Below are 108,629 nucleotides of genomic sequence, written 5' to 3'. Positions count from 1 at the left end.
TTTGCATTCTACTGTCACCACCAACGGAGCCACGACATGCACCTGCCGCGCCGCGCGCTTCTTCTTTCCGCAGCTCTTTCGCTTCTGCCCATGACCGCCCTCGCTGAGGACCGGCTCAAGGTCGTCACCACCTTCACCGTCATCGCCGACATGGCCCGCAACGTGGCTGGCGAGGGGGTCGAAGTCGTCTCGGTGACGAAGCCCGGGGCCGAGATCCACGGTTACGAACCCACGCCCCAGGACATCGTTGCCGCATCGGACGCCGATCTCATCCTCTGGAACGGGATGAACTTGGAACTGTGGTTCGAACAGTTCCTCGCGAACCTCGGCGACGTGCCCTCGGCCACGCTGTCTGAAGGGGTGGAACCGATCGCGATCTCCTCGGGCAGCTATGAGGGCAAGCCCAACCCGCATGCCTGGATGGGCCTCGGCCCGGCGCTGATCTATGTCGACAACATCGCCAAGGCGTTGTCTTCGGTTGACCCCGACAATGCCGCCACCTATGCCGCGAATGCCGAGGCCTACAAGGCCCGCCTCTCCGCCGCCGTCGGCCCCCTGAAGGACCAGATCGCCGCCCTGCCGGAAGAGCGCCGCTGGCTGGTCAGCTGCGAAGGCGCCTTCAGCTATCTCGCCCGTGACCTTGGCCTGCAGGAGCTTTACCTCTGGCCGATCAACGCCGACAGCCAAGGCACGCCGCGCCAGGTGCAGGCGGTGATCGACGGCGTTCGCGCGAACAACATCCCGGCCGTCTTCTGTGAAAGCACCGTCTCCTCCGATCCGGCCGAACAGGTTTCCCGCGAAACCGGCGCCGCCTTCGGGGGCGTCCTCTACGTCGACAGCCTTTCCGAGGCTGACGGCCCGGTCCCGACCTATCTTGACCTTCTCCGGGTCACCACCGAAACCATTGCCAAGGGGCTTGCCCCGGCAAGTTGAGGGCATCATGCGCGACAGCACCGGCGAAGTCGGAACCGGCGGCGAGGGGATCCTCGCCGAAGGGGTGACCGTCACCTACCGCAACGGGCTGACCGCGCTGACCGACGCGAGCTTTGCGATCCCTAGGGGCACGATCACGGCCCTTGTGGGCGTGAACGGGGCGGGGAAGTCCACGCTGTTCAAGGCGATCATGGGCTTCCTGCCGCTTGCCCGCGGCAGGATCCGCCTGATGGGCCTGCCGGTGCGCGATGCGCTCCGGCAGAACCTTGTCGCTTACGTCCCTCAGGCCGAGGAGGTGGACTGGTCCTTTCCTGTCCTTGTCGAGGACGTGGTGATGATGGGCCGCTACGGCCATATGGGAATCCTCCGGCGGCCGTCGGCCACAGACCGGACGAAGGTCGATCAGGCGCTGGCACGGGTCGGCCTCTCGGACCTCCGCCTCCGCCAAATCGGCGAGCTTTCCGGTGGCCAGAAGAAGCGCGTCTTCCTCGCCCGGGCGCTGGCGCAGGAAAGCCGGGTGATCCTTCTGGACGAACCCTTCACCGGCGTCGACGTCACGACCGAGGAACAGATCATCGCCCTGCTCCGCGCGCTGCGCGACGAAGGGCATGTGATGCTGGTCTCGACCCACAACCTCGGCTCGGTCCCCGACTTCTGCGATAGGACGATCCTTGTGAAGGGCACGGTCCTCGCGCACGGGCCGACCGAGACGATCTTCACCCGCGACAACCTGGAACGCGCCTTTGGCGGCGTCCTGCGCCACTACACGCTGGGCGGCACCGACCTGCATGATGACGACGATGCCCGCGAGGTGTCGATCCTGACCGACGACGAACGTCCCTTCGTCCAGTACGGACGGAAGGGCGACAAGTGATGGCCCTCCTGAAGCCAACCCCGGCGCCGGCCCGGAAATCTTGGCCGGAAACTCCTGGGCTCCTCTCTGGGTGCAGGGCCAACCCAAGGGCAAAGCATGCTTGAACCTTTCGCCTATGCCTACATGACGAACGCGATCTGGGTCGCCGCGCTTGTCGGCGGGGTCTGCGGGTTCCTGTCGGCCTACCTGATGCTGAAGGGCTGGTCCCTGATCGGCGACGCGCTCTCGCATTCGGTCGTGCCGGGCGTGGCCGGGGCCTACATCCTTGGCCTTCCCTTCGCGCTGGGGGCTTTCCTTTCAGGCGGGCTGGCCGCGGCGGCGATGCTGTTCCTGACCAACCGCACGGGGCTGAAGACCGACACAGTGATCGGGCTGATCTTCACCTCCTTCTTCGGCCTTGGCCTTTTCCTGATCTCGATCTACCCGACCAGCGTCTCGATCCAGACCATCACGATGGGCAACATCCTGGCGATCTCGCCGGGGGACACGCTCCAGCTTCTTCTGATGGGAGGCATATCGGCGGTTGTCCTTCTCGTCCTCTGGAAGGACCTGATGGTCACCTTCTTTGACGAGGCGCATGCCCGCACCATCGGTCTCAGGCCGGACCTACTGAAGGCCGTGTTCTTCACCCTCCTTTCTGCCTCGACGGTGGCCGCGATGCAGACCGTGGGAGCGTTCCTGGTGGTCGCAATGGTGGTGACGCCGGGGGCCACGGCCTATCTTCTGACCGACCGTTTCCCGCGCCTTCTGTCCCTTTCTGCGGGGATCGGTGCGGTGACGGGCGGGTTAGGTGCCTACCTGTCCTACTTCCTTGACGGGGCCACGGGCGGCGTCATCGTCCTTCTGCAGGCGGCCCTCTTCGCGCTGGCCTTCATTTTCGCGCCGAAGCACGGGCTGCTCGCGGCCCGCGCCCGGGCAAGCGATGGGGGGCGGCCGGCATGATCGAGACGCTTCTCCAGCCGTTCCAATTCCCGTTCATGCAGAACGCCTTCCTGATTGCGCTGATCGTGGCGCCGCCTTGCGCGCTGCTGTCGTGCTTTCTGGTCCTGAAGGGCTGGGCGCTGATGGGCGATGCGGTCAGTCATGCGGTGCTTCCGGGCATCGTTCTGGCCTATATGGCGGGCCTGCCCCTTCTGCTCGGGGCCTTTGTCGCAGGCCTTGCTACCTCGCTTCTGACGGGCTGGATCGCCGACAACAGCCGCGTCAAGCGGGACACGGTCATGGGGGTGGTCTTTTCGGCGATGTTTGCCCTTGGAATCGTGCTGATTACGGCCTTCCCGACCGACCTGCACCTTGACCACATCCTCTTCGGCAACATGCTGGGCGTCGGGACGGCCGACCTTCTGACCGCCTTCGCCATCGCCGCACCGGTTACCCTCTTTCTCGTGCTCAAGTGGCGTGACCTCATGCTCCATGCCTTCGACCCGGCGCAGGCGCAGGTTTCGGGGCTGCGGACCGGGTTCCTGCACTACGGGCTTCTGGCGATCCTCTCCCTGACCATCGTCGCCACCCTTTCCTCGGTCGGGCTGATCCTGGCAATTGGCCTTCTGATCGCGCCGGGGGCCATTGCCTTTCTGGTCGCCCGCAGCTTCGGGGCGATGCTGGTCACCGCAACGCTGGTCTGCCTTGTCGCGATGGTCGGGGGCATCTGGGCGAGCTTCCACCTCGACAGCGCACCGGCACCGACGATCATCCTGATCCTGACCGCGATGTTCCTCCTGGCCTTCCTGCGCCGGAGCCTTGCCAGCCGGGCCAGTTGATCCCGGCTTTACGGACGCCGTCCAAGCCCTTACGCAAGGTGGACGCGTCCCGAACAGACCCCGGCCCCATGACCCAGACCGCACAGCCGACCGCCCGCCCGAATGCCGCGATCTGGTACGGGGCCGACGGCTATGACCCGCAGGGCAGGGGCATCAATGGCCGGCGCGTGGCAGGGGAAAGCTTCCTGCGCGGCTTCTTTCGCCACAGCGGTGTCAGTGAGTTCGTCAGCCTTGCCCACAGCAGCGCAGATCACGCCGACTTCGCCGCCCGCGCTGCCGCTGAAGGGGTGACCGCGCCCCTTCGTCCGGTCCCTCTGCACCAGCCGCAGCTGATCGCGCCGGTCGAGGTTCTCTACTATCCCGCGCCACTCAACCCTGCCGAATGCTGGCGCCGCGCCCCGCATGGGCCAGCGGCCTGGGCGCTCTGCGGGATCACCCATACAACCGCCACGCAACCGGTGATGAGCGCACTCTACGACCTGCGGTCCGCGCCGCAGATGCCCTGGGACGCCGTCATCTGCACGTCCGAAGCGGTGCAGGCCTCGCTCCGCCGGCTGATGGAACTGGCCGAGGCGCACCTAGCCGACCGCTTTCCCGGCGCGGTCCTGCCCGCCCGCCCGCTTCTGCCCGTCATCCCCCTCGGCATCCACACCGCCGATTTCCTGCCCGATCCTTCGGCGAGCAAGCCGCTCCGCGACCGGCTGGGCATCGCCCCCGGCGATATCCTCTCTGCCACCATCGCCCGGCTTGATCCGGACGAAAAGTTCGATCCCTTACCCCTCTTCCTCGCGATGGAGGCCGCAGCGCCCGACATTGCAGCAAGGGGCGGGCGCCAGCACCTCATCCTCTGCGGCCAGTTCCGCGCGCCGAGATGGGAAGCCACCTTCGCCGAGGCGGCAGCCCGCCTCATGCCCTCGGTCGGCTACCACCACCTGGACGGCGGCGACCCCGCACTCCGCAAGGCCACGCTCTCGGCCGCTGACATCTTCGTCTTTCCCATCGACAACGTGCAGGAAACCTTCGGCCTCGCCCCGGTCGAGGCGATGGCCGCAGGCTTACCCGTCATTGCTTCGGACTGGGACGGGCTGAAGGAAACCGTCTCGCCCGATGTCGGCATCCGCGTGCCGACCGAGATGCCGGGCAACGGGATCGCGACCTATCTTGCGCAGCGCTATCTCGGCGGCACCGACAGCTACCGGCAATATGTCGGCCAACTCGCCGCCATGACCCGGATCGACATTCCCGCCCTGACCCGCGCGCTGGTGACCCTTGGCACCGACCCCGACCTCCGCCGCCGAATGGGCAAGGCTGCGCAGGCCCGCGCCCGCACCCTCTACGACTGGGCCGCCGTCATCCCCCGGATGCAGGCACTCTGGGCCGAACAGGCCGCGATGCTCGCCCATGCCCGCAAGACGGGTGGCCGCGCGGTCCAGACGCGGAACCCGGCCCTCCTGCCGGTCGGTCCGGCCCCGGACCAGATGTTCCGCGCCTATCCCACCGCGCCCGCGCCCGACGTCCTTGCCCGCCGCCTTGCCGCCAAGGACACCGGCCCCCGGCCCGGCATTGCCGAGACCTTCGCGCTCCGCCGCTACGCCGACTCGCGCCGCCTCGTCGACGCGCCCGCGCAACTGGAACGGCTTCTCTCCGCCTATGCCGCTGCCGGACGCGCCGGCCAGACGATCCGCGAGGCGGCGGCAGCTTCGGGCCTTTCCCCTGACGCCACCGCCCGGGCCAGTCTCTGGCTGCTCAAATACGATTTCCTGCAGGAGGTGCCGCCATGACCCGTTCCGTCCTTGTCACCGGCGCCGGGGCCGGGATCGGCCGCGCCACCGCCCGCGCTTTCCTTGCCGACGGGTGGGAGGTCACGCTTCTTGGCCGCCGCGCCGGGCCCCTGGAGGAAACCGCCGCCGGCCACGCCGCCCGCATCCTCGTCTGCGATGTCGGCGATCCGGCCGGGGTCGAGGCCGCCTTCGCCACCCTGCCGCGCCTCGACGTCCTCTTCAACAACGCCGGCATCTCCGCCCCCGCGGCACCGATCGACGAAATCCCGGTCGACACCTGGCTTGACGTCAGCCGCACCAACATCACCGGCATGTTCCTCTGCGCCCGCGCCGCCTTCGGCCTGATGCGCCGCCAGTCACCAAAGGGCGGGCGCATCATCAACAACGGCTCGATCTCGGCCCATGCGCCACGGCCCGGCTCGACCCCCTATACCATGTCGAAACATGCCGTGACCGGGCTCACCCGCACGCTCGCCCTCGACGGGCGCGCCTTCGACATCGCCTGCGCGCAGATCGATATCGGCAACGCGTTGACCGACATGGCCGCCCGCTTCACCAAGGGCGTACCACAGGCCGACGGCAGCATCCGCGCCGAGCCGGTGATGGATGTCGACCACGTCGCGCGCTTGGTCCTGCACATGGCCAGCCTGCCACTGGAGGTGAATACCCCCTTCGTCACAATCATGGCCCGCGACATGCCCTTCCTCGGGCGCGGCTGACACTGCGGGTCGGGCTCAGCCCGTACTTGCCATGCCGAATATCTCCAGCATCAGTGCGATCTGGCGAAAGACCCTTGGATCGCTGATCGCATAGAAGATCGTCCTGCCTTCACGCCGGGTCGAGACAAGCCCCTCAAGCCGCAGCCGTGCCAGTTGCTGGCTGACAGCAGCCTGCCGCGCGCCAAGCAGATCTTCCAGTTCCGTGACCGAGCGTTCGCTGGTCGCAAGGTAGCAAAGGATCTTCAGCCGCCCCTCATGGCTCAGCACTTTCAGGAAATCCGAAGCCTCGACCGCGCGGGCCGCAAGAGGCTCGACATTCCCGGATTCCGGCATCCCGTTGGGCAGAGAGATCCCCGGCCCGGAGGTTAAAGGGGACATACTGGTACCTCACACCGAACTGCAGGTCAGTTCGTTAACACCTGATCAGTAGCGCGGCGAGGTAGCCCTTGTCGAGTCTGGCGTGGAAAGGCAGAGTCCCGCCGACTCCCGGGCCGCGCCAGGCATCCTTCGGCCCGGGGGCCCTTGTTTCGCTGGAAAGGACCAGACATGACGCGGCTGCCTGCCTTCACCGCCCCCGGACGATTCTGGCGCGGGAACCTGCACACACATTCCACCCGGTCGGACGGTGTGCTGTCCCCCGAAGAGGTCTGCCGCCGCTATCGGGCCGAAGGCTACGATTTCCTTGCCCTGACCGACCATTTCATCGGCAGCTACGGCTATCCGATCGTCGATACCGTGCCCTTCCGCACCAACAGTTTCACCACCATCCTCGGGGCCGAACTTCACTCCGGCGCGATGGCAAATGGTGAGCTCTGGCATATCCTCGCCGTGGGCCTTCCGCCTGATTTCGCACCGTCGGACAGCCCGGACTTTCATCCCAAGCCTGGGCAGGAAACGGCCGCCGAGATCGCAGCCCGCGCGGTTGCCGCCGGGGCCTTCGTCGCCATCGCTCATCCGCAGTGGTCGGGCCTGACCCTGGCCGATGCCCGGGGGATCACCGCCGCTCATGCGGTCGAGATCTACAATCACGGCTGCGCCACCGGCTGCGACCGCCCGGACGGCTTTGCCATCGCCGACCTCTTGCTGACCGAAGGCCGCAACCTGTCGCTCATCGCCACCGATGACGCACATTTCTACGAGCCCGACCATTTCGGCGGCTGGGTCATGGTAAAGGCCGAAGCGAACACGCCCGAGGCGCTGCTTGCGGCGCTGAAGGCCGGGGCCTTCTATTCCAGCCAGGGCCCTGAACTGCGCGATATCTATCTTGATGGGGACCACGTGGTGGTCGAAAGCTCTGCCGTCGTCTCCGCCGTGGCGATCGGCAAGGGCACCGGGGCCAAGGCCGTGCATGGCCACAGCATGACCCGCACGGAAGTTCCGCTCCAGCGCCTGAACGACAGCCCTTGGGTCCGCGTGGCCGTGATCGACGCCGCGGGCAAGCGGGCCTGGTCGAATCCGATCTGGCGCTAGGGCCGGGCGGAACCCATCGGGCGTTGGGGCATTTCATCGACCGCAACCGACGCCGGGTCAGCCACGCGAAAGGAGCCACGATTGTCCGAGCGCGCCATGATCACCGAGGTCGAGGACTACTTCACGCTCGGCTGCGGTCGCTGCGACCGTTTTGCGACCGCCGACTGCTCGAGCCGGCTCTGGCTTCCCGGCCTCCTGACCCTGCGCCGCATCCTTCTCGGCACCGGGCTGACCGAGACCGCCAAATGGGGACACCCGACCTACATCCATGCCGCCCGGAACATCGCCATCATCGGCGCCTTTCGCGGCGATTTCCGGCTGACTTTCTTCAACGCCAGACTGTTGAAAGATCCCGAAGGCGTGCTGGAAAAGCAGGGCCCGAACACCCGGTATCCCGATTGCCTCCGCTTCACCGACACTGCCGCCCCCGCGGCGCGTGAAAGCCTGATCCGGTCCTACCTGGCCGAAGCGATGGGCTACGCTCAGGCCGGAATCCTCCCGCCGAAAGAGGTCACCGAGCTTGACCTGCCCACCGAACTGGTCGAGGCGCTTGATGCCGACCCCGACCTTGCCGAGGCTTTCCACGCCCTAACCCCGGGCCGCCGGAAAAGCTGGGTGCTGCACCTGAACGACGCCAAGGGACAGTCAACAAGGCTCACCCGGATCGAGAGATCGCGCCCCCGGATCCTTGCAGGAAAGGGCGCAACCGAACGCTGACGTGTAGGTCGGGGTTCACCCCGACTCCTTTCTATCGCAGGTTAAGAAATCCCTAATGTCCACGCGCAAGTAACTGGTTTCATTATATAAAACGATTTTGACCACTGTGGTCACGCCGTGGTCAGACGGGGCGCGACAGGGGGGGAGGGGCGCGGACCCCCTCCGTCCGTCAGTTCCCGAGGATTCCCGGCAGCCGCAGCCCGTGCTCTTTCGCGCAGGCGATGGCCGTCTCATACCCCGCATCCGCGTGTCGCCAGACGCCCGAGGCCGGGTCGTTCCAGAGAACCCGCTCCAGCCGCTTCGCCGCCTCCGGCGTCCCGTCCGCAAGGATCACGACGCCGGCATGCTGGCTGAACCCCATCCCGACCCCGCCGCCGTGGTGGAGGCTCACCCAGGTCGCCCCCGAGGCGGTGTTGACAAGGGCGTTCAGCAACGGCCAGTCGCTGACCGCGTCCGACCCGTCCTTCATCGCCTCCGTCTCCCGGTTCGGGCTCGCCACCGACCCCGAATCCAGGTGATCCCGCCCGATCACGATCGGGGCCTTCAACTCGCCCGAAGCGACCATCTCGTTGAACATCAGCCCCGCCCGGTGCCGGTCTCCCAGCCCGATCCAGCAGATCCGCGCCGGCAGGCCCTGGAAAGCGATCCTTTCGCCCGCCATGTCGAGCCAGCGGTGAAGGTGGGCATTCTCCGGGAAGAGCTTCTTCATCGCAGCATCGGTCTTCCGGATATCCTCCGGGTCCCCCGAAAGGGCGCACCAGCGGAACGGACCGATCCCCTTGCAGAAGAGGGGGCGGATGTAGGCCGGCACGAAGCCCGGGAAGGCGAAGGCGTTCTCGAACCCCTCCTCCTTCGCCACCTGCCGGATGTTGTTGCCATAGTCGAGCGTCGGGACGCCCGCATTCCAGAACCCCACCATCGCCTCGACATGGGCGCGCATCGAATGTCGGGCGGCCGTCTCGACGCCCTTCGGGTCGCTCTCCTGCTTCGCCCGCCATTCTGCCACCGACCAGCCCGCCGGGCAGTAGCCGTGCAGGGGGTCATGGGCGCTGGTCTGGTCGGTCACGATGTCCGGGCGCACCCCGCCCGCTTTCATGCGGGCGAGAAGCTCGGGGAAGACCTCGGCGGCGTTGCCCAGAAGCCCGACCGACTTCGCCTCACCCTTCGCGGTCCAGTCGGCGATCAGCGCCAGAGCCTCGTCCAGGGTCTTCGCCTTCGCGTCGAGGTAGCGGGTGCGGATGCGGAAATCGATCCGGGTCTCGTCAACCTCGACCGCCAGACAGCATGCCCCGGCCATAACCGCGGCAAGGGGCTGCGCCCCGCCCATGCCGCCCAGACCCCCAGTCAGGATCCAGCGGCCCTTGAGGTTGCCGCCGTAATGCTGCCGCCCGGCCTCCGCGAAGGTCTCGTAGGTGCCTTGCACGATCCCTTGCGTGCCGATGTAGATCCAGGACCCCGCGGTCATCTGGCCGTACATCATCAGGCCCTTCTTATCGAGCTCATTGAAATGCGCCCAGGTCGCCCAGTGGGGGACAAGGTTGGAGTTGGCGATCAGCACCCTGGGCGCATCGGCATGGGTGCGGACGATGGCGACGGGCTTGCCCGACTGGACGACCAGCGTCTCGTCGGCCTCGAGGTCCTTGAGGGCGGCCACGATCCGGTCGAAGTCATCCCAGGTCCGCGCCGCCCGGCCGATGCCGCCGTAGACGACGAGCTCGTGCGGGTTCTCGGCCACGTCGGGGTGGAGGTTGTTCATCAGCATCCGCATCGCGGCCTCGCCGGCCCAGGTCTTGGCGGTCTTTTCCGGCCCGGTCGGCGGGTAGACGTCGCGGAGGTTGTGGCGGGGGTTCGTCATGGTCGGGCTCCGGTGCTGGTGGAGACCCCGGGGGCGCTTCGCCCCCCGGACCCCCAGAGGATGTTTTCAGACGAAGAATGAGGTGAGGTCGGGAGGGGGCACGCCGGTCGCTTTGGAAAGCGCGCCGTCAGCCACAAGGGCAGCGGCCTTTGCCAGATCGGGGGCGAGATAGCGGTCGTCTGCGAGGGCCGGAACTTCGGCCCGGAAGGCGGCGAGGGCGGCCTGCAGGGGGCCAGAGGTCCGAAGCGGCGCGCGGAATTCCACCCCCTGGGCGGCGCACATCGCCTCGACCCCGAGGATCACGTTCAGGTTCCTGACCATCCGCCCCAGCCGGCGCGCGCCGTGCGCGGCCATGCTGACATGGTCCTCCTGGTTGGCGCTCGTGGGGGTCGAGTCGATCACCGTCGGATGAGCCAGGTGCTTGTTCTCGCTCATCAGCGCGGCGGTCGTCACCTCGGCGATCATCAGGCCGGAGTTCAGCCCCGGCTTCGGGGTCAGGAAGGCAGGAAGATCGGAGGAAAGCGTGGGGTCGACCATCAGCGCGACCCGGCGCTGCGCGATGGCGCCGATCTCGGCCAGGGCCATCGCGATCATGTCGGCGGCAAAACCAACGGGTTCGGCGTGGAAGTTGCCGCCGCTGACGATCTGGCCGTCCGAAAGCACGAGCGGGTTGTCGGTGGCGGCATTCGCCTCGATCTCCAGCGTCCGGGCGGCCATGCGGAGGATGTCCATCGCCGCCCCCGTGACCTGCGGCTGGCAGCGGATGCAGTAGGGGTCCTGCACGCGGGTGTCGCCCTCGCGGTGGCTTTCGCGGATCTCCGAACCTGCAAGAAGGGCCCGCATCGTGGCCGCTGCGTCGATCTGGCCGGGTTGGCCGCGGAGCGCGTGGATTTCCGGCTCCAGGGGCGCGGTCGAGCCCATGATGGCATCGGTCGAGAGGGCCGAGATCACCAGCGCCTCCCCGGCCGCGCGCCAGCCGTGAAAGAGGCCGGCTAGGGCATAGGCGGTCGAGAACTGGGTGCCGTTGATCAGGGCAAGGCCTTCCTTGGCGCCGAGAGAGATCGGGGAAAGCCCTTTCCGAGCAAGGGCTTCGGCCCCCGGCTTCACCTGACCGTCCACCATCGCCTCGCCATGCCCGATCATCACGGCGGTCATGTGGGCAAGGGGGGCGAGGTCTCCGCTGGCGCCGACCGAGCCTTGATCCGGGATTACCGGGGTCACATCGGCGGCGAGCATCCCCTCGATCAGCGCGACAACCTCGGGCCGGACACCCGAGGCGCCACGGCCGAGCGAGAGCAGCTTCAGCACCATCATCAGCCTTGCGACATCGCGGGGCATCGGGTCACCGACCCCGCATGAATGGCTGAGGATCAGGTTTTCCTGAAGCTTTGCAGTGTCCTGCGGGGCGATCTTCACGCTGGCGAGCTTGCCGAAGCCGGTGTTCACCCCATAGACCGCAGTGGTTCCGCCGGTAGCCGTGGCGATGTGGCCGGCGGCGGCGGCGATGCCGGCCCGGGCGCTGTCGTCAAGGCGCGCCGCAAGGCCAAGGCGGAAGATACGCTCCAGCTGGGCCAGGGTGACCTGCCCGGGGATCAGGATTTCAGTCGTCAAGCCGGCCTCCGAATATGCGGGCGTGAAGAGGGGTGGCCCCGATCCGGTAGCCAAGTTCCGCCGGATGGTCGGCGTTCCAGATGGCGAGATCGGCGCGAAGGCCGGGAGCGATACGGCCCCGGTCGGCAAGGCCAAGGGCCCGCGCGGCATGGGCCGTGGTGCCAAGAAGCGCCTCTTCGGGGGTCATCCGGAAAAGCGTGCAGGCCATGTTCATGGCGAGTGTCAGCGAGGCGAGCGGCGAGGAGCCGGGGTTGAGGTCGGTCGCGACGGCCATCGGCACGCGCGCATCCCTAAGGGCGGCGATCGGTGGGGCCTGCGTTTCGCGCAAGGTGTAGAAGGCCCCCGGCAGGATCACGGCGACCGTACCGGCAGCGGCCAGTGCCGCGATGCCCTCGGGCGAGAGATATTCGAGGTGGTCCACCGAAAGCGCCCCGTGCCGTGCGGCCATGATTGCGCCCTTCTGATCGCTAAGCTGTTCGGCATGGAGCTTTACCTGCAGGCCAAGCGCCTTCGCCTCGGCGAAGAGGGGGGCCAGATCGTCGGTCGAAAAGGCGATGGTCTCGCAGAAGGCATCGACCGCATCGACCAGCCCTACGGCATGCGCAGCACGGAGCGATGGGAGCGCGACTTCGGCGATGTAGCCCTTTGGATTGCCCTTGAATTCCGGCGGAATGGCATGGGCGGCAAGATGGGTGGTCCGGACCCCGACCTTGCGGTGCCGGGCGATGGCGCGCGCGACGCGGAGCATCTTCAGCTCGTCATCGATGGTCAGGCCATAGCCGGACTTGACCTCGATGGTCGTGGCACCCGAGGCGATCAGCTGATCCGCCCGGGGCAGGGCCGTAGCCAAGAGCTGTTCCTCGGTCGCCGCGCGGGTGGCGCTGACGGTCGACAGGATCCCGCCGCCGGCACGGGCGATTTCTTCGTAGCTTGCGCCCTTCAGCCGCAGTTCGAACTCGACCGCGCGGTGGCCGCCGTGGATTGTGTGGGTGTGGCAGTCGATGAGGCCGGGGGTGACAAGCCGCCCCTCGACGCTGTGACGGGGACGCGCGCGGTGTTCCTCCGGGATGTCGGCCATCGGTCCGGCCCAGGCAATCCGGTCCCCGGCAATCGCGACCGCCCCGTCAGGGATCAGGCCGTAACCGCCGGTCATGGTTGCAAGGGTGGCGTGGGTCAGGAGCATGCGCTTGCCTTATGCTTTGGCTTTTGGCTAATATGTCTAGACATAATTCAAGTCAAGTGAGTCGACATGATCCTGCACGCTGAAACCGCGCTTTTGCCCGAAGGCTGGGCGACCGATGTCAGTATCAGGATCGCCGAGGGGCGGATCGTCGAGGTCACCGCCAATGCGCCGCGGGAAGGGTTGGTGCTGGCCTGCCTGCTGCCTGCGCCGGTCAACCTCCATTCCCATACCTTCCAGCGCGCGATGGCCGGGATGACCGAGGGGCGGACCGCCGGGCAGGACAGTTTCTGGACCTGGCGCGCGCTGATGTACCGGTTCCTCGAGGCGCTTTCGCCCGAAGACGTCGGGGCGATCGCGGCGCAGGCGATGGTGGAGATGGCCGAGGCGGGGTTCGCGGCAGTGGCCGAGTTCCACTATCTGCACCATCCGGCGGGCGGGGGAACCTATGGCGACCCTGCCGAGATGTCGGCGCGCATCGTCGCGGCGGCGGAAGAGACGGGCCTTGGCCTGACGCATCTGCCGGTGATCTATGAACAGGGCGGGGTGGATGGCCGGGCGCTGGCCGGGGGGCAGTTGCGCTTTGGCTCGACGCCGGAGGTTTACCGGGCAGTGCTGGACGGGGCAGGGCGGTCGGTGGCGACGCTGCCGGATGGCATCCTGGGGGTGGCACCGCATTCGCTGCGGGCGGTCAGCCGGGCGACGCTGTCAGAGGTCGCGGAGATGCGGCCGGGTGCGCCGGTGCATATCCATATCGCCGAGCAGGTGGCCGAGGTGACCGAGGTTCTGGCCGCCTGGGGTGCCCGCCCGGTGGAATGGGCGGTGGCGAACCTGCCTCTCGACCCGCGCTGGTGCATGATCCACGCGACCCAGATGACCCCGGCGGAAACGCAGGCGCTGGCCCGGACCGGGGCGGTGGCCGGTCTTTGCCCGGTGACCGAGGCGAACCTTGGCGACGGGATCTTCGATGCCCCGGGCTGGCTGGGGGCGGGTGGCGCCTTCGGGGTGGGGACAGACAGCAACGTGCGGATTTCTCTGGCAGAAGAGCTGCGGCTTCTGGAGTATTCCCAGCGCCTTCACCTCAAGGCCCGGGCGGTGATGGCGACGGCCGACTGCTCCACTGGGCGGTGGCTCTGGGAGGGTGCCGCGCGGGGCGGGGCGCAGGCGGCGGGGCGCGCGTCAGGCGCGATCGCGGTGGGGAACTGGGCCGACCTTGTGGCCCCGGCCATGACGGATCTGCGGCTGGAGGGTCTCGTAGCGGACCAGATCCTCGATGCCTTTGTCTTCGCTGGGCGCGATGGTCTTGTGAGCGACCTCTGGTCCGCCGGGCGCCACATCGTGCGGGAGGGCCGCCACGTCGCGCATGACCGGATCGCAGCCCGCTTCAAGGCCACGCTCGCCAGCCTGCGGGGCACGCTGTGAGTGCGGGGTGGGAGACGATCCGCGCCGAGGTCCTGCGCCGGATCCGCGCCCGCGACTGGCCGCCCGGCGCGCTGATCCCGGGTGAGGAGGCGCTGGCGAGCGAGTTCCAGGTGGCCCGAGCCACCGTCAACCGGGCCCTGCGCGACCTGGCCGATGCTGGGGTGCTGGAGCGGAAGAAGCGCGCCGGAACGCGGGTTGCAGAGCTTCCGGTGCGGCGGGCGCGGCTGGAGGTGCCGGTGATCCGACTGGATGTGCTGGGGCGGGGCCTTGTCTACGACTTCAAGCTGCTGGCGGACCGGCTGGCCCCGGCCCCGGTGCCGGTGACCGCCCGGCTTGGTCTGCCGGAGGGGCAGGAGATGCGGTTCCTGGAGACGCTCCACCGTGCCGGGGGGCGGCCTTACGTCCACGAGACGCGCTGGCTGAACCCCGAGGTCTTGCCTGCGTCACCGCCGGACTTCGCCCTCGTCAGCGCGAACGAATGGCTGGTGACCCATGTGAGCCTCGTCTCCGGCGACATCGCCTTTACCGCTGAGCCGGCAGGCCAGCGCGAGGCCGAAGTCCTGGGGGTGCCCGCCGGCACGGCGCTGCTGGTCGCCGAGCGCACGACGCATGGCACGCGGGGGCCGGTCACGCTGGTCCGGCTTGCCCACGCACCGGGGCACCGGGTGACGATGACCTTCTAGGTCAGCCCCGCCGCCGCCGCCGCCCGCCGTCGCCGCCCGAGCCTTGGGTGTTGAAGCTGACATCCGGCAGGGTGACGATGCCGTTCAGGTTCGGGAACGGATCGACCGCATGCGGGATCGCGTTGGCGTTGACGAAATGCTCCTGGAACCGGGGTTCGATCGCGGTCTCGACCTTGTGGATCTGGTGCACCGTCGCCTCGATCTGGTCGCGCGCGGCCACGTTGCAAAGGGCGATCCGTGCGCCCGTCCCGGCGGCGTTCCCGGCGCTGACGACCTTGTCCAGCGGCACATCGGGGATCATGCCCAGCACCATCGCATGCTTGGGGCTGATATGGGCGCCGAAGGCCCCGGCAAGGGTCACCTTATCAACGGTGTCGACGCCCATCTCGTCCATCAGAAGCCGCGCACCGGCGTACAGCGCCGATTTCGCGAGCTGGATCGCCCGGATGTCGCCCTGCGTGACGCTGATCCGCGGCCCGCCCTCGGCGCTGCCGTCATGGACAAGGTAGGCGAAGGTCCGGCCCGTCGCCTCGCAGCGCGCGGTGCCGGTCTGCTCCGGCCCGCCGATCAGGCCGCCTGCGTCCAGAAGCCCCGCGAGGCGCATCTCGGCCACCGCCTCGATGATGCCCGATCCGCAGATGCCGGTTACCCCGGTCGCCGCCGTCGCTGCCGCAAACCCCGGATCGTCCGACCAGAGGTCAGACCCGATCACGCGGAAGCGCGGCTCCTTCGTCACGGGGTCGATCTCGATCCGCTCGATCGCCCCCGGCGCCGCGCGCTGACCGCTGGAAATCTGTGCGCCTTCGAAGGCCGGGCCGGTCGGGCTGGAACAGGCGAGCACGCGGGACTGGTTGCCCAGAAGGATCTCGGCATTGGTCCCGACGTCAACAATCAGCACCATTTCCTTGGATTTGTTCGGTTCTTCGGACAATGCCACGGCGGCCGCATCCGCCCCCACATGGCCCGCGATACAGGGCAGGACATAGACCCGGGCGCTGGCATTCAGCGCCGCAAGCTCCACCTCGCGCGCGTCGATCGACAGGCTGTTCGAGGTCGCGAGCGCAAAGGGGGCCTGGCCCAGTTCCACCGGGTCGATGCCAAGGAACAGGTGGTGCATGACCGGGTTGCAGACGATCACCATCTCATAGATCGACGATGGCTCCACCCCCGCCTCGCCTGCGATGGAAGTGGCAAGCGAATTGATCGCCTCGCGCACCGCGCGGGTCATCTCGACATCGCCGCCGGGGTTCATCATTGCGTAGGAGACGCGGCTCATCAGGTCTTCGCCGAAGCGGATCTGCGGGTTCATCAGGCCCGAGGACGCCAGCACCCGCCCGTCCGAAAGGTCGCAGAGATGCGCCGCGATTGTCGTAGACCCAAGGTCGACCGCCAGCCCGTAAAGCGGTCCTTCATGGAAGCCGGGGAAGATGTCCAGGACGCGGGTCACCGTATCATGGTTTCCCTTGTGAAGGACGACCGTCGCCTTCCAATCGCCCTTGCGCAGGACCGGCTGCAACCGGCGCAGGACGCCAAGGTCCGCCGTGATCGCCTCGACCTGCCATTGCGCGAAAAGGGCGCGGGCCAGACGCTCGAGGTCGCCCGTGGGTTCGTGCATGTCGGGCTCTTCGACCTCGACATAGACAGCGCGGGTCGCGGGGTCCATCTGCATGACCCGCTCGGTCGCGGACTTGCGGATGACCTGCTTGTGCACCTGGCTTTCGGGCGGCACGTCGATGACAACGTCGCCCATCACCTTCGCCTGACAGCCCAGGCGCCGCCCGTCGATCAGGCCCCGGATGCGCCTGTAGCGGTCCTCGACCGCGTTCCATTCGCTCAGCGCATCCTCGGCGACGGTGACACCGTGCTTCGGAAACTCGCCATAGCCGGGCGTGATCTGGCACTTGGAACAGATGCCCCGCCCGCCGCAGACGGAATCGAGGTCCACCCCCAGTTGCCGCGCGGCGGTCAGGACCGGCGTTCCCAAGGCAAAGCGCCCCCGCTTGCCCGAGGGGGTGAAGATCACGAGAGCGTCGTCGGTCATGGGAATTCCGGTCGGTCTGGGTCACGTCCCGCGGTTGTAAACCGCGCCAGACCAAGGGCAATGCCGGATTGCGGCAGGTGCCGCGCCTATTCCGGCATGCGCCGCTTGCGCGCCGGTGCGGGCTGGTCGATCAGTGTGATCTTCTGCCAGATCTTCCGCGACAGGGACGAGCCGAGCACCTCGATGTCATTGACCGCGCTTGCCACGCCTTCGTCGGGCACCGCCTGCGCGTAAAGGGCCGCCAGCTTGCCGGTGATCGCCAGCAGCTCGGAGCAGTAGTCGAGGTAGCGCGACATTTCGACTGCCGTCATGGTCCGCGCGGGCGAAGCTTCGGTCGGCTGGAAATCGGGCGACAAGGTCACCGGGTCCTTGGTCAGCTGGTGCATGTCGATGACATGGATGACCGACCGCAGCGCGTGGAGGCCTTTCGCAACCCGCTGACGCTTGACCCGCGCCTCCAGCCGTACCAGCGCGATCAGCCCGAGTACCGCCAGAAGCGCCGTATTGATGGCGGCCTCGACCCCCTCGACCGAGTCGAACGTTTCCCGCCCGACCTGATTGAGCGGGATGATCGAGCCGATCCACAGGAACACCGCCGCCCCCGCCAGCACCACCGCGCCGACCAGTAGCCGCAGGCCCCAGATCGGCGGTTCAAGGGTGGCGACCTCGCGGTCGACGGTGCGGGCCAGCGCCGTCACTTCCCGGGCGACTTCGGCAAGGCCGCGGTCGGGAAAGCGTTCCACGATCCGGCGTTCCAGCCGTTCGGTGGTGGTAAGGATCTTCTGCGGATCAAGGCTGCGAAACGGCATAGCCCTTGTCTATCAGCCGCGCTCCAGCCAGCCAAGGATCGCCTGCCGGTCGCCGTCCAGCGCCGGGGCAGGGGGGCGGCCTGCCATTTCCGGCAGAGTGGAGAGCTTGATCGGGTTCCCGGGCGCGAAGAAACCGGGCCCGCCGTTCCGCGGAGCCACCGGCTGCACCATGCCCCGCGCCAGAAGCTGGGGGTCGCGCAGAACCTCGGCCATGTCCTGCACCCGCCCGGTGGGCAGGCCCGCAGCCTCCAGCGCCGCGACCCAGTGATCCACCGTTTCGCCCAGCGTCACCGCCTCGATCAGCCGCTTCAGAAGCGCGTGGTTGTCGCAACGCGCCGCGTTCGTGGCAAAGCGCGGGTCATCCGCCACCGCCAGCCCCAGCACCGCACAAAGCCGCGCGAAAAGCGCATCGTTCCCCGCCGCGATGACCACGAACCCGTCCGCCGCCCGGAAAGTGGCAAAGGGCGTTATCGTCGGATGGCGCGCCCCGGTCCGGCCCGGCGGCACGCCGGTGGCGGTGGTGATCGCGATCGCATGTTCCATGATCGCCAGCTGCGAATCCAGCATCGCCACATCGATTAGCGCGCCCCTGCCAGTCCGCTCCCGCTCATAAAGTGCCGCCAAAATCCCTTGTGTCAGGAACATCCCCGCCACGATGTCGCCGATCGACGCCCCCACCCTGACCGGCGGCCCGCCAGCCTCACCGGTGATTGACATCACGCCACCGCGCGCCTGCACCACCATGTCATAGGCGGGCTTTCCGGCGTCCGGCCCGGTCTGGCCAAAGCCCGAGACGGCCGCATAGATCAGCCGCGGAAAGCGCTTTGACAGCGCCTCCCAACCATAGCCGAGGCGCTCCATCGCCCCGGGACGGTAATTCTCGACCAGCACATCCGCCCGCGCCAGAAGCCGCTCAAGGATCGCCCGGTCGTCCGGGGACTTCAGGTCCAGCGCGATCGACTGCTTGCCCGCATTCAGTGTCGCGAAATAGGCGCTTTCGCCGTCCACGAAGGGCGGGAAGGACCGCGTGTCATCGCCCGTCCCCGGACGCTCCACCTTGATCACCCGCGCGCCAAGATCGCCCAGCGTATGCGTGGCGAAGGGCCCGGCCAGAACATGCGTGAGGTCGAGGATCGTTATGCCGTCCAGAGGTGCCATCTTGAACTCCCGCGCCCGTTCCTTCAGAAACCCATGTCAGACCACGGAACGCCGGGCGTTGACGCGGATCAAGCCGCCCGCTACCTCGCGCGGCATGGCACGCGCACCGCTTCTGCAACTCAATGACGTCTCGCTGACCTTCGGCGGCAATCCTGTCCTTGACGGGGTCTCGATGACCGTCCAGCCGGGCGACCGCATCGCGCTCGTAGGCCGGAACGGGTCGGGCAAATCCACGCTGATGAAGCTGATGGCGGGCCTCCACGATCCCGACTCCGGCAGCCGCACCATCCCGCCGGGGGTGACGGTCGGCTACATGGAGCAGGATCCGGACCTCAGCCGCTTCGCCACCCTGGGCGATTTCGCCGCCTCCAGCCTGCCCGAAGGCCAGGACTACCGCCTTGCCGTGGTGGCCGAGGGCCTGAAGTTCGACCCCACGGTGCCGGTGGCAACTGCCAGCGGGGGTGAACGCCGCCGCGCCGCGCTGGCGAAACTTCTGGCCGAAGCGCCGGAACTGATGCTTCTGGACGAACCCACCAACCACCTCGACATCCAGGCCATCGAATGGCTCGAGGCCGAGCTTTCCGCTACCCGCGCGGCCTTTGTCCTCATTTCGCACGACCGCGCCTTCCTGCGCGCGCTGACGAAGGCCACCCTCTGGCTTGACCGTGGGGTGCTCCGCCGCCGCGAGAACGGGTTCGAAAGCTTCGAGGAATGGCGCGAGACCGTCTGGGCCGAGGAAGACGAGGCCCGCCACAAGCTTGACCGCAAGATCAAGGCCGAGGCGCGATGGGCCGTCGAAGGCATTTCGGCACGGCGCAAGCGCAACATGGGACGGGTCCGCGCGCTCCAGCAGCTTCGCGCCGACCGCGCTGCGCAGATCCGGCGGCAGGGCACTGCGGCGCTGGCGTTGGAGTCCGGCCCCACCTCCGGCAAGAAAGTCATCGAGGCCGAGAAGATCTCCAAGACCTATGGCGGAAAGACGATCATCAAGGACTTCTCCCTGCGTGTCCTGCGCGGCGACCGGGTGGCCTTCGTTGGTCCGAACGGAGTTGGAAAGACAACGCTTCTCAAGCTCTTGACCGGTGAAGTTCAACCGGACAGCGGCCGTGTCAGCCTTGGCACGAACCTCGAGATCGCGGTTTTCGACCAGACCCGCGCCCGGCTCGATCCCGAGGCAAGCCTTTGGGACAACCTGACCGGCGATCCGCTGATGCGCGTCTCGGGCTCGGCCGACCAGGTCATGGTGCGGGGCGCACCCCGGCACGTCGTGGGGTATCTCAAGGACTTCCTCTTCGACGACATCCAGGCTCGCGCTCCGGTCCGCAGCCTGTCGGGCGGCGAAAAGGCGCGGCTTCTTCTGGCCAAGCTGATGGCCCAGCCCTCGAACCTGCTGATCCTCGACGAACCGACGAACGACCTTGATGTCGAGACGCTGGACCTCCTGCAGGACATCCTCGGCGACTATGACGGCACCGTGCTTCTCGTCAGCCACGACCGCGATTTCATCGACCGCGTGGCCACCGCCACCGTCGCACTGGAAGGGCAGGGCAAGGCCACCGTCTATCCCGGCGGCTGGTCCGACTATGCCGCCCAGCGCCCCGCACCGGATGTGGCCGCCGCCGTAAAGGCCACCGGCAAGCCGGCGGCTGCGAAGGCGGAACCCCCGCGTCCGTCCGGCCTCAGTTTCACCGAGAAGAAGCGGCTTGACGACCTGCCTGCCCAGATCGCCCGGCTTGAGGCCGAGATTGCCAAGCTTGGCACCCTCCTCGCCGATCCCGATCTTTTCACCCGCGAGCCTGTGAAATTTCGCAAGGCGACCGAGGCACTGGCCGAACGGCAAGCCGCCCTTGATGCCGCTGAATCCGAGTGGCTGGAGCTTGCCGATCGCGCCTGACGCGTCTTCTTGCGCGGAAAGAGGCCCAAACTGCCATCGGCGGTGGGCGCGCCTCCGCCGACCATCCTCGATGGCTTTCAAGCTGCCGTGAACCACCCTTGTCCCGTCCGGGTTGTATCCCCAGCCTTGAGCGCGTGTCGCCCGTGGCACCTCTGCGGGCAGCCGGAACAAGGAGAACAACATGAAGTCTATCGCAGCACTTTTCGCAGCCGCCCTGGTGGCCAGTCCAGCCCTGGCGGGCGGCCCAACCGTCGTCACGACGGAACCGGTCGTCGAACCCGTGGCTCCGGTCGTTGTGTCCACACCTGACTGGTCGGGCTTCTATGCCGGTGGCCAGCTCGGCTACGGCGACATCGATTCCAACGGCGCCGGTCTTGACGGCAACGGCTGGCTTGGCGGTATCCACGGCGGCTACCGCTGGGATTTCGGCCAGTTCGTCTTCGGTACCGAACTTGATTACGACACCATCGACATCGACCTTGGCGGCACGACCGGCACCCTGGATGACGTCACCCGGGTGAAGCTGGTCGGCGGTGCCGATCTTGGCAGCAGCCTACTATATGCGACCACCGGTTACGCCTATGCCACCGCCAGTGTCGGCCCGGACTCGCTGTCGGATGACGGCTGGTTCTATGGTGCCGGCTTGACCTATGCGATCGGCGACCAATGGACCCTGGGCGGCGAGCTTCTACAGCACGACTTCGGCAACTTCGATGGCTCGGGCGTCGACTTCGATGCACTGACCGCGACCGCCCGCGTCAGCTTCCGGTTCTGACGCGCAGTCCGGCCGGGCCGGGCTGTCCTGGCCCGGCCCCAAGCCTACTTGATCCGCCGCTTGCGGTATCCGCTGCCGATACCGGACCGCAGCATGTAGACTTCCCGATCCATGAAGCCGCAGGACTTGCACAGCTGATGCTCAATCCCTGACCCCGGCGACGACCGGGACGGCTGCTCGATCACCTCGAACGTCCGGTTTAGCGTAAGTTCCCCGCACCGCGGACAGGTCTTCCGCGCGCGCGCACGGCGCTGGAACAGATAGGCGACCGAGCCAAGAAGAAGAACCGCAGCAAGGAGATAGGGAAGGCTCGCGGGAAGTCGCTGTTCTGCGGAGGGAAACCCTTCGGTTGCGGTGACCGGCGCACCAGCAAGGAACGGCACGATCACCTGGTCGCGCGCCATCACGACACCGGCCTCTATCCCGTCGGCTATGCGGCCCTCCCGGAAAGCCGGCAGCACGGAAATGCCAAGCACGCGGGCGGCGCGGGCGCCGTAGACGGGCGGGTAGTCGGTGCCAAGCGCAAGCCTTGCATCGGCCGGTTCGGTCGAGACGACAAGAAGAAGCCCATCGTCAGCTGCATCGGTTTCGCCGTTCCAGGCCTCGAACAGCTGGCCGGCATAGGCCTCTAGGTCCCGGTTTGCGACACCCTGCGCGGCGCCATCGGCAAGCGTCACGACATCCATTTCGACGCCCGTCGCCTCGCGAGTTTCGGCCAGCACACGCTCGATCCGCGCCTCGGTGGTCGCGTCAAGGACGCCAGCCAGATCAAGGACATGGCCTTCAGGGGCGGAGGGCAGTTCCTGGGCCGCTACTGCGACAGGCAATAGGGCAAGATAAAGGCCGAGAACGACCGGTACAGGCAGGCGCAGGGTCATCGTGCAAGCAGTTCTTTCACCGTTGGTGCGATCAGCATGACATCTTCATGACGGCAGTCAAATGTTCCGACGGTCACCCGGATCGCCATCCGTCCATCGACCCGCGTTTGGGTCAGATAGATGCGCCCATCCTCATTTATCCGCGACAAAAGCGCCTCGGTGGCCGCATCGTCGCCCAATGCGAAACTGAACAGCGACAGCCGGGGCTCGGTCACGATCTCGACCCCGGGAAGTGCGGCCAGCTGATCCCGCGCTTGCCGTGCCCAGGCCACATGGTTGCGAATCCGTTCGCGCAGTCCTTCCAGCCCGTAAGCGCGAAGGACGAACCACAGCTTCAGCGCCCGGAACCGGCGGCCTAGGGGCACGGTCCATTCGTTGTAGTTGATGATCTCCTCGCGCCCCGCCGTCTCCAGATACGTCGGCCTTAGGCCCAGCGTCCGCACCTGCGCGCCCGGGTCGCGCATGAACTGGAGTGAGCAGTCGAACTGCGCCCCAAGCCACTTGTGCGGGTTCAGCACGATGGAATCCGCCCCCTCGATGCCCTCCCAGAGGGTGCGGAACTCCGGGCAGATCATCGCGGACCCGGCCCAGGCTGCATCGACATGCACCGGCACCCCCGCAGCCTGGGCCGCAGCGATGCACTCCCCGATCCGGTCGAAGGCGCCCACGCTCGTGCCCCCCGCGCACAGGATCACCCCCGCCGGCAGCATCCCCGCCGCCCGGTCCGCCGCGATCGCCGCCGCCAGCGCCGCGCCCGTCATCGCGCGGCTGTCGTCCACCGGCACCTTGACGAGGTTCCGCTGCCCGATCCCCGCCACCCGGATCGCCTTGTCGACCGAACTGTGCGTCTCGGCACTCGCGTAGAATCGCAGGACGGGTCCGCCCGCCAGCCCCTCCTCCAGCCCCCGGAACCCCAGCGCCCGCTCGCGCATCGTCAGGACCGCCGACAGCGTCGCGGTCGTCGCCGTGTCATGGATCGTGCCGGTGAAACCCTCGGGCAGACCCACGGCCTGGCGCATCCAGTCTACCATCACCGTCTCGATCTCGGTCGCAGCGGGCGAGGTCTGCCAGATCAGCGCATTGCACCCCATAGCGTTGACGAGCTGCTCGGCCAGCATGCTCGCCGGGGCGGCATTGGCCGGGAAATAGGCGAAGAACCGGGGATGCTGCCAGTGGGTCATGCCGCCGGGCACGATCCGCTCGAAATCGTCCCAGATCGCCTCCATCGCCTCGGCCCTTTCCGGCGCCGCGCCGGGAAGTTGCCGGGCGATCGCCCCCGGAACCAGCGGCGCGCGCACCGGCCGGTCGCGCAAGGACGCATGGTAGTCGGCCCCCCAATCCGCCGCCCGCTTCGCCCAGAGCCGCAAGTCCTCGTGGTCCATTCCCGCCTCCCGCACTGCGGGCAAAAAGGCACGGCCGTAAGGAAACGGCAAGGCTTTACCGGGATTCTGCCACGACTGGTCCTTTTTCCGAACGCAGAGACAGGTTAGCGTCCTTGCGTCAATTGCTTTGTCTGCAAGAGGAACCGCCCATGTCGCTTTCCCGTCGTGCTGCCCTTCTGGGCGTCACCGCCCTGCTTCTTTCCGCCTGCGTCGGCGGCGGCACGTTCGAAACCGCCTATGATCCGCTGCCCGCCGACGTCAGCCGGACGTGGCGGCTCGCTGATGTCCGCGTCGACGTGCCCCGCAGCCTGACCGTTTCGGAAGAAAAGTCGCTGCTGCCCAGGGCCGACATCGTCTGGCGCGAGGATCCTCTGGGCGACCGCTATGCCCAGGTCGCCAGCATCATGGGCGAGGCGGTGACGCGCGGTGCCTCGGGCCTGCGCGGATCGCGCCCGGTGGCAATCGACATCACCGTCGCCCGCTTCCACGCCCTGACCTTCGAAGCCGAACAGCGCGGCCCGAACTGGGGCGTCCACAACATCCAGTTCACCGCCCAGGTCTCGGATGCGCGCACCGGCGAGGTGCTGGTGCCTGCCACCATGATCCGCGCCGAGCTTCCGGCCCTCTCGGGCGAGCAGATGCGCGAGGCGCGGCAGCGCGGCGTCACGCAGAAATCCATGATCACCAACCATGTCGCCAAGACCATCGCCGGCTGGCTGGGCACCGGCCCCGACAACCGCGGCACCTTCACCCGCCAGGGCAACTGAGCGTTCTTGCCGTCCCGCTGAAGTATAAGGGCACCGAAGGCTTTCCCTCCGGTGCCCGTGATCTTCGCATCAAGCCTGGCTCAGACGGCGTCTTCCGCAGCCGGCGCGCTGTCGGTACGGCCAGCGCCTGCGGGGCCGCGGCCATTGGCCAGCGGGTCTTCCTGGCGCTGGACCGAGCCTTCGAAATGCGCCCCGCTCTCGATCGCGATGGTCTTGTGGATGATATCGCCCTCGACACGCGCGGTCGAGGTCAGGCGCACCTTCAGCCCGCGCACCCGGCCGACCACCCGGCCATTCACCACGATGTCGTCAGCCACGATCTCGCCCCGGATCGTGGCGCTTTCGCCCACCGTCAGAAGATGCGCCCGGATGTCACCCTCAACGGTGCCTTCCACTTGGATGTCGCCCGTGGTGCGCAGGTTGCCCACGACGGTCAGATCCGAGGACAGCACCGACACCGCCGCCTTGCCTTTCGGCGCCGAGGGGGTGAAGTCCATGCTGGGTTTCGTCATCGGGGCCTCCGGGGCTTTGGGCTTTTCGGCGTCAGCCTTGGGGCCGGGTTCATTGATGCGGCTCTTAGAAAACATTGTTCGCTGCCTTTATGAAGGTCATCGGGTTCACCGGCGTGCCATTCAGGTGAACCTCGTAGTGAAGGTGCGTGCCGGTGGACCGGCCTGAGTTGCCCATATCACCGATCTGTTCTCCGCGCGAGACCCTTTGGCCCACCGAGACGTCGATGTCAGAGAGATGTCCGTAAAGCGTCGACACACCGAAGTCGTGCCGGATTGTTACCTGTCGCCCATAGCCCGAATCCCATCCTGCATGGGTCACAACACCGTCGGCGGTCGCATAGATGGGCGTTCCATAGGCACCTGCCATGTCGGTTCCCGCATGAAACCTGGTGCCAGCGCCCTTGGGATCGCGCCGGTAACCGAAGCCGCTGGTCCAGCGGAACCGGTCCTTGACCGGCATCGCGAAGGGAAGCTTGAATGCCGCGATCCGGTACATGTTCATCCGGTCAAGGCCGCCGAGGATCGCGTTGGCGCGCAGTTCCTCGGCCGTCGGAACCGAACCCGAGGTCGAGAACGAGATCGGCGACAATGGGCCACCCTGGCCGGAATAGCCTTCGCGCACGGCGTCCAGAAGGTCTTCGGGCGACATGCCGGCATCGCGGAACATGTTGTCCAGGGGCTCCATCGAGATCGTGACCGCCTCTTCAAGCTTCGAGAAGATCAGGTCGTTCCGCTGTTCCATCGCCACTTTCGCATCGGCGATGAGCGCGGCCTCCTCCTGCGCGGCCTTGGCTTCGGCCAGCATCTCGTCCCGCTCTTCTGCGGTCAGACCCAGGGCGTTGACCAGGATTTCCAGCGTGGCCATCGCATCCTGGGCGCGGCCAACTTCGGTGGCGCCGCCGGACTGCTGGTTCAGGGCCAGCCTGGCCTGCTCGGCTTCGGCCCGCGCCAGGTCACGTTCCTTGATCGTGCGGCGAAGCGTTTCCTGAATCGCTTCGACTCCGGTCTCAAGCTCGCGCCGCCGATCTTCAGAGGCGAGCAGGCGCTCCTGCATCTCTGAAACCTGCTCCAGCGCCATATTGAAGCGTTCATGGGCGCGGGCGGTTTCCTCGGTGCGCATGTCGCGGTCAGCCGAAAGAGCGTTAAGCCGCTCTTCGTACATCGCCTGCTGCCGGGCGGATTGCTCGCGCGCCGAACCTGCCCCGATCGAATCCATCATGATCAGCGCGGTCGCGACGATCGTCCAGGCAAGGCCAAGCGTGCCCCCGACCAGCGCCAGGACCTGCGTTCCCGACCGCAGCCGGATAAAGCGTGTCTCGGTGTCGGATTTCAGGAACAGACGCTGTTCCGGAAAGTAATGCTCCAGCGTCTGATGGAACCGATAGGTCAGACGGTTCAGCACGTTCTGTTCATCCGGCAGTTTCCCCAATCGACAATGCCACAACCATGCGGCGCAGCATGTACCGCCCCCCAGCGGGTGCTGACTGATTAGCCAAGGGTTTCCGACCCCGCAAGAAATTTGACCAATATCAGCTTTTTCCTGCGTTTTGGCGCCGGTCTTTCGGCAAGAAACCGCCGATCAGTCCGCCGCTTCGGCAAGCGGCCAGTAGAAATCCGGGGGCAGGCCGGCGTCGGCCCGTTTCGCCTCGTTGAAGGGCGGCTTCAGGCTGCCGTGGAAATAGCGGCGGACAAGGGCATGAAATACCTCTTTCGGGTCGCTGCCCTCGCGCCCACACAGCCAGTTGAACCATTTCGAGCCGTAGGCGACATGCGCGACCTCTTCGGCATAGATCACTTCCAGCGCCGCGCGGGCCCGGGTCTCGCCAGCCTTTGCAAAAATCTCGATCATGCCCGGCGTGACATCAAGGCCCCGCGCTTCCAGCACCATGGGCACGACGGCAAGGCGGCCAAGGAGGTCATCTGCGGTGTCTTCGGCTGCGCGCCACATGCCGGCATGGGCGGGAAGGGCGCCGTAATGGCTGCCCATCGCCTCAAGACAATCGCAGATCAGGTTGAAATGCTTGGCTTCCTCGTCGGCGGCCTTCACCCAGTCGTCGTAGAAGCCAAGGGGCATCGGCTGGTCGGTAAAGCGGGCAATGATGTCCCAGTGGAGGTCCACGGCATTCAGCTCGATATGCGCAACCGCGTGCAGCAGGGCAATGCGTCCGGCCGGGGTGCCCGGACGGCGGCGGGGGACATCCTTCGGTGCAAGAAGTTCGGGCCGTTCCGGCCGTGAAGGGCGAAGCGGTGGGACGGCATGACCGATCTGCAAGGGCGAGCCTGCTTCGCGGGCCGCAAACCAGGCCGCCGCATGGCGCAGACCGAGCGCGGTCTTCGCGCGCCCGTCGCCCGTCGTCAGCACCTCGACCGCCATTTCCGCAAGGGTTACCAAGCTGACCCACCTCAGGGATCGTCCGCAAGGACACAGAAACTGCCCGTGCACGTGGTCGTCAAGAGGTAAAGAAATCCCTAACTTCCACGTTCAAGATATTGAGCTAGCTTAATTATCCTATTTTGACCACTGTGGTCACCCCAGCGCCTTGGTCGCTGCCAGCACCTCGTCGGCATGCCCCTTGACGCTGACCTTCGGCCAGACCTGCGCCACCTTGCCCGTCCCGTCGATCAGGACAGTGGTCCGCTCGATCCCCATGTAGGTCTTGCCGTACATGCTTTTCTCGACCCAGACGCCGTAATCCTCGCAAGTCTGCCCGCCCTCGTCCGAGGCAAGGATGATCGAAAGCCCGTGCTTCTTGCAGAACTTGTCGTGGCTCTTCACGCTGTCCTTCGAGACCCCGATAACCGTGGTCCCCGCGGCGGTGAAGTCGGCAAGGCGGGCGTTGAAGTCCTGGGCTTCCAGCGTGCAGCCGGGGGTGTCGTCCTTGGGGTAGAAGTAAAGCACGACCTTGCCCGGACGCAGCGCCGACAGCGTGACGGTCGCGCCGCCGTCGCGGGGCAGGGTGAAGTCGGGGGCGGTCTGACCTGCGGAAATCATGGGCGGCTCCTTGCCTTGTCAGGGATTGTGATTTCCGTTCTAGTTGTCTTGCGGCAAAGATAAAGGCAGCAAGTGCCGAACCTTCTGTCGGACCGTCTTCGGATCGGGCGGGGCTTGCAGACAAGGGCAGTAGGACACACGGGCAGCAATGGCGGAGGAAGAGCCGGGCCAGACAGGCAGGGCCGAGGCGGATGCGCCCGCCGCGCCACCGCCGGTCCGTGCGCGCGACCGCCGGGCGAGGCCCGTCCGGTTCAGCCTGACGGTCGTCCTGACCCTGCTGGTCCTGGGGCTGGGACTTTTCTACCTCACCCTGGCACATACTGGGACAAGCCTGAAACTGCCCACGCCGATGGTGGCCGAGATCGAGGACCGCCTGAACCAGGGAAGCCTCGCCGCCCGGCTGCCGCCGGGGACCGCCGTTTCTCTTGGAACTGTCGAACTTGCCGTCGACCATGACTTCGTGCCTCGCTTCCGGCTTGGCGATATCCGGTTGATGGACGCCGGGGGACGCTCGCTTCTTTCCCTGCCCGAAGCCTATGTTTCCTTCGACCCGCAAGCAGCCTTCACCGGCCGGCTGCGGCCTGCATCGGTGCGGCTCGTCGGCGCCCGGATTTCTGTTCGGCGCAGCATCGACGGACGGTTCGACCTTCAGTTCGCCGGAACAGGCGGTGCCGGGCCCCAAACGGTGGAGGAGGTTCTCGATACTGTCGGACGGGTCTTTTCCGCGCCTGGCCTCAGCACCCTGCGGACCATCGAGGCCGAAGGACTGATGCTCACGGTGATCGATGATCGCGCGGCCAGGTCCTGGACCCTGGGCGACGGGAGGCTGATGATCGAGAACCGCCCTGGCGAGATTGCTTCGGAACTTGGGCTGACGCTGATCGGTTCCGAAGTGCCGGCACAGGCGACACTGCGGCTGACTGCAGACAAGCTGAACGGGGCCGCGCGGCTGGAGGCGCGGCTTGCAAACATGGCCTCGGCGGACCTTGCCGCCGTGTCACCGCCTCTAGCCTGGCTTCGGTCAGTATCCGCCCCGATCTCGGGATCGCTTGCGGCAAGGATCTCGGACAGCGGAACCCTGGCCGACATGCGGGCGGAACTGGCGCTGGCGAAGGGCAGCATCCAGCCCGGGACGGGCGCGGCCGACATCGCCTTTGATCGGGCCAGCCTGTCACTGAGCTACGACCAGGCGACGGCGCGGCTGCGCCTGACTGACCTTGACGTGCAAAGCAAGTCGCTGCGCCTTCGTGCGGCGGGCCATGGCGACCTGATGGAGGCCTCGGGCAGTCCTCTGTCCCCGGGCAAGATGCCCGATCACCTTCTGGCGCAGATCGCGTTTTCCGAGGTGATCGTCGACCCGGACGGCCTGTTTCAGGAACCTGTCCGCTTTCCCAAGGGCGCACTTGATGTCCGGCTGCGGCTTGATCCTTTCCGGCTGGACATCGGACAGTTGTCGCTCGTCGATGACTCGGACAACCGGTTGACGCTGAACGGCGGGCTCGAAGCCAAGCCTGACGGCTGGGCCGCGGCACTGGACGTCAGTCTGGACCGGACCGATGCCAAGCGACTGCTCAAGTTGTGGCCGGTCTCGGCCGTGCCGAAGACACGAAACTGGTTCGCGGAGAATGTGGGGCAGGCCAACCTGACGGATGTGCAGGCTGCCCTGCGGCTGACGCCTGGAGCGGCACCCCGACTGACCCTTGCCTACGAATTCGCTGAGGCTGAAGTGCGGGTGGTCCGCACGCTTCCCGAGGTTGTCGGAGCGCGGGGGCATGCCACGCTGGAAGACAAGGTCTATACCGTCCAACTGGAACGCGGCTACATCGTCCCGCCGGAAGGCGGGCGCATTACGGCTGATGGGTCGGTCTTCCAGGTCCTGGACGTGACCGAGCGCCCGGCGACGGCGAAGATCACCCTGCATACCTCGTCCAGCCTGACCGCGGCTCTGTCCCTTCTGGATCAGCCGCCCTTCAGTTTCTTTTCCAAGGCCGGGCAGCCGGTGAACCTGGGTGATGGGCGGGCGGAACTGACGGCAACACTCTTCATGCCATTGAAACCAAAGGTACAATTGCCAGAGGTGACCTATGTTGTATCCGGGCGGATCGTCGACCTGACCTCACCCGCACTGGTGCCTGGGCGTATCCTGCGGGCACCGGAGGTCTCGGTCGCGGTCGACACCAAGGGGCTGACACTGTCCGGCAAGGGGACGCTGGACATCCTGCCGATCGACCTGACCTACCGGCGCGGCTTTGGCCCCGACCAGAAGGGCAAGGCGCGGGTCAACGGCACGGTGCTGCTGTCGGACAAGGCGCTGCGTGCCTTCGGGATCGAGCTGCCGGAGGGTGCGGTCAGCGGTGAAGGTCCGGCGGCGATTGATATCGCGCTGGAGAACGAACGTCCGCCAGTGCTGACGCTGACCTCGAACCTTGCCGGACTGGGCCTGAACCTTGAGGCCCTGGGCTGGTCGAAGCCCGCGCGGACGAAGGGCAGCCTTGATATCGAGGCCCGGCTGACACGGACCCCGGTGGTCGAGCGGCTGGCTCTGTCCGGCCCCGGGCTTGAGGTGGAAGGCGAGATTGCCACCCGTCAGGGCGGCGGGTTGGATGAGGCGCGGTTCACGCGGGTCAGGGCCGGCGACTGGCTGGACGGGTCGGTCACCCTGGTCGGCACCGGCCCGGGTGGCGCGCCCGAGGTTGCGGTGACGGGGGGCAGGATCGACCTGCGCGCCATGCCCGAGAGCGGCGGCAAGGGCGGGCCGGTCAGCCTGGCCCTGGACCGTCTGACGATTTCGGCCGGGATCACCATGACCGACTTTCGCGGGGAGTTCGATACGCGCGGCGGTCTGGATGGCCGCTTTGCCGCCCGGATAAACGGGGGCGGCGCGATCGAGGGGAGCATCACCCCGTCGGACCGGGGCGACGTGATCCGCATCACCTCACGGGATGCCGGCGCGGTGATGGCCTCGGCCGGGATTTTCGACAAGGGGCGGGGTGGCAGCCTTGACCTGACGTTGGTCCCGCGGGGGCCGAAGGGACACTTCGACGGCAGGGCCAGCTTTTCCACCATGCGGGTACAGGACGCCCCGGCGCTGGCCGAGCTTCTCTCGGCGGTCTCGGTCGTGGGGCTGCTGGAGCAGTTGAACGGCGAGGGGCTCGCGTTCAACAACGGCGAGGTCACCTTTATCCTGACGCCCGAGGCGGTGGAGATCACGCAAGGCTCAGCCGTCGGGGCCTCGCTTGGCATTTCCTTTGCGGGGCTTTACGACAGCCGTGGCGGGCGGCTGAACCTGCAGGGCGTGATTTCGCCGATCTATCTGGTGAACGGGTTGGGACAGATCTTTTCGCGCCGGGGTGAGGGGTTCTTCGGCTTCAATTATGCGCTGACCGGATCGGCCTCTGCGCCGGTGGTGTCGGTCAATCCCCTGTCGGTGCTGACTCCCGGGATGTTCCGCGAGATCTTCCGGACCGCGCCGCCGAACCTGAACGACCTGCGCGGGGATGCCGGTTGATGAAGCTTTCCGATTTCGACTTCGACCTGCCGGAGGGGTTGATCGCCACCCGGCCCGCCCGTCCACGAACCTCGGCCCGGCTGCTTCTGGCCGAGGGCGACCGGATCAGCGACCGGCATGTGTTCGACCTGATCGACATCTTCAAGCCCGGCGACCGGCTGGTCCTGAACAACACCAAGGTTCTGCCCGCGCGGCTCTTCGGCACGCGCCAACGGGGCGAGGCGGTGGCGAAGGTCGAGATCACGCTGCTGGAGCCGCGCCCCGAGGGCTGGCGCGCGCTGGCAAAGCCGCTGCGCAAGGTGAATGAGGGAGAGGTGATCCGTTTCTCGGACCGGCTGTCGGCCAGTGTGGCAGCGAAGTCCGAGACCGACCTGACGCTGGCCTTCGATCTTCAGGGCGATGATTTCGACGCGGCCCTGGCCGAGGCCGGGGTGATGCCCCTGCCGCCCTATATCGCGGCCAAGCGCGCGGCGGATGACCAGGACCGCACGGATTACCAGACCGTCTTTGCCCGTCATGCCGGGGCGGTCGCCGCGCCGACGGCCTCGCTCCACTTCGACGAGCCGCTCTTGAAGGCGCTGGCGGACAAGGGTGTCGATTTCACCGAAGTGACGCTGCATGTCGGCGCGGGCACCTTCCTGCCGGTGAAGGTCGAGGATGTGACGACCCACCGGATGCATGCGGAATGGGGCCGGGTGACAGCGGCCGCGGCGGATGAGATCAACGCGACGAAGCGGGCAGGGGGGCGGGTGATCCCGGTCGGCACCACGGCGCTGCGGCTGATCGAAAGTGCGGCGGATGCGAAGGGCACCCTGCATCCCTTCGAGGCCGAGACCGATATCTTCATCTATCCCGGTTACCGCTTCCGGGTGACCGACGCGCTGATGACGAATTTCCACCTGCCGAAATCGACGCTGATGATGCTTGTCTCGGCGCTTATGGGCGAGACGCGGATCAGGGCCATCTACCAGCATGCCATCGCACAGGGCTATCGCTTCTTTTCCTACGGCGACAGTTCGCTTCTGATCCCGGACCCCGACTGATGCTGAAAGTCCTTGCCCATTCCTGGCCGCTTCTCATGGGCGTCATGCTGCTGATGGTCGGGAACGGCGTGCAGGGCACGCTTCTGGGCATCCGCGGGAATGTCGAGGGCTTCACGACCTACCAGCTGTCCTACGTGATGGCGGCCTATTTCGTGGGCTTCCTTTTCGGCTCGTGGGCCGCCCCCCGGATGATCCGCAGGGTGGGGCATGTGCGGGTCTTTGCAGCACTTGGGTCGTTCATCTCGGCGATCCTGGTGCTTTACCCGGTCATGCCCGACTGGGTTGCCTGGTCGGTCCTGCGGGTCCTCGCGGGGTTCTGCTTTTCCGGCATCTACATCACGGCGGAAAGCTGGATCAACAACACTGCCACCAACGAGACTCGGGGGCAGGCGCTGTCGGCCTACATGATCGTGCAGATGCTGGGGATCATCGCGAGCCAGGTCTTGCTGAACATTCCCGATCCGACCGGCTTTGCGCTGTTCATCATCCCGTCGGTCCTGGTCTCGCTGGCCTTCATGCCGATCCTGCTGGCACCCACGCCAGCCCCCGCGTTTGACAGCACCAGGCGATTGGGGTTCGGCGAGCTCTTCCGCATCTCGCCGCTTGGTTGCGTCGGCATGCTCCTGACCGGCGGCGTATTCTCGGCCATGTTCGGCATGGCTTCGGTCTGGGGGGCGCAGGAGGGGTTGAGCGTCTACCAGATCTCGGTCTTCGTCGGCAGCCTGTATGTCGGGGGCCTGATCCTGCAATATCCGATCGGCTGGGCCTCGGACCGGGTGGACCGGCGGATGCTGATCATGGCGCTTTCCGCGCTTGCCGCCGTGGTGATGCTGGTCGCGACCTTCCTCTCGCTGCCCTTCGTCGCCCTGATCGTGGTGGCGGTGCTTCTGGGCGGGATCACGAACCCGGTCTATGCGCTGCTGATCGCCTATACGAACGACTTCCTCACGCGGGAGCAGATGCCTGCCGCCAGCGCCGGGCTGATCTTCCTGAACGGATTCGGCGCGATCTTCGGCCCGGTGATCACCGGCTGGATGATGGAGACGGTCGGCCCTCGTGGCTTCTTCCTCTTCATCGGCATCCTCTACATCCTTCTGGCCGCCTATGCGGTCTACCGCATGTCGCGCCGGGCCGCGCCCAGCGTCAGCGGTGCCTTCCGGGGGGTCACGCAAGGCGCCTCGCCGCTGGCCGTCGGCGCGGTTCTGGACGAGGCAGCGAAGCCCTGAGATCAGCGGTTGCGGCGAGGGCGTTTCCCTGCAAGGCTTCTTGCCAAGAAGGAGGTGCCGATGTCCGATCCCGTCGAGGTGCTTGAGTTCTGGCTGCACGAGGTCGGCCCGGACGCCTGGTATGCGGGGGGCGACGAAATCGACGGCCTTTGTCGCGAACGTTTCGCCGATCTCTGGCAGGCGGCGCACGACGGGGGGCTGGAGCACTGGGTCGACGGTACGGTCGGCACGCTGGCCTATCTGATCGTGACCGACCAGTTTCCGCGCAACATCCACCGGGGAACGGCGCTGGCCTTTGCGACTGACGCAAAGGCACTGGCGGCGGCGCGGAAGTCTGTCGCCGAAGGCTGGGACATGAATGCTCCGGAACCTGAACGGCAGTTCTTCTACATGCCCTTCGAGCATTCCGAAGACCCCGCCGATCAGGCGTTGGCCGTCCAGTACCTGACGGAACGGCTGTCCTCCGACCCTGAGATGGCGCTGCACGCGCGGGCGCATCAGGAAGTGATCCGGCGCTACGGCCGCTTTCCGACGCGCAACGAGCAACTCGGGCGGGTCAGCACGCCCGAGGAGCAGGCCTATCTGGATGCTGGTGGCTACATGGCGCTGGTCAAGGCGATGAGTGGGTCGGGGCAAAGCCATGCACCCGATGCATGAGGCCACGGCAAGGCCTTTGTTGCTTGGCCTTAGAGAATAGTTTAAGGGCAAACTACTTTTCCTGGGAGGGGACAGATGGCCAGCCAAAGCTTCGACGTGATCGTGATCGGCGCAGGACCGGGGGGCTATGTCGCCGCCATCCGCGCCAGCCAGCTTGGCCTGAAAGTCGCCATTGTCGAACGTGAGCACCTGGGCGGTATCTGCCTGAATTGGGGCTGCATCCCGACGAAGGCCATGCTCCGCAGCGCCGAGGTCTTCCACCTCATGCACCGCGCCAAGGAATTCGGGCTGAAGGCCGACGGCATCGGCTACGACCTGCCCGCCGTCGTCGCGCGCAGCCGTGCCGTGGCCAAGCAGCTTTCGGGCGGCATCGGCCATCTGATGAAGAAGAACAAGGTCACCGTCTTCATGGGGGCCGCGACCCTGCCGAAGAAGGGCACCGTTTCGGTCAAGACCGACAAGGGGACCGAGGAGTTGACCGCCAAGTCGATCATCCTTGCCACCGGCGCCCGTGCGCGCGAGTTGCCGGGGCTGGAGGCGGACGGCGATCTCGTCTGGTCCTACAAGCATGCGCTTGTGGCGTCCCGGATGCCGAAGAAGCTGCTGGTCATCGGTTCGGGCGCGATCGGCATCGAATTCGCCAGCTTTTTCAACACGCTGGGCTCGGACACCACCGTCGTCGAGGTGATGGACCGTATCCTGCCGGTGGAAGACGCCGAGATCAGCGCCTTTGCCAAGAAGCAGTTCGTGAAGCAGGGGATGAAGATCCTGGAGAAGGCCGCGGTCAAGAAGCTGGACCGCAAGCCGGGCGTCGGCGTCACCGCGCATATCGAGCAGGACGGAAAGGTCACCACGCAGGACTTCGACACCGTCATCTCGGCTGTCGGTATCGTGGGCAACGTGGAGAACCTGGGGCTCGAGGCCCTGGGCGTGAAGATCGACCGCACCCATGTCGTCACCGACGAGTACTGCCGCACCTGGGTCGAGGGGCTTTATGCCATTGGCGACATCGCAGGCGCGCCCTGGCTGGCGCACAAGGCGAGCCATGAGGGCGTCATGGTTGCCGAGCTCATCGCCGGCAAGCATCCGCATGCGATCAAGCCGAACTCGATTGCGGGGTGCACCTATTGCCATCCGCAAGTGGCCAGCGTCGGCCTGACGGAAGAAAAGGCGAAGGCAGCGGGTTACCAGATCAAGGTCGGCCGCTTCCCCTTCATCGGCAACGGCAAAGCCATCGCGCTTGGGGAACAGGAGGGTCTGGTCAAGACCATCTTCGATGCCAAGACCGGCGAGCTTTTGGGCGCGCATATGGTCGGCGCCGAAGTGACCGAGCTGATCCAGGGTTACGTTGTCGGCCGATCCTTGGAGACCACCGAGGAAGACCTGATGAACACGGTCTTCCCGCACCCGACCCTTTCCGAGATGATGCACGAGGCAGTGCTCGACGCCTACGGCCGCGCACTGCACATCTAGGGGCGGTCGGGGTAGAGGTCGTAAAGCACCCCGTCGATCAGCACCCGTTCGGCCTTGACCACAAGCTCGGCAGGGTCGGCGGAGCGTTTGCCGCGCACCGTGATCTCGACCCCCGGGGCCAGCATCGCATCCATCAGCCCGGCGCGTTCATTTCGCCACGGCTGGCCGACCTCGACAATCCAGGCTTCACCATTGGCGGTCACGGTCAGGAGGCCATGGGGGTTGCCAAGCTCGGCCTTTTCGATGACCCTGGTCAGCTCGAAGGTTCCGTCGGCAGTCCAGCGCCAGCCGTGATGGGCAAGAGCGGGCAGGGCGGGCAGGGTGGCGACAAAGGCAAGAAAGGCGCGTCGGGTGGGCATGACGATACTCCTTTTGCCTTAGAGCTAGGCGGTAGGGCGCAGCCGGCCATTCACAATCCGGTATAGGCGATCCAGCGCCCGGCCAGGATCGCCCCGGACCATAGGGCAAGGGATAACGCGGCCATCAGCCGCTGGGGTGCGTGGTGCCAGAGGTGGAAGGCGGCGGCGTTCGCGCAGGCCGTGCCGATCAGGATCAGCTTCAGTTGAAAGGCCGGGTTCGCGGCGTAGAATCCCGCGCGGGGCAGGAACAGGAACACCCCGCTCGTCACCGCGACGACCAGACCCCAGCGGATCACCGGAAGTGCAAGGGTCAGCGCCTGCCCGCGCCAGAGGGCGAGGTGATGGACGATCAGCGCGCCGAAAACTGTGCCGAGCCCCGCCACATGCAGGGCCGAGATCGCCGGGTAGAGCCGGATCGAGCTGCGCACCGCTCGAGAAACCGGCCAGCCTTCAAGCATCGTCCAAAACTCGTTCACGCGTCCGGGCCTTTTCCAACGGGGTCCTGCCGGGGCAGATGGGGCCGGGGTGCGGATGCGGCAAGGGCGGATGACGGCTGGCCTTGCCGGGGCGGGCAGGCTACCACAGCGCCATGCGACCGCTTCCCCCGATGATCCTTGTCCTCCTCCTCTGGTGCGCCGGCCTTGGCGCTGCGGCACAGTTCGGGAAAATCTCGATCCATTTCGAAACCTTGCGCAGCACTTATGGCGATCATGGCGAGGTCGCGCTTGGGCTGGTCGTTTCCATCGTGGGCATGGTCGGGCTGATCTTCGGCACGACGGCGGGGCTTCTGGTGGCGCGGATCGGCCCCCGACGGGCCATCGTGGCGGCGCTGGTTGCCGGGGCGGCCATGTCGGCCGTGCAGTCACTGATGCCCGCCTATCCCCTGATGCTTGCGTCCCGCGTGGTCGAGGGCGTGTCGCATCTTGCCATCGTGGTCGTCGGGCCGACGATGATCGCCGCCCTTGCGCCCGAGGCGCGGCGTCCGCTGGCGATGACGCTCTGGTCCAGCTTTTTCGGCGTCACCTATGCGGTTCTGGCGGTGATCGGCCCGGTGACCTCGCCTTCTGGCCTTTTCCTCGGCCATGCTGCCTATCTTGCTGCTCTGGCCGCGATCCTTGCCTTGGCGCTTCCGCCCGACCCGCGCGGTGAAGTGCCGGCAATGGACAACATCCTGCACCAGCACGCGCGGATCTACGCCTCGCCCCGGCTTGCCGCCCCGGCGATGGGCTTCTGCTGCTATACCTTCCTTTACGTCGCTGTCCTGACGCTTCTGCCGCCCGAGACGCCGGAGAGCCACCGCGCGCTGATCGCGACGGGGATGCCGCTGGTTTCCATCGCCGTGTCCCTGACGCTGGGGGTGCGCCTCCTGAGCCGGATGTCGGCGGTGCGGCTGGTGCAATTGGGCTATGCCGCGGCAATCCCGGGCTTCCTGATCCTCTGGGCCTTCTGGGGGCAGGGGGCAGGGATGGTGGCGGGAGGGTTCATCCTGTCCGCAGCGCTCGGGATCGTGCAGGGGGCAAGCTTTGCCTCGATCCCCGAGCTGAACGCCACGGCGGATGACCGCGCCCGTGCCTCCGGTGCCGTGGCGCAGCTGGGCAACCTGGGCACGACGACCGGCACCCCAGTCCTGGCGGCGCTGCTGGCAGCTGCGGGGCCGCCAGCATGGGCGCTTGCTGCCGTCGGGCTATGCGCCGCCGGTATAGGCGTGCACGCTTGGCAAGCGGGCCGGCGCGCACGTTTGGGCTAAGGTAGGATCAGAACGGAACGACCTTGCCGCCGCCCGATTTCCAATCCCCAAGCCCGCCAAGGTTGCTGACCGGCCCGTAGCCAAGGTCAGACAAGAGCTGCGCCGCCCGCGCCGAACGCGCGCCCGACGCACAGTAGACGACGATCGGCACGCCCTTCCGGATCGCCACGTCGGGCTGACGGGGATCGGCCTTCAGGGGCAGGACCGACAGGGGCAGTACAAGGGCACCAGCCGCCTTGCCGGAGGCCTGGACCTCGGCGATTTCGCGGACGTCGATCAGCAGCATCTTCTCGTCGGCGACCTGGGCTGCAACCTCGGCAACTGAAGGCGTGGCGGCAGGGGCAGGCGAGCGGAACATGGAAAACATGAGGACTCCTTTCTAGAACGACACAGATATACGGATTGAAAGGTGACAATACAATGTGGCCGGGTCACCATTTCTAGTTCACTTTTCGTTCACAAATTCCGATTGGAGACTCACCGGAAACGCCCTATGTCTTGCCCCTGCACCTGAGGGGTCGGTCATGGCGGAACAGAAGTTCATCGAGGTGCGGGGCGCCCGCGAGCATAACCTGAAGTCGGTTGACGTCTCGATACCGCGCGATCAGCTGGTGGTGATCACCGGGCTTTCAGGGTCAGGGAAGTCCAGCCTTGCCTTCGACACGATCTATGCCGAGGGCCAGCGGCGCTATGTGGAATCGCTGTCGGCCTATGCACGGCAGTTCCTCGACATGATGGGCAAACCCGATGTCGATCACATTTCCGGCCTGTCGCCCGCGATTTCCATCGAGCAGAAGACCACCTCGAAGAACCCCCGGTCGACCGTCGGCACGGTGACCGAGATCTACGATTACCTGCGCCTGCTCTTCGCCCGCGTCGGCACGCCCTACAGCCCCGCCACCGGTCTGCCGATCACCGCGATGCAGGTGCAGGATATGGTGGACGCCGTGATGGCGATGCCGGAAGGCACCCGCGCCTACCTGATGGCTCCAATCATCCGGGACCGGAAGGGCGAGTACAAGAAAGAGTTCCTTGATCTCAGGAAGCAGGGCTTCCAGCGCGTGAAGGTGAACGGCACTTTCCATGAGCTGGAGGAGCCGCCGACGCTGGACAAGAAGTTCCGCCACAACATCGACGTGGTGGTCGACCGGATCGTGGTGCGCGAGGGGATCGAGACCCGCCTTGCAGACAGCTTCCGCACCGCGCTGAACCTTGCCGACGGGATTGCCGTGGTCGAACTGGCAGACTCGAAGGAAGGCGAAGACCCGCAGCGCATCACCTATTCCGAGAAGTTTGCCTGCCCGGTTTCCGGCTTTACCATCGCCGAGATCGAACCGCGCCTGTTCAGCTTCAACGCCCCCTTCGGCGCCTGCCCGGTCTGCGACGGGCTGGGGATGGAGCTCTTCTTCGACGAACGGCTCGTTGTCCCCGACCAGAACCTGACCCTTCTGCAAGGCGCCATCGCGCCCTGGTCCAAGTCGAAGTCGCCATACCTGACCCAGACGATGGAGGCCCTGTCCCAGCACTATGGCTTCAACCTCAAGACGAAGTGGAAGGACCTGCCCGACACCGTGAAGGACCTCTTCCTGCGCGGGTCGAAGGGCGAGGAGATCCAGTTCCGCTATGACGAAGGCGGCCGCGTCTACCAGGTCAAGCGGGTCTACGAGGGGATCATCCCCAACATGGAACGCCGCTACCGCGAGACCGACTCGGCGTGGAGCCGCGAGGAAATGGAGCGCTACCAATCCAACCGCGCCTGCGGCGCCTGCGGCGGCTACCGCCTGAAGCCCGAGGCGCTGGCGGTGAAGATCGCGGGGCTGCATATCGGGCAGGTGGTCCAGATGTCGATCACCGAGGCCTTCTCCTGGGTCGAGGGCGTCGCCGATACGCTGACGAAACAGCAGAACGAGATCGCCCGGGCGATCCTGAAGGAAATCCGCGAACGGCTTGGATTCCTTGTGAATGTCGGCCTGAACTACCTGACGATGAGCCGCGCCGCGGGCACCCTTTCAGGCGGCGAATCGCAGCGTATCCGGCTGGCGTCACAGATCGGAAGCGGCCTGACTGGCGTGCTCTACGTCCTCGACGAACCCTCGATTGGACTCCACCAGCGCGACAATGACCGGCTTCTGACCACGCTGAAGAACCTGCGCGATGCGGGGAACACCGTGCTGGTCGTCGAGCATGACGAAGAGGCGATCCGCGAGGCCGATTATGTCTTCGACATGGGGCCGGGTGCCGGGGTCCACGGCGGGCGCGTGGTCAGCCACGGAACCCCGGCCGAGGTGGCCGCGGACCCCGCCAGCATGACCGGGCAGTATCTTTCCGGGGCGCGCGAGATCGCCGTGCCCAAGGCGCGCAGGAAGGGCAACGGCAAGACGCTGACCGTCGTGGGCGCAACAGGGAACAACCTGAAGAACGTGACGGCCGAGTTCCCCCTGGGCAAGTTCGTCTGCGTGACCGGCGTGTCGGGGGGCGGAAAGTCCTCGCTGACCATCGAGACGCTCTTCAAGACCGCCGCCATGCGCCTGAACGGCGCGCATGAGACGCCCGCGCCCTGCGAGACGATCAAGGGGTTCGAGCATCTCGACAAGGTGATCGACATCGACCAGCGCCCCATCGGGCGCACGCCGCGGTCCAACCCTGCGACCTATACCGGGGCCTTCACGCCGATCCGTGACTGGTTCGCCGGCCTGCCGGAATCCAAGGCCCGCGGTTATGAACCGGGTCGCTTCAGCTTCAACGTCAAGGGCGGGCGCTGCGAGGCCTGTCAAGGCGATGGGGTCCTCAAGATCGAGATGAACTTTCTGCCCGACGTCTATGTCACCTGCGAGACCTGCAAGGGACAGCGCTACAACCGAGAAACCCTGGAAGTGAAGTTCAAGAACAAGAGCATAGCCGACGTTCTTGACATGACCTGTGAGGATGCGCGCGACTTCTTCCTGGCGGTCCCGGCGATCCGGGAAAAGATGGACGCGCTCTGCGAGGTGGGGCTTGGCTATATCAAGGTCGGCCAGCAGGCGACTACGCTTTCAGGGGGGGAGGCGCAGCGGGTGAAGCTGTCGAAAGAGCTGAGCCGCCGGGCCACGGGCCGCACGCTCTACATCCTCGACGAGCCCACTACCGGCCTGCATTTCGAAGACGTGAGGAAACTGCTGGAAGTGCTTCATTCCCTTGTGGAACAGGGGAATACCGTCGTGGTGATCGAGCACAACCTCGACGTGGTCAAGACCGCCGACTGGGTGATCGACATCGGTCCCGAAGGTGGCGATGGCGGCGGGCGGATCGTGGCAACCGGGACGCCTGAGGACGTGGTCAGGGTCGAGGCAAGCCATACGGGGCGTTATCTTAAGCCCATGCTGAAGCCGCGCCGGATGGCGGCCGAGTGACGCCGTGAAGGTCCTCAAGGCGCTCCTCATGCTCGTCGGGGTTCTCGCGGCTCTGCTGGCGCTGGCCTTCATCTGGCTTGCGATCGGCGTCCATGTTTCCGGCCCTTGGCAGGTTCTGGCGAAAGGGGCGGTGGTCCTTTCGCTCTTCTGGGTGCTTTGGGGCGTCTGGCAGTGGCGGCCATCCATCCCCTTCGGCGTCGCTGCGGGCATCGCATTGATCATGACCGTCTGGTGGTCGTTCGTGCCGGCCCTGAACGACCGTGACTGGGCGCCCGAGTACGCCCGGACACTGACCGCCACGATCGACGGCGATCGTGTCACGCTGGAGAATGTCCGCAATTTCCGCTGGCAAACCATTGATAAAGCCGAAGAATCCTGGGAGACGCGGGTGTTCGATGCCTCGGCCATCACCTCGGTCGATGTCTTCACCTCGGTCTGGGGGAACCCGAACATCGCGCATGTCATGGTCAGCTTCGGCTTCGCCGATGGCCAGCACATCGCCTTTTCCGCCGAGACGCGGCGGCGTGTGGGGCAGGTCTATTCGACCTTCGGCGGCTTTGTCCGCGAGTTCGAACTGACGCTTCTTGCGGCGGATGAGCGTGACCTGATCTGGCTGCGTACCGACCTGCGCAAAGAACGGGTGTCGATCTTCCCGCTGACCCTGACGCCGGACATGCGGCGAGAGCTCTTCCTCGCCTTCGCGGCTTTCGCGGATGACCTCGAACGGCAGCCGCAGTGGTACAACACGGTTCTGGACAACTGCACGACCGTGCCCCTGCGTATTGTCCGAACCCTCAGCGACAGGGTTCCGCTTGACTGGCGCATCCTCGCTTCGGGTCGTCTGCCGGCCTACCTCTTCGACCTGGGCGTGCTCCGCCCCGACCTCGGTCTGGCCGAGGTCGAGGCGAAGGCTGTGCTGCCCGTCTTTGGCCCATGGCCCGAGGATGGCCTGGCTTATTCCCGGGCGATCCGCGCGGGCTGGGGGCCTTAGGCTTTTTTCATCGGGCAGGTGGACAGGCCCAGAACGGAATAGGCCGGGCAGGTGGCGAAAAGTCCGGTCAGGATCGGCACGATCCCGATCAGCTTGGCATAGTGCCAGAAGCCGCTGCCCTGATCCACGAAGAACCACAGGAGAAGGGCAGCGCCCACCACCACGCGGAGAACCCGGTCGATGGTTCCGACATTCGTCTTGAACATGATCTGTCCTTTCAGGTCTGGATGTTCTGTGACCCCTTTTGCCCTGACGGACCCGAGTCGGTCTGTGACGTGGTCACACAGCCTGTTCGGCCAGCCGGCGCAGCTCCTCCGGTTCACGGAGCCGGACATGACCACGCTCTACCGAGACCCAGCCCAGGCGCTCGAAGGCCTCAAGCCGGCGCGAGACGACCTCGCGGGCGCTGCCGATCCGGGCGGCAAGCTCGGCCTGCGTCGCCTCGACAAGGTCATTCGCGGCAAGGTCGATCAGGGCGCCCGCCAGCCGCACCTCCACCCGGCCAAAGGCGACCTGTTCCAGAAGGTGGGTCAGCTCCGCCATGCGCTGTCCGAACGCAGACAGGATGAAGCGGCGGAAACCTTCGTCGGTATCAAGCAGGCGCTGGAAGAGAGGCCGCGGGATCAGCGCCACCTGCGCGTCCGTCGCGGCCATCGCCTCGCCCGAATAGGGCTCACCTCCCATCAGGCCCAGCGTCGTCTGAACGCAGCTTTCACCGGGTTCGACGGCGTAAAGCAGGATCTCGCGCCCCGAAGCCGAGGTCAGCCGCACCTCGATCCGGCCGGAAAGCACAATGACGAAGCCCTGCGCCATGTCGCCCGGACGAAACAGAACCGCCCCCCGCGGAACGTCGCGCGCGGGCAGGGCGGCAAGGGCAGTGCGGCTTTCGGCTGAGATCGGCAGGCTGTCGGTCCACATGGGACCGACAGTGCTTGGCTTTGACGGCTCAGTCCAGCGCCTTGAAGTTCAGGCTGGCACCTTCCTTGATACCGCTGAACCAACGGGCCGTGACCGTCTTCGTCTTGGTGTAGAACCGGAAGGCATCCGGACCATACTGGTTGAGGTCGCCGAAGGCCGACCGCTTCCAGCCGCCGAAGCTGAAGTATGACAGCGGCACCGGGATCGGGAAGTTGATCCCCACCATGCCCACGTTCACGCGGGACGCAAAGTCGCGCGCCGTGTCGCCATCGGCAGTGAAGATCGCGGTGCCGTTGCCGTATTCGTTGTCCATCACCAGCTTCAGCGCCTGGTCGTAGGACTTGGCGCGCACGGTCGACAGGACCGGCCCGAAGATCTCCTGCTTGTAGATCTCCATCTCGGGCGTCACGTGGTCGAACAGCGACGGGCCGACGAAGAAGCCCTTCTCGTAGCCCTGCATCTTGAAGCCGCGGCCATCGACCACCAGCTTCGCGCCCTGTTCGACACCCGAATCGACGAGGGAAAGAATGCGATCCTTCGCCGCCTGGGTGATGACGGGGCCGAAATCCACATCATTTCCAGCGGTATAGGGGCCGACCTTCAACTTCTCGATCCGCGGCACCAGCCGTTCGATCAGCGCGTCCGCCGTCTTGTCACCCACCGGCACCGCGACCGAGATCGCCATGCAGCGCTCGCCCGCCGCCCCGTAGCCCGCACCGACCAGCGCATCCGCCGCCTTGTCGAGGTCGGCATCCGGCATGATGATCATGTGGTTCTTTGCCCCGCCAAAGCACTGCGCGCGCTTGCCGTTCGTCGCGGCACGGCCATAGATATACTGCGCGATCGGGGTCGAACCGACAAAGCCGATGCCCTGGATGGTCGGGTGGTCCAGAATACCGTCAACCGTTTCCTTGTCGCCATTGATCACCTGCAGCACGCCATCCGGCAGCCCCGCCTCCTGCAGAAGCTGCGCAAGGTAAAGCGAGGTCGACGGCACGCGCTCGCTCGGCTTCAGGATCATCGCGTTGCCGCAGGAAAGGGCCGGAGCCATCTTCCAAAGCGGGATCATCGCAGGAAAGTTGAAGGGCGTGATGCCCGCCACCACGCCTAGGGGCTGGCGCATCGCGTAAAGGTCGATGCCGGGGCCGGCCGAATCCATCATCTCGCCCTTCAGCATCGCCGGGGCGCCCATGCAGACCTCGACGACTTCAAGGCCACGCTGCACGTCGCCCTTGGCGTCCGGGATGGTCTTGCCGTGTTCGCGCGCGACCAGTTCGGCCAGCTTGTCCATGTCGCGGTTGATCAGCGCGCCGAAGGCCATCATCACCCTTGCGCGGCGCTGCGGGTTCGTCGCGGCCCAGCCGATTTGGGCCTTCGCGGCTTCCTCGATAGCGTGGTTCAGTTCTGCCGCCGTCGCCAGGGCCACTCGCGCCTGCTGTTCACCCGTGGCCGGGTTGAAGACTTGGGCATAGCGGCCCGACGTGCCTGCGACGAGCTTGCCGTTGATCCAGTGACCGATGTCCTGCATGGAATCCTCCCAAATGTGCTGCCCGGCTTTTACTCTTGCACAAACGCCAGACAAAGCGGCAAATCCTCAAAAGTGTTTTGCAGGAATGCAGCGAGCGACGAAAAGCGAAGCGCATGAGGAGCTTTCATGGATTGGGATGACCTGCGCGTGTTCCTTGCCGTGGCCCGCACGGAAAGCCTGTCGGCGGCAGGTCGACGCCTGAAGATCGACCCCGCCACCGTCGGCCGCCGCATCGCCCGGCTGGAGGAGGTGACGGGCGCGCGGCTTTTCAGCAAGTCACCCCAGGGCTATGCCCTGACCGAGGCGGGCGCGCGCCTGCTTCCGCATGCCGAAATGGCCGAACGCGCGGCCCTCGCCGCCGGCGAAAGCCTCTCTGGCCCAAGTGGCCTGACCGGCCTCGTCCGGCTTGGCGCGCCCGACGGATGCGCGAACTATCTTCTGCCGCAGGTCCTCGCCCGGATCTGTGACGCGAACCCCGGCCTCGAAGTCCAGATCGTGGCACTGCCCCGCGTCTTCAACCTGTCGAAGCGCGAGGCTGACCTTGCCATCGGCGTAAGCCGTCCCGAGGCAGGCCGCCTGACCGTGCAGAAGCTGACCGACTACCGCCTGCACCTGGCCGCCAGCCGCGATTACCTTGACCGCCACCCGCTGACTGACCCGGCCGACCTGCGCCAGCACCGCTTTGTCGGCTATATCCCCGACATGATTTTCGACAAGGAACTCGACTACCTGGCCGAGATCGGTGCCGGACCGGCAGCCCTGACCTCGAACTCGGTCTCGGTCCAGCTGAACTGGCTGCGCCATGGGGCAGGGGTGGGCATCGTGCATGACTTCGCCTTGCCCGCAGCGCCCGAACTGGTGCGTGTCCTGCCGGACAAGATCAGCCTGACCCGCGCCTTTTGGCTGATCCGGCACCAGGACGATGCACGGCTTGAGCGCCTGAACCGGTTTTCGGACCAGCTTCTGCGCGAGGTCCGGGCCGAGATCCAGCGGCTCGAGACCTGGGATTGGTCGGAAGAACCGACTTCATGACAGTCTCTTGACAGACTCAGGCCCCGGTCCGACCCTGACCCTCCGCTCTGGAGGAGGGCCAAGATGACAGTTCAGCAGATCCTTAAGGTCAAGGGCGATGCGCCCGTGGTGACGGTGCCGTCGACGGCCTCGCTGTCCGAGGTTGCACAAGTCCTGTCTGCGCGGCGTATCGGTGCCGTGGTCGTATCGGATGACGGCGTCCATCCGCTGGGGATTCTTTCGGAACGGGATATCGTGCGCGAACTCGGGCGGCGGGGTGTCACCTGCATGTCCGACCAGGTGACCGGGGTGATGACATCGAAACTCGTGACCTGCACCCGCGGCGATCGCTTGACCGATGTCATGCAGAAGATGACCGACGGCCGCTTCCGGCACCTCCCGGTGATGGAGGGCGAAAAGATGGTCGGCGTCATCTCGATCGGGGACGTGGTCAAGATCCGTCTGGATGAACTCGCCATGGAAAAGGAAGCCCTCGAAGGCATGATCAAGGGGTTCTGATCGCCAGGCAACGGCACCGCTTCCCCCTTGCGCGGGGCAGGGCGATGCTGTTGCTTGCGCCATAGGGCGGGGCTACCGGAGGATATTCATGCGCATCGGGCTTTATCCGGGCACCTTTGATCCGATCACGCTTGGCCATGTCGACATCATTCAGCGGGCGATGGCACTGGTCGACCGGCTGGTGATCGGGGTGGCAATCAACCGCGACAAGGGCCCGCTCTTTTCGCTGGAAGAACGCGTTGCAATGGTCGAGGCTGAAATCCGCGCAATCACCCCGCGGACTGGGGGGGAAATCGTCGTCCACCCGTTCGAGAACCTGCTGATCGACTGCGCCCGCGATGTAGGGGCCAGCATCATTATCCGCGGCCTGCGGGCAGTGGCGGACTTCGAATACGAATTCCAGATGGTCGGCATGAACCGGGCGCTCGATTCCAGCATCGAGACGGTGTTCATGATGGCCGATGCGCGGCGGCAGGCCATCGCCTCGAAACTGGTGAAGGAAATCGCCCGCCTCGGCGGCGATGTGTCAAAGTTCGTGACGCCCCCGGTGGTCGAGGCGCTGGCCCGCAAGTTCGCGTAGGGTGCGCCACAGCGCACCGCGATCCTGAAACGCAAAAGGGGCCCGAAGGCCCCCGCGTCGTCGGTCGCTTTGGTCTACCCTCAGGCAGCCTTGCCGTAGACAGCCTCACGCGCGATCTTCTCGGCGTCGCCGGGGTAGATGCCGATATCCAGCGCCACATCCGTGGGCAGGTTGGCAATCTCGTCACGCGTCGCGCGATAGCGGGCATAGTTGCCGGCGGCGGTCTTCAGCATGTCGAACACGGTAATCATCACTTTCTTCCTTTCAGTCCGGGGTCTCTTTGTCCTCTCCGGATGATGTGAAGATAAGGGTTGCGTTAGCGCAAACAACGACCACGGCCGTGATGCGGCCATGCGCCGGCTGCATGGCTTCTCCAAACGAAATGGGCGCCCGAAGGCGCCCGATCCCATGTATTTCAAGCCGTTCAGATCAGCTTGCCCATCGCAACCGCCGTGTCAGCCATGCGGTTCGAGAAGCCCCATTCGTTGTCATACCAGCTCAGGATCGACACGAAGGTCCCGTCCATCACTTTGGTCTGGTCCATGTGGAAGACCGACGAATGCGGGTCATGGTTGAAGTCCGACGACACCAGCTTTTCGTTGGTATAGCCAAGGATGCCCTTCAGCGGACCATCCGCTGCGGCCTTGATCGCAGCGTTGATCTCGTCGACCGTGGTCGCGCGCTTGGCGATGAACTTCAGGTCCACCACGCTGACGTTCGGCGTCGGCACGCGCATCGCAAAGCCGTCAAGCTTGCCCTTCAGCTCGGGCAGCACCAGGCCCACCGCCTTCGCCGCCCCGGTCGAGGTCGGGATCATGCTCAGCGCCGCCGCGCGGGCGCGGTACAGGTCCTTGTGCATGGTGTCGAGCGTTGGCTGGTCGCCGGTGTAGCTGTGGATGGTGGTCATCATCCCTTTCTCGATCCCGATCGCGTTGTGCAGCACATGCGCAACCGGGGCGAGGCAGTTCGTCGTGCACGAGGCGTTCGACACCACGATGTCGTTCTTCGTCAGCGTGCCATGGTTCACGCCGTAGACGATGGTCTTGTCCGCACCATCGCCGGGGGCCGAGATCAGCACCCGCTTCGAGCCGTTCTCGAGGTGCGGCTGCACCTTTTCCTTCGAGGTGAAGATGCCGGTGCATTCCAGGACGACATCGACGTCCGACCACGGCAGCTCCGCCGGGTTCTTGATCGCCGTCACCCGCATCGGCCCACGGCCCACGTCGATCGTGTCCGCGCCCGTGGTGACCGTCGCCGGAAACTTCCCGTGCACCGAATCGTAGCGAAGAAGATGCGCGTTGGTTTCCACCGGCCCAAGGTCATTGATAGCGACGACCTGAATGTCGGTCCGCCCCGATTCCACGATGGCCCGCAGGATGTTGCGGCCGATGCGACCGAACCCGTTGATGGCGACTTTGACCGTCATGATCTTTCCTCCGTAGGATGCGACTCAGGTCGCTCTGTTAGCGGTAACATCCACCGATGCCCGCCGATTGCAACCACAGTTTGACGCGCTTAGCGCCAGAAGGCCATATACTCGATCAGGGCAACAAGCTTTTGCATCAAGAAGACCAGCGCCGACGCCTCGTTCAGAACGATGTCCAGACCCACTGCGGTAAGGATCACCAGCCCAAGATACAGAGCGACGGTATTGGACATGGCACCCTTTCCCGACCGGCCCAGTCGCCCATCTATACGCCAAATCCGAAGATCGGGTGAAGGGCTTGCCGTGACGCGTGATGGCCAGCAAAGTGCCAGCGTCGGCCGCTGCCCGGGAGCAATCGCATGAGCGGACTACTCGCCCTTCTCGACGACGTGGCCGCCATCGCCAAGGTGGCGGCAGCTTCGGTTGACGACATCGCCGCCGCAGCAACGAAAGCGGGCGCAAAGGCCGCCGGGGTGGTCATCGACGACGCTGCGGTGACCCCGAAATACGTCCACGGCTTCTCCGCCGACCGTGAGCTGCCGATCATCTGGCGGATCGCCCGCGGCTCGCTTTTCAACAAGCTCATCATTCTTCTGCCCGCGCTCCTCGCGCTGGATCATTTCCTGCCGCAAGCGATCACGCCGCTTCTGATGCTGGGCGGTGCCTATCTCTGCTTCGAAGGGGCCGAGAAGGTCGTCCATGCCTTCGCCCCCCATGCCGACCACGCGGTCGAGGCCGACTTCGACACACAGGACCCGACCCATCTGGAAGAGGCCAAGGTCAGGGGCGCGATCAAGACCGATTTCATCCTCTCGGCCGAGATCATGACCATTGCGCTGGCCACGATCGAAAGCCCCAGTTTCTGGCTGCAGGCCGCGACGCTGGCCGTGGTCGGGGCGGCCATCACCTTCGCCGTCTACGGCGCGGTGGCGCTGATCGTGAAGATGGACGACGTGGGTCTGCATCTTGCCGCCACAGGCCGGACGGGCTGGGGCAGGGCGTTCGGGCGCGGGCTCGTCAAGGGAATGCCGAAGCTCATGGCCTTCCTCTCAACCGTGGGCACGGCCGCCATGCTTTGGGTCGGCGGCAACATCGTGATCCACGGTCTGGAAGTCACGCATCTATGGGCCTGGCCCTATGAGACGATCCACCACTTCGCCGAAACCGTGGCCCATGCCGTCCCGGCGGCGCAGGGCTTCGTCTCCTGGGTGGTCACCGCCACGCTGGACGGCATCTTCGGCCTGATCCTCGGCCTCGCCCTGATCCCGCTTGCCACCAGGATCATCGGTCCCCTCGTCAGCCGGTTAGGCGGCAAGGCCTCGGGCGCGCATTAGATCGGCAGGCCCCGCAGCGGCAGCCCGCCCCCTGGCCGCTCAGACCAGCCCCAGCACTGCGTCGCTGGCTGATTCTCCATACTTCTCGGCAGGGGGCCAGGGCCGTTGCCGCCAGTCCGGCTCGAAGGCAAAGCTTGACCGGGTCCGGCCGGGCAACAGGGCTCCGTTTCCGGCGCCAAGCGCGTAGTCATAATAGCACTTGATGATTTCCTCCCGGCTGACCTGCCGGGCAGCCGGATGGTCGAGGCAGGCATCCCGCCAGCGCCGAACCCGGTCGAACCGGCCGTCTGGCGGCAGATCGAAGCCCTCGTAATAGTCAAGGAACCAGAAGCGCATGAACACCGGGGTATAGACCGCCTCGGCCAGGCCGAAACAGTCGAACAGGAACGTCCCCTGCGGGTTGTGCAGCATGAGGAACCGGTCGATCTCGGCGTAAAGGTCCAGAAGCTTCTGCCTCAGGCCCTCGGCCTTGTCGCGGTCCTGGTTCATCACGAAGATGTAGCCCGCCGCGATGAAGGGCCCCTCGCGCGAGATCAGCAGCTGCTCCACCGCATGCTCATAGGGGTCCGGGCGGCGCAGGGCCCCGCCCGGCACGGTTTCATCAAGGTAGTTCAGGATCACCAGGCTTTCCTTCAGGATGCGCCCATCCGGCAGCTCAAGCACCGGCAGCGCGGTCGTGCCTTGCGTCTTGCGCAAGAGTTCGGGATCGCGCGGCCTGGTGATGTCCACCACGCGGAACTCTACCGCGTCCGGCTGGCCCTTGAGCGCAAGCAGGATCTCCAGCCGCTGGGAAAAGGGGCAGACGGGAATGTGGTGGACGATGGGCTTTTCGGACATCTCTGGTGCCTTTCCTTGATTGCCTGCAGTCCTTACTCCGCGCCGAGCGGCGGGCCGGTGAATTTCAGGTGATGCGCCCGGGCCGAGGCCTCGATCTCTGCCATGTCCTCGGGGATGCTGTACTGTCCGCGCGCCATGTCGGCGAAGAAGCCTTCGAATCCTCCGGGCGTCAGGATCACCAGATGGCGGCTCGGCTGGTCGCCGATGACGCGAAAGGTATGCTCCTTTCCGCGCGGCACGAACGCCGTCTCGCCCGGCCCCTTCACAAAGTGCGCACCCTCCAGCCAGAATTCGCACTGACCGGTCAGCAAGATGAAGACCTCGTCCTCGCGCTCATGGACATGGCGTGGCGGACCGCTGCCCGCGGGCGCCGTGGTATCGACGATCGACATGGTGCCACCTGTCGCCTCGGTCGTCAGGATCGTCTGGTAGGTGACGCCAAGCCACTCCAACACGTCTCCGGTCCGGATGGTATCCTTCATGGGTTTCCTCCCCCTTGAGAATGGGATCAACCGCCTGATCCCTGCTGACAGGACTACGTGACCGCGATACATATGATAAATCGATTGTTCCTATATCAGGTATCCATCCGATGAATTTGCGCAGCTTCGATCTGAACCTGCTTCTGGTGCTCGATGCGCTCTTGCGCGAAGGCTCCACCATCAAGGCGGGCGAGCGGGTAGGCCTGTCGCAGCCGGCGGTGTCTGCGGCGCTGGCACGGCTTCGGCATGCCCTGGATGATCCCCTGTTCATCCGCCACGGGCAGGGGATGGTTCCGACCGATTTTGCCCGGGCGCTCGCCATGCCCCTCAGGGCCGAACTGGATCGGCTGGAGGCGCTTCTGGCCCCGCCACCGACCTTTGACCCGTCGCAGGCGATGATGACCTTCCGCCTTGCCGGCAGCGACTTCTTCGGCGAACTCCTGATGCCCGCCCTCGCGCCGCAGCTGACCACAACCGCACCCGGCGTGGGTGTACAACTGGTCGATCTGGTGCCTGACAAGTATGTCGACTCGCTGGAACGCTATGAGGCCGACATCGCGCTGATCCCCGACGAAGACCTGCCGGACTGGCTGGAAAAGCGGCCGCTCTTCCGGTCGCCGTTCACCGTGATTTCGCGAAAGGACCACCCCGCGCTGACCCGGGCCGCACTTGGCCCGGGCGATGCCATGCCGCTCGACCTCTTCTGCGACCTGTCGCATGTTCTGTTCTCACCGCAGGGCAACATGAAGGCCATGACCGACACCGCCCTGGCCCGCATCGGTCGAAGCCGCCGGGTGGTCATGTCTCTGCCGACATTTGCCGGTGTCTGCCGGACCGTCAGCCGCAGCGACTGCGTCTCCATGGTGCCGCTGCAGTTCGCGCAGGCGGTGGCGGGCTATCTTGGCCTCGACCTCCATGCGCCGCCCATGCCGATGCCCAATCCCCTGATTGTCGCTGCGTGGCACCGGCGCGCCTCGGCCAATCCCGCGCATCGCTGGATGCGCGGCCTGATCGCCGGTATTCTCGAGCCGCTGGACGTGCCGGAACCGGACTGAAGGGCAGGGGATCTAGCCCAGAAGGGCCCTGACCTTTGCCACGGTGGCTTCGGCGGTAATGCCGAATTCCTGGTACAGCCGCTCCATTGGGGCCGAGGCGCCGAAAGAGGACATGCCGACGAAACCGGCCTTCGCCTCACGCCCCCGCTCGCCCAGAAGCCAGCGGTCCCAGCCTTGCCGGACACCGGCCTCGATCGCCACGCGCACCGGCCCGGCAGGCAGCACGCGCTTGCGCCAGGCTTCGTCCTGCGCCGCGAAAAGCTCCATCGATGGCATGGACACCACGCGGGTGCCGATCCCCTCGGCCTCCAGCGCAGCGCGCGCCTTCAGCGCGATCTCGACCTCGGACCCCGTCGCGATGAGGATCACCTGCCGCTTGCCCGTCGCCTCGGCCAGCACATAGGCCCCCTTGGCAACCATGTTCTGCGCGGTATGGGCCTTGCGGACCGCCGGCAGGTTCTGCCGCGACAGCGCCAGCACGGTCGGCCGGGTCTTTTCGGTCAGCGCAATCTCCCAGGCCTCGGCCACCTCGACAAGGTCCGCCGGACGGATCACCAGCGTGTTCGGCGTCGCGCGGCTGATCGCCAGATGCTCGACCGGCTGGTGGGTCGGGCCATCTTCGCCCAGACCGATCGAGTCATGCGTCATCACGTAAACGACCGGCACACCCATCAGCGCCGAAAGCCGCATCGAGGGACGGGCATAGTCGGTGAAACACATGAAGGTCCCGCCGTAAGGCCTTACACCGCCATGCAGAACCATCCCGTTCATCGCCGCTGCCATGCCATGCTCGCGGATGCCGAAATAGATGTAGCGGCCCTTGCGGTCCTCGGGCGTGAAGACGCCAAGATCTGCCGTCTTGGTGTTGTTCGAGCCGGTCAGGTCGGCCGACCCGCCGATGGTTTCCGGCAAGACCGGGTTCACAGCCGCCAACACCTTTTCGCTGGCCGCACGGGTCGCGATCTTCGGCGCATCGGCCACGGCCTGCTTCTTCACCGCGCGGATGGTCGAGGACAGCTTGGCCGGCGCCTCGCGGGAAAAGATGCGGGCGAATTCCGCCTGCTTGGCCGGGGAGAGGGCGGCCAGACGCGCGTCCCACTCGGCTCGGGCCTTGGCGCCCCGCGCGCCCAGCGACTCCCACCAGCGCTTCACGTCGCCGGGCACCTCGAACGGGCCGCCCGGCCAGCCATAGCCGTCCTTCGCCGCCTGCAGCTGCGCCTTGTCGGTCAGGGCGCCATGGCCTTTCGAGGTGTCCTGGGCCGCATGTCCCAGCGCGATATGCGTGGTGCAGGCCACAAGGGCAGGGCGGTGGCTGGCCTTGGCCGCCGTCAGCGCCCGGTCGATGTCCACCGGGTCATGCCCGTCACATTCGAAAACATCCCAGCCCGATGCCGCAAAGCGCGCCTTCTGGTCGGTCACGTCGGCAATCGAAACCTTCCCGTCGATGGTGATCCCGTTGTTGTCCCAAAGGACGATCAACCGCGAAAGCTGCTGTTTGCCCGCCAGACCGATCGCTTCCTGGCTGACGCCCTCCATCAGGCAGCCGTCGCCCGCGATGACCCAGGTGTAGTGGTCCTGCACCTTCGCCCCCCAGCGGGCGCGCAGGTTTTCCTCGGCAATCGCAAAGCCGACCGCGTTGGCAATCCCTTGGCCCAGGGGGCCGGTCGTTGTCTCGACGCCTGCCACGTGTCCGTATTCGGGATGCCCCGCCGTGATCGCGCCCCACTGCCGGAAGGCCTTGATCTGGTCCAGCGTCATGTCCTCGTACCCGGTCAGGTAGAGAAGGCTGTAGATCAGCATCGACCCGTGGCCGGCCGACAGGATGAACCGGTCGCGGTCCGGCCAGCGCGGGGCCTTGGGGTCGAACTTCAGGTGCTTCTCGAACAGGACCGTCGCCACGTCCGCCATGCCCATCGGCATGCCGGAATGCCCGGAATTCGCTGCAGCCACGGCATCCAGCGCCAGCGCGCGGATCGCGGTCGCGCGCATCCAGTGGTCGGGGTGGCGGGTGCGAAGGGTCTGGATGTCCACGGGCGGGATTCCTTTGGTCTTTGGGCGGCGTCACACGCGTCTAACCAGCGCCACAGGCAAGATCAAGCTTGCACCCCAAGGTATTGGCCGGAAAGGCCGGTCGCCTTTCCCTCGTTTCACGTTAAGATCGTTCGCGGGGACTGCGTCGGACGATTCGCAGCCACGTTCGGGATTGGTCGGTGCGGTCGGGGACGACGCGGGGAGAGTGGGTGGATGCAGGAGATTACCGAACTTGAAAAGCGGATCACGGCGGCGCTGGAGCGGATCGGCAAGGGTGTCGACCGGCTGGCGCAGCCCACGCGATCCGCATCTCAGGCCAGCGGGGCAGGCGAGGCCGCGCTGAAGGCCCGGCTCGAGGAAGAAAAGGCGCTGAATGCCCAGCTGCAGGAAAAGCTCCGCGCCGCTAAGGAGCGTGAACCGAAGGGCGATCTCCAGGACAAGATCGACCGCCTGACCCAGCAGCTTGATGTCCAGGGATTGGAGCTTCAGCGCATGCGCCGCACGGCCGCGGCGCTCCGTGACCAGCTTTCTGCCCTGCGCGCCGCCGAGGCCGCCAAGGTCGCCGACCCCAGCCTGATCAACAAGGCCATGGCGGTCGAGCTTGACGCCCTGCGCGCGCAGCGCCTGACCGAGGTGGCCGAGATCGACGAGATCCTAGCCGCCCTTGATCCCCATATCGCGGAGGCCGCACATGCCGGAGCTTGAGGTTCAGATCGGTGGACGCGGGTTCAAGGTCACCTGCCAGGACGGGCAGGAACACTTCCTGCGCTCCGCCGCCGCCATGCTCGATGCCGAGGTGGCGCCGCTTATCGGCCAGACCGCCGCGCGCCCGACCGACGTCAAGATGCTGCTGACCGCCGGCCTCATGCTGGCCGACAAGACCGCCGCTGTCGAGGACGAGCTGCGCGGCCTCCGCGCCCGGATCGCCGAGCTTGAGGCGCGGCCGACCGCCACCCGCGACGTGGCCGTCATCCCGCCCCAGGTGATCGAAACCCTCGCCGAGATCGCCGCCCGGGCCGAGGCTGTCGCCGCCCGGATGGACGAACAACGGTGATCCACCTCCGGCTGACCGGTGGTCTCTTGTTGCTCGTGGGCCTTTGCGCTTGTGTCTCCATGGAGACTGAACCGTCGGCGCGGGCCACGCCTCCCGCTTCGGGAACCGTCACCTATACCTGCGACGGCGGGCGCACCCTGGCCGTGACCTACGGGCGCGAGGGTGACGACGACATCATCACAATCAACCCGACGGGAGAAGGGAACGAGACCCTCATCTCCTTCCCCGTTGCCGAAGGCCTGGAATACTCCTGGCCCTCGGACGGCTCATATCACATCTGGGCGCTGAAAAACGGGACCGGCACGCTCAGCTACCGCGACGGCGAGCGCGGCACGACCACGCCCGTCCTGACCAACTGCCGCACCTGACCCGTCAGGCGTTCGCTTCGCGGATCTTGTCGGCAGCGGCCTTGTCGAAGGCTACGCCCTTCGCCTCGAAAAGCTGGTCCAGCTCCCCCGACAGCGTCATCTCGGTCACGATATCGCAGCCGCCGATGAACTCACCTTTCACGTAAAGCTGTGGGATCGTCGGCCAGTCGGAAAAGTCCTTGATGCCCTGCCGCACCTCGGGGTCGGCCAGCACGTTCACATCCTGGAACTCCACGCCCATATAGTTCAGCACCCCCGCCACACGGGACGAGAACCCGCATTGCGGCATCATCTTCGTGCCCTTCATGAAAAGGACGACATCGTTCGTCTCGATCGTGGTCTTGATCATGTCATGGGCGCTCATCGCCGGATCTCCTGTTCGCTATCGTCATCTGCGGCGTAATGGCCCGCCGACCCGCGGGTGGCAAGATACGAGGCCATGCGCCGCTCCATCTCGGCCCGTTCGGCCTGCCGGCGCTCGAACTCCGCGTCGACCGGCGTCTCGATGCCCTTCCTGCGCTTGCGCCGGGCCGAAAGCACCGTCACCAGCCCAATCAGCGGCAGAAGTGCCGTCACGATCCCGTTCAGTCCCGCGCCCGTCGCCATCTCAGTCCGGAGCCTTCGTCGTCAGCGCCAAGGCATGGAGCGCCCCGTTCGGACCGTCCATCCGGCCTTTCAGCGCTGCATAGACCGCGCGCTGCTGCTGGACCCGGTTCATCCCGCGAAAGCTTTCGTCGATCACTTCGGCGGCGAAATGCTGGCCATCGTCGCCTTGCACGTTGATCCGGGCCTTCGGAAAGGCCTCGCGGATCAGGGCTTCGATGTCGCGGGCTTCGATGGGCATGGGCACTCTCCTTGCACGCTGAACCTAAGCCCGAGCCCGGGCCGGTTCAAGGCCTTCCCATTCCGCCCGCAGCATCCCCATCAGCACCAGGTCCACCGGTCGGTCCAATGCGGGGCGGAACCAATGCTGGCGAAGCCGCCCTTCCTCGCGAAAGCCCGCCGCGGTGTAAAGCCGGATCGCACGCGGGTTCTCGGCGCTCGCATCGAGCCAGACCCGCGCCGCACAAAGCTTCTGGAAGGCATGGTCCACCAGCGCGCGAAAGAAGACTGCGCCGTTGCCACCTCCCGCCCGGTCCAGCGCGATGCGGAACAGCTCGACGACGCCACCCGGCTTGCCGATCTGGCGAAAGACCGCAAAGCCCCGGGCCGAGCCGCCCTCCCAGATCAGCACCTCGGCATCCGCCGCGTCGATCCAGTGCATCAGTTCCGCCTCGTCACTGTCGCCGATGAAGGGCGCATAGTCCGACCGCGTGGTCAGGCTGCGGATGAACGCGATGTCCCCTCCCGTCGCCTGCCGCAGCATCAGACGCCAAGCGCCTTGGCAAAGGCGGTGCGATAGCGCTGCGAAAGCTCGGCCATCGGTGCCGTCTCATGGCCAAGGCCCAGGGTCGCGCCACCGAATCGGCCCGCTACTGTCACCGGAACCCCGGCTGTACTGGCTGCCGCCTGCAGCGCCGCAAGGTCCGCGGGGTGCAGGGCCAAAAGGTAACGCGCCTGATCCTCACCGAAGAGGGTCGGCAGATCGCCCGCCTCCAGCGTCACGCCAAGACCGGCACCTTCCGCCATCTCGAAGGCCGCAAGCGCAAGGCCCCCGTCGCTCAGGTCGGTGCAGGCGCGGATCAGCGCGCGGTTCGCCCGCACGAATTCGCCATGGGCAAGCTCGGCTTGCAGGCTGACGGGCGGGGCGTCGCCCGCCTCGATCCCGAAGGCCTCGGCCAGCAGCGCCGACTGGCCCAGATGGCCCTTCGTCGCGCCGATCACAACGGCAAGGTCGCCCTCCGCGGGCCGCCCGGCGATCAACTCGTCCAGGCTGGTCAGAATCCCCACCGCCCCGATGGTCGGGGTCGGCAGGATGCCCTTGCCGTCCGTCTCGTTGTAAAGGCTCACGTTCCCCGACACGATCGGCATGTCCAGGGCGGCACAGGCCGCCCCGATGCCTTTGATCGCGCCGACGAACTGGCCCATGATCTCGGGCTTTTCCGGGTTGCCGAAATTGAGGTTGTCGGTCGTGGCCAAGGGGCGCGCGCCGACGGCGCAGAGGTTCCGGTAGGCCTCGGCCACCGCCTGTTTGCCGCCCTCGAAGGGGTTCGCCTTCACATAGCGGGGGGTCACGTCGCTGGTGAAGGCCAGCGCCTTACCGGTGCCATGCACGCGCACCACGCCAGCACCCGCGCCCGGTGCCACCACCGTATCGGCCCCCACCTGACTGTCATACTGCTCCCAGACCCAGGACTTGTGGGCGTAAGAGGGGCTGCCGATCAGCGCCAGCAGCCCCGCCAGCGCCGAAAGCTCCGGCACCTCGCCCAGGGGCGCCGGGGCAGGGGTCTCGATCCACGGGCGGTCATACTCCGGCGCGGACGAGGCGAGCTTCGACAGCGGCAGGTCCGCCTTCACCTCGTTGCCGTGCAGGATCAGGAAGCGGTCCTCGGGGATCGTCTCGCCGACGATGGCAAAGTCGAGGTCCCATTTACGGAAGATCGCCCGCGCGGTTTCCTCAAGCTCCGGCTTCAGCACCATGAGCATCCGCTCCTGGCTTTCCGACAGCATCATCTCGTAAGCGGTCATGTTGGTTTCGCGCTGGGGCACGTCGTCAAGCTGCAACTTGATGCCAAGGCCGCCTTTGTCGCCCATTTCGACCGCCGAACAGGTCAGACCAGCCGCTCCCATGTCCTGAATGGAAATGACCGCGCCACTGGCCATCAGCTCCAGACACGCCTCCAGAAGCCGCTTTTCAGTGAAGGGGTCACCGACCTGCACCGTGGGGCGCTTTTCCTCGATCGTGTCGTCGAACTCGGCGGACGCCATTGTTGCCCCGCCCACACCGTCACGGCCCGTCTTGGCGCCAAGGTAGACCACCGGCATGCCCACGCCCGACGCCACCGAATAGAAGATCTTGTCCGCATCGGCGAGGCCTGCGGCAAAGGCATTGACCAAACAGTTGCCGTTGTAGCTGGCGTGGAACCGCACCTCACCGCCAACCGTCGGCACGCCGAAAGCATTGCCATAGCCGCCGACACCCTCGACCACGCCCTGCACCAGACGCCGGGTCTTGGGGTGATCCGGCAGACCAAAGCTCAGCGCGTTCATTGCCGCGATCGGCCGCGCGCCCATGGTGAATACGTCACGCAGGATGCCGCCCACGCCCGTCGCAGCGCCCTGATAAGGCTCGATATAGGACGGGTGGTTGTGGCTCTCCATCTTGAAGATGACCGCCTGCCCATCGCCGATATCAACGACCCCGGCATTCTCGCCCGGCCCGCAGATCACCTGCGGCCCGGTCGTCGGCAGGGTGCGAAGCCACTTCTTGGAGGATTTGTAGGAACAATGCTCGTTCCACATCGCCGAGAAGATGCCAAGTTCGGTGAACGAAGGCTCCCGCCCGATAATCCCCAGAAGCCGCTCGTATTCGTCCGGCTTCAGCCCATGGGCGGCAACCAACTCGGGCGTGATCGCGGGTTCGGACATGGGGCAGGCCTCCGTCAGGTTTGGCCAGCCTCATAGGCGATGCGGGCGGGCAGGGGAAGCACCTGCAACCGGGCCAAAAACTTTTCGATAAAAATTTTGAGGCGTCTGTCGAAAACGGCAAAGTGCCGACGTCCTTTGTGTATCGATGTGGTCATGACTGCCCTCAGGTCTGCAAACGCCAGGCACCAGCAGCCTTGAACGCATCGCCAGCGGCCTCTGCCGCGCCCACGCAACCAAGGAACGAACCGATGAAATACATGATCCTGATCTACGCCGATCCCGCGAACGAACCCGCCTGGGGCACCCCGGCCTTCGACGCCTGGGTTGCAGGCTATGGCAGCCTGAATGCCAAGCTCGCTGCAGACGGCATCCCGGCCTCCGGTTCTGGCCTGCAAGGGGTGGCCACGGCCACCTCGGTGCGTGTGCGGGGCGGCAAGGTGGAGACGATGGACGGCCCCTTCGCTGAAACCAAGGAGCATCTTGGCGGCTACTATGTGATCGACGTGCCCGACCTCGACGCCGCCCTGCGCTACGCGGCACTCGTGCCCTCGGCCCCTTTCGGCACGGTCGAGGTGCGCCCGGTCGTGGAAACCACGGTCATGGAAAACAGGGTCGCCTGACATGCCCGGTGCCGCCGGGGTCGACCCCGTCATCCAGGAAACCCTCGACCTGGTCATGCGCCAGGACCGGGGCCGGCTTCTGGCGGCACTGATCGCCCGTCTGCGCGACTTCCAGCTCGCCGAGGATGCGCTGCACGAGGCGCTGGAATCCGCGCTGGTTCACTGGGACCGGTCGGGGATTCCCGCCTCGCCGCAGGGCTGGCTCCTCAAGGTCGCGCTGCGCAAGGCCATCGACCGGATCCGCAGCACCGCGCGCGCCGCCCGCAAGACGGCCGATCTCGCCCTTCTTGCCAGGGACGAAGCCGATGACACTGAGCCCGAGATGATCCCCGACGACCGCCTCCGGCTGATCTTCACCTGCTGCCACCCGGCGCTTGACCCGAAGTCGCGCGTCGCCCTCACGCTCCGCACCCTCGGCGGCCTCACCACCGCCGAGATCGCCCGGGCCTTCCTCGATGCCGAGCCAACGATGGGCCAGCGCCTCTCCCGTGCCAAGGCCAAGATCGCCGCCGCCGGCATTCCCTTCCGCGTGCCCGGCCCCGAGGATTGGCCCGACCGGCTCAACTCCGTCCTGACCGTGATCTACCTGATCTTCAACGCCGGCTACACCGTCGGCCCCGGCGCCGGGCGTGATCTCTGCGACGAGGCGATCTTTCTTGCCCGCATGCTCAACGATCTTCGCCCCGCCGAACCCGAGGTCGAGGGCGCCCTTGCCCTCCTTCTCCTCACCCACGCCCGCCGCGCCGCGCGCATCGGTGCGGATGGCGAGACCATCGCCCTGACCGGCCAGAACCCAAGGCTCTGGGATCACGCCATGCAGGACGAAGGCCGCGCAATGCTTGATCTCGCCCTGACCCGCGCCGCACCCGGCCCCTTCCAGATCAAGGCCGCCATCGCCGCCTGCCAGTCGCAGGTCCCGCCCGACTGGCCGCAGATCGCCGCCCTATACGCAGCACTCCATCGCCACGAGCCGACGCCGGTGGTCCGGCTGAACCATGCCGTCGCCCTCGCGGAATCAGGCGATCCTGCTGCCGCCCTGCCGATATTGACCGCGCTTGCCCCCGACCTTGCCGACTACCAGCCCTACCACGCCGCCAGTGCCGATCTCCTCGCGCGCACCGGTCAGACCGCCGCCGCCCTCGAAGCCTATGCCCGCGCCATCGACCTCGCCGCCTCACGCGCCGACGCGGCCTTCCTGACCCGCCGACGCGACCGGCTGCTATCGTAAAAAAAAGGCCGAGCTTTCGCTCGGCCAAGTCCAACAGGGAGGTACGAAGAAACGAGAGCAGGCTCATCGTCGCTTCGAGCGCTCAGATAGTGCTCTGTGTTTACGCAAACAAGTATTGGCCGCCCGCAAATTCGGCAATCCTGATATGCAAATGCTGCATGGCAGCAATCCACAGCCGTCAGGCCGCCTCTTCCTGCTGCCGCCGGCGGTAGGTCATGATCTCGTCGGTCACGAAATCCCGGAAGGCCGCCACGCGCTTGGAATGCCGCAGTTCCTCAGGGTATGCCAGGAATACCGGCACTTCCGCGCTTTGCACATCCTCCAGCACCCGCACCAGGTTCGGGAAATCCTCGGTGATGTAGTCGGGCAGGACCCCGATGCCGAGGTGGTTCAGCACCGCCTGCAGCACCCCGAAATAGTTGTTCACCGTCAGGGTGGACGGGATGTCATGGCTCATCAGCTCCTGCACCAGAAGCGCGCCGGCCGCCACCTGCGGCGTGCCTGCATGCTGGCTGATCAGCCGGTGCTGGGAAAAATCATCCATGGTCAGGGGCGTGCCATTCGCCGCCAGATACTCCGGTGTCGCGTAAAGCCGCATCTTGATGTTCATCAGGCGCTTCCGGATCAGGTCGGCCTGGCTGGGCTCCTTCATCCGGATCGCCACATCCGCCTCGCGCATCGGCAGGTCAAGGACGCGCTCTTCCAGCATCAGGTCGATTTTCAGCGCGGGGTACTTCTCGTAAAGCCGGGCCAGCCGCGGGGCCAGCCACAGCGTGCCGAACCCCGTGGTCGTCGTCACCCGCAACTCGCCGAAAACCTCGTCCTCGCTGTCACGGATCCGCGCCGCCGTGGCATCCAGCCGTTTCACCATGGCTTGCGTCGCGTCGAACAGAAGCTCGCCCTGCTCGGTCAGGATCAGCCCCCGCGCATGGCGGTGGAACAGCGTGACCGACAGGCTTTCCTCCAGCGCCCGGATCTGCCGGCTGACGGCCGACTGGCTCAGGTGCAGGACATCCCCGGCATGGGTCAGACTGCCTTTCTCCGCCACTGCGTGAAAGATCCTCAGCTTGTCCCAATCCATGACCGTCCCCTCGAAATGCGCCGCCACACTAGCATGCCCTCGCGCAGATAAGGAAATCCGAACGCATTTAAAGACACGCCTCCGTCATTCCTTGGCCGCCATGGGCCTTTCGCGGCTCTCGCCTCCGTCCTATGATCCCGGTGATGCCTCATGCACGGGCATGGGCGCGGGGTCGGGGCACAAGGGGCAGGCATGGCGGTTGGCATCTTCGATTCGGGGCTCGGCGGCCTGACTGTTCTTGATGCGGTGACAAAGCGGCTTCCTGACGTGCCCTTTGTCTATTTCGGCGACAATGCCCATGCGCCCTACGGCGTCCGCACCGCCGACGACATCTTCAACCTCACCTGCGCCGCCACCGAACGCCTCTGGGCCGAAGGTTGCGACCTCGTGATCCTCGCCTGCAACACCGCCTCCGCCGCCGCGCTGAAGCGGATGCAGGAAACCTGGGTTCCGGCCGACAAGCGCGTCCTCGGCGTCTTCGTGCCCCTGATCGAGGCGCTGACCGAACGCCAGTGGGGCGACAACTCCCCCCCGCGCGAGGTCGCCGTGAAACACGTGGCCCTCTTCGCCACGCCCGCCACCGTCGCCTCCCGAGCCTTCCAGCGCGAGTTGGCCTTCCGCGCGATCGGCGTCGATGTCGAGGCGCAGCCATGCGGCGGTGTCGTCGATGCGATCGAGCAGGGCGACGAAATCCTTGCCGAAGCCCTCGTCCGCAGCCATGTCGAGGCGCTGAAGCGCCGGATGCCGATGCCCGAGGCGGCAATCCTCGGCTGCACGCATTATCCCTTGATGGAAAAGGTCTTCCAGGATGCGCTGGGGCAGGGAGTCAGGGTCTATTCCCAGGCCAACCTCGTGGCTGAATCGCTTGCCGACTACCTCGTCCGCCGGCCCCAGTTCGCCGGTACCGGGACGGAGTCGAAGTTCCTGACCACGGGCGATCCCGCCTCTGTCTCGAACAAGGCCACGCAGTTCCTTCGCCGCAGGATTACCTTCGAGGCCGCCTGATGCTCTCTCTCGCCGCCTGGCGTGCCGAGCGTATTGCCGATCTGACCGGCCCGGATGGCTGGCTGAACCTCGTCGCCCGGATCGACCTTGCCCCCGGCCGGTTTCAGGTTGGCAAGGGCCAAGAGGTGCAACTGCCCTCCGGCCCCGACCTTCTCGGGACGCTGGAGATAACCGCGACCGGCGCAACCTTCGCCCGCCCGGGTAAGGACGCGCAGCCCTTCCAACCCGTCCCCGATGCTTTCCCTCAGCTGCGCGTCGATCCGTTCATCCTGGAACTGCACACCGTAGATGGCATCCCGGCGTTGCGGGTCCGCGATCTGACCCTTGAACCGCAGGTCCAGCTTCGCACCTTTCCGGACAACCCGGACTGGATCATCCGCGCCAAGTGGGAAAGCTTTGCCCCGCAAACGACTGAAATCGCGATGAAAGGCGGCACGGTCGCCTCCGTCACCATCACCCACCGGGCCAGTTTCCAGCATCAGGGCGCATCCGTCCATCTGACGCCGACGCATGTGAAATCCGGAAAGCCGATGTTCGTCTTCCGCGACGCTACGGCTGGTGAGACCTACCCAGCCTGCCGCTTCCTTTATGGTGAGGATCCGTCGGAAACCGAGATCACGCTCGACTTCAACCGCGCCATCTCGCCCCCTTGCGCCTTCACCGATTTCGCCGTCTGCCCCCTGCCGCCGCCCGGCAACATCCTGCCGTTCCGCATCGAAGCTGGCGAGTTGGCCCCGTAGGTCGGGCTTCAGATCGACTCGCTTCTCCACCGGGACGCGGCGCGAGCGACCCAAGACCGGGTGCGCTACAGCGCACCACCCTCACCCCCGCATCGCCCCATACGCAAAGCGATAGGCCAGCGCCACGCCGCCCGCACCGCCGACGATGTTGCCCAGTGTCACCCAAAAGAGGTTCCCGACAACCCCGGCCATCGTTGCCTCCGACCCGGCCCAAAGCCCCGCCGGAAACAGGAACATGTTCGCCACCGAATGCTCCAGTCCCAGGGCGACAAAGGCCGTCACCGGCCAGAGGACCCCAAGGATCTTGTCCGTTGCCGTCCGCGCCGCAAAGCTCAGCCAGACCGCAAGACAGACGAGCGCATTGCACAAGGCCCCGCGCACAAATGCCTCCAGCGGCGTCAGCCCCGCCTTGGCGGTCGCGGCCCGGGCCGCGCTTTCGCCCATCGGACCATCCAAGAGGCCCGAGAGGCCGAAGGCCAACGCGAGTCCCACCGCCCCGGCAAGGTTGCCAAGGTAGACCACCGCCCAGTTGTGGATCAGGGCACCTGGCGTGATCCGCCGGTCCACCGCCGCCATCACCATCAGCGCATTCCCGGTGAAAAGCTCGGCACCGCCCACGACGACAAGGATCAGCCCCAGCGAAAAGACTACGCCTCCCAACACCCGTTGCGGGCCGAAGGCGGGGTCGGCGCCCGCCATCGCGACGCACCAGAATGCCGACCCGAACCCGATGAAGGCCCCCGCCAGCATCGCCAGCGTCGCCATCCGGTGCAGGGGCAGGGCGGCCTTGGCAACCCCCGCCGTCTCGATCAGCGCGGCTATCTCGGCGGGTTTGTAGGCGTCATTGCTCTCTGTTGGCATCACGGATCCCCCCGGGGCCAGCATAGGCCTTTGCTCCCGCCAACAAAGCGAAAAGGCACGCCCTGCGGCGTGCCTTTCCAAACCTTTCCAAGTCCTAAATGTCCACGCTCAAGTTTCTGTAATCATTCGACTTTCAGAAACTGACCACTGTGGTCACCTCAGTCCTTGGCGCGTTCAACGTAAGAGTCGTCGTCCGTGTTGATGACGATCCGCGTGCCCGGCCCGATATGGGGCGGCACCATGACCCGCAGGCCGTTGTCGGTGATCGCCGGCTTGTAGGAGGACGATGCCGTCTGCCCCTTGGTGACCGGCTCGGTCTCGACGATCTCGACGGTGATCTTCTGCGGGACTTCCAGCGCGATCGGCACCCCCTCGAAGGTCTTCACGTAGCAGCGCATCCCTTCCTGAAGGTAGGGCTTGTTCGCCCCCATCACGTCCTCGGTGACGACGACCTGCTCGTAGGTGGTTGGTTCCATGAAGTGGAACCCCTCGCCGTCCTCGTAAAGGTAGTCATATTCCCGCTCGTCCACGGTGGCCTTCTCGACCATCTCGGTCGTCCGCCAGCGTTCCGAGACCTTCACCCCGTCCGAAATCCGGCGCATGTCGACCGAGGTGGTCGGGGTGCCCTTTCCGGGGTGGAAGTTCGAGGCGGTCAGCACGACGTAGAGCTTGCCGTCCATCTCGACGACGTTGCCCTTGCGGAGCGAGGAGGCGATGACTTTCAAAGGTCGGGTCCTTGTTATATCGGGGACCGGTCCCGGGGACCGGCATCTGCCCGCGCCCGTAACCCATCCCGACCGGAATTTCCAGATGAATCCCTCTTCTTCCTGGTGGAACCCCTCCCGCCACGCCGACCGCCGCCCAGTCCTGATGGCCCGCAACCGCATCCAGGCGGCGATCCGGGGGTGGCTGGCAGGGGAGGGGTTCACCGAAGTCGACCCCGCCGCCCTTGCGATCAGCCCGGGGAACGAGGCCCACCTGCACGGCTTCCGGACCGAGGCGATCGGGAACGACGGGCTGCCCCGGACCCTTTACCTCCATACCTCGCCCGAGTTTGCGATGAAGAAGCTGCTCACTGCGGGGGAGACCCGGATCCATGCCTTCTCCCACGTCTGGCGGAACCGGGAGCGGGGGGCGCTGCATTCCCCCGAGTTCACGATGCTTGAGTGGTACCGGGCGGGCGAGGGGTATGAGACCCTGATGGCCGACACGATGACCTTCCTTCGCCTGGCGGCGCGGGAGGCTGGGGCGGAGGTCCTGCGGTTCCGCGACCGGACCTGCGACCCCTTTCAGGAGCCCGAACGGCTGTCGGTGGCCGAGGCTTTCGCGAGGCATGCGGGGGTGAACCTTCTGGCCTCAATCCGGGGGGATGGGTCGACGGATGCGGGCATCCTCGGGGCCGCGCTGGACCGGGCGGGCGTCCGGCGGGCCGAGGATGACACCTGGTCGGACATGCTGAGCCGGGTCTTGTCGGAGAAGGTGGAGCCGCACCTTGGGCAGGGCAAAGTGACGATCCTGGATCACTACCCCGCCGCCGAGGCGGCGCTGGCCCGGAAGGTGCCGGGGGACGCCCGGGTGGCGGAGCGGTTCGAGGTCTATGCCTGCGGGGTGGAGCTTGCGAACGGGTTCGGGGAGCTGACCGACCCGAGGGAGCAGCGGCGGCGGTTCGAGGCGGAGATGGCCGAAAAGGCGCGGGTCTATGGGGAGACCTATCCTCTGGACGAGGATTTCCTGGCGGCGCTGGAAGGAATGCCCCCGGCCTCGGGGATCGCGCTCGGGTTCGACCGGCTGGTGATGCTCGCTACGGGGGCGCCGCGGATCGACGACGTGATGTGGACCCCGGTGCCGTGAGCTGACCACAGTGGTCATTTTCGGATAACTGTGCAATATCAGATATTTGTAGGTTTCCTTTAGGGTTTCCTTAACGTTTGACCGCGTGATCCGGAAGCAGGATGAGCGCTGACGCGCGAGCCTTTTGTCTCGTCGTCGGCCTTCGCCTCCTCCTCGGCAGTTGGGGGCGCTTCGCCCCCCCATGCCATTGGTTTCTCGAACCAGTGGCGAACCCAATGGCATACCCCGAGGATACTTGTACAGAAAGGAAGGACGGGCCGGTCCGGTCTTGCACTTGGTCCGGCATGGGCGCAAAGAGGGCGCGTTTCTTTCTGGGGAGCTTTCGCCATGACCCACCGTATCGCAATCCTTGGGGCCTCGGGCTATACGGGCGCGGAACTGGTGCGCCTGATCGCCACCCATCCCGACATGCGCATCGTGGCCCTGTCAGCGGACCGGAAGGCGGGCATGGCGATGGCGGAGGTCTTTCCGTTCCTGCGGCACCTCGATTTGCCGAGGCTCGTGAAGATCGACGAGATCGACTTTTCGGGCGTCGACCTCTGCTTCTGCGCCCTGCCGCATGCGACGACGCAGGAAGTCGTCGCGAAACTGCCGCGCGACCTGAGAATCGTCGACCTTTCCGCCGATTTCCGGCTGCGCGACCCGGCGGAATACGCGAAATGGTACGGCCAGCCCCATGCGGCGGTCGATCTGCAGAAAGAGGCGGTCTACGGGCTGACTGAGTTCTACCGCGACGAGATCAGGAGCGCGCGGCTGGTGGCCGGCACCGGCTGCAATGCGGCCACCGGGCAGTTTGCCCTGCGGCCCTTGATCGCAGCGGGCGTCATCGACCTTGATGACATCCTGATCGACCTGAAGGCGGGCGTCTCTGGCGCGGGGCGGAGCCTGAAAGAGAACCTGCTGCACGCGGAACTCTCCGGCGGCACGCATGCCTATTCGGCGGGTGGCAAGCATCGGCATCTGGGCGAGTTCGACCAGGAATTCTCGAAGGTCGCGGGGCGGCCGGTGCAGGTGCAGTTTACGCCGCATCTTCTGCCGATGAACCGGGGGATCCTTGCCACGGTCTATGTCAAGGGTGATGCGAAGATCGTCCATCAGACGCTTGAAAAGGCTTATGAAAACGAGCCGTTCCTTGAGGTGTTGCCGTTCGGCGCGTTGCCGTCGACCCGCGACATCGCCGGATCGAACTTCTGCCATCTGGGCGTGATCGGGGACCGGCTTCCGGGGCGCGCCGTGGTGGTGGCGGTGCTGGACAACCTGACCAAGGGAAGCTCGGGGCAGGCGATCCAGAACGCGAACCTGATGCTGGGACTGCCGGAGACCGCCGGACTGATGCTGGCGCCGGTCTTTCCGTGAGAGATGGGGAGCCGGGCTAAAGCCCGGCCTACGGGTCGCGCGGGGCTTGACCGGGATCAAGGCATGCCCACTTAAGGGGCGAGATAGAGAGGCCCGGACGCAGAGGGACGACAGACATGGCAGGCAAGCAGGAATTCCGGGGGATGAAGGGGCTGAAGAAACAGCGCCGCATCCAGATCATCGCGCTTGCGACCGTGGCGCTGCTGTCCGCCTTTACGGTGATCTGGCTTTTCGTGCCGGCGTCGGCGATCAACTTCTTCCGCAGTCCGACCGAAGTGGTGACCGCGCCGCCGCCCCCTGAAGAGGTCTTCCGCATCGGTGGGCTGGTTCTTGAAGGGTCGATCGTGCGGGGCGAAGGTGCCACCGTGCGGTTCGAGGTGACCGACCGCAACGAAAGCGTGCCGGTGACCTATACGGGCGTGCTGCCTGACCTTTTCAACGAAGGCGAGGGAATGGTGGCGCTTGGCCGCATGGAAGGCGACACCTTCGTTGCCTCCGAGGTCCTGGCACGGCATGACGAGACCTACATGCCGAAGGAGGTTGTTGACGCGCTGAAGGAACAGGGCGTCTACAAGGACCCGAACGCCCAGCCGGAAAGCTGATCGCGCTAGGGCACGATTTTTCTCCGAAAAATCGGGGTCTTGCCCGGCGCGCGCCCGGGCAGGGTAGCGTTAATCGCGTTCCGGCAGGCTTTTCCCGCCAGAGGGGAGAGGCCGCATGCCGGACGTTCGTCAGATTGCCGAAGAGATCGTCGCCCGCGAGGGCGGTTTCGTGAACGACCCCGACGATCCCGGCGGGGCCACCAACCACGGGGTCACGATCCACACGCTGCGACGTCTTGGGATCGACGTGAACCGCGATACGCGGATCGACGTGGCCGATGTGCGGGCGCTCAGCCGGACGCAGGCGGTGGAAATCTACCTCGAGCATTACTTCAGGCGCCCTGGGATCGCGGCCCTGCCCGAGGTGCTGCAGGCATCGGTCTTCGACATGCATGTCAACGCGGGCGCCAATGCGGTGAAGATCCTGCAGCGGCTTCTGACCGACATGGGCTTTCCTTGCGACCCGGACGGCCAGATCGGGCCGCAGACGATCCGCGCCGCGGCACTGGCCTTCGACGCAGCGCCGTCGCATCTTGCCGATGCCTACGGGATCGCGCGACGGAATTACTACTACGCGCTTGGCGACCAGCGTCCGGCCAGCCGGAAGTTCGCCCGGCGCAGGGATGGCGGCAAGGGCGGCTGGATCACGCGGGCGGAAGAGTTCATCTCGCCCCGCTATCACCTGACCGAGGCCCAGCATCGCGCGCGGGTGGCCGCATGGGCGTGATCGGCAAGTTGGTGGGCGCACCCGGGGCGGTGACGGCCCTTGGCGAGGCGGCGGAAGGGCTGGCCGAGGTCTTCGTGCCCTCGGCCACCCGGCGGATGGAGCTGTCGGCCGAGGCGCAGATGGCGGCCTTGCGCCAGCTGGGTGAGGAGTACCAGCACCCGGCACTCAGCTGGTTCGACCGGATGGTGAACGGCCTCAACCGGTTGCCGCGGCCCTTGCTGGCCTTCGGGACGCTGGGGCTTTTCGTCTATGCGATGGTCGACCCGCGGGCCTTTGCGGAGCGGATGGTGGGCCTGAATGCGGTGCCTGAGCCGCTCTGGTGGCTTCTGGGCGCGATCGTCGCCTTCTACTTCGGCGCGCGCGAGACGCATTACTTCCGCAGCCGGGCGGTCGTGTCGCCCTTTGCCGGGGCGGCGGGGCCGCCGGAAGGCAATGCGGCGTTGGAGGATTGGCGGCGCGCGTGACGCATCCTTGACCGGGACCAAGGGCTCTGGCATGGCCTTCCGGGTGAAAGGATGTGATCAAATGAACCTCTTCGCCGATATCCGTGAGCTTGTGGTGGCCGAAGTCGAGGCGCTGATGGCCGATGGCGTGCTGCCTGCGGGGCTGGACCTTGCGCAGGTGGCGGTCGAGCCGCCGCGCGATGCGGGCCATGGCGAGATGGCGACGAATGCCGCGATGGTGCTGGCGAAGCCGGCGGGCATGGCCCCCCGAGCGATCGCCGATGCACTGGCGGCGCGGCTGATGGAGGATCCGCGCGTGGCGGGGGCCGATGTGGCGGGGCCGGGGTTCCTGAACCTACGGCTGGAGCCTGCGGCCTGGCAGGGCCTCGTGCGCGAGGTGCTGGAGCAGGGGACCGGGTATGGCCGGTCCTCATTGGGTGCGGGGCGCAAGGTGAACGTGGAGTTCGTCAGCGCCAACCCGACGGGGCCGATGCATGTGGCGCATGCGCGTGGCGCGGTCGTGGGCGATGCGCTGGCGGCACTCCTGGACTTCGCGGGCTATGCGGTCACGCGGGAGTATTACATCAATGATGGCGGCGGGCAGGTCGATGTGCTGGCACGGTCGGCCTATGAGCGTTACCGCGAGGCGCATGGCCTTTCGCCCGAGATCGCCGAGGGGCTTTACCCGGGCGACTACCTGATCCCGGTCGGCGAGGCGCTGAAGGAAAAGTACGGAGACAGCCTGCTCGACAAGGGCGAGCAGCACTGGCTGGCCGATGTGCGGACCTTTGCCACCGACATGATGATGCAGGTGATCCGCGAGGATCTGGCGGCGCTCGGGGTGACGATGGACGTCTACTCCAGCGAGAAGGCGCTTTACGGCACGGGGCAGATCGAGGCGGCGATCGACCGGCTGCGCGCGGCGGGGCTGATCTACGAGGGCGTGCTCGAGCCGCCGAAGGGCAAGGCGCCCGAGGATTGGGAGCCGCGCGAGCAGACGCTGTTCCGCTCGACCGACTTCGGCGATGACGTGGACCGGCCGGTGAAGAAGTCGGACGGGTCCTGGACCTATTTCGCGCCCGACATTGCCTATCACTACAACAAGGTGCAGCGCGGGTTCGACGAGCTGATCAACATCTTCGGCGCGGACCATTCTGGCTATGTGAAGCGGCTGAAGGCCGTGGTCGGCGCGCTGTCGGACAACAGGGTGAGCCTCGATATCAAGCTGATCCAGCTGGTGAAGCTTCTGAAGGGCGGCCAGATCGTCAAGATGTCGAAGCGGGCGGGTACGTTCGTCACGCTGCGCGACCTGATCGACGAGGTGGGGCCGGATGTCGTGCGTTTCGTGATGCTGACGCGGAAGAATGACGTCGCGCTCGACTTCGACTTCGACAAGGTGACCGAGCAGTCGAAGGACAACCCGGTCTTCTACGTCCAGTATGCCAATGCCCGCGTGAACTCGATCCTGCGGAAGGCGCGCGAGGCGGGGCTGGACGTGTCGGATGCGGCACTGGCGCAGGCACATCTTGGCCATCTGGGCCACGCGGCCGAGCTTGAGGTCATCCGCAAGCTGGGTGAATGGCCGCGGCTGGTGGAAATCGCCGCCAAGGGGCATGAGCCGCACCGGGTGGCCTTCTACCTTTACGAGCTCGCCTCGGACTTCCACGGCCTGTGGAACAAGGGCAACGATGACGACAGCTTGCGGTTCCTGCAGGGCGATACTGCAATCTCTGCGGCAAAAATCGCGCTTGCCCGGGCCGTGGGCGTTGTCATTTGCGCAGGTCTTGGTATCCTTGGCGTCACCCCGGTCGAGGAAATGCGCTGACGCAAGGCGCCCCGCCCGAGGTGAGGCGCGAATGCAGGGGCGGACGAACCGCCTCGCAGGCAGGGGCAGCGACAATGGCGGATGCAGACTATGACGGTCTTCGGGGTGGTGTCTCGCACGACGGGCGCGAGCCTTTCCTGACAGCGGAAAAGACAGAGCGATACCTGCGTCTTGCTGGGGGTGTCTGCTCGCTCGCGCTGGTTGCGGGCTTTGCCGTCTGGGGCTACCGCCTTGCCGTGCGCGACGTGATGGGCGTGCCGGTGATCCAGGCGCTGGATGGGCCGATGCGGATCGCGCCGGAGGACCCCGGCGGAGAGATTGCCGATCACCAGGGACTTGCGGTCAACGACGTGGCGGCCGTTGGCATCGCAGCCCCGCTGCCCGAGCGCCTTACGCTGGCCCCCCGCCCGCAGGACCTGACCGAAGAAGACGTTCCCGGTCTTGCCGGGATGGCCCAGCCCGCCTTGCCCGTCTCGGCCCCCGGACAGGTGGAGCCGGGCGGGGCGGACCTTGCCTTGGCGGCGGCACCGCAGACCGAAAGCGCCAGTCCGACCGAACTTGCCGTCGATGCGGCGATTGCAGAGGCGCTGGGGCTGACACCCGAGGATGTGGGCGTTGCCGACGATCTGGCCGTGGCCGGAGAGATGGCCGCCGCCGATGCCATTGAAGGTCCGGTGCTGGAAGACCTTGCCGCCGAACCGGCGCCCGAGGGGGCGATCGTTGTCTCACCTCGCCCGCGGTCACGTCCTTCGGTCACCGCAGCCACTGCTTCGGCCCCGGCGGAAACCGTCGCTCCCGAGGCGCTTGCCGGACTTGCCGAGATCGATCCGGCCACGATCCCGGTCGGCACCCGGCTGGTCCAGTTCGGGACCTTCAACACGGCTGACGAGGCACGGGCGGAATGGGTCCGGCTGCAGGGCAGCTTTGGCGAACTGATGACCGACAAGGGCCTTGTCCTGCAACCGGCGACAAGTGGCGGGCGCACCTTCTTTCGCCTGCGTGCCACCGGCTTTGAGGGCGAGGATGACGCGCGCCGCTTCTGCGCGGCCTTCGTCGCTCAGGACATGACCTGCATTCCGGTCCCGCAGAGATGAGCGGTATCGGCCGCGGGGCGGTGATCTTCGGCTGCGCTGGTCCCGTGCTTCTGCCCGAAGAAGCAGCTTTCTTCCGCGACGTCGACCCTTTCGGCTTCATCCTTTTTGCCCGCAATGTCGAGACGCCGGACCAGCTGCGCCGCCTGACGGGCGACCTTCGCGCGGCTGTCGGGCGTGATGCGCCGATCCTTGTCGATCAGGAGGGTGGTCGCGTCCAGCGCCTGCGGGCGCCGCACTGGCGTGAATGGGAGCCGCCCTTTGACACCGTCGCCTCCGCCCGATCGGTCGAGGCTGCCGAGGCGTCGATGCGCGCCCGCGCCACGGTGATTGCTGCGGAACTCCGGGCCGTGGGAATCGACGCGGATTGCGCCCCCCTGGGCGATGTCGCCCGGCCCGCGACCCATCCGTTCCTTCGGAACCGCTGTTATGGCAGCGACCCCGAGACGGTGACCCGGATCGCCCGGGCCGTGGCCGAAGGGCTGATGGCGGGCGGTGTCCTGCCGGTCATGAAGCACCTGCCGGGGCATGGGCTGAGCCATGTCGACACCCACCACGATCTGCCGACGGTTTATCAGCCGCTGGAAGAGCTTGACCGCATCGACTTTGCCCCGTTCCGGGCACTGGCCGATCTGCCGATGGCGATGACCGCGCATCTGGTCTTTTCCGGGATCGATCCGGACTTGCCCGCGACGCAAAGCCCGAAGATGATCGGGCTGATACGCGACCGGATCGGCTTCCGGGGCCTGTTGATGAGCGACGATCTGAACATGCAGGCCCTGAAGGGCAGCCTCGGGGACCGGACGCGGGCCACGATTGCGGCCGGCGTCGATATCGCGCTGCATTGCAAGGGCGATATGGCCGAGATGGTCGAAGTCGCTGCGGCGGCAGGCGAGATGACCCCGGCGGCAGAGGCCCGGGCGCGGGCGGCGGTCGCTGCGCGTCCGAAGGCGGGTGTCGCGCTGGACGACGCCCTTGCGGGCCTTGCGCATGGCTGAGGACGACTGGGACCGTCCCGAGCGGCTGACGACCGAGGACCGGCTTGCCTCGGAGGCGCTGATCGTGGACGTGGCCGGGTTCGAGGGTCCGCTGGACCTTCTTCTGACCCTCAGCCGGACCCAGAAGGTGGACCTGCGGAAGATCTCGGTCCTGAAACTGGCCGAGCAATATCTGGGCTTTGTCGAACAGGCGCGCAGCCTGCGTATCGAACTGGCGGCGGATTACCTGGTGATGGCGGCCTGGCTTGCCTTCCTGAAGTCACGGCTTCTTCTGCCGCCCGAGCCGGGCGAAGAGGGGCCAAGTGCCGAAGACCTTGCCGCGCATCTTGCCTTCCAGCTGGAACGGCTGGCCGCGATGCGCGAGGCTGCGGCCCGGCTGATGGCGCGCGACCAGCTTGGCCGCGATTTCTTTGCCCGCGGGCTGCCCGAGACCATCACCCATCACCGCAATGTGCGCTATACTGCGACGCTGCTTGACCTGATGCGCGCCTATGCGCGGATCAGGACACGCGACGAATTCCGCCCCTTCGTGCTGGACCGCGACCATGTCTACACGATGGAACAGGCGCTGGACCGGATGCGGGGGCTGATCGGCTATGCCGGTGACTGGGCGACGCTGACAAGCTTCCTGCCAGAAGGCTGGACCGGAACCCCGATGGCGCGCCGGTCGGCGCTGGCCGCGCATTTCGCCGCTGTCCTGGAACTGGCCAAGCGCGGGCAGGTCGCGTTGCGCCAGGGTGAAACCTTTGCACCGATCGAGCTGCGGCGGAGGGATGCCTGATGGCGGTCGAGGCCGACACCGGGGACAGCCTCTTCGACGCCCCCCCGATGGGCGAGCAGGAGCGGATGGTCGAAGCGATCCTTTTTGCTGTCGCCGAACCCGTGACCGTAGCCGAGCTTGCCGCGCGGCTGCCGCATGGGTCGGACCCCGCCGAGGCGCTGGTCCATCTGCGCAAGCGCTATGAGGGGCGGGGGGTGAACCTGGTGAAGGTCGGCGACGCCTGGGCGATGCGCACCGCACCGGATCTGGGGCATCTCATGCGGCGCGAGACGATGGAGACGCGGAAGCTTTCCCGGGCCGCGATCGAGACGCTGGCGATCGTCGCCTACCACCAGCCGGTCACGCGGGCCGAGATCGAGGAGATCAGGGGGGTTGCGGTCAGCCGGGGCACGATCGATCAGCTGCTGGAGCTGGACTGGATCCGGCTCGGCCGCCGCCGGATGACGCCGGGACGGCCGGTGACCTTCGTGGTGACGGAGGCTTTCCTTGATCACTTCGGGCTGGAATCGGCGCGTGACCTTCCGGGGTTGAAGGAGTTGCGCGCGGCCGGGCTTCTGGACAACCGCCCCCCGCCGGGACAGGCCCCTTCGGGCGACGAGGAAGACGAGGCCGCGAGCGGACAAAGCGAGCTCTTCGAGGACTGAAGGCGCGGCGCGCGGCTGCTGACCTGTGCGGGCCCTTCCTAGTCCGCGTCGAAATGCACCAGGCGAAGGTGACCTTTGCGAGGTTCCGGCACCGGCTGGGCCGCGCCTCTTTTTGCCGCGACGGGCTGCAACTCCGGGACGGTCAGCCGTTCGCTGCGCCGCCCGAGGACTTGCAGCTTTCCCGCCTTTGAGCCGTCCGCAAGGCCGAACACCCCCAGAAGCTGGCGGCAATCCCCTTCATCCTGCAGCGGCAGCAGGACCAGCCGGGCAATGGCAAGGCCGGTTCTGCCCCGGTCCGATCCCAGGTCAAGCTCGACCACGGCGGGGGCCGAGAAGACCTCTTCCACTGCCTGGCCAAGAAGCGGCCGGGACTCGGGCGTGAAAAGGCAGGAGAGCGGCAGGCCCTTCAATTCGGTCCCGGCAAGGTCGGCCAGCGCCGATCCCGCGACCCTGACCTGCACCAACCCGGTGCCGATCCGTTCGGCCAGGAAGACCCGGTCAAGCACGCCGGCCAGACCTCGGGGATCAAGCGCGGACCGTAACGGCAGCGCTTGCCCGGCCCTCACGCTTTCCCAGTAGGCCCGCACCTGCGACGGGCCTGCTAGCTCCACCGGCAGGACGGTGGCCCCGTGCGGGCGAAGCCGGTCAAGAAACCCATGCATCAGCCTTGCCCCCCTTCATGCGCCCCTTGCGGGCCAAGCGCCCGTCGCGCCATGTAGGACGGTAGCGCCGATGCACGGGATTCGGACGAAAATCTATTCAAATGGTAAACGTCGCTCGCGCAGAGCGAGGGAAGGGTGCGCATGATCTCGATGACCGGCTTTGCCGCACGGCGCGGCGGGGGCCTTGGCTATGGCTGGACCTGGGACCTGCGTTCGGTGAATGGCAAGGGCCTCGACCTGCGCCTCAGGCTGCCGGACTGGATCGAAGGGCTGGAGCTTGCGGTCCGCGCGGAACTGCAGAAGGCGCTGACGCGCGGCAATGTCAGCCTGACGCTGAAGGTGACGCAGGGCGGCGGCGATGATGCGGCGGCCTTCCGGCTGAACCCGCACCAGCTGTCGGCAGCGCTGGCGGCCCTGGCCGAGGTCGAAGAGGCCGCGATGTCCGCCGGCCTGACGCTGCGCCAGCCGACCGCTGCCGATGTGCTGACGCTGCGCGGCGTGTTGGACCAGACCCAGCAGGATCAGGACACAGGTCCCTTGCGGGCCGCGATCATGGCCGACCTTCCCGCGCTGCTTGCCGATTTCGCCGCAATGCGCGAACGCGAAGGTGCCGCCCTTGCCGCCGTCCTGACCACGCAGCTTGACCGGATCGCAGCCCTGACGCTTGAGGCACAGCGCGAGGCTGCCGCCCGTTCAGCAAGCCAGGCCGACACTCTGCGCGATGCGATGACCCGGGTTCTGGCCGCGACCAACGCGGTGGACGAAGGACGGCTGGCGCAGGAACTTGCGCTTCTTGCGGTCAAGACCGACGTGACCGAAGAGCTTGACCGCCTTTCCGCCCATGTAGACGCCGCGCGCGCCCATGTGGCGGACCCCGGTCCTTCGGGCCGCAAGCTTGATTTCCTGATGCAGGAATTCATGCGCGAGGCGAATACCCTCTGCTCCAAGGCGCAATCGCTGGCCCTGACCCGCATCGGCCTTGACCTGAAAACCGTGATCGATCAGATGCGCGAGCAGGTCCAGAATGTGGAATGAAGCATGACCCGGCGCGGACTTCTTCTGATCCTGTCCTCGCCATCGGGGGCGGGGAAATCCACCCTCAGCCGCATGCTGATGGACTGGGACCGCGACATGCGGTTTTCCGTATCGGCCACCACGCGCGCCCCGCGGCCGGGCGAGGTGGACGGGCGCGAATACTACTTCCGCAGCCGCGAAGAGTTTGAAAGCATGGTGAAATCCGGCGAGATGCTGGAACATGCCGAGGTCTTCGGGAACCTTTATGGCAGCCCGCGGGGCCCGGTCCTTGCCGCGATGGAGGCCGGGCGGGACACCGTCTTTGACATCGATTGGCAGGGTGGCCAGCAGATCAAGCAGGCGATGCGCGACGACGTGGTGTCGATCTTCATTCTGCCGCCTTCGATCGCCGAGCTGGACCGCCGTCTCCGCAGCCGCGGGCAGGACAGTGACGAGGTGATCGCCGGCCGGATGGCGAAAAGCCGCGACGAGATCAGCCACTGGGCCGAATACGACTATGTCCTGGTGAATGAAGACCTTGGCCATACCTTCGACCGGTTGAAGGTGATCCTGACCGCCGAGCGTCTGCGCCGTGACCGCCAGCCGCAGCTCTCCGCCTTCGTCCGCGCCCTGAACGAGGAGTTTGACGCCAGATGATCTACGCGCTCGATGGCATTCGTCCGCAGATCGACCCGTCGGCCTGGGTCGCCGATGAAGCGACACTGATTGGCAAGGTGGTCGTCGAGGCCGAGGCGAACATCTGGTTCGGCGTGGTGATCCGGGGCGACAACGAGGATATCCGGGTCGGCGCAGGGTCGAACGTGCAGGAAAACTGCGTCCTTCACACCGACATGGGGTTCCCGCTGGTGATCGGGGCGAACTGCACCATCGGTCACAAGGCGATGCTGCATGGCTGCACGATCGGCGAGGGCTCGTTGATCGGGATGGGGGCGACGATCCTGAACGGTGCGAAGATCGGAAAGGGCTGTCTGATCGGGGCCTCGGCCCTGGTGACCGAGGGCAAGGAGATCCCGGACGGCAGCCTTGTCATGGGCGCGCCGGGCAAAGTGGTGCGGACCCTCGACGACGCGGCGCGGGCACGGCTCCTGCTTTCGGCCGCCGGCTACCGCGCCAACGCGCGCCGTTTTGCTGCGGGCCTGCGCCCGGCATGAAGGTCAGCCTTTATCGTTCAGCTCCAGGGTGATCCCTTGACGGACCGCATAGGACCTCAGTTCGCGAAGCACGATCTGGCGGTTGGGCAGCTTGGGCGACACCACCCGAAGCTGTCCGCGGTACCCGGCCGCCCCCAGGGTCTCGATGATCTCCAGCGCGTCGAAGTCCCCGCAGAACAGCGGGACGACGATCAGTTCGAGCGAGGCAGGCAGAGGAAGGAGATCGGAAAGTTCGGCCAGAGCGATGTTCCTTGCCTGGCCGGTACCGGTCAGTCGATCCGGGAAGGATGCATCGGGGATCCCGATGACAAGGCATCGCAACATGTCGGACACGGGCTTGACCGCACCTTCTATTCCGAAGAAAGCCGCACCTATGGTTGCCGGATGATCCGGCACCCCGAAGCGGCCGATCGACCTTCCATCCAACGGTCGGATGCAAACCACTTTACGGACGCACAAATGTTAACGCGCTTTCTGCCAGTTGCAAGGTGTGCCCCTCACGCTTTTGTGACGGAACCTGTGAATGACTGAGAATACATGGCCAGCCGTCCTCTCCGGCCTGCCGATGCCTGCCCTGCTGGTTTCGGGAGAGGACCGCGTGGAAGCCTGCAATGACCCTGCACAGGCGCTTTTCGGCCCCGCGATCCTCGGCCGCAACCCGGCGATGGCGGTGCGGACGCCGGGGGTCCTGCAGGCGATCGGGGCGGTCGGGCGCGAGGGCGGGGTCCGCGAGGCGCGCATGACCCTGCGCCGCGAGGGGCAGGAGCAGCTCTTTCAGGTCACCGTCTCCTCGCAGGGGGAGGGGATGGTCCTCCTCGTCTTCCGCGACGTGACCGAGGAGGAGAAGGCCGGGGCGATGCGGCGGGATTTCGTGGCGAACGTCTCCCATGAACTCCGCACCCCACTCACCGCGCTGATGGGCTTCATCGAGACGCTGAAACACGCCGCGAAAGACGACCCCAAGGCGCGGGACATGTTCCTCGGGATCATGGAACACGAGGCGGGGCGGATGAACCGGCTCGTGCGCGACCTTCTCCAGCTTTCCCGGGTGGAGGCGGAGGAGAGGGTGCGGCCGAAGGGCGAGGTGGAGCTGGTGCCGCTTCTGGAAGGGGTGATCTCGTCCCTGCAGGGGGTGGCGGAAAAGACCGGGGACCGGGTGGAGCTGACGGGCGACCCCGTGACCGTGCCGGGGGATGCCGACCAGCTGGTCCAGGTCTTCACCAACCTGATCGAGAACGCGCTGAAATATGGGGCAGCGGGGCAGGTGGTGCGGGTCACCCTCTCGCCGGAGGAGACGGTGCGGGGGCCGGCGGTGCGGGTGGAAGTCGCGGACGAGGGGGAGGGGATCGATCCCGTCCACCTTCCCCGGCTGACGGAGCGGTTCTACCGGGTCGACAGCCACCGGTCCCGCGAGATGGGGGGGACGGGCCTCGGCCTCGCCATCGTGAAGCACATCGTGAGCCGCCACCGGGGCTGGCTGCGGATCGAGAGCGAGAAGGGCGAGGGGAGCCGGTTCTCGGTCGTCCTGCCCCTGGGATGAGGCTCAGGGCCGCAAAGGACTCCGGGTGACCACAGTGGTCAATTTCGGATTATGCTTTGGAAGCAATGGGTTGCGTGCGGGCGTTAGGGGTTTGTTAAGGGGGTGGGTAACGACCCGTAGGGTGCGCATTCATGGCGCACGATGACGCGCGGAGGCCGATCAGGCAAGACCGGATGCCGCCGCGCGCGGTGGCTGGCGGTGGTGGTGCGCCATGAATGCGCACCCTACGGGCCGAAGCGCATCGGCATCGCGGCGGTGCTGGTTGCCAGGCGAAGGACGAGGGGGCGAGGGCCTGGTATCCGGGGCAGGCGGAGTGGCTGGAGTTCCCGGCGGGGGGCGGACGTTGGGGTTGCCGGTGGGGGTGGTGGGAGCGCAAGTACACGCAACCTAACGCATATCACGCTCTGCGTTCGGCCATTAAACGGTCCCGAGCAACTCAGAAGGGACTTCGCGTCCCACTTCTGAGAACAGCTTCTCCCAAAAGTCATTCATGATCTGCGTCGTTGAGTAACTAGTGGATACTGTCTTCCTGATGAAAACTTCTGGAACAAAGAACGGACCTGGATATGCTTCATAGTAGCGCCGGTCAATTGCAAGGTGAATGCCCTCTGCCCCCGAAAGACCAAGTTCGATTATGTATCGGTCTCCATAGCCCAAGTCACGTGCCGCTTCACGGAGACTGTTGATAGCCCTCGGATAGTCGCGCTGTATTGCGTCAACCGGAATATAACGCTTGGACTCCTCTTCTTCGTCATGCGGATGCGTTTCAGCGTCAGAGTAGATGGCATCCAGTCCCCAGAGTTCACGATTCCTAAACAATTGCGTTGACCCAATTAAGGAATCACCCATTGTGCTCCGATCGAATATAATCAACCCCCACTTGTTTCTTGCATGTGAATACCCACTCCTGTAAACAAGTGGTTTTATCTTGGTGGCGAATTTCGTTGCTTCGAGCGATGATATTTCTGGAAGCGCAGTCAAGGGGATGCATCGAAAGTACAGAATACTTGCCCCGTGCCAGAATAGATCAACCCTATGGCGACTATTCGGGTCCCGAGGAACAAGAACCTCAGCTGCATTCCAGTATTTCCCACGCAAGTCTACGAAGGGAGTCTCAATGTGAGAGTCAGTCTTATTCACCTCTTTGCGGGTCAGATAGTCTCGGATTATCTTAGCAAGGGAATCAACCAGCCGCCTTTTTTCCCCTGCTATCCTTTGCTTGTCTGCATCTGGAGGCAGTTCATACTGCACTGGATGCCTGCGAATACGTAGGTCGAAAGGTAGGCTCGATGGTTGTCCGTAGTGTGTGTTCATTATTTTTAGCACTGCACCGTCACCAATCTTGCCGTAGGCATATCCCAGTTCGATAGCAACATTGCTGTTAATGTGCGCCTTTTCGTTCGGACCGCTAGCAACTAACGATACGTCTGCGACCACCACTTTAGATGCTGAAATTTTCTCAAAAATGACCCGTGAAATCTCAGGTGAACCCAAGACCCCCTGTGTGTCTTGGTCAAGATCTATGCTATCCCTTTCAGCCTCGAAAAGATCAGGATCTTCACCCAGTTTAGCTATAGCTTCAAGCAAAGCATCATGGATAAAATCTTTGTTTGTTTTGCGCGGAGCGTCCATTTGCCATGAATAAAAGATTTTCATCTGTCAAACTCTCGCCACCCAAAGGCCATCCAGGCATTCGATATGCTTCCGCCCAAGCAGAATTCAACTAACATGAGTCAGTGTATCCACACTGCAAAAACCCCTCACAACCTCCCCAACCGCCCCGTCAGGAGCCGGTAGAACCCCTCCCGGTCCACGCCGCCCATGAACATCGCGTTGGGCTCGCGCTTGCTCACCCGCCACCAGTCGGCGACGGTCATGCCGAGGGTGAATTCGCCCTTCGTCTCGATCTCCACGTTGATGTGGCGGCCGTGGAAGAGGCCTGGCTCCAGAAGGTAGGCGATCACGCAAGGGTCGTGCAGGGGGGCGCCCTCTGAGCCGTATTTCGCGGTGTCGAAGCGTTCGAAGAAATCGGTCCAGGAGGCGACGGCCTGGCCGACGGGGGTGCCCAAGGACCGCATCTCCTCCACCCAGGCGCGCGAGGTCAGGGCCTTGTGGGTGACGTCGAGGGGCATCACCACCAGCGGCACGCCGGATTTGAACACGATGTCAGCGGCTTCGGGGTCGACGTAGATGTTGAACTCGGCCGCGGGGGTGATGTTGCCGCCCTCGAAATAGCCGCCGCCCATCAGGACGATCTCGGCCACGCGGGGAACGATGTCGGGGGCGCGGGTGAAGGCGGTGGCGATGTTGGTCAGGGGGCCGAGGGGGCAGAGGGTGATGGTGCCGGGCGGGTGCTGGCGGAGCGCCTCGATGATCGCGTCGACGGCGTGCTGGGGGTGGAGGGGGGTGACGGGGTCGGGGAGCGGGATGCCGTCGAGGCCGGTCTTGCCGTGGACATGCTCGGCGGTGACGAGCTTGCGCTTCAAGGGTGCGTCGCAGCCGGCGTGGACGGGGACGGCCTTGCCGGACAGGTCCGCGATGATGCGGGCGTTCCGCTGGGTGAGGGGGAGCGGCACGTTGCCGGCGACGGCGGTGAGGGCGAGGACCTCGAGTTCCGGGGAGGCGAGGGCGAGGAGGATGGCGACGGCGTCGTCCTGGCCGGGGTCGGTGTCGATGATGATCTTGCGGGGCATGCGGGGCTCCTTTGCCGGCGAGTTAGGGGCAGGGGGCGGGAATTGTCCAGTGCGCGGAAAGAAGTGTTCGGCGGCGGGCGGGAGGCGTAGGCTGGGGGCTGGCTGCACGCGGGAGGTGATGCCATGGAAATCCTGGTCGGGACGACGAAGGGGCTGTTCATCCTTGAGGGGGGCCGGGTGGCGGGGCCCTTCTGCGAGGGCTGGCCGATCAACCATGCGGTGGGGCGCGGGGGCGAGATCTGGGCGGCGGGGGGTAGTGGCTGGCATGGCGCGGGGGTCTGGCGGCGTGTGGGCGGGGAGTGGGCGGTGTCGAAGGGGCCGTTCGAGGGGGCAGAGCAGCTCTGGTCGCTGTGTCTGGACCGGGAGCGGATCCTGGCGGGGTCGAAGCCCGCGTATCTTTTTGAAAGCCGGGATGGCGGGGAGACCTGGGCCCGGCTGGACGCGCTGACCGACCAGCCGGGGGCGGATCAGTGGATGCCGGGGGCTGCGGGGCTGACGCTGCATACGATCCTGTCAGACCAGAAGGGCGGGATCTGGGTGGGGATCTCGGCGGCCGGGGTGTTTGAAAGCCGGGATGGTGGGATGAGCTGGACGCAGCGGAACCGGCGGGGGAACCGGCCGGGTCCGGCGGGGGCCTTGCCGCGCGACTGGGGCGAGGGGGAGTTCCGGCGCGAGGACGAGATCTTCTCCTGCGTCCACAACCTGGCCTTCGGGGCGGAGCCGGGGGTGATCTGGATGCAGAATCATCAGGGGGTCTACCGGAGCCGGGATGGGGGAGCGGTCTGGGAAGAGGTGACGGAGGGGCTTCCTTCGACCTTCGGGTTTCCGGTCGCCGCGCATCCGGTGAAGCCGGGGGTGGCCTGGGTCTTCCCGCTGAACGGGGATTCGGCGGGGCGGTATCCGGTGGGGGCGCGGGCGCTGGTCTGGAAGACCGAGGACGGCGGCGAGACCTGGGCGGGCAAGGGCGTGGGGCTGCCGGAGAAGGACTGCTTCTTCACCGTCCTGCGGCAGGCGATGGCCTCCTGCCCCGGGGGGGTGGCCTTCGGGACGAACTCGGGGTCGGTGTACCTGAGCCGGGACGAGGGGGAAAGCTGGGACGAGGTGGCGCGGCACCTGCCGACGGTCCTGTCGGTGGAGTTCATGGGCTGAGGTGACCACAGTGGTCACTTTTCGATTATATAATGCAAACAAATGGCTGGCCGTGGACATTAGGGATTTGGAAAGGGTTTGGAGCCACGGATTCGGGGAATGGCGGGGAGGCCGCGGCGGGGTATCGGTGGGACCGTGACTGGCTGAGGGCGTCAGCGGACGATCCTGGTCAGAACAACTTGTCTGACGGAAATCATCGGGTGGGCAGAGCGCCCGGGATGTGGTTGACGTTTGGGCCGACCCCGTTGCGGCGGGTCCTTCGACGACCGAGTGTCCCGTGCGTCCCTTTTGTCCGGCGGCGGGGGCGCGAGGTCAGGCTAAGGCAATGAAGGAACCGGAGGGCGATAGCCTTTGCGGCAGGGTTCAGGGCGCGCGGGTGGGCGGCCTGAGGGGACGACCGTGGTCAGAATAACTTGTCTGACAGATATCATGGATTGGCTGGAGCGCGGCGGTCCACGTCCGGGCCGACCCCGTCGCGGCGGGTCCCTTGACGGCCTGGGGGTCCGATGCATCCTTCTGTCCCGCAGTGGGCGCAGAATGGCAGGGTGAGGCGATGAAGGAGTTTGAGGGCGGTTGCCTTTGCGGGAACATCCGGTTCAGGGCGAGCGGTTTGCCGGGGTTTCCGCACACCTGTTCCTGCGGGATGTGCCGGCGTCACACGGGCGCGCTGACGGCGTCTTGGGTGGAGTTTCCGCGCGATGCGGTGGAATGGACCGGACCGGGTGGCGCGCCGGCGGTGTGGCGGTCGTCCGACAGGTCCTCGCGTGCTTTCTGCCCGGTCTGCGGCAGCTCGCTTGGGGCCATCGACGACGCGCCGGTGGTGGCGCTGCTGACCGGAGCCTTCGACAAGCCGCATCTGAAGGAGCTGAAGCCGGAAAGCCATTCCTACAAGGGGGCGCGGCCGAAGTGGTGGCATCCGGAGGTGGAGGGCTGACAGCCAGCACCGCTCCGGCCGTGGCCCCCGAAGACCTGGCGGAAGCCGCGCAGGGGTTCACGCGGTTGATCACCTGCAACTGATCGGGTCTTACGGGCGGGGTGCGCTGGGGGAGTGGCGGCTCAAGGCGCAGGGTTTGCGGCGGGCCGGTCGACCTCGGCCCGTTCGACCGCCTCGGGTGCGGGCGACGGGGGAACGGCGGCGCGCCCCTTCGTCATCACGCGCCAGGCGTCGCGGAAGGGCAGGGCGTACATCCTGACGCAGCTGTTCAGCTCGTGCCCCCGGTCCTTTTCGGTGACGCCGAATTTCACGTCGCGGTTGTCCTCGGGCATCACGTAGCAGCCGAAAAGCACGTCCCAAACCGGGAACATGAAGGCGAAGTTCTTGTCGAGGTGGTCGGGGTGGCAGCTGTGGTGGACCTGGTGATGGGCGGGTGAGGGGAAGATCACCGACCAGCGCCCCGGCCAACGCAGCCAGACATGGCTATGGCGCAGGTTGTAGCCGGTGACGTTGAAGAGGAACATGAAGACCGGCACGCCCAGAAGCGTCAGGGAATGGGGAACGTAGCCGAAGGCATGGACCATGAGGGCAAGGACCACGCCGTAGGTCGCGCCGATCGTGATCGAATAGGCGAAGTTGTCGATCGGATGCTCACGAAAGTTCGACAGGGGATGCATCACCTCGGCACTGTGGTGGACCTTGTGGAACTGCCACAGGAGCGGGATCTTGTGTTGCAGGTAGTGCATGTAGAAGGCCGTGAAGTCCGAGACGACGATCGCCACGACCATGAAGGCAATGGTGGCCGCAACGCCTTGCCAGCCGGTAAGGACCTGAACACCGCTATTGGCGTCGGGCACGACGCTTTGGCCGGTCAGGAGGGTGAAGACCCCCAGCGTGACGGCAACCCCGCCGCTGGTCGCAATGAAATGTCCGGTGATGCCGTGAAAGAAGAAGTAGCGCACATCCAGCCATGCGGAGGGGTGGCTCCAGATCCGCTTGGGGAAAAGGTAGCCCAGGAAGGACGTCGCTTCGGGTGACCGGGCGCGCCGCAGGGCGAGGTAGACGAAGAAGGCAACAAGCGCGGAGGTTGCGAGGTAGAGGACGTAGATCCTGCTGCCCGGCTGGAGGGGAGAGAGGAGGACGTAGCGGATATTCGCGAGGAAGTCCTGAAGGTACGGCGGGATAAGGTCTATCTCCACGGGCTCGACTCTCTGCCTGTTCTTGTTCTGGCAGAACGATACAGCAGAACTGCGGAAAATGGCAAAGCGAGAGCCCGGGTGGATGCCCAAAGACCTTTGCAGCCCGAAATGAGGCACCCTCCCCGGTCGGGGGAGGGCGCAAGATCATTGGCACATAGGCTGGATCAGCCGTCGAAGTTCACCGTTTCCATGATCTTCACCGCTGCGGGGCGCTGTGCGGCGATGTCAGCAAGCCGGGTGGCGTCGGCGGAGAACTCGCCCCAGGACGTGACGAGGGCAGAGCGTTCGACGCCGGGCTTCACCGGGTATTCATGGTTCGTCTCGGCATAGATCTTCTGCGCGGCGTCGCCGGAGAGCCATTCCATGAACTTCAGCGCGTTTTCCTTGTTTGGGGCAGACTTGGTCATCGCCACGCCCGAGATGTTGAGGTGGGTGCCGCCGGCCTCGAAGACCGGGAAGACAATGTTGACGGATTCGGCGGCCGGGACCTGTTCGGGGTCAGCAAGCATCTGGCCCATGTAATAGGTGTTGCCGATGGCGATGTCGCATTCGCCGGCGGCGATGGCCTTGACCTGGTCGCGGTCGCCGCCGTCGGGCTTGCGGGCGAGGTTGGCCCTCAGCCCCTCGGCCCAGGTGGTGGCATAGGCTTCGTCATGGTGGGCAATGATCGCGCCGAGGAGGGCGACGTTGTAATCATGGAGGCCCGAGCGCGAGCAGATGCGGCCGCGCCATTTCTCGGAGGCGAGGTCTTCGTAGGTCGTGATCTCGCCGGGCTGAACGCGGTCCTTCGAGGCATAGACGATGCGGGCGCGGGAGGTAAGGCCGAACCACTTGTCTTCGGGGTCGCGCAGGGTTTCGGGGATGTTCGCCTCAAGCACGTCGGACTGGACGGGCTGGACTACATCGGCCTCGACGATCTGCATCAGGCGGGCGATGTCGACGGTCAGCACCAGGTCGGCGGGGGAACGGTCACCCTCGGCCTGCAGGCGCTCGGCCATGCCCTTGTCGACGAAGGCCACGTTCACCTTGATCCCGGTCTCGGCGGTGAAGGCGTCGACGAGGGGCTGGATCAGTTCGGGCTGACGGTGGGAGTAGACGTTGATCTCCTGGGCGAGCACCGGGGTGGAACAGGCGAGAAGGGCGAGGGTGGTGAGGCGCAACATTGGCCGACTCCTTTTGTCAGGTTTATGGTGCGCTTAAACCTGAGTGTTTTACTTGGGTCAAGAGGGTGACTCATTTACTCGACATTTTGTCGCTGGCCTTGGGCCGCGCCTTGTCTTCGGCCTTTGCGCGGTTCCAGAGCGCGTCCATCTCGGCCAGGTCGCTGTCGGCCGGGGTCTTGCCGGTCTCGGCGAGCCAGTCCTCGATCCGGGCGAAGCGGCGGGTGAACTTGGCGTTGGCGGCACGGAGGGCGGCTTCGGGATCGACCTTGAGATGGCGGGCGAGGTTGGCCATCACGAAGAAAAGGTCGCCGATTTCCTCGGTGAGGGCCGCGTGCGTGAGGGTGTCTCGGGCCTCGACCACCTCGCGCGCTTCTTCGACCAACTTGTCGAGGACCTCTCCGGTCGAGGGCCAGTCGAAACCGACGCGGGCGGCCCTGTTCTGGAGTTTCAGGGCGCGGGTCAGGGCGGGGAGGGCGGCGGCGATGCCATCGAGGGTGCGGGCGTTCCCGCGTTCAGCCGCCTTCTGCGCCTCCCAGTCCCGGGTCTGCTGCTCGGCCGTCTTGTCGCGGGACTGGTCGCCGAAGACATGCGGGTGGCGGGCGACCATCTTGTCCGAGATCGCGGTGACGACGTCGGCAAAGGTGAAATGTCCGGCCTCGGAAGCCATCTGCGAATGGTAGACGGTCTGGAAGAGGAGGTCGCCAAGCTCTCCCTTCAGCTCGCCCCAGGCCTGACGGTCGATGGCATCGGCAACCTCATGCGCCTCTTCCAGCGTGTAGGGCGCGATGGTGGCGAAGGTCTGCTCGATGTCCCAGGGACAGCCGGTCTTCGGATCACGCAGACGCGCCATGATGGCAAGCAGGCGGTCGATTCCATCGGCGGGCAGGTCGTCACGTCGGGCATCGGTCATTGCGGCCACCGGGGTTTTGCGATTTGATCAAAGGACAAGCCGAAGGAGTCTGCCATGCCCGTCCTGAACCGTATCGCCTCATATGCCGAGGAAATGAAGGGGTGGCGGCGGCATCTGCACAGGTATCCCGAGCTGGCGTTCGAGTGTCACCAGACGGCGGCCTTCATCGCCGAGCGGCTGCGCGAGATCGGGGTGGACGAGATCCACGAGGGGATCGCCAAGACCGGGATCGTGGCGTTGATCCGGGGACAGAAGGAGGGACCGGTGATCGGGCTGCGCGCGGACATGGACGCGCTGCCGATCGAGGAGATGACCGGGGCGGAGCATGCCAGCACGATCAAGGGCAAGATGCACGCCTGCGGCCATGACGGGCATGTGACCATGCTGTTGGGGGCGGCGAAGTATCTGGCCGAGACGCGGAACTTCGCGGGGACGGTGGCGCTGATCTTCCAGCCGGCCGAGGAAGACGGGGCGGGTGGGCAGGCGATGGTCGAGGCGGGGATCATGGACCGTTTCGGCATCGCGCAGGTCTACGGCATCCACAACGCGCCGAACGTGCCCTTCGGGCAGTTCAACACCACGCCAGGGCCGATCATGGCCAGCGTTGACACCGCCACCGTCTTCGTCACCGGTCGCGGTGGGCACGGTGCCACGCCGCACGAGACGGTGGACCCGGTGGTGGCTGTCGTGGGCATGGTCAGCGCGATCCAGACGATCATCCCGCGCAATGTCTATGCGCTGGAAGAGGCAGTCATCTCGGTCACGATGATCCATGCCGGGACGGCCAGCAACATCATCCCGGAAGAGGCGATGTTCTGCGCCACCATCCGCTGCTTCAAGCCGGATGTCCGCGAGCTTCTGAAGAAGCGCATCCACGAGATCGTGGAGGGTCATGCGCTGGCCTATGGGGTGAAGGCGCGCATCGACTATGACTGGGGCTACCCGGCGACGATCAACCATGAGGCGGAAACCGGGATCGCGGCCGAAGCGGCGCGCGAAGTGGTGGGGCCGGACGCGGTGGACGCGCGGGCCAACCGCGAGATGGGGTCGGAGGACTTCAGCTACATGCTCGAGGCGCGGCCGGGGGCTTACCTCTTCCTTGGTACCGGACCCGGGGCGGGGCTGCATCATCCGGCCTTCGACTTCAACGATGAGGCGGCACCGGTCGGGGCAAGCTTCTTCGCGCGGCTGGTGGAGCGGGCTCAGCCTCTGAGCTGACGCCGAAGGGCCGGGATCAGGGCAAAGCCGACCTGGCCGGCAAGTCCGAGCGCACCGGGGGCCTCGGTGAAGGTCGCGGCGTACGCACCTGGGCTTTGGCCCGACAGCAGGTAAGCCAGCGCGAACTCGGCCAGCATCAGAAATGCGAAGGCGAGCCCGCCCATGGCAAGGGCTTGGCCCTGGGACAGGGGCCAGCGGCGCAGCACCCGTCCCGCGGCGAGCAAGGAGAGGCCAAGGATCAGCGGCACCTCGAGTGCCACGGCGGCCAGTGCGCCGATCTGTGGAGCGATCAGGGTGACGCGCAGCGCGCCGAAGGCGAAGGCGGCGGCAAAGACCACGGCGAAGTAGGCGAGGGCGGGTTTCAGGATCATGTGCGTTCATCCTGCTTGCTGGTCGGTTCGTCCAGTTTGCGCCAACTGCGCGCCAAGGGAAGGGAACGAATCGGGCGATGACGGATTGTCAGCTGTGTCGGGCGCGGATTTCGTGAGCGATCAACCTTTGGACACCATATCTTGCTGGGCCCCAACCTTTGGGGGCCGGGTGGGGCTGGTGGAAATTTGATCAAACTGCTACACTGACCGAACAGTCAATCGGAGCAAGTCATGACCGCCGCCTTCAAGCCGAACTCGCCATCGCCCGTCGAACTGTGGGAGATGGACCGCGCGCACAGCTTGCATCCCTGGACCAACTTTGGCCCGTTCGCGGCCGAGGGCGCGCTGGTGATCAGCCGCGGCGAGGGCTGTCATCTCTGGGATGCCGACGGGCGGCAGTATCTGGACGCGGTGGGGGGCCTTTGGTGCACCAACATCGGGCTGGGGCGAAAGGAGATGGCGCAGGCCATCGCCGACCAGGCCGAGCGGCTGGCGTTTTCCAACACCTTCGTCGACATGACGAACGACCCTTCGGCGCGGCTGGCGGCGAAATTGGCGTCGCTGGCGCCGGGTGATCTGAACCGGGTGATGTTCACCACCGGCGGCTCGACGGCGGTGGACACGGCGGTCCGCACGATCAGCTACTATCAGACCTGCATGGGGCGGCCGGGGAAGACACATGTCGTCGCGCGGGACTACAGCTATCACGGCTCGACCTACCTTGCGCAAAGCGTGGGCAAGCGGCCCGGCGACCGGGTGCCGGAGTTCCGCTACAAGGAGACGGGCATCCATCACCTCTCGGTGCCGAACCCCTACCGGCGGCCCGAGGGGATGACGGAAGCGGAGTTCTGCGACTGGCTGATCGCCGAGTTCGAAGCGCTGATCGACCGCGTCGGGGCGGACAGGATCGGCGGGTTCATCGCGGAACCGATCCAGGCCAGTGGCGGGGTGATCGTGCCGCCGGAGGGGTACCTCAAGCGGATGTGGGAGGTCTGCCAGCGGCATGACATCCTGTTCATCGCCGACGAGGTGGTGACCTCTTTCGGACGGCTGGGGCACTGGTTCGCCTCGTGGGAAGAATTCGGCGTTCAGCCCGACATGATCTGCACCGCGAAGGGCCTGACCTCGGGCTATGTGCCGCTGGGCGCCCTGATCCTGTCGGAGCGGATCTGGGAGGCGATGGCGGCGGACGGGGCGCGCTGGTTCACCGCGGGGTTCACCTATTCGGGGCATCCTGTATCCTGCGCGGCGGGCCTGAAGAACATCGAGATCATGGAGCGCGAGGACCTGATGGGCCATGCCGCTCGTGTGGGCAGCTATTTCGAGACGCGGCTTGCCACGCTGGAGGCGCTGCCGCTGGTCGGGCAGGTCCGGGGCCGGAAGCTGATGATGTGCGTGGAGAACGTGGCCGACAAGGCGACGAAGCGCGTGCTGCCGGACGAGGCCAACGAATCGAAGCGCATCTCGAACGCGGCCGAGGCGATGGGTCTGATGGTGCGTCCCCTTGGCCATCTGAACGTGATGTCGCCGCCGTTGGTCATTACCGAAGCGCAGGTCGATTTCGTGGTGGACGTGCTGGAACGGTCAATCCGCCAGGTCACGGACGAACTGGTTCGTGAAGGTTTCAGAATCGGGTGATTTGATCAAACGCTTGACAGGCCGGGTGCGTATCTGCTTTCTGTACGCACCCGGATCCGCGCGTCTCCGGCCCCTGTGTGGGCAACGACTGCGCGCTGCATGACCCGAGATCATCATGGCACTTGAAGACGCGAAGACGCAGGTCGACACTGCGTTCACCCGGACTACGCACCGGGGATACTCCTATGAAAATGCCTTCGGCGGGGCGGCAAGCTTTTTGCGCCGGACCTACACGAAGGACCTGACCGGGGTTGATCTGGCGATCACCGGCGTTCCCTTCGACCAGGCGGTGAGCCACCGGTCGGGGACGCGGTTCGGCCCGCGCGCGATCCGCGAGGCCTCGGCGCTGATGCCCTATGACCCGCCGCCCGGCTGGGGGACGAGCCCGCTGGAGGAGCTGTCGGTCATCGATTACGGCGACGTGGCCTTCGACTATGCGAACGTGCCGGAGTTCCCCGAAGCGCTGACGAACCACATCCGCACGATCCTGAAGGCCGGGGCCGGTTCCGTGGTGCTGGGGGGCGACCATTTCATCACCTATCCCATCCTGAAGGCCTATGCCGAGAAGTTCGGGCCGGTCTCCCTGATCCACTTCGACGCCCATTCCGACCTGTGGCCGGACGACAATCCGGCGCGGATCGACCACGGGACGATGTTCTACAAGGCGGTGAAGGCCGGCTGCGTGGACCCCAAGCGGTCGGTCCAGATCGGCATCCGGACGACGACCGAGGATTACATGGGCGTCAATGTCATCACGGTGCGCGAGGCGCATGAATGGGGTGTCGAGCGTGTGGTCGAGACGGTGAAGGGGATCGTGGGCGACCGGCCGACGTATCTTACGTTCGACATCGACGCGCTGGACCCGGCCTTTGCGCCCGGCACCGGGACGCCGGTCTGGGGCGGGCTTTCCAGCTGGCAGGCGGCGGCGATGCTGCGCGACCTTGCCGGGATCAACCTGGTGGGCGGGGATGTGGTCGAGGTCTCTCCCCCCTATGACACCACGGGTGCCACGGCGATTGCCGGGGCGGCGGTGGCCTATGAGCTGATCTGCCTGTACCACTGGGCCCGGACGCAAAGGTAAAGGATGCGGCGCATGGCGGGATATCTGGCGCTTGGGCTTCTGGCCGCACTGGTGGCCTTTGCGCTTTATGTCCGCCTTGCGCCCTCCGACCCGGCGCGGTGGCATGTGGCGCCAGTGGCTGAGGGGCCGGCGGGCGAGGTGGTGGTGGCGAGCCTGAACCGCGCCACGCTGCGCCTCGGCCCCGAGGCCGGGTCGCCCGCCGACCTGCTGGCGCGGCTCGACGCGGTCGCACTGGCCAGCCCGCGGACCGTACGGCTGGCGGGAAGCGTCGACGAGGGGCGGATCACCTGGGTCACGCGCTCGGCCCTGTGGGGCTTTCCCGACTACACCACCGCCGAGGTTCGATCCGACAGTCTTGCCGTGGAAGCCCGCAGCCGCTTTGGGCAGGGCGACATGGGCGTGAACGCGGCGCGGCTACGGGACTGGCTTTCGAAGCTTTAGCCGGTCGCTGCCGGCTCTTGACCGGCGGGGGGATACGCGCCAGAGAACCGGCCATGGTTCCCTTGGACAAGCTTGCCCAGATCACCGAACGCTTCGAGTTCCTCGAAGCGCAGCTGAACGCGGGCTCGGCCCCGGCCGAGATTGCCCGGATCAGCCGGGAATACACCGACCTGCGCCCCGTGGTGTCCGAGATCGCAGCCTACCGCCAGGCGCTGGACGATCTGGCCGAGGCCGAGGCGATGCTGGCCGACCCCGAGATGAAGGCCCTGGCCGAAGAGGAACTCCCCCGGCTCAAGGCGCGGATTCCCGAGATGGAGCAGGCGCTGCGGCTGGCGCTGCTGCCGAAGGACGCGGCCGATGCGAGGCCAGCGATCATCGAGATCCGGCCGGGGACCGGGGGCGACGAGGCGGCGCTCTTCGCCGGGGACCTTGCGCGGATGTACCAGCGCTATGCCGAACGCATGGGCTGGCGGTTCGAGATCATCAGCGAACAGGCGGGCGAGGTCGGGGGGCTGAAGGAATTCTCGGCCCTGATCGAGGGCGAGGGCGTCTATGCCCGGATGAAATACGAAAGCGGCGTCCACCGCGTTCAGCGGGTGCCCGAGACCGAGGCGCAGGGGCGTATCCACACCAGCGCGGCGACGGTTGCGGTGCTGCCTGAGGCGGAGGAGGTGGATATCGAGATCCCGGCCTCCGATATCCGGATCGACACGATGCGCTCTTCCGGCGCGGGTGGCCAGCATGTGAACACGACCGACTCGGCGGTGCGGATCACGCACCTGCCCTCGGGCATCGTCGTCACCAGTTCCGAGAAGTCGCAGCACCGCAACCGCGAGATCGCGATGCAGGTCCTGCGGTCGCGCCTATATGAGGCGGAGCGGGAGCGGCTGCATTCCGAACGTGCCGCGGAGCGGAAATCCCAGGTCGGTTCCGGCGACCGCAGCGAACGGATCCGCACCTACAACTTCCCGCAAGGCCGGATGACCGACCACCGGATCAACCTGACGCTCTACGCGCTGCCGCAGATCATGGGGGGCGACCTGACCGAAGTGATCGACGCGCTGGTGGCACATGACCAGGCCGAACGGCTGGCGGAGATGGAGGCGTGAAAGCCGCCGAGGCGCTGGCGCTGGCTGTCCAGCGGCTGGGAGCTGCAGGGGTGGAGGGGGCCGCACGGGATGGCCGGGTGCTTCTGGCCCATGCGCTGGGTATCGCTCCGGACCGGCTTACCTTGCACCTTCCCGACGACATGACCGGGCCGCAGGCGCGGGCATACGAGGAGGCTGTCAAGGCACGGGAGGCCCGGCAACCGGTGGCGCAGATCATCGGGCGCAGGCTGTTCTGGGGCCAATGGTTCAAGGTGACGCGCGATACGCTCGACCCCCGGCCGGAAACCGAGACCCTCGTCGCCGCAGCGCTGGAGCGGCCGTTCCTGAAACTGCTCGACCTCGGCACCGGGACCGGCTGCATCCTTCTGAGCTGCCTGAAGGGCATGCCGATGGCGCGCGGCCTTGGTGTGGATGTTTCCGAAGCTGCTCTTGCGGTTGCGGCCGAAAATTCACGTGAACTGGGGTTGAGCGACCGCGTCCGGTTCCTTAAGTCGGACTGGTTTTCATCCGTCCCGGGCGCCTTTGACCTGATCGTCTCGAACCCGCCTTACATCGCGGCCGCCGAGATGCCCGGTCTTGCTCCCGAGGTCCGCGAGTGGGAGCCGCATCTGGCTCTGACCCCCGGGGGGGACGGGCTGGATGCCTATCGCAGGATCGCGCGTGGTGCTGGGGCACGGCTGATGCCGGGGGGAAGGCTGATCGTGGAGATCGGCGTAACGCAGGGGGCGGCGGTCTCGGCACTGTTTGCCGCTGCGGGACTGCGTGACGTGACGACGCTGCCCGACATGGATGGCAGGGACCGGGTGGTGGTGGCAGCAAAACCCTGGTCAGAGGGCTGCGGCTGCGCGTAGACCAACCGACGATACCCGCCGATTTCGCAGGATGTATGCATAATTCGCTTGTCACACGGCGCGCCCTGTGATTACTGGAAGACAAGCCGTGGGGCGGGGTTGCACCTGCCACGGGCCCCATGCCGGTCTTGCTGACTTTTCTTGAAGCTGCCCACGACGGGCGGCGGTCGCGGGCCAGAGCCACCATAAGGTTCAGATGCGCTCTTCGAAGAAACGCTCGCGTTCCAACCAGAACCGCCCGCGCACGCTTGGCAACATCATAAATCGCGTCTTCGACAGCTCGGGCCCCGAGGGCAAGGTGCGCGGCACGCCGCAGCAGATCATCGAGAAGTACCAGATGCTTGCACGTGACGCGCAGCTGTCGAACGATCGCGTGGCCGCCGAAAACTTCCTGCAGCATGCCGAGCATTACACCCGCATGCTGGCCGAGGCGATGCGCGAGATGGCCGCCGAACAGGAGGCGCGTCAGCAGCAGTATCAGCAAGGCGGTGGACAGCAGGGGGGCGGACAGCAACCGGTGGGCCAGTATGGCGGTCAGGGTGGTGGCCAGAACGGCAATCATCCCGCACGCGTCGAACGCGACGGGCGCGAGGCCCGCGAATTCCGCGACAACCGTGATCGCGGTGATCGGGGAGAGCGCCCGGATCGCAGTGATCGTCGGGCTGACTTTGGGCGTGAAAAGGGACCGGGCGACGCACCCGGTGCGGTGGATGTGATCGACCTTGAGTTCAGCAACGACAGCGGTCTGATCGAGACCCCGGAAACCTCATCGGTCATGCGTGCCGAGGCCCCGGCGGCAGCCCCGAACGGAGAGGCCGTGGAGCCTGCCGCCCGGCGTCAGCGCGGACCGCGCAAGCCGAAGGCGGAAAGGGCCGAGGATGGCCCACCGCCAAAGGAAGCCGCAGAGTGATTTGCCGGCCATGAGCTGAGCGCCCCGAAGCAAACGCGGACGGCTGACGGGGAAAGAATAGAGAGAAAGCCCAGCCATATGGCTGGGCTTTTTCGCTTGGCTCCGGCGGTAGGGATCGAACCTACGACCAATTGATTAACAGTCAACTGCTCTACCGCTGAGCTACGCCGGAACACGGGCGTGGCTATAGCAAGCCCCATCGGGGGCGGCAAGGGGCAAAGTGCGGGCGGTGCAAGGGTCGGTCAGGCCAGTTTCCAAAGCGCGTCGGGGCCTATGCCGGTTTCTGTGGTGACGCGATTTCTGGTTTCCAGATCAATGAGATGCGCCAGGACATTGCGGGTTGCGGCAGGCAAGAGGCCGGGGGCGAGATCAGTATAGATGCGCGCGGCAAGGTCTGCGGCCGTTGCCGGTCCGACCGTGAGCCGGTCCAGCACCTGTGCCTCGCGCGTCCGTCGGTGGGCGGCCAGTTCGGCGATCCGGGCACCGGGGTCCGAGACGGGCTCGCCATGCCCGGGCAAGGCGAGAGTCCAGGACTCCTGCCCCAGCCGGGCCAGGGAGGCCATGTAGTCTCCCATGTCGCCCTCGGGTGGGGAAATGATGCTGGTGGACCAGCCCATCACCTGGTCTCCCGAAAAGAGGACGCTGCCCAGGGCAAGACAGATATGGCCACCAAGATGTCCGGGGGTGTGGATCACGCGCATCTGCCAGTCCGGAGCGGCAATGACATCGCCGTCCGAAAGCCGGCGGTCGGGAGCGAAGGCAAGGTCCAGCCCTTCGCCCGAGCCTCCGAAGACCGTTCCCAGCGCGGCCATCCGGGGGCTGGTTCCGTCGCCGGCCCCGCCAAAGGCAAGGACTTCGGCGCCGGTTGCTGCGGCGAGGCGCGGTGCGAGGGCGGAATGATCGCGATGGGCATGGGTCACGGTGATGGCCGAAAGCCTTCGTCCGCCAATTGCCCGCAGGATGGCTGCGAGATGGTCATCAAGATCGGGACCGGGATCGATCACGGCAACATCGTCCGTGCCCACGAGGTATGTGTTTGTTCCGGTCCCGGTCAGCGATGAGGGATTTCCGGCGCGCAGCCGCAGGATGTCGGAAGAAATCCGGACCGGCTGGTTCATGACCTTTCCAAGCCCTGCGGCAGGGCATAGTCTTTGCGTCGATGGCGGTCCTGCAACGTATCCTACCCCGAGGTCTGTACTGGCGAGCGGCGCTGATCCTGCTTGTCCCCATCGTCACGATCCAGCTTGTGGTGTCCACCGCTTTCATCCAGCGCCATTATGAAGGCGTCACGCGGCAGATGACGAATGGGGTGGCGATCGACCTGCAATTCCTGTTGTCGGAAATCGAACACGCAGGGACGCCTCAAGCAGCGATGGCCCGGGTCGGCCCGCTGGGCGAGGCACTTGAGGTGAAGCTGACCATACCTGCCGGGCCGACGGCACCGGTCGAGGACAGGTTCCGGTTCCTTGACCTGTCCGGTCAGGTCATCGTCGAGACGCTTCGGTCGCGGCTACCGGGCCTTGTGGTCGCCGATGTGGCCGACCCCGAGCGGGTGGTGAACCTTCTGTTCGAGACCTCGGTTGGCCCGGTCCAGGCGGAACTGTCGCGGCGGCGGATGTCGGCGACGAATCCGCACCAGCTTTTGGTGCTGATGGTCTTCACCTCGCTTCTGATGACGCTGGTGGCCTTCGTCTTCCTGCGCAATCAGCTCCGGCCGATCACGAAACTGGCGGCGGCGGCCGAGGATTTCGGCAAGGGCCGCACCGTGCCCTACCGCCCGCGCGGTGCGCTCGAGGTGCGTGCGGCGGGCAGGGCGTTTCTTGACATGCGGGCGAGGATCGAGCGCCAGATCGAACAGCGCACCCTGATGCTCTCCGGCGTCAGCCATGACCTGCGCACACCGCTGACCCGTCTGCGGCTGGGCCTGTCCCTGATGCCGGAAGACCCGGAGGTCGCAGCCCTGCAGGCTGATGTGCAGCAGATGCAGCGGATGGTGGACGAATTCCTTGCCTTTGTGCGGGGCGATGCCCTGGAAGGGACCGAGCCGACCGATGCCGTGGCCCTGGTGCAGGGCATCGTGGCCAAGGCGGGGCCGAAGGTAAGCCTTGCGGCTGTCGACGGCGAAGCCCAGGCGGTGGAGATGCGGCCGCAAGCGGTTGCGCGCGCGGTCGAGAACCTGATCACCAACGCCACGCGCTATGGGAAGACGGTCGAAGTGCGGCTGGAGTTCCAGGAGCGCATCCTGCGGATCACGGTCGAGGATGACGGTCCCGGCATTCCGGAAGACCGGCGCGAGGAGGCTTTGCGACCATTCACACGGCTTGAGGAGGGTCGCAATCCGAACCTTGGAGGCGGCGTGGGGCTTGGCCTATCGATTGCCGCGGACATCGCGCTGAGCCATGGCGGGTCGCTGCGCCTTTCGGAAAGCGCGCGGCTGGGTGGGTTGCGGGCGGACCTGGCCATCGCAAGGTGATGGCGGCCCCGCGGCAGCTACTGCATTTACTTCGACGCGCCGAAGTTGATGACCCAGTGCAACTTGTTGTCGGGCGCTTCGCTCAGGGCAATGCCGATCCCCACCTCGCGCACCTTCGGGAACAGGATGTTCGACCGGTGTTTGGGAGAGTTCATCCACCATTCGACGGCCCGGGTGCCGGTGCCGAAGCCGCGGCCGGTGTTTTCAGCCGCTGCGCGGTACTTGTAGCCTGCCTTCCGCAGGCGAGTCGTCAGGGTGCCGCCATCCGAGGAGTCATGGCTGATCGACAGACGGGCGGCGTTGTCGCAGGCGTGGCCCTGCGCGGCCTTGTCGAGCTTCTTTGAAAGCTTGAACGCAGGGAGCCCGTTGGCCTGGCGTTGGGCGTTTAGGTTCGCCAGGACCTCGGCCTGCAGGTCGCTGGCGTTGGATGGCACGATACAGGCCTGGGCAGGCAGGCCGAGGACAAAGGCGAGGCCGACGGCAACGGACAGAAGGTGCTTGCGATGGATCATGGCAGTTCCCCCGGAGGAATGGCATTGCATCCGTTACACGCTCTTGGGGCTGAAATCTGAAGAGATTGTGGCGCAAAGTGAAACTTGCGCGGGATTCGCCGTAACACTCACCCACTCTGGCACGAAGGGCTGATGCGTGAGCAGACGTTTTTCAGCGCGCAAGCGCAGACGTGATTTCCTATCATGCGGGGGCTGCGACAAAACGGGCGGAAACGGGGGCAGGATGCTGGACGGATTGATGCGCGGCGTGATCGACGGGCCCCTGAACCGGGGGGGCCGCTGGCTTGCCGCGCGTGGAGCCACCGCCAATGCCATCACCCTTTTTGGCTTGGCGCTCGGGTTGGTCGCGGCCGCGCTTCTTGCGTTTGGCTGGTCGGGGTTCGTCGTCGCGGTCCTGATCCTGGCCAGCCGCCTGGCCGATGGCCTTGATGGCGCGGTGGCGCGGGTCAGGGGAAAGTCTGACTTTGGCGGCTATCTCGACATTGCGGCGGATTTTGCCTTCTACGGAGCAATCCCGCTTGCGTTCGTGCTGCGCGACCCGGCGGCGAACGGGCTTGCCGGGGCATTCCTTCTTTTCAGCTTCTACGTGAACGGCGCGACCTTCCTTGGCTATGCCGTCCTTGCCGCGAAACGGCGGATGGAGACGACCAGTCGCGGCGAGAAGTCGCTCTATTTCACAGCCGGGCTTCTGGAAGGGACCGAGACGATCCTGTTCCTGCTGGTGATTGCTGTCTGGCCAGCCGTCTTCGTTCCTGCTGCATGGGTCTTCGGGTCGCTCTGCCTGGTCACGGCGGTCTCCCGCGTGATCCTGGCGGCACGGACCTTTCGCTAGCCCATCACCGCCTCGCGGAACCGGAAAAAGCCGTGGGTGGCATGCGGCCACGCCATGCGGTCATGGTCGCGCAGCACGCGGGCGAACGTGATTCCCTTTGGCTCGCATTGACGCGCAAGGCTGCCCAGCCGGCTGGCCACCGGGCCGACCGGAGCATAGGCCGTGACGATCTGGGTAAGACCCGCCTTTTCGCAGAACGCCAAAACCTCGGCCTCTTCGGTGAAGACCGGAGCATCCGAGGCCCCCAGCCGCATCAGTGCATCAGCGATCGCCCCGGCGGTGAACCGTCGGACATGGTCGGCGACAGCGAGGGGCGAACGGCCGGCGACATCGGTCAGGACGGCAATGGCAGCGGGGCGAAGGCCCTGATCCATCAGGAACGCAGGGCTGAGGTCTTCTTCGGTGACCAGAAGCAAGCTGGGACGTGTCGGGTCCCACGTTTCCCAATCCGGCGCGGGGCGCGGCGCGGACAGAGGCGGCATGGGCAGGGCAGGGGCCGCAGGCGCAAGCCCCTCGGGCCTGAACCTGCCGCGGGTATTGGCCGCGATGTTCTGAGCCGTGGCGAGATAGGTCTTGCCGGGGGTGTGCAGCCCCGCGACCCAGCGCCAGGAGAGCGTATTCGATGCCGGATCACCGTCGATTAGGTGCCGCAGGAAGAAGTCGGCACCCAGTTCCCAGGGCAGGCGCAGCGTGAAGATCCAGATCGAGGCGAACCACATGCGGGCGTGGTTGTGCAGATAGCCGGTCGTGACCAGTTCCTGCGCCCAGTGGTCGAAGCCGTCGATTCCCGTATCGCCCAGCATCGCGGCTTCGGCCCGTGCCGCAAGTCCCGGCTCGACCGCCAGACGGTTCAGCGCCGCGCCGACCCCCTGGCGATAAGCGGTCCAGATGCCGGGGCGCAGTTCCATCCAGCCCTTCCAGTAGGTCCGCCACCAGACCTCGGCCAGGAACTTCTCGGCCCCCCTCGGATGTACCCCCAGCGTCGCCGCGATCACTTCGGCCTCGGTCAACAGCCGGTGCCGCAGCCAGGGCGACAGGCCAGACACATGCGGATGATCCGGCAGGTCGAGATTGCGCAAGGCAGCATAGTCGCGCCCCGCGCGGGACAGGAAGGCGGAAAGGCGGTCCATGCCCGCTGCACGGCTTGGGGTGAATGCGCTCATCACCCGGGTTTATGGCGACCTTGTCCGCAATCAAGCCCCCGGGACGCGCTGCCGCAGGCCGAAGGCGCGAATGTCGGACCTGCCCTTGCAGCCCCCGTCGCGCGCTACTAAGACTCTGGCAATGGTCCGGCGATATCCCTCGCCGGCAGGAGGCAGGCACCTATGCGCGATCCCGTTGATCACTACATGAATACGCTCGTCCCCATGGTCGTCGAACAGACCAGCCGCGGGGAACGCGCCTACGACATCTTCAGCCGCATGCTGAAGGAACGGATCATCTTCCTGGGCGGCCCGGTGCATGACGGCATGTCCAGCCTGATCTGCGCCCAGCTTCTGTTCCTGGAATCGGAGAATCCGACCAAGGAAATCTCGATGTATATCAACAGCCCCGGTGGCGTGGTGACCTCGGGTCTCTCGATCTACGACACGATGCAGTACATCCGACCGAAGGTCAGCACGCTGGTGATCGGGCAGGCGGCATCGATGGGCTCGCTTCTTCTCACGGCCGGGGAAAAGGGCATGCGCTTCAGCCTGCCGAACAGCCGCGTGATGGTGCACCAGCCCTCGGGCGGCTACCAGGGCCAGGCGACGGACATCATGATTCACGCGCGCGAGACCGAAAAGCTGAAGCGCCGCCTGAACGAGATCTACGTCAAGCACACCGGCAACGACTATGAGACGGTCGAGGCCGCGCTGGAACGCGACAACTTCATGTCGGCTGAGGATGCCAAGGCCTGGGGCCTGATCGACCAGATCCTGGAAAGCCGCGGAAAGGCCGACGATACGTCGAAATGACGCCCCTTTCCCGGCGGATACCCGCCGGGGAATTTCGGATTGTGGTGACCGGGGCCTTGTCCTAGACTTTGCTCCAGTAGCGTTCGGGGTCGCGTTGGCGACCCGTAGCGAGGACAGCGGATGGCGAACAACAGCGGCGGCGACAGCAAGAACACGCTCTACTGCTCGTTCTGCGGCAAGAGCCAGCATGAGGTGCGCAAGCTGATCGCGGGGCCGACCGTGTTCATCTGCGACGAATGCGTCGAGCTCTGCATGGACATCATCCGCGAGGAGACGAAGACCACGGGTCTGAAATCCTCTGACGGCGTGCCGACCCCCCGCGAAATCTGCAAGGTTCTGGATGACTACGTAATCGGCCAGATCCACGCCAAGCGGGTCCTGTCGGTGGCGGTTCACAACCACTACAAGCGGCTGAACCATTCGTCGAAGACGGATATCGAGCTTTCGAAATCGAACATCCTTCTGATCGGCCCCACCGGCTGCGGCAAGACGCTTCTGGCGCAGACGCTGGCCCGCATCCTTGACGTGCCTTTCACCATGGCAGATGCCACGACGCTGACCGAGGCCGGCTATGTGGGTGAGGATGTCGAGAACATCATCCTCAAGCTTCTGCAGGCCTCAGAATACAATGTCGAACGCGCCCAGCGCGGGATCGTCTACATCGACGAGGTCGACAAGATCACCCGCAAGTCCGACAACCCTTCGATCACCCGCGATGTAAGCGGCGAGGGCGTGCAGCAGGCGCTTCTGAAGATCATGGAAGGCACCGTCGCCTCCGTCCCGCCGCAGGGGGGCCGCAAGCACCCGCAGCAGGAATTCCTGCAGGTTGACACCACAAACATCCTCTTCATCTGCGGTGGCGCCTTTGCTGGTCTGGAAAAGATAATCGCACAGCGCAACAAGGGGTCGGGGATCGGTTTCGGTGCCGAGGTGAAAAGCCCCGACGAACGCACCGTGGGCGAGCTTTTCAAAGAGCTTGAGCCCGAGGACCTACTGAAGTTCGGCCTGATCCCGGAATTCGTCGGTCGCCTGCCGGTGATCGCCACCCTGACCGACCTGGACGAGGCCGCGCTGGTCACGATCCTGACAGAGCCGAAGAATGCGCTGGTCAAGCAGTATCAACGTCTTTTCGAGATTGAGGGCGTCAAGCTGACCTTCACCCCCGATGCCATGGTCGCCATCGCCAAGCGCGCGATCAAGCGCAAGACCGGCGCGCGTGGCCTGCGGTCGATCATGGAAGACATCCTGCTCGACACCATGTTCGAACTGCCGGGCATGGACGGAGTCGAAGAGGTGGTGGTGAAGGACGAGGCGGTGACCTCCGGCGCCAAGCCCATGCTCGTCTACACCGAGACCAAGAAGAAAGAGCCGGTGAAGGCCTGAAAGGGCTGACAGGGTGAGCGGACAAGGGTTACGGTCCTTGTCCTGCGGTCATGAACGCACCCCAGCGAAGAAAGCCCGCAAGGACTTGATGAGCGGCCCGCTGTCACGCCTGGCGGGTAGGGCCTAGACCTCGCCCCGGCTTTCCGCCATATCAGGGCCAAGTGACCCGGAGGCCAGACCATGTACTTCCTCAAGCGCCTGCTGACCTGGTGGAACAGCCAGACCATCGGCACCCAGCTTTTCACCTCGCGCAAGGGCGTGAAAGTGGGCGAGGATGAGGCGGGCAACGTCTTCTACCAGACCCGCGACGGCCTGCGCCGCTGGGTGATCTACAACGGCGAGATGGAGGCCTCCCGCGTCTCGCCCGGCTGGCATGGCTGGCTGCACCACACCGTGGAAAAGCCGCCGACCGAAGCGCCCCCGAAGCGCAAGTCCTGGGAGAAGCCGCATCAGGAAAACCTGACCGGCACCGAGGCCGCCTATGCCCCGCCGGGCTCGATCCGGCGCGCGGAACCCGTCGCCCGGCGCGACTACGAGGCCTGGGCGCCCGAGTGATGGCCAGCGAACGTGCGGAAATCCTGACCGGAGCGGCAGTTCTGGCCGTGGCCATCGGCTTCGTGGTCTATGCCGCGCAAGGGGCGGGCTTGACGGGAGAAACCGGAACCTACCCGCTAACCGCAAGCTTCCGCTCGGTCGAGGGAATCACGGTCGGCTCGGATGTGCGTCTGGCCGGGGTCAAGGTTGGCACCATCACTGACCTCACGCTCAACCCGCAGACCTTCTTTGCCGACGCCAGCCTTCAGATCCGGAACGACGTTCTGCTTCCGACAGATTCGGCGATTCTCGTGTCTTCCGAAGGGCTTCTGGGCGGAAACTTCATCGAGATCCTGCCCGGCGGCGCGCTGGAAAACCTGGAGCCGGGTGGCGAGATCGAGGATACCCAGGGCGCGGTCAGCCTGATCTCGCTCTTGTTGAAGTTCGTTGGCGGCGACGGCGCCTCCGAAGACGCGGCCACGCCATGAAATGGCTTTCCCTTGCGCTCCTCATCAGCGGTCCCGCCGCTGCGCAGGAGTTTGCGGATGCCCCGGGCGGCTCCCTGCGGTTTCTCGACAAGCTGACCAGTGAGACCGGGGATGTGACGCTCGACCGGGGCCAGTCGGCCAAGTTCGGACGGATTCTCGTGCGCCTCGACAGCTGCCGTTATCCGGTTTCGAACCCCTCGGCTGATGCCGAGGCCTACCTGACCATCGTCGAAGAGACGACCGGCCTTGAACTCTTCAACGGCTGGATGCTGGCCTCGGCGCCGGCCCTATCGGCGCTTGACCATCCGCGTTACGATGTCTGGGTCTTGTCCTGCATCGTCCCTGAAGCACCTGCAGAACCGGCGCCCCCCGCGAACGAATAGCCCGGCGTGTTGAAGCTGGCAGGCGCCTCAAGGGCCTTGGCCAGCCGTTCATGATAGGTGGCACGCGGGATTTCGATGCCGCCAAGGCTTGCCAGATGCGGCGTGAGGAACTGGGTGTCGAAGAGCTGGAACCCCCCGGCGCGCAACCGGTCAACCGTATGGGCCAGGGCAATCTTCGAGCCGTCGACCCCGCGCGAAAACATGCTTTCGCCAAAGAAGGCCGCGCCGATCACCACCCCGTAGACGCCGCCGATCAGCTGGCCCTCGCGCCAGACCTCGACACTATGGGCAAGGCCCAATCGGTGCAGATCCTGATAAAGCGCCTGAATCCGGCGGCTTATCCAGGTTTCTTCGCGTTCTGCGCAGGCCGAGACGACCGCGGCGAACGCCGTGTCAGCAGTCACCCGCAGGGCCGGGTCGCGCAACCGCCGCGCAAGTGATCGCGAGATATGGAAGCCGTCCAGGGGCAGGATGCCCCGCTTGCGCGGATCGACCCAGTGAATGTTGGGATCGTCCCGTGCCTCGGCCATCGGGAAAATGCCTATGGCATAGGCGCGCAGCAGGATCTCCGGGGTGATCTCGTCGCCTTGGTCTTTGGGCACCGCAAAATCCTTCGGAGGATTCTGAAGAAGTTTTCGAAAACTCTTGCGGCGAGGCGCCCGAAATGGGCGCCCCTTCAGGTCAGCCGAACTGTCTGGCCAGCCACTTTTCCAGCCAATGAATGTTGTAGTCGCCGTTCTGGATGTCCGGTTCGGCCAGAAGCATGTGGAAGAGGGGCACCGAAGAATCGATCCCGTCGATGATCAGTTCTCCCAATGCACGCTTCAGCCGGGCCAGCGCCTCGGGCCGGTCACGCCCATGGACGATCAGCTTGCCGATCAGGCTGTCGTAATAGGGCGGGATCGAATAGCCGGAGTAAAGGGCCGAATCCATCCGCACGCCAAAGCCGCCCGGCGCGTGGAACATCCGCACGCGCCCGGGGCTGGGCGAAAAGCCGGGAATCTTCTCGGCATTGATCCGGACCTCGATGGCGTGTCCGTTGATCTCAAGCTCGTCCTGGGTGAAGGACATCGGCAGGCCGGCGGCCACGCGGATCTGCTCGCGCACCAGATCGACACCGAAGATGTATTCCGTGACTGGGTGTTCAACCTGCAGACGGGTGTTCATCTCGATGAAGTAGAACTTGCCGTCTTCGTAAAGGAACTCGATCGTGCCTGCCCCGATGTAGTTGATCTTGGCCACCGCATCGGCGCAGATCTTGCCGATCTCGGCCCGCATCTTCGGGGTGATCGCGGGACCGGGGGCCTCTTCGAAAACCTTCTGGTGGCGGCGTTGCAGGGAACAGTCGCGTTCGCCCAGATGCACCGCCTTGCCCTTGCCGTCGCCGAAGACTTGGATCTCGATATGGCGCGGCTTTTGCAGGTACTTCTCGATATAGACCTCGTCATTGCCGAAGGCGTTCTTCGCCTCGGACCGCGCGGTGCGGAAGGCAATCTCGAGATCATCGAGGTTGGTCGCCACCTTCATCCCGCGCCCGCCGCCACCGGCGGTGGCCTTGATGATGACGGGAAAGCCGATCTCTTCTGCCACGCGCTTTGCCGTCTCGAAATCCGGCACGCCGCCGTCCGATCCGGGAACGACGGGGATTCCCAGTTCCTTCGCCGTTTCCTTGGCGGTGATCTTGTCGCCCATGATGCGGATATGTTCCGCCGAAGGGCCGATGAAGGTGATCCCGTGATCCTCCAGCGCCTGGGCGAAGCTCGCGTTTTCGCTGAGGAACCCGTAGCCAGGATGGACCGCCTGCGCGCCCGTGATTTCGCAGGCCGAAATGACGGCGGCCTTGGACAGATAGCTTTCAGACGACGGGGCCGGGCCGATGCAGACGGATTCGTCGGCCATGCGGACATGCATGGCGTCGGCGTCCGCCGTCGAATGCACGGCGACCGACTTGATCCCCATCTCGCGCGCGGCGCGGATCACGCGCAGGGCGATCTCGCCCCGGTTGGCGATCAGGATTTTCTCGAACATGGGCTCACTCGATGATCAGAAGGGGCGCGCCGTATTCGACGGGCGAGCCATCCTCGACAAGGATGCGCTTCACCGTGCCTGACTTCGTGGCCGGAATCTGGTTCATCGTTTTCATCGCCTCGATGATCACGACCGTCTGCCCTTCGGACACTTGTGCGCCGATGGTGACGAAGGGCGCAGCACCGGGTTCCGAGGCAAGATAGACCGTGCCGACCATGGGCGAGGTCACGGCGCCCGGATGCTGGGCCGGATCTTCAGGCGCAGCCGCCGGTGCTGTCGCGGCCGCAGGGGCAGGCTGCGCGGCCGGGGCGGCATGATGCGATACGACCGGGGCAGGGGCAGCCATGGTCACGACCGTGGATTGCTTCACGACGCGCACTTCCAGGCTGTCGTCCTCGCCATATTCGCGCTTCACCGACAGTTCGGTCAGGTCGTTCTTGTTCAGGAGCTCGGCCAATGCCGAGATGAAGGCCACATCCGTTTCGGTCGTCTGCTTGCTCATGCCGTCCTCTGATGCCCTTGGGGTCTTGCGGCCCCATCCGGGGGGTGATCCCCTCTCACGTGTTCCGCGCTTATACGCGACGCGGATAGGGGTGAAAAGCCGCGAAAGCGGTGCCTGCTTTCTGTGCAGGTTCCGTGCGCCGACGCCGGAAATCATCAGGCGTCAAAATTTACCGTTTGATAAAAAAACCGACCTGTGCCAGCCTTTCGGAAACAAAAAGCCAGGGAGGCCCCCAGCCAATGTCGAACAGTCCGCTTACCCCCGGAATCGTGGCCGGCCGCCTGCAGCCCGAGGCCTATCTCCGGAACTTCGGCGACCATGATCCCGCCCTTGACCGCCACGAAGCGCGCGTCGCCGCCGACCGCTGCTACTTCTGCCACGATGCGCCCTGCATCACCGCCTGCCCGACCTCGATCGACATCCCGCTCTTCATCCGCCAGATCGCCACGGGCACGCCCGAGGCGGCAGCGACCACGATCTGGACGCAGAACATCCTCGGCGGCATGTGCGCCCGCGTCTGCCCGACCGAGACGCTGTGCGAAGAGGCCTGCGTGCGCGAGGCGGCCGAGGGCAAGCCGGTCGAGATCGGGCGGCTCCAGCGTTACGCGACCGATGTCGCCATGGCCCGGGGCCTCCACCCCTTCAGCCGCGCCGCCGCCACGGGCAAGCGCGTGGCCGTGGTCGGTGCTGGTCCCGCGGGCCTTGCCTGCGCTCATCGCCTCGCAATGCACGGCCATGATGTCGTGGTGCTGGAACGCCGCCCCAAGGCCGGCGGCCTGAACGAATACGGCATCGCCAGCTACAAGGCGACGAACAACTTTGCCCAGGCCGAGGTCGAGTGGCTCCTCTCCATCGGCGGGATCGAGATCCGCACCGGCGTGGAGCTTGGCCGCGATGTCACCCTCGCCGACCTCGAAGCGCAGTATGACGCCGTCTTCCTTGGCATCGGCCTTGCCGGCGTCAACGCGCTGCGGGCCGAGGGCGAGGACAAGGCCGGCGTCCGCAATGCCGTCGACTTCATCGCCGAGCTCCGCCAGACCTCCGACCTGTCGACCCTTCCCGTCGGCCGTGACGTGGTGGTGATCGGCGGCGGCATGACGGCGGTCGACGCTGCCGTCCAGTCGAAACTCCTTGGCGCGGAAAACGTCACCATCGTCTATCGCCGGGGGCAGGAGAAGATGTCCGCCTCGGGCTATGAACAGGACCACGCCGTGCAGGCCGGGGTGCGGATCATCCACAACGCAGCACCCCTGCGCGTCCTCGGGAACGGCAAGGCCGAGGCCGTGGAATTCGCCTATACCGTCGACACCCCTGCGGCCCTTAGCCTTCTGCCCGAGACCTTTACCCTCAAGGCCGACCAGGTCTTCAAGGCCATCGGACAGACCCTGACCGGTGCGCCCGCGGGCCTCGCGGTCGAAGGCGGCAAGCTGAAAGGCCCGGCCGGCAAGGTCTGGGTCGGCGGCGACTGCGCCCTTGGGGGCGAGGACCTGACGGTCACCGCCGTCGCCGAAGGCCGCGACGCCGCCGAGGCGATCCACAGCTGGCTTTCCGGCCGGTGATGGCCGCGTTTCTGCCTTGCTCTCACCCGTTTCCCGCGCCACTAGGGGCGGGACCGGGGGTATCTGATGGACGGCTTCGTCGACAGCTTCATCGCCTTCATCGAACGGAACCAGGACTGGTTGCCGGTCATCATGGTCGTCTTCGCCGCAGCCGAAACGACGGCCTTCCTGTCGATCCTCATCCCCTCGACCGCGGTGCTGGTGGCTGTGGGCGCGCTCGCGGCGACAGGCGCGGTCGACTTCCTGCCGCTCTGGATCGGGGCCACGATCGGTGCGCTGATCGGGTCGACCTTCAGCTACTGGCTGGGCTGGCGCTTCGGACCGGCGATCCTCGAGATGCCGTTCCTGAAAAAGAACGCCGAGGCCGTGGAAAAAGCGCAAGCCGCCTTCGCGAAGTACGGCCCGGTCACCATCATCATCGGCCATTTCACCACCGTGTTCCGGCCCGTGGTCTTCCTTCTTGCGGGCCTCAGCGGCATGACACTCGCCCGCTTTGCCTTCTGGAACACCATCGGCTGTGTCGCCTGGGCCTTCCTGATCCCCAAGCTTGGGGAGTTCGGCGGCGACATCATCGGCTGGATCTGGTCGTTCTTCTGACCGATGATGGGCGCAGCGCCCGTCGTCAGCCCATCCCGTTCCCCTCAGCCTTCGCCAAGGAGAGAAGCCATGGCTAACCTTGCGTCCGACTTCATCGGCATCAAGTCGCCGAACCCGTTCTGGCTGGCCTCGGCCCCGCCGACCGACAAGAAATACAACGTCGAGCGCGCCTTCGAGGCGGGCTGGGGCGGCGTG

113 protein-coding genes and 1 tRNA gene (1 of these 114 cut by a window edge) are annotated in these 108,629 nt (G+C 65.9%); 66 read left to right on the top strand and 48 right to left on the bottom strand.

What is annotated here, in order from left to right; all coding sequences use genetic code 11:
* The first annotated feature begins 90 nt into the window (after positions 1-90).
* From AC2D9V_RS15570 to AC2D9V_RS15545, 6 genes are all read left to right on the top strand, one after another.
* Entirely contained in the window at positions 91-933 is an 843-nt protein-coding gene (locus tag AC2D9V_RS15570; protein ID WP_484715023.1) for a metal ABC transporter substrate-binding protein, read from the top strand.
* Between the two features lie 7 nt (positions 934-940).
* Positions 941-1,807, top strand: coding sequence for a manganese/iron ABC transporter ATP-binding protein (locus tag AC2D9V_RS15565; protein WP_484715002.1), 867 nt, complete (start codon positions 941-943; stop codon positions 1,805-1,807).
* 96 nt (positions 1,808-1,903) lie between these two features.
* Positions 1,904-2,749, top strand: a complete 846-nt coding sequence (locus tag AC2D9V_RS15560; protein WP_484715001.1) for a metal ABC transporter permease — start codon at positions 1,904-1,906, stop codon at positions 2,747-2,749.
* Positions 2,746-3,567, top strand: a complete 822-nt coding sequence (locus tag AC2D9V_RS15555; protein WP_484715000.1) for a metal ABC transporter permease — start codon at positions 2,746-2,748, stop codon at positions 3,565-3,567. The genes AC2D9V_RS15560 and AC2D9V_RS15555 overlap by 4 nt, the downstream gene beginning before the upstream one ends.
* A gap of 68 nt (positions 3,568-3,635) precedes the next feature.
* Positions 3,636-5,348, top strand: coding sequence for a glycosyltransferase family 4 protein (locus tag AC2D9V_RS15550; RefSeq protein ID WP_484714999.1), 1,713 nt, complete (start codon positions 3,636-3,638; stop codon positions 5,346-5,348).
* Positions 5,345-6,067, top strand: coding sequence for an SDR family oxidoreductase (locus AC2D9V_RS15545; RefSeq protein WP_484714998.1), 723 nt, complete (start codon positions 5,345-5,347; stop codon positions 6,065-6,067). The genes AC2D9V_RS15550 and AC2D9V_RS15545 overlap by 4 nt, the downstream gene beginning before the upstream one ends.
* Positions 6,068-6,082: 15 nt before the next feature.
* On the opposite strand, the gene AC2D9V_RS15540 is transcribed toward AC2D9V_RS15545, so the two are convergent.
* On the bottom strand, positions 6,083-6,400 hold the full coding sequence (locus AC2D9V_RS15540) for an ArsR/SmtB family transcription factor (RefSeq protein WP_484714997.1): 318 nt from the start codon (positions 6,398-6,400) through the stop codon (positions 6,083-6,085).
* Between the two features lie 213 nt (positions 6,401-6,613).
* Here AC2D9V_RS15540 and AC2D9V_RS15535 point away from each other — a divergent pair, with 213 nt between their 5' ends.
* Both AC2D9V_RS15535 and AC2D9V_RS15530 read left to right on the top strand, forming a co-directional pair.
* Positions 6,614-7,537, top strand: a complete 924-nt coding sequence (locus AC2D9V_RS15535) for a PHP domain-containing protein (RefSeq protein WP_484714996.1) — start codon at positions 6,614-6,616, stop codon at positions 7,535-7,537.
* An 81-nt stretch (positions 7,538-7,618) separates the two neighbouring features.
* On the top strand, positions 7,619-8,254 hold the full coding sequence (locus tag AC2D9V_RS15530) for a YdeI/OmpD-associated family protein (RefSeq protein ID WP_484714995.1): 636 nt from the start codon (positions 7,619-7,621) through the stop codon (positions 8,252-8,254).
* 169 nt (positions 8,255-8,423) lie between these two features.
* On the opposite strand, the gene hutU is transcribed toward AC2D9V_RS15530, so the two are convergent.
* The 3 genes from hutU to hutI all read right to left on the bottom strand — a co-directional run bounded on the left by hutU (position 8,424) and on the right by hutI (position 12,903).
* Positions 8,424-10,109, bottom strand: a complete 1,686-nt coding sequence (gene hutU / locus AC2D9V_RS15525; protein ID WP_484714994.1) for a urocanate hydratase — start codon at positions 10,107-10,109, stop codon at positions 8,424-8,426.
* A 66-nt stretch (positions 10,110-10,175) separates the two neighbouring features.
* Positions 10,176-11,720 (bottom strand): histidine ammonia-lyase, encoded by a 1,545-nt coding sequence (hutH, locus tag AC2D9V_RS15520; protein ID WP_484714993.1) that lies wholly within the window; start codon positions 11,718-11,720, stop codon positions 10,176-10,178.
* The gene (hutI, locus tag AC2D9V_RS15515) at positions 11,710-12,903 is read right to left on the bottom strand and encodes an imidazolonepropionase (protein WP_484714992.1); all 1,194 of its coding nucleotides are present in this window, start codon (positions 12,901-12,903) and stop codon (positions 11,710-11,712) included. The genes hutH and hutI overlap by 11 nt, the downstream gene beginning before the upstream one ends.
* A 66-nt stretch (positions 12,904-12,969) precedes the next feature.
* Between hutI and AC2D9V_RS15510 the strand changes: the two genes are divergently transcribed.
* Together AC2D9V_RS15510 and AC2D9V_RS15505 are read left to right on the top strand one after the other, a co-directional pair.
* Positions 12,970-14,322 carry a formimidoylglutamate deiminase gene (locus tag AC2D9V_RS15510; RefSeq protein WP_484714991.1) on the top strand — a complete coding sequence of 451 codons (1,353 nt, stop codon included), beginning with the start codon at positions 12,970-12,972 and terminating at the stop codon, positions 14,320-14,322.
* Positions 14,319-15,005, top strand: coding sequence for a GntR family transcriptional regulator (locus AC2D9V_RS15505; RefSeq protein ID WP_484714990.1), 687 nt, complete (start codon positions 14,319-14,321; stop codon positions 15,003-15,005). Before AC2D9V_RS15510 ends, AC2D9V_RS15505 begins: the two co-directional genes overlap by 4 nt.
* Before the next feature lies 1 nt (position 15,006).
* Here the strand turns inward: AC2D9V_RS15505 and AC2D9V_RS15500 are convergent, their stop codons facing one another.
* From AC2D9V_RS15500 to AC2D9V_RS15490, 3 genes are all read right to left on the bottom strand, one after another.
* A complete protein-coding gene (locus AC2D9V_RS15500; RefSeq protein ID WP_484714989.1) occupies positions 15,007-17,046 on the bottom strand; it encodes an ASKHA domain-containing protein in 2,040 nt (679 codons plus the stop codon).
* An 86-nt stretch (positions 17,047-17,132) separates the two neighbouring features.
* The gene (locus tag AC2D9V_RS15495; protein ID WP_484714988.1) at positions 17,133-17,855 is read right to left on the bottom strand and encodes a hypothetical protein; all 723 of its coding nucleotides are present in this window, start codon (positions 17,853-17,855) and stop codon (positions 17,133-17,135) included.
* A 12-nt stretch (positions 17,856-17,867) separates the two neighbouring features.
* Entirely contained in the window at positions 17,868-19,013 is a 1,146-nt protein-coding gene (locus AC2D9V_RS15490) for a CaiB/BaiF CoA transferase family protein (protein ID WP_484714987.1), read from the bottom strand.
* 94 nt (positions 19,014-19,107) lie between these two features.
* Between AC2D9V_RS15490 and AC2D9V_RS15485 the strand changes: the two genes are divergently transcribed.
* Together AC2D9V_RS15485 and AC2D9V_RS15480 are read left to right on the top strand one after the other, a co-directional pair.
* Positions 19,108-20,907, top strand: a complete 1,800-nt coding sequence (locus AC2D9V_RS15485; protein WP_484714986.1) for an ABC-F family ATP-binding cassette domain-containing protein — start codon at positions 19,108-19,110, stop codon at positions 20,905-20,907.
* A 181-nt stretch (positions 20,908-21,088) separates the two neighbouring features.
* A complete protein-coding gene (locus tag AC2D9V_RS15480; RefSeq protein ID WP_484714985.1) occupies positions 21,089-21,682 on the top strand; it encodes an outer membrane protein in 594 nt (197 codons plus the stop codon).
* Positions 21,683-21,726: 44 nt separating this feature from the next.
* Here AC2D9V_RS15480 and AC2D9V_RS15475 read toward each other — a convergent pair whose 3' ends face one another.
* Together AC2D9V_RS15475 and AC2D9V_RS15470 are read right to left on the bottom strand one after the other, a co-directional pair.
* Complete coding sequence (locus AC2D9V_RS15475; RefSeq protein ID WP_484714984.1) at positions 21,727-22,560, bottom strand: TPM domain-containing protein; 834 nt, start codon at positions 22,558-22,560, stop codon at positions 21,727-21,729.
* A complete protein-coding gene (locus tag AC2D9V_RS15470; protein ID WP_484714983.1) occupies positions 22,557-23,942 on the bottom strand; it encodes a pyridoxal phosphate-dependent decarboxylase family protein in 1,386 nt (461 codons plus the stop codon). The genes AC2D9V_RS15475 and AC2D9V_RS15470 overlap by 4 nt, the downstream gene beginning before the upstream one ends.
* Positions 23,943-24,091: 149 nt before the next feature.
* On the opposite strand from AC2D9V_RS15470, the gene AC2D9V_RS15465 reads away from it, so the two are divergent.
* A complete protein-coding gene (locus tag AC2D9V_RS15465; protein WP_484714982.1) occupies positions 24,092-24,709 on the top strand; it encodes a DUF6778 family protein in 618 nt (205 codons plus the stop codon).
* Between the two features lie 80 nt (positions 24,710-24,789).
* On the opposite strand, the gene AC2D9V_RS15460 is transcribed toward AC2D9V_RS15465, so the two are convergent.
* The 4 genes from AC2D9V_RS15460 to AC2D9V_RS15445 all read right to left on the bottom strand — a co-directional run bounded on the left by AC2D9V_RS15460 (position 24,790) and on the right by AC2D9V_RS15445 (position 28,213).
* Positions 24,790-25,296: a bactofilin family protein gene (locus AC2D9V_RS15460; RefSeq protein WP_484714981.1), complete on the bottom strand. Its 507-nt coding sequence runs from the start codon at positions 25,294-25,296 to the stop codon at positions 24,790-24,792.
* Positions 25,286-26,623: a DUF5930 domain-containing protein gene (locus tag AC2D9V_RS15455; RefSeq protein ID WP_484714980.1), complete on the bottom strand. Its 1,338-nt coding sequence runs from the start codon at positions 26,621-26,623 to the stop codon at positions 25,286-25,288. Before AC2D9V_RS15455 ends, AC2D9V_RS15460 begins: the two co-directional genes overlap by 11 nt.
* A gap of 177 nt (positions 26,624-26,800) precedes the next feature.
* The gene (locus tag AC2D9V_RS15450) at positions 26,801-27,595 is read right to left on the bottom strand and encodes a ferritin-like domain-containing protein (RefSeq protein ID WP_484715022.1); all 795 of its coding nucleotides are present in this window, start codon (positions 27,593-27,595) and stop codon (positions 26,801-26,803) included.
* 153 nt (positions 27,596-27,748) lie between these two features.
* Positions 27,749-28,213, bottom strand: coding sequence for a peroxiredoxin (locus AC2D9V_RS15445; protein WP_484714979.1), 465 nt, complete (start codon positions 28,211-28,213; stop codon positions 27,749-27,751).
* A 148-nt stretch (positions 28,214-28,361) separates the two neighbouring features.
* On the opposite strand from AC2D9V_RS15445, the gene AC2D9V_RS15440 reads away from it, so the two are divergent.
* The 5 genes from AC2D9V_RS15440 (at position 28,362) to lpdA (ending at position 36,120) form a co-directional block, all read left to right on the top strand.
* A complete protein-coding gene (locus AC2D9V_RS15440; protein ID WP_484714978.1) occupies positions 28,362-31,721 on the top strand; it encodes an AsmA-like C-terminal region-containing protein in 3,360 nt (1,119 codons plus the stop codon).
* Positions 31,721-32,764 (top strand): tRNA preQ1(34) S-adenosylmethionine ribosyltransferase-isomerase QueA, encoded by a 1,044-nt coding sequence (queA, locus tag AC2D9V_RS15435; protein WP_484714977.1) that lies wholly within the window; start codon positions 31,721-31,723, stop codon positions 32,762-32,764. Before AC2D9V_RS15440 ends, queA begins: the two co-directional genes overlap by 1 nt.
* Positions 32,764-33,990 (top strand): MFS transporter, encoded by a 1,227-nt coding sequence (locus AC2D9V_RS15430; protein ID WP_484714976.1) that lies wholly within the window; start codon positions 32,764-32,766, stop codon positions 33,988-33,990. Before queA ends, AC2D9V_RS15430 begins: the two co-directional genes overlap by 1 nt.
* Before the next feature lie 60 nt (positions 33,991-34,050).
* Positions 34,051-34,647, top strand: coding sequence for a DUF924 family protein (locus tag AC2D9V_RS15425; RefSeq protein WP_484714975.1), 597 nt, complete (start codon positions 34,051-34,053; stop codon positions 34,645-34,647).
* 75 nt (positions 34,648-34,722) lie between these two features.
* On the top strand, positions 34,723-36,120 hold the full coding sequence (gene lpdA, locus AC2D9V_RS15420; protein WP_484714974.1) for a dihydrolipoyl dehydrogenase: 1,398 nt from the start codon (positions 34,723-34,725) through the stop codon (positions 36,118-36,120).
* On the opposite strand, the gene AC2D9V_RS15415 is transcribed toward lpdA, so the two are convergent.
* Together AC2D9V_RS15415 and AC2D9V_RS15410 are read right to left on the bottom strand one after the other, a co-directional pair.
* Positions 36,117-36,479, bottom strand: a complete 363-nt coding sequence (locus tag AC2D9V_RS15415; RefSeq protein WP_484714973.1) for a DUF6152 family protein — start codon at positions 36,477-36,479, stop codon at positions 36,117-36,119. The genes lpdA and AC2D9V_RS15415 overlap by 4 nt on opposite strands.
* A gap of 50 nt (positions 36,480-36,529) precedes the next feature.
* Complete coding sequence (locus AC2D9V_RS15410; RefSeq protein ID WP_484714972.1) at positions 36,530-36,955, bottom strand: hypothetical protein; 426 nt, start codon at positions 36,953-36,955, stop codon at positions 36,530-36,532.
* Positions 36,956-37,068: 113 nt separating this feature from the next.
* On the opposite strand from AC2D9V_RS15410, the gene AC2D9V_RS15405 reads away from it, so the two are divergent.
* The gene (locus AC2D9V_RS15405; RefSeq protein ID WP_484714971.1) at positions 37,069-38,226 is read left to right on the top strand and encodes an MFS transporter; all 1,158 of its coding nucleotides are present in this window, start codon (positions 37,069-37,071) and stop codon (positions 38,224-38,226) included.
* 7 nt (positions 38,227-38,233) lie between these two features.
* Here AC2D9V_RS15405 and AC2D9V_RS15400 read toward each other — a convergent pair whose 3' ends face one another.
* Positions 38,234-38,593 carry a rhodanese-like domain-containing protein gene (locus AC2D9V_RS15400; RefSeq protein WP_484714970.1) on the bottom strand — a complete coding sequence of 120 codons (360 nt, stop codon included), beginning with the start codon at positions 38,591-38,593 and terminating at the stop codon, positions 38,234-38,236.
* 157 nt (positions 38,594-38,750) lie between these two features.
* On the opposite strand from AC2D9V_RS15400, the gene uvrA reads away from it, so the two are divergent.
* On the top strand, positions 38,751-41,615 hold the full coding sequence (gene uvrA / locus AC2D9V_RS15395) for an excinuclease ABC subunit UvrA (RefSeq protein WP_484714969.1): 2,865 nt from the start codon (positions 38,751-38,753) through the stop codon (positions 41,613-41,615).
* Positions 41,616-41,619: 4 nt separating this feature from the next.
* Positions 41,620-42,606: an Lnb N-terminal periplasmic domain-containing protein gene (locus AC2D9V_RS15390; RefSeq protein ID WP_484714968.1), complete on the top strand. Its 987-nt coding sequence runs from the start codon at positions 41,620-41,622 to the stop codon at positions 42,604-42,606.
* Here the strand turns inward: AC2D9V_RS15390 and AC2D9V_RS15385 are convergent.
* The 3 genes from AC2D9V_RS15385 to AC2D9V_RS15375 all read right to left on the bottom strand — a co-directional run bounded on the left by AC2D9V_RS15385 (position 42,603) and on the right by AC2D9V_RS15375 (position 45,052).
* On the bottom strand, positions 42,603-42,812 hold the full coding sequence (locus AC2D9V_RS15385; RefSeq protein ID WP_484714967.1) for a YgaP family membrane protein: 210 nt from the start codon (positions 42,810-42,812) through the stop codon (positions 42,603-42,605). The two genes, AC2D9V_RS15390 and AC2D9V_RS15385, sit on opposite strands and share 4 nt — an antisense overlap.
* Positions 42,813-42,885: 73 nt before the next feature.
* Positions 42,886-43,524, bottom strand: coding sequence for a Crp/Fnr family transcriptional regulator (locus AC2D9V_RS15380; protein WP_484714966.1), 639 nt, complete (start codon positions 43,522-43,524; stop codon positions 42,886-42,888).
* A gap of 28 nt (positions 43,525-43,552) precedes the next feature.
* The gene (locus tag AC2D9V_RS15375) at positions 43,553-45,052 is read right to left on the bottom strand and encodes a CoA-acylating methylmalonate-semialdehyde dehydrogenase (protein WP_484714965.1); all 1,500 of its coding nucleotides are present in this window, start codon (positions 45,050-45,052) and stop codon (positions 43,553-43,555) included.
* A 126-nt stretch (positions 45,053-45,178) separates the two neighbouring features.
* Between AC2D9V_RS15375 and AC2D9V_RS15370 the strand changes: the two genes are divergently transcribed.
* The 3 genes from AC2D9V_RS15370 to coaD all read left to right on the top strand — a co-directional run bounded on the left by AC2D9V_RS15370 (position 45,179) and on the right by coaD (position 47,162).
* Positions 45,179-46,084 (top strand): LysR family transcriptional regulator, encoded by a 906-nt coding sequence (locus tag AC2D9V_RS15370; RefSeq protein ID WP_484714964.1) that lies wholly within the window; start codon positions 45,179-45,181, stop codon positions 46,082-46,084.
* A 63-nt stretch (positions 46,085-46,147) separates the two neighbouring features.
* Positions 46,148-46,582 (top strand): CBS domain-containing protein, encoded by a 435-nt coding sequence (locus AC2D9V_RS15365; RefSeq protein WP_484714963.1) that lies wholly within the window; start codon positions 46,148-46,150, stop codon positions 46,580-46,582.
* 88 nt (positions 46,583-46,670) lie between these two features.
* Positions 46,671-47,162, top strand: a complete 492-nt coding sequence (coaD, locus tag AC2D9V_RS15360; protein ID WP_484714962.1) for a pantetheine-phosphate adenylyltransferase — start codon at positions 46,671-46,673, stop codon at positions 47,160-47,162.
* A gap of 80 nt (positions 47,163-47,242) precedes the next feature.
* Here the strand turns inward: coaD and AC2D9V_RS15355 are convergent, their stop codons facing one another.
* The 3 genes from AC2D9V_RS15355 to AC2D9V_RS15345 all read right to left on the bottom strand — a co-directional run bounded on the left by AC2D9V_RS15355 (position 47,243) and on the right by AC2D9V_RS15345 (position 48,821).
* Entirely contained in the window at positions 47,243-47,413 is a 171-nt protein-coding gene (locus AC2D9V_RS15355) for a DUF1127 domain-containing protein (RefSeq protein ID WP_484714961.1), read from the bottom strand.
* 173 nt (positions 47,414-47,586) lie between these two features.
* Positions 47,587-48,588 carry a type I glyceraldehyde-3-phosphate dehydrogenase gene (gap, locus tag AC2D9V_RS15350; protein WP_484714960.1) on the bottom strand — a complete coding sequence of 334 codons (1,002 nt, stop codon included), beginning with the start codon at positions 48,586-48,588 and terminating at the stop codon, positions 47,587-47,589.
* Positions 48,589-48,677: 89 nt separating this feature from the next.
* Positions 48,678-48,821 (bottom strand): hypothetical protein, encoded by a 144-nt coding sequence (locus AC2D9V_RS15345; protein WP_484714959.1) that lies wholly within the window; start codon positions 48,819-48,821, stop codon positions 48,678-48,680.
* A 126-nt stretch (positions 48,822-48,947) separates the two neighbouring features.
* On the opposite strand from AC2D9V_RS15345, the gene AC2D9V_RS15340 reads away from it, so the two are divergent.
* Entirely contained in the window at positions 48,948-49,922 is a 975-nt protein-coding gene (locus AC2D9V_RS15340) for a DUF808 domain-containing protein (protein ID WP_484714958.1), read from the top strand.
* Positions 49,923-49,961: 39 nt separating this feature from the next.
* Here AC2D9V_RS15340 and AC2D9V_RS15335 read toward each other — a convergent pair whose 3' ends face one another.
* Together AC2D9V_RS15335 and AC2D9V_RS15330 are read right to left on the bottom strand one after the other, a co-directional pair.
* Positions 49,962-50,759: a glutathione S-transferase family protein gene (locus AC2D9V_RS15335; protein ID WP_484714957.1), complete on the bottom strand. Its 798-nt coding sequence runs from the start codon at positions 50,757-50,759 to the stop codon at positions 49,962-49,964.
* Positions 50,760-50,791: 32 nt separating this feature from the next.
* Positions 50,792-51,241 carry a cupin domain-containing protein gene (locus AC2D9V_RS15330; protein ID WP_484714956.1) on the bottom strand — a complete coding sequence of 150 codons (450 nt, stop codon included), beginning with the start codon at positions 51,239-51,241 and terminating at the stop codon, positions 50,792-50,794.
* 110 nt (positions 51,242-51,351) lie between these two features.
* Here AC2D9V_RS15330 and AC2D9V_RS15325 point away from each other — a divergent pair, with 110 nt between their 5' ends.
* The gene (locus tag AC2D9V_RS15325; RefSeq protein ID WP_484714955.1) at positions 51,352-52,296 is read left to right on the top strand and encodes a LysR family transcriptional regulator; all 945 of its coding nucleotides are present in this window, start codon (positions 51,352-51,354) and stop codon (positions 52,294-52,296) included.
* Between the two features lie 12 nt (positions 52,297-52,308).
* Here the strand turns inward: AC2D9V_RS15325 and tkt are convergent, their stop codons facing one another.
* Complete coding sequence (tkt, locus tag AC2D9V_RS15320) at positions 52,309-54,327, bottom strand: transketolase (protein WP_484714954.1); 2,019 nt, start codon at positions 54,325-54,327, stop codon at positions 52,309-52,311.
* Between the two features lie 213 nt (positions 54,328-54,540).
* Between tkt and AC2D9V_RS15315 the strand changes: the two genes are divergently transcribed.
* From AC2D9V_RS15315 to AC2D9V_RS15305, 3 genes are read left to right on the top strand one after another with little or no spacing between them, the layout of a single operon-like run.
* Positions 54,541-55,032, top strand: coding sequence for a hypothetical protein (locus tag AC2D9V_RS15315; protein ID WP_484714953.1), 492 nt, complete (start codon positions 54,541-54,543; stop codon positions 55,030-55,032).
* Positions 55,019-55,381, top strand: a complete 363-nt coding sequence (locus AC2D9V_RS15310; RefSeq protein WP_484714952.1) for a cell division protein ZapA — start codon at positions 55,019-55,021, stop codon at positions 55,379-55,381. The genes AC2D9V_RS15315 and AC2D9V_RS15310 overlap by 14 nt, the downstream gene beginning before the upstream one ends.
* Positions 55,382-55,440: 59 nt before the next feature.
* Positions 55,441-55,749: an MliC family protein gene (locus AC2D9V_RS15305; RefSeq protein WP_484714951.1), complete on the top strand. Its 309-nt coding sequence runs from the start codon at positions 55,441-55,443 to the stop codon at positions 55,747-55,749.
* Positions 55,750-55,753: 4 nt separating this feature from the next.
* Here AC2D9V_RS15305 and grxD read toward each other — a convergent pair whose 3' ends face one another.
* From grxD to purL, 5 genes are read right to left on the bottom strand one after another with little or no spacing between them, the layout of a single operon-like run.
* Positions 55,754-56,113 (bottom strand): Grx4 family monothiol glutaredoxin, encoded by a 360-nt coding sequence (gene grxD, locus AC2D9V_RS15300; RefSeq protein ID WP_484714950.1) that lies wholly within the window; start codon positions 56,111-56,113, stop codon positions 55,754-55,756.
* Positions 56,110-56,355: a hypothetical protein gene (locus AC2D9V_RS15295; RefSeq protein WP_484714949.1), complete on the bottom strand. Its 246-nt coding sequence runs from the start codon at positions 56,353-56,355 to the stop codon at positions 56,110-56,112. The genes grxD and AC2D9V_RS15295 overlap by 4 nt, the downstream gene beginning before the upstream one ends.
* Position 56,356: 1 nt before the next feature.
* A complete protein-coding gene (locus AC2D9V_RS15290) occupies positions 56,357-56,593 on the bottom strand; it encodes a BolA/IbaG family iron-sulfur metabolism protein (RefSeq protein ID WP_484714948.1) in 237 nt (78 codons plus the stop codon).
* A 24-nt stretch (positions 56,594-56,617) separates the two neighbouring features.
* A complete protein-coding gene (locus AC2D9V_RS15285; RefSeq protein ID WP_484714947.1) occupies positions 56,618-57,115 on the bottom strand; it encodes a GNAT family N-acetyltransferase in 498 nt (165 codons plus the stop codon).
* On the bottom strand, positions 57,115-59,277 hold the full coding sequence (gene purL / locus AC2D9V_RS15280; RefSeq protein ID WP_484714946.1) for a phosphoribosylformylglycinamidine synthase subunit PurL: 2,163 nt from the start codon (positions 59,275-59,277) through the stop codon (positions 57,115-57,117). The genes AC2D9V_RS15285 and purL overlap by 1 nt, the downstream gene beginning before the upstream one ends.
* Positions 59,278-59,525: 248 nt before the next feature.
* Here purL and AC2D9V_RS15275 point away from each other — a divergent pair, with 248 nt between their 5' ends.
* Both AC2D9V_RS15275 and AC2D9V_RS15270 read left to right on the top strand, forming a co-directional pair.
* Positions 59,526-59,897 carry a YciI family protein gene (locus AC2D9V_RS15275; protein WP_484714945.1) on the top strand — a complete coding sequence of 124 codons (372 nt, stop codon included), beginning with the start codon at positions 59,526-59,528 and terminating at the stop codon, positions 59,895-59,897.
* 1 nt (position 59,898) lies between these two features.
* On the top strand, positions 59,899-61,125 hold the full coding sequence (locus AC2D9V_RS15270; RefSeq protein WP_484714944.1) for an RNA polymerase sigma factor: 1,227 nt from the start codon (positions 59,899-59,901) through the stop codon (positions 61,123-61,125).
* Between the two features lie 178 nt (positions 61,126-61,303).
* Here the strand turns inward: AC2D9V_RS15270 and AC2D9V_RS15265 are convergent, their stop codons facing one another.
* Positions 61,304-62,206: a LysR family transcriptional regulator gene (locus tag AC2D9V_RS15265; protein WP_484714943.1), complete on the bottom strand. Its 903-nt coding sequence runs from the start codon at positions 62,204-62,206 to the stop codon at positions 61,304-61,306.
* A gap of 192 nt (positions 62,207-62,398) precedes the next feature.
* Between AC2D9V_RS15265 and murI the strand changes: the two genes are divergently transcribed.
* Both murI and AC2D9V_RS15255 read left to right on the top strand, forming a co-directional pair.
* Complete coding sequence (murI, locus tag AC2D9V_RS15260; protein ID WP_484714942.1) at positions 62,399-63,211, top strand: glutamate racemase; 813 nt, start codon at positions 62,399-62,401, stop codon at positions 63,209-63,211.
* Entirely contained in the window at positions 63,211-63,951 is a 741-nt protein-coding gene (locus tag AC2D9V_RS15255; protein ID WP_484714941.1) for a DUF1684 domain-containing protein, read from the top strand. The genes murI and AC2D9V_RS15255 overlap by 1 nt, the downstream gene beginning before the upstream one ends.
* 81 nt (positions 63,952-64,032) lie before the next feature.
* On the opposite strand, the gene AC2D9V_RS15250 is transcribed toward AC2D9V_RS15255, so the two are convergent.
* Together AC2D9V_RS15250 and efp are read right to left on the bottom strand one after the other, a co-directional pair.
* A complete protein-coding gene (locus AC2D9V_RS15250) occupies positions 64,033-64,812 on the bottom strand; it encodes a formate/nitrite transporter family protein (RefSeq protein ID WP_484714940.1) in 780 nt (259 codons plus the stop codon).
* A 158-nt stretch (positions 64,813-64,970) separates the two neighbouring features.
* On the bottom strand, positions 64,971-65,537 hold the full coding sequence (gene efp, locus AC2D9V_RS15245; RefSeq protein WP_484714939.1) for an elongation factor P: 567 nt from the start codon (positions 65,535-65,537) through the stop codon (positions 64,971-64,973).
* 85 nt (positions 65,538-65,622) lie between these two features.
* Between efp and epmA the strand changes: the two genes are divergently transcribed.
* From epmA to scpB, 10 genes are all read left to right on the top strand, one after another.
* Entirely contained in the window at positions 65,623-66,663 is a 1,041-nt protein-coding gene (gene epmA, locus AC2D9V_RS15240) for an EF-P lysine aminoacylase EpmA (protein WP_484714938.1), read from the top strand.
* 327 nt (positions 66,664-66,990) lie between these two features.
* Positions 66,991-68,019: an N-acetyl-gamma-glutamyl-phosphate reductase gene (gene argC, locus AC2D9V_RS15235; protein WP_484714937.1), complete on the top strand. Its 1,029-nt coding sequence runs from the start codon at positions 66,991-66,993 to the stop codon at positions 68,017-68,019.
* Between the two features lie 143 nt (positions 68,020-68,162).
* Complete coding sequence (ccmE, locus tag AC2D9V_RS15230) at positions 68,163-68,621, top strand: cytochrome c maturation protein CcmE (protein WP_484715021.1); 459 nt, start codon at positions 68,163-68,165, stop codon at positions 68,619-68,621.
* 115 nt (positions 68,622-68,736) lie between these two features.
* The gene (locus tag AC2D9V_RS15225) at positions 68,737-69,348 is read left to right on the top strand and encodes a holin-associated N-acetylmuramidase (protein WP_484714936.1); all 612 of its coding nucleotides are present in this window, start codon (positions 68,737-68,739) and stop codon (positions 69,346-69,348) included.
* The gene (locus AC2D9V_RS15220; protein WP_484714935.1) at positions 69,339-69,812 is read left to right on the top strand and encodes a holin family protein; all 474 of its coding nucleotides are present in this window, start codon (positions 69,339-69,341) and stop codon (positions 69,810-69,812) included. Before AC2D9V_RS15225 ends, AC2D9V_RS15220 begins: the two co-directional genes overlap by 10 nt.
* 61 nt (positions 69,813-69,873) lie before the next feature.
* Positions 69,874-71,616 (top strand): arginine--tRNA ligase, encoded by a 1,743-nt coding sequence (argS, locus tag AC2D9V_RS15215; RefSeq protein WP_484714934.1) that lies wholly within the window; start codon positions 69,874-69,876, stop codon positions 71,614-71,616.
* Positions 71,617-71,690: 74 nt separating this feature from the next.
* Entirely contained in the window at positions 71,691-72,710 is a 1,020-nt protein-coding gene (locus tag AC2D9V_RS15210) for an SPOR domain-containing protein (protein ID WP_484714933.1), read from the top strand.
* Positions 72,707-73,705, top strand: coding sequence for a glycoside hydrolase family 3 N-terminal domain-containing protein (locus tag AC2D9V_RS15205; RefSeq protein ID WP_484714932.1), 999 nt, complete (start codon positions 72,707-72,709; stop codon positions 73,703-73,705). The genes AC2D9V_RS15210 and AC2D9V_RS15205 overlap by 4 nt, the downstream gene beginning before the upstream one ends.
* The gene (locus AC2D9V_RS15200) at positions 73,698-74,486 is read left to right on the top strand and encodes a segregation and condensation protein A (RefSeq protein WP_484714931.1); all 789 of its coding nucleotides are present in this window, start codon (positions 73,698-73,700) and stop codon (positions 74,484-74,486) included. The genes AC2D9V_RS15205 and AC2D9V_RS15200 overlap by 8 nt, the downstream gene beginning before the upstream one ends.
* A complete protein-coding gene (scpB, locus tag AC2D9V_RS15195) occupies positions 74,486-75,130 on the top strand; it encodes an SMC-Scp complex subunit ScpB (protein WP_484714930.1) in 645 nt (214 codons plus the stop codon). The genes AC2D9V_RS15200 and scpB overlap by 1 nt, the downstream gene beginning before the upstream one ends.
* A 38-nt stretch (positions 75,131-75,168) precedes the next feature.
* On the opposite strand, the gene AC2D9V_RS15190 is transcribed toward scpB, so the two are convergent.
* A complete protein-coding gene (locus AC2D9V_RS15190) occupies positions 75,169-75,792 on the bottom strand; it encodes a PAS domain-containing protein (RefSeq protein WP_484714929.1) in 624 nt (207 codons plus the stop codon).
* A gap of 141 nt (positions 75,793-75,933) precedes the next feature.
* Here AC2D9V_RS15190 and AC2D9V_RS15185 point away from each other — a divergent pair, with 141 nt between their 5' ends.
* From AC2D9V_RS15185 to AC2D9V_RS15175, 3 genes are read left to right on the top strand one after another with little or no spacing between them, the layout of a single operon-like run.
* A complete protein-coding gene (locus AC2D9V_RS15185; RefSeq protein ID WP_484714928.1) occupies positions 75,934-76,827 on the top strand; it encodes a YicC/YloC family endoribonuclease in 894 nt (297 codons plus the stop codon).
* Positions 76,828-76,830: 3 nt separating this feature from the next.
* Positions 76,831-77,463, top strand: coding sequence for a guanylate kinase (gene gmk, locus AC2D9V_RS15180; protein WP_484714927.1), 633 nt, complete (start codon positions 76,831-76,833; stop codon positions 77,461-77,463).
* On the top strand, positions 77,460-77,978 hold the full coding sequence (locus AC2D9V_RS15175; RefSeq protein WP_484714926.1) for a gamma carbonic anhydrase family protein: 519 nt from the start codon (positions 77,460-77,462) through the stop codon (positions 77,976-77,978). Before gmk ends, AC2D9V_RS15175 begins: the two co-directional genes overlap by 4 nt.
* 3 nt (positions 77,979-77,981) lie before the next feature.
* On the opposite strand, the gene AC2D9V_RS15170 is transcribed toward AC2D9V_RS15175, so the two are convergent.
* Positions 77,982-78,374: a hypothetical protein gene (locus AC2D9V_RS15170; protein ID WP_484714925.1), complete on the bottom strand. Its 393-nt coding sequence runs from the start codon at positions 78,372-78,374 to the stop codon at positions 77,982-77,984.
* A 127-nt stretch (positions 78,375-78,501) separates the two neighbouring features.
* On the opposite strand from AC2D9V_RS15170, the gene AC2D9V_RS15165 reads away from it, so the two are divergent.
* The gene (locus tag AC2D9V_RS15165; RefSeq protein ID WP_484714924.1) at positions 78,502-79,518 is read left to right on the top strand and encodes a sensor histidine kinase; all 1,017 of its coding nucleotides are present in this window, start codon (positions 78,502-78,504) and stop codon (positions 79,516-79,518) included.
* 417 nt (positions 79,519-79,935) lie between these two features.
* On the opposite strand, the gene AC2D9V_RS15160 is transcribed toward AC2D9V_RS15165, so the two are convergent.
* Entirely contained in the window at positions 79,936-81,174 is a 1,239-nt protein-coding gene (locus tag AC2D9V_RS15160) for a hypothetical protein (protein ID WP_484714923.1), read from the bottom strand.
* Positions 81,175-81,278: 104 nt separating this feature from the next.
* Complete coding sequence (locus tag AC2D9V_RS15155; protein ID WP_484714922.1) at positions 81,279-82,211, bottom strand: nucleoside hydrolase; 933 nt, start codon at positions 82,209-82,211, stop codon at positions 81,279-81,281.
* Positions 82,212-82,334: 123 nt separating this feature from the next.
* Between AC2D9V_RS15155 and AC2D9V_RS15150 the strand changes: the two genes are divergently transcribed.
* Entirely contained in the window at positions 82,335-83,360 is a 1,026-nt protein-coding gene (locus AC2D9V_RS15150) for a WD40/YVTN/BNR-like repeat-containing protein (protein ID WP_484714921.1), read from the top strand.
* Between the two features lie 553 nt (positions 83,361-83,913).
* Positions 83,914-84,294, top strand: a complete 381-nt coding sequence (locus AC2D9V_RS15145; protein ID WP_484714920.1) for a GFA family protein — start codon at positions 83,914-83,916, stop codon at positions 84,292-84,294.
* Positions 84,295-84,416: 122 nt separating this feature from the next.
* Here the strand turns inward: AC2D9V_RS15145 and AC2D9V_RS15140 are convergent, their stop codons facing one another.
* The 3 genes from AC2D9V_RS15140 to mazG form a co-directional block, all read right to left on the bottom strand.
* The gene (locus AC2D9V_RS15140; RefSeq protein ID WP_484714919.1) at positions 84,417-85,493 is read right to left on the bottom strand and encodes a sterol desaturase family protein; all 1,077 of its coding nucleotides are present in this window, start codon (positions 85,491-85,493) and stop codon (positions 84,417-84,419) included.
* A 164-nt stretch (positions 85,494-85,657) separates the two neighbouring features.
* Positions 85,658-86,656: a Fe(3+) ABC transporter substrate-binding protein gene (locus AC2D9V_RS15135; RefSeq protein WP_484714918.1), complete on the bottom strand. Its 999-nt coding sequence runs from the start codon at positions 86,654-86,656 to the stop codon at positions 85,658-85,660.
* A 70-nt stretch (positions 86,657-86,726) separates the two neighbouring features.
* Entirely contained in the window at positions 86,727-87,566 is an 840-nt protein-coding gene (mazG, locus tag AC2D9V_RS15130; RefSeq protein ID WP_484714917.1) for a nucleoside triphosphate pyrophosphohydrolase, read from the bottom strand.
* A gap of 54 nt (positions 87,567-87,620) precedes the next feature.
* Here mazG and AC2D9V_RS15125 point away from each other — a divergent pair, with 54 nt between their 5' ends.
* Positions 87,621-88,784, top strand: a complete 1,164-nt coding sequence (locus AC2D9V_RS15125; RefSeq protein WP_484714916.1) for a M20 aminoacylase family protein — start codon at positions 87,621-87,623, stop codon at positions 88,782-88,784.
* Here the strand turns inward: AC2D9V_RS15125 and AC2D9V_RS15120 are convergent.
* On the bottom strand, positions 88,769-89,155 hold the full coding sequence (locus AC2D9V_RS15120; RefSeq protein WP_484714915.1) for a hypothetical protein: 387 nt from the start codon (positions 89,153-89,155) through the stop codon (positions 88,769-88,771). The genes AC2D9V_RS15125 and AC2D9V_RS15120 overlap by 16 nt on opposite strands.
* 231 nt (positions 89,156-89,386) lie before the next feature.
* On the opposite strand from AC2D9V_RS15120, the gene AC2D9V_RS15115 reads away from it, so the two are divergent.
* The 6 genes from AC2D9V_RS15115 to AC2D9V_RS15090 all read left to right on the top strand — a co-directional run bounded on the left by AC2D9V_RS15115 (position 89,387) and on the right by AC2D9V_RS15090 (position 95,185).
* Positions 89,387-90,793 carry an aminotransferase gene (locus AC2D9V_RS15115; RefSeq protein ID WP_484714914.1) on the top strand — a complete coding sequence of 469 codons (1,407 nt, stop codon included), beginning with the start codon at positions 89,387-89,389 and terminating at the stop codon, positions 90,791-90,793.
* A gap of 115 nt (positions 90,794-90,908) precedes the next feature.
* Positions 90,909-91,874 (top strand): agmatinase, encoded by a 966-nt coding sequence (speB, locus tag AC2D9V_RS15110; RefSeq protein ID WP_484714913.1) that lies wholly within the window; start codon positions 90,909-90,911, stop codon positions 91,872-91,874.
* A gap of 12 nt (positions 91,875-91,886) precedes the next feature.
* Positions 91,887-92,315, top strand: a complete 429-nt coding sequence (locus tag AC2D9V_RS15105; RefSeq protein WP_484714912.1) for a DUF1499 domain-containing protein — start codon at positions 91,887-91,889, stop codon at positions 92,313-92,315.
* Between the two features lie 53 nt (positions 92,316-92,368).
* The gene (prfA, locus tag AC2D9V_RS15100) at positions 92,369-93,424 is read left to right on the top strand and encodes a peptide chain release factor 1 (protein WP_484714911.1); all 1,056 of its coding nucleotides are present in this window, start codon (positions 92,369-92,371) and stop codon (positions 93,422-93,424) included.
* Positions 93,421-94,275 (top strand): peptide chain release factor N(5)-glutamine methyltransferase, encoded by an 855-nt coding sequence (gene prmC / locus AC2D9V_RS15095; protein WP_484714910.1) that lies wholly within the window; start codon positions 93,421-93,423, stop codon positions 94,273-94,275. The genes prfA and prmC overlap by 4 nt, the downstream gene beginning before the upstream one ends.
* A gap of 196 nt (positions 94,276-94,471) precedes the next feature.
* The gene (locus tag AC2D9V_RS15090) at positions 94,472-95,185 is read left to right on the top strand and encodes a DUF4167 domain-containing protein (protein ID WP_484714909.1); all 714 of its coding nucleotides are present in this window, start codon (positions 94,472-94,474) and stop codon (positions 95,183-95,185) included.
* Positions 95,186-95,282: 97 nt separating this feature from the next.
* Here the strand turns inward: AC2D9V_RS15090 and AC2D9V_RS15085 are convergent.
* Together AC2D9V_RS15085 and AC2D9V_RS15080 are read right to left on the bottom strand one after the other, a co-directional pair.
* Positions 95,283-95,357, bottom strand: a tRNA-Asn gene (locus tag AC2D9V_RS15085).
* A gap of 70 nt (positions 95,358-95,427) precedes the next feature.
* Positions 95,428-96,303 (bottom strand): MBL fold metallo-hydrolase, encoded by an 876-nt coding sequence (locus AC2D9V_RS15080; RefSeq protein WP_484714908.1) that lies wholly within the window; start codon positions 96,301-96,303, stop codon positions 95,428-95,430.
* Between the two features lie 41 nt (positions 96,304-96,344).
* Between AC2D9V_RS15080 and AC2D9V_RS15075 the strand changes: the two genes are divergently transcribed.
* On the top strand, positions 96,345-97,658 hold the full coding sequence (locus AC2D9V_RS15075; RefSeq protein ID WP_484714907.1) for an ATP-binding protein: 1,314 nt from the start codon (positions 96,345-96,347) through the stop codon (positions 97,656-97,658).
* A 26-nt stretch (positions 97,659-97,684) separates the two neighbouring features.
* On the opposite strand, the gene AC2D9V_RS15070 is transcribed toward AC2D9V_RS15075, so the two are convergent.
* Positions 97,685-98,170 (bottom strand): CAP domain-containing protein, encoded by a 486-nt coding sequence (locus AC2D9V_RS15070; RefSeq protein ID WP_484714906.1) that lies wholly within the window; start codon positions 98,168-98,170, stop codon positions 97,685-97,687.
* A gap of 223 nt (positions 98,171-98,393) precedes the next feature.
* Here AC2D9V_RS15070 and AC2D9V_RS15065 point away from each other — a divergent pair, with 223 nt between their 5' ends.
* A complete protein-coding gene (locus AC2D9V_RS15065; protein ID WP_484714905.1) occupies positions 98,394-99,002 on the top strand; it encodes a CDP-alcohol phosphatidyltransferase family protein in 609 nt (202 codons plus the stop codon).
* On the opposite strand, the gene AC2D9V_RS15060 is transcribed toward AC2D9V_RS15065, so the two are convergent.
* Entirely contained in the window at positions 98,999-100,165 is a 1,167-nt protein-coding gene (locus tag AC2D9V_RS15060; protein WP_484714904.1) for an FAD-binding domain-containing protein, read from the bottom strand. The genes AC2D9V_RS15065 and AC2D9V_RS15060 overlap by 4 nt on opposite strands.
* 162 nt (positions 100,166-100,327) lie before the next feature.
* Here AC2D9V_RS15060 and AC2D9V_RS15055 point away from each other — a divergent pair, with 162 nt between their 5' ends.
* The 5 genes from AC2D9V_RS15055 to AC2D9V_RS15035 all read left to right on the top strand — a co-directional run bounded on the left by AC2D9V_RS15055 (position 100,328) and on the right by AC2D9V_RS15035 (position 103,748).
* Entirely contained in the window at positions 100,328-100,960 is a 633-nt protein-coding gene (locus AC2D9V_RS15055; protein WP_137112483.1) for an ATP-dependent Clp protease proteolytic subunit, read from the top strand.
* Positions 100,961-101,080: 120 nt separating this feature from the next.
* Positions 101,081-102,343 (top strand): ATP-dependent Clp protease ATP-binding subunit ClpX, encoded by a 1,263-nt coding sequence (gene clpX / locus AC2D9V_RS15050; RefSeq protein WP_484714903.1) that lies wholly within the window; start codon positions 101,081-101,083, stop codon positions 102,341-102,343.
* A gap of 180 nt (positions 102,344-102,523) precedes the next feature.
* Complete coding sequence (locus AC2D9V_RS15045) at positions 102,524-102,898, top strand: NADH:ubiquinone oxidoreductase subunit NDUFA12 (RefSeq protein WP_484714902.1); 375 nt, start codon at positions 102,524-102,526, stop codon at positions 102,896-102,898.
* Positions 102,898-103,365: an outer membrane lipid asymmetry maintenance protein MlaD gene (mlaD, locus tag AC2D9V_RS15040; RefSeq protein WP_484714901.1), complete on the top strand. Its 468-nt coding sequence runs from the start codon at positions 102,898-102,900 to the stop codon at positions 103,363-103,365. Before AC2D9V_RS15045 ends, mlaD begins: the two co-directional genes overlap by 1 nt.
* A complete protein-coding gene (locus tag AC2D9V_RS15035; protein WP_484714900.1) occupies positions 103,362-103,748 on the top strand; it encodes a DUF2155 domain-containing protein in 387 nt (128 codons plus the stop codon). The genes mlaD and AC2D9V_RS15035 overlap by 4 nt, the downstream gene beginning before the upstream one ends.
* Here the strand turns inward: AC2D9V_RS15035 and aat are convergent.
* The 3 genes from aat to accB all read right to left on the bottom strand — a co-directional run bounded on the left by aat (position 103,676) and on the right by accB (position 106,278).
* On the bottom strand, positions 103,676-104,350 hold the full coding sequence (gene aat, locus AC2D9V_RS15030) for a leucyl/phenylalanyl-tRNA--protein transferase (RefSeq protein ID WP_484714899.1): 675 nt from the start codon (positions 104,348-104,350) through the stop codon (positions 103,676-103,678). The genes AC2D9V_RS15035 and aat overlap by 73 nt on opposite strands.
* 79 nt (positions 104,351-104,429) lie before the next feature.
* Entirely contained in the window at positions 104,430-105,776 is a 1,347-nt protein-coding gene (accC, locus tag AC2D9V_RS15025) for an acetyl-CoA carboxylase biotin carboxylase subunit (protein ID WP_484714898.1), read from the bottom strand.
* Between the two features lie 4 nt (positions 105,777-105,780).
* Positions 105,781-106,278 carry an acetyl-CoA carboxylase biotin carboxyl carrier protein gene (gene accB / locus AC2D9V_RS15020; protein ID WP_484714897.1) on the bottom strand — a complete coding sequence of 166 codons (498 nt, stop codon included), beginning with the start codon at positions 106,276-106,278 and terminating at the stop codon, positions 105,781-105,783.
* Between the two features lie 239 nt (positions 106,279-106,517).
* Between accB and AC2D9V_RS15015 the strand changes: the two genes are divergently transcribed.
* From AC2D9V_RS15015 to preA, 3 genes are all read left to right on the top strand, one after another.
* Positions 106,518-107,837: an NAD(P)-dependent oxidoreductase gene (locus tag AC2D9V_RS15015; protein ID WP_484714896.1), complete on the top strand. Its 1,320-nt coding sequence runs from the start codon at positions 106,518-106,520 to the stop codon at positions 107,835-107,837.
* 66 nt (positions 107,838-107,903) lie between these two features.
* Entirely contained in the window at positions 107,904-108,434 is a 531-nt protein-coding gene (locus tag AC2D9V_RS15010; protein ID WP_484714895.1) for a DedA family protein, read from the top strand.
* 69 nt (positions 108,435-108,503) lie between these two features.
* On the top strand, positions 108,504-108,629 hold the start of the coding sequence (gene preA, locus AC2D9V_RS15005; protein WP_484714894.1) for an NAD-dependent dihydropyrimidine dehydrogenase subunit PreA. 1,173 nt of this gene lie beyond the right edge of the window; only the first 126 of its 1,299 coding nucleotides appear in the window; the start codon lies at positions 108,504-108,506; its stop codon lies beyond the right edge, outside the window.

The sequence above is a fragment of the Tabrizicola sp. T46 genome (genome assembly GCF_057219895.1).
This window is presented reverse-complemented; position numbering and strand designations above follow the sequence as displayed.

What these genes read in the sequence shown, in the direction of transcription:
- AC2D9V_RS15540 (WP_484714997.1), bottom strand. Translation starts at nt 6,400, where the DNA reads ATGCCGGAATCCGGGAATGTCGAGCCTCTTGCGGCCCGCGCGGTCGAG.
- AC2D9V_RS15485 (WP_484714986.1), top strand. Translation starts at nt 19,108, where the DNA reads ATGGCACGCGCACCGCTTCTGCAACTCAATGACGTCTCGCTGACCTTC.
- AC2D9V_RS15545 (WP_484714998.1), top strand. Translation starts at nt 5,345, where the DNA reads ATGACCCGTTCCGTCCTTGTCACCGGCGCCGGGGCCGGGATCGGCCGC.
- AC2D9V_RS15430 (WP_484714976.1), top strand. Translation starts at nt 32,764, where the DNA reads ATGCTGAAAGTCCTTGCCCATTCCTGGCCGCTTCTCATGGGCGTCATG.
- AC2D9V_RS15145 (WP_484714920.1), top strand. Translation starts at nt 83,914, where the DNA reads ATGAAGGAGTTTGAGGGCGGTTGCCTTTGCGGGAACATCCGGTTCAGG.
- AC2D9V_RS15340 (WP_484714958.1), top strand. Translation starts at nt 48,948, where the DNA reads ATGAGCGGACTACTCGCCCTTCTCGACGACGTGGCCGCCATCGCCAAG.
- AC2D9V_RS15510 (WP_484714991.1), top strand. Translation starts at nt 12,970, where the DNA reads ATGATCCTGCACGCTGAAACCGCGCTTTTGCCCGAAGGCTGGGCGACC.
- AC2D9V_RS15185 (WP_484714928.1), top strand. Translation starts at nt 75,934, where the DNA reads ATGATCTCGATGACCGGCTTTGCCGCACGGCGCGGCGGGGGCCTTGGC.
- grxD (WP_484714950.1), bottom strand. Translation starts at nt 56,113, where the DNA reads ATGAGCGCCCATGACATGATCAAGACCACGATCGAGACGAACGATGTC.
- AC2D9V_RS15125 (WP_484714916.1), top strand. Translation starts at nt 87,621, where the DNA reads ATGCCCGTCCTGAACCGTATCGCCTCATATGCCGAGGAAATGAAGGGG.
- AC2D9V_RS15210 (WP_484714933.1), top strand. Translation starts at nt 71,691, where the DNA reads ATGGCGGATGCAGACTATGACGGTCTTCGGGGTGGTGTCTCGCACGAC.
- AC2D9V_RS15035 (WP_484714900.1), top strand. Translation starts at nt 103,362, where the DNA reads ATGAAATGGCTTTCCCTTGCGCTCCTCATCAGCGGTCCCGCCGCTGCG.
- epmA (WP_484714938.1), top strand. Translation starts at nt 65,623, where the DNA reads ATGAATCCCTCTTCTTCCTGGTGGAACCCCTCCCGCCACGCCGACCGC.
- AC2D9V_RS15255 (WP_484714941.1), top strand. Translation starts at nt 63,211, where the DNA reads ATGCTCTCTCTCGCCGCCTGGCGTGCCGAGCGTATTGCCGATCTGACC.
- AC2D9V_RS15270 (WP_484714944.1), top strand. Translation starts at nt 59,899, where the DNA reads ATGCCCGGTGCCGCCGGGGTCGACCCCGTCATCCAGGAAACCCTCGAC.
- AC2D9V_RS15165 (WP_484714924.1), top strand. Translation starts at nt 78,502, where the DNA reads ATGACTGAGAATACATGGCCAGCCGTCCTCTCCGGCCTGCCGATGCCT.
- AC2D9V_RS15415 (WP_484714973.1), bottom strand. Translation starts at nt 36,479, where the DNA reads ATGCCCACCCGACGCGCCTTTCTTGCCTTTGTCGCCACCCTGCCCGCC.
- AC2D9V_RS15250 (WP_484714940.1), bottom strand. Translation starts at nt 64,812, where the DNA reads ATGCCAACAGAGAGCAATGACGCCTACAAACCCGCCGAGATAGCCGCG.
- AC2D9V_RS15190 (WP_484714929.1), bottom strand. Translation starts at nt 75,792, where the DNA reads ATGCATGGGTTTCTTGACCGGCTTCGCCCGCACGGGGCCACCGTCCTG.
- AC2D9V_RS15490 (WP_484714987.1), bottom strand. Translation starts at nt 19,013, where the DNA reads ATGGCACCTCTGGACGGCATAACGATCCTCGACCTCACGCATGTTCTG.
- AC2D9V_RS15220 (WP_484714935.1), top strand. Translation starts at nt 69,339, where the DNA reads ATGGGCGTGATCGGCAAGTTGGTGGGCGCACCCGGGGCGGTGACGGCC.
- AC2D9V_RS15315 (WP_484714953.1), top strand. Translation starts at nt 54,541, where the DNA reads ATGCAGGAGATTACCGAACTTGAAAAGCGGATCACGGCGGCGCTGGAG.
- AC2D9V_RS15400 (WP_484714970.1), bottom strand. Translation starts at nt 38,593, where the DNA reads ATGTTTTCCATGTTCCGCTCGCCTGCCCCTGCCGCCACGCCTTCAGTT.
- accC (WP_484714898.1), bottom strand. Translation starts at nt 105,776, where the DNA reads ATGTTCGAGAAAATCCTGATCGCCAACCGGGGCGAGATCGCCCTGCGC.
- AC2D9V_RS15555 (WP_484715000.1), top strand. Translation starts at nt 2,746, where the DNA reads ATGATCGAGACGCTTCTCCAGCCGTTCCAATTCCCGTTCATGCAGAAC.
- AC2D9V_RS15075 (WP_484714907.1), top strand. Translation starts at nt 96,345, where the DNA reads ATGGCGGTCCTGCAACGTATCCTACCCCGAGGTCTGTACTGGCGAGCG.
- AC2D9V_RS15325 (WP_484714955.1), top strand. Translation starts at nt 51,352, where the DNA reads ATGAATTTGCGCAGCTTCGATCTGAACCTGCTTCTGGTGCTCGATGCG.
- AC2D9V_RS15465 (WP_484714982.1), top strand. Translation starts at nt 24,092, where the DNA reads ATGTCGCTTTCCCGTCGTGCTGCCCTTCTGGGCGTCACCGCCCTGCTT.
- AC2D9V_RS15010 (WP_484714895.1), top strand. Translation starts at nt 107,904, where the DNA reads ATGGACGGCTTCGTCGACAGCTTCATCGCCTTCATCGAACGGAACCAG.
- speB (WP_484714913.1), top strand. Translation starts at nt 90,909, where the DNA reads ATGGCACTTGAAGACGCGAAGACGCAGGTCGACACTGCGTTCACCCGG.
- murI (WP_484714942.1), top strand. Translation starts at nt 62,399, where the DNA reads ATGGCGGTTGGCATCTTCGATTCGGGGCTCGGCGGCCTGACTGTTCTT.
- AC2D9V_RS15570 (WP_484715023.1), top strand. Translation starts at nt 91, where the DNA reads ATGACCGCCCTCGCTGAGGACCGGCTCAAGGTCGTCACCACCTTCACC.
- AC2D9V_RS15090 (WP_484714909.1), top strand. Translation starts at nt 94,472, where the DNA reads ATGCGCTCTTCGAAGAAACGCTCGCGTTCCAACCAGAACCGCCCGCGC.
- scpB (WP_484714930.1), top strand. Translation starts at nt 74,486, where the DNA reads ATGGCGGTCGAGGCCGACACCGGGGACAGCCTCTTCGACGCCCCCCCG.
- AC2D9V_RS15535 (WP_484714996.1), top strand. Translation starts at nt 6,614, where the DNA reads ATGACGCGGCTGCCTGCCTTCACCGCCCCCGGACGATTCTGGCGCGGG.
- AC2D9V_RS15335 (WP_484714957.1), bottom strand. Translation starts at nt 50,759, where the DNA reads ATGTCCGAAAAGCCCATCGTCCACCACATTCCCGTCTGCCCCTTTTCC.
- AC2D9V_RS15295 (WP_484714949.1), bottom strand. Translation starts at nt 56,355, where the DNA reads ATGGCGACGGGCGCGGGACTGAACGGGATCGTGACGGCACTTCTGCCG.
- AC2D9V_RS15060 (WP_484714904.1), bottom strand. Translation starts at nt 100,165, where the DNA reads ATGAGCGCATTCACCCCAAGCCGTGCAGCGGGCATGGACCGCCTTTCC.
- AC2D9V_RS15355 (WP_484714961.1), bottom strand. Translation starts at nt 47,413, where the DNA reads ATGATTACCGTGTTCGACATGCTGAAGACCGCCGCCGGCAACTATGCC.
- AC2D9V_RS15445 (WP_484714979.1), bottom strand. Translation starts at nt 28,213, where the DNA reads ATGATTTCCGCAGGTCAGACCGCCCCCGACTTCACCCTGCCCCGCGAC.
- AC2D9V_RS15045 (WP_484714902.1), top strand. Translation starts at nt 102,524, where the DNA reads ATGTACTTCCTCAAGCGCCTGCTGACCTGGTGGAACAGCCAGACCATC.
- ccmE (WP_484715021.1), top strand. Translation starts at nt 68,163, where the DNA reads ATGAAGGGGCTGAAGAAACAGCGCCGCATCCAGATCATCGCGCTTGCG.
- hutI (WP_484714992.1), bottom strand. Translation starts at nt 12,903, where the DNA reads ATGCTCCTGACCCACGCCACCCTTGCAACCATGACCGGCGGTTACGGC.
- AC2D9V_RS15375 (WP_484714965.1), bottom strand. Translation starts at nt 45,052, where the DNA reads ATGCAGGACATCGGTCACTGGATCAACGGCAAGCTCGTCGCAGGCACG.
- AC2D9V_RS15160 (WP_484714923.1), bottom strand. Translation starts at nt 81,174, where the DNA reads ATGAAAATCTTTTATTCATGGCAAATGGACGCTCCGCGCAAAACAAAC.
- prfA (WP_484714911.1), top strand. Translation starts at nt 92,369, where the DNA reads ATGGTTCCCTTGGACAAGCTTGCCCAGATCACCGAACGCTTCGAGTTC.
- gmk (WP_484714927.1), top strand. Translation starts at nt 76,831, where the DNA reads ATGACCCGGCGCGGACTTCTTCTGATCCTGTCCTCGCCATCGGGGGCG.
- AC2D9V_RS15275 (WP_484714945.1), top strand. Translation starts at nt 59,526, where the DNA reads ATGAAATACATGATCCTGATCTACGCCGATCCCGCGAACGAACCCGCC.
- AC2D9V_RS15120 (WP_484714915.1), bottom strand. Translation starts at nt 89,155, where the DNA reads ATGATCCTGAAACCCGCCCTCGCCTACTTCGCCGTGGTCTTTGCCGCC.
- AC2D9V_RS15565 (WP_484715002.1), top strand. Translation starts at nt 941, where the DNA reads ATGCGCGACAGCACCGGCGAAGTCGGAACCGGCGGCGAGGGGATCCTC.
- AC2D9V_RS15175 (WP_484714926.1), top strand. Translation starts at nt 77,460, where the DNA reads ATGATCTACGCGCTCGATGGCATTCGTCCGCAGATCGACCCGTCGGCC.
- AC2D9V_RS15470 (WP_484714983.1), bottom strand. Translation starts at nt 23,942, where the DNA reads ATGGACCACGAGGACTTGCGGCTCTGGGCGAAGCGGGCGGCGGATTGG.
- AC2D9V_RS15475 (WP_484714984.1), bottom strand. Translation starts at nt 22,560, where the DNA reads ATGACCCTGCGCCTGCCTGTACCGGTCGTTCTCGGCCTTTATCTTGCC.
- clpX (WP_484714903.1), top strand. Translation starts at nt 101,081, where the DNA reads ATGGCGAACAACAGCGGCGGCGACAGCAAGAACACGCTCTACTGCTCG.
- AC2D9V_RS15225 (WP_484714936.1), top strand. Translation starts at nt 68,737, where the DNA reads ATGCCGGACGTTCGTCAGATTGCCGAAGAGATCGTCGCCCGCGAGGGC.
- AC2D9V_RS15380 (WP_484714966.1), bottom strand. Translation starts at nt 43,524, where the DNA reads ATGTGGACCGACAGCCTGCCGATCTCAGCCGAAAGCCGCACTGCCCTT.
- AC2D9V_RS15550 (WP_484714999.1), top strand. Translation starts at nt 3,636, where the DNA reads ATGACCCAGACCGCACAGCCGACCGCCCGCCCGAATGCCGCGATCTGG.
- AC2D9V_RS15365 (WP_484714963.1), top strand. Translation starts at nt 46,148, where the DNA reads ATGACAGTTCAGCAGATCCTTAAGGTCAAGGGCGATGCGCCCGTGGTG.
- queA (WP_484714977.1), top strand. Translation starts at nt 31,721, where the DNA reads ATGAAGCTTTCCGATTTCGACTTCGACCTGCCGGAGGGGTTGATCGCC.
- AC2D9V_RS15440 (WP_484714978.1), top strand. Translation starts at nt 28,362, where the DNA reads ATGGCGGAGGAAGAGCCGGGCCAGACAGGCAGGGCCGAGGCGGATGCG.
- uvrA (WP_484714969.1), top strand. Translation starts at nt 38,751, where the DNA reads ATGGCGGAACAGAAGTTCATCGAGGTGCGGGGCGCCCGCGAGCATAAC.
- AC2D9V_RS15495 (WP_484714988.1), bottom strand. Translation starts at nt 17,855, where the DNA reads ATGCCGTTTCGCAGCCTTGATCCGCAGAAGATCCTTACCACCACCGAA.
- AC2D9V_RS15425 (WP_484714975.1), top strand. Translation starts at nt 34,051, where the DNA reads ATGTCCGATCCCGTCGAGGTGCTTGAGTTCTGGCTGCACGAGGTCGGC.
- AC2D9V_RS15560 (WP_484715001.1), top strand. Translation starts at nt 1,904, where the DNA reads ATGCTTGAACCTTTCGCCTATGCCTACATGACGAACGCGATCTGGGTC.
- AC2D9V_RS15450 (WP_484715022.1), bottom strand. Translation starts at nt 27,595, where the DNA reads ATGGCGGTCGAGGTGCTGACGACGGGCGACGGGCGCGCGAAGACCGCG.
- AC2D9V_RS15460 (WP_484714981.1), bottom strand. Translation starts at nt 25,296, where the DNA reads ATGTTTTCTAAGAGCCGCATCAATGAACCCGGCCCCAAGGCTGACGCC.
- coaD (WP_484714962.1), top strand. Translation starts at nt 46,671, where the DNA reads ATGCGCATCGGGCTTTATCCGGGCACCTTTGATCCGATCACGCTTGGC.
- AC2D9V_RS15285 (WP_484714947.1), bottom strand. Translation starts at nt 57,115, where the DNA reads ATGCTGCGGCAGGCGACGGGAGGGGACATCGCGTTCATCCGCAGCCTG.
- AC2D9V_RS15310 (WP_484714952.1), top strand. Translation starts at nt 55,019, where the DNA reads ATGCCGGAGCTTGAGGTTCAGATCGGTGGACGCGGGTTCAAGGTCACC.
- argS (WP_484714934.1), top strand. Translation starts at nt 69,874, where the DNA reads ATGAACCTCTTCGCCGATATCCGTGAGCTTGTGGTGGCCGAAGTCGAG.
- AC2D9V_RS15055 (WP_137112483.1), top strand. Translation starts at nt 100,328, where the DNA reads ATGCGCGATCCCGTTGATCACTACATGAATACGCTCGTCCCCATGGTC.
- AC2D9V_RS15480 (WP_484714985.1), top strand. Translation starts at nt 21,089, where the DNA reads ATGAAGTCTATCGCAGCACTTTTCGCAGCCGCCCTGGTGGCCAGTCCA.
- accB (WP_484714897.1), bottom strand. Translation starts at nt 106,278, where the DNA reads ATGAGCAAGCAGACGACCGAAACGGATGTGGCCTTCATCTCGGCATTG.
- AC2D9V_RS15105 (WP_484714912.1), top strand. Translation starts at nt 91,887, where the DNA reads ATGGCGGGATATCTGGCGCTTGGGCTTCTGGCCGCACTGGTGGCCTTT.
- AC2D9V_RS15155 (WP_484714922.1), bottom strand. Translation starts at nt 82,211, where the DNA reads ATGCCCCGCAAGATCATCATCGACACCGACCCCGGCCAGGACGACGCC.
- AC2D9V_RS15015 (WP_484714896.1), top strand. Translation starts at nt 106,518, where the DNA reads ATGTCGAACAGTCCGCTTACCCCCGGAATCGTGGCCGGCCGCCTGCAG.
- AC2D9V_RS15405 (WP_484714971.1), top strand. Translation starts at nt 37,069, where the DNA reads ATGCGACCGCTTCCCCCGATGATCCTTGTCCTCCTCCTCTGGTGCGCC.
- lpdA (WP_484714974.1), top strand. Translation starts at nt 34,723, where the DNA reads ATGGCCAGCCAAAGCTTCGACGTGATCGTGATCGGCGCAGGACCGGGG.
- AC2D9V_RS15135 (WP_484714918.1), bottom strand. Translation starts at nt 86,656, where the DNA reads ATGTTGCGCCTCACCACCCTCGCCCTTCTCGCCTGTTCCACCCCGGTG.
- mlaD (WP_484714901.1), top strand. Translation starts at nt 102,898, where the DNA reads ATGGCCAGCGAACGTGCGGAAATCCTGACCGGAGCGGCAGTTCTGGCC.
- hutU (WP_484714994.1), bottom strand. Translation starts at nt 10,109, where the DNA reads ATGACGAACCCCCGCCACAACCTCCGCGACGTCTACCCGCCGACCGGG.
- AC2D9V_RS15305 (WP_484714951.1), top strand. Translation starts at nt 55,441, where the DNA reads ATGGAGACTGAACCGTCGGCGCGGGCCACGCCTCCCGCTTCGGGAACC.
- AC2D9V_RS15065 (WP_484714905.1), top strand. Translation starts at nt 98,394, where the DNA reads ATGCTGGACGGATTGATGCGCGGCGTGATCGACGGGCCCCTGAACCGG.
- AC2D9V_RS15500 (WP_484714989.1), bottom strand. Translation starts at nt 17,046, where the DNA reads ATGACCGACGACGCTCTCGTGATCTTCACCCCCTCGGGCAAGCGGGGG.
- AC2D9V_RS15265 (WP_484714943.1), bottom strand. Translation starts at nt 62,206, where the DNA reads ATGGATTGGGACAAGCTGAGGATCTTTCACGCAGTGGCGGAGAAAGGC.
- AC2D9V_RS15345 (WP_484714959.1), bottom strand. Translation starts at nt 48,821, where the DNA reads ATGTCCAATACCGTCGCTCTGTATCTTGGGCTGGTGATCCTTACCGCA.
- AC2D9V_RS15385 (WP_484714967.1), bottom strand. Translation starts at nt 42,812, where the DNA reads ATGTTCAAGACGAATGTCGGAACCATCGACCGGGTTCTCCGCGTGGTG.
- purL (WP_484714946.1), bottom strand. Translation starts at nt 59,277, where the DNA reads ATGTCCGAACCCGCGATCACGCCCGAGTTGGTTGCCGCCCATGGGCTG.
- AC2D9V_RS15205 (WP_484714932.1), top strand. Translation starts at nt 72,707, where the DNA reads ATGAGCGGTATCGGCCGCGGGGCGGTGATCTTCGGCTGCGCTGGTCCC.
- AC2D9V_RS15115 (WP_484714914.1), top strand. Translation starts at nt 89,387, where the DNA reads ATGACCGCCGCCTTCAAGCCGAACTCGCCATCGCCCGTCGAACTGTGG.
- argC (WP_484714937.1), top strand. Translation starts at nt 66,991, where the DNA reads ATGACCCACCGTATCGCAATCCTTGGGGCCTCGGGCTATACGGGCGCG.
- AC2D9V_RS15070 (WP_484714906.1), bottom strand. Translation starts at nt 98,170, where the DNA reads ATGATCCATCGCAAGCACCTTCTGTCCGTTGCCGTCGGCCTCGCCTTT.
- mazG (WP_484714917.1), bottom strand. Translation starts at nt 87,566, where the DNA reads ATGACCGATGCCCGACGTGACGACCTGCCCGCCGATGGAATCGACCGC.
- AC2D9V_RS15200 (WP_484714931.1), top strand. Translation starts at nt 73,698, where the DNA reads ATGGCTGAGGACGACTGGGACCGTCCCGAGCGGCTGACGACCGAGGAC.
- AC2D9V_RS15080 (WP_484714908.1), bottom strand. Translation starts at nt 96,303, where the DNA reads ATGAACCAGCCGGTCCGGATTTCTTCCGACATCCTGCGGCTGCGCGCC.
- AC2D9V_RS15330 (WP_484714956.1), bottom strand. Translation starts at nt 51,241, where the DNA reads ATGAAGGATACCATCCGGACCGGAGACGTGTTGGAGTGGCTTGGCGTC.
- AC2D9V_RS15370 (WP_484714964.1), top strand. Translation starts at nt 45,179, where the DNA reads ATGGATTGGGATGACCTGCGCGTGTTCCTTGCCGTGGCCCGCACGGAA.
- AC2D9V_RS15290 (WP_484714948.1), bottom strand. Translation starts at nt 56,593, where the DNA reads ATGCCCATCGAAGCCCGCGACATCGAAGCCCTGATCCGCGAGGCCTTT.
- AC2D9V_RS15150 (WP_484714921.1), top strand. Translation starts at nt 82,335, where the DNA reads ATGGAAATCCTGGTCGGGACGACGAAGGGGCTGTTCATCCTTGAGGGG.
- gap (WP_484714960.1), bottom strand. Translation starts at nt 48,588, where the DNA reads ATGACGGTCAAAGTCGCCATCAACGGGTTCGGTCGCATCGGCCGCAAC.